The 85122-nt window shown below is 46.9% G+C and carries 73 protein-coding genes; 34 read left to right on the top strand and 39 right to left on the bottom strand.

Features of this window, described 5'->3' with window-relative positions:
• Positions 1-701: 701 nt before the first annotated feature.
• Together NC796_RS15345 and NC796_RS15340 are read right to left on the bottom strand one after the other, a co-directional pair.
• Positions 702-1514 carry a sulfite exporter TauE/SafE family protein gene (locus tag NC796_RS15345; protein ID WP_310685633.1) on the bottom strand — a complete coding sequence of 271 codons (813 nt, stop codon included), beginning with the start codon at positions 1512-1514 and terminating at the stop codon, positions 702-704.
• 257 nt (positions 1515-1771) lie between these two features.
• A complete protein-coding gene (locus NC796_RS15340) occupies positions 1772-2566 on the bottom strand; it encodes a PhzF family phenazine biosynthesis protein (protein ID WP_310685632.1) in 795 nt (264 codons plus the stop codon).
• Between the two features lie 687 nt (positions 2567-3253).
• On the opposite strand from NC796_RS15340, the gene NC796_RS15335 reads away from it, so the two are divergent.
• The gene (locus NC796_RS15335; RefSeq protein WP_310685631.1) at positions 3254-5662 is read left to right on the top strand and encodes an endonuclease MutS2; all 2409 of its coding nucleotides are present in this window, start codon (positions 3254-3256) and stop codon (positions 5660-5662) included.
• Between the two features lie 129 nt (positions 5663-5791).
• On the top strand, positions 5792-6457 hold the full coding sequence (locus tag NC796_RS15330) for a transposase (RefSeq protein WP_310685629.1): 666 nt from the start codon (positions 5792-5794) through the stop codon (positions 6455-6457).
• 6 nt (positions 6458-6463) lie between these two features.
• Here NC796_RS15330 and NC796_RS15325 read toward each other — a convergent pair whose 3' ends face one another.
• From NC796_RS15325 to NC796_RS15315, 3 genes are all read right to left on the bottom strand, one after another.
• The gene (locus NC796_RS15325) at positions 6464-7213 is read right to left on the bottom strand and encodes a uroporphyrinogen-III synthase (RefSeq protein WP_310685627.1); all 750 of its coding nucleotides are present in this window, start codon (positions 7211-7213) and stop codon (positions 6464-6466) included.
• A gap of 89 nt (positions 7214-7302) precedes the next feature.
• Positions 7303-8457, bottom strand: coding sequence for a BamA/TamA family outer membrane protein (locus NC796_RS15320; RefSeq protein ID WP_310685625.1), 1155 nt, complete (start codon positions 8455-8457; stop codon positions 7303-7305).
• Positions 8454-8822: a carboxymuconolactone decarboxylase family protein gene (locus NC796_RS15315; RefSeq protein WP_310685623.1), complete on the bottom strand. Its 369-nt coding sequence runs from the start codon at positions 8820-8822 to the stop codon at positions 8454-8456. Before NC796_RS15315 ends, NC796_RS15320 begins: the two co-directional genes overlap by 4 nt.
• Before the next feature lie 198 nt (positions 8823-9020).
• Between NC796_RS15315 and NC796_RS15310 the strand changes: the two genes are divergently transcribed.
• Entirely contained in the window at positions 9021-10535 is a 1515-nt protein-coding gene (locus tag NC796_RS15310; RefSeq protein WP_310685621.1) for a hypothetical protein, read from the top strand.
• Between the two features lie 246 nt (positions 10536-10781).
• On the opposite strand, the gene NC796_RS15305 is transcribed toward NC796_RS15310, so the two are convergent.
• From NC796_RS15305 to NC796_RS15285, 5 genes are all read right to left on the bottom strand, one after another.
• Positions 10782-13277 (bottom strand): TonB-dependent receptor, encoded by a 2496-nt coding sequence (locus NC796_RS15305; RefSeq protein WP_310685620.1) that lies wholly within the window; start codon positions 13275-13277, stop codon positions 10782-10784.
• On the bottom strand, positions 13274-14683 hold the full coding sequence (locus tag NC796_RS15300) for an HTTM domain-containing protein (protein ID WP_310685619.1): 1410 nt from the start codon (positions 14681-14683) through the stop codon (positions 13274-13276). The genes NC796_RS15305 and NC796_RS15300 overlap by 4 nt, the downstream gene beginning before the upstream one ends.
• Before the next feature lie 12 nt (positions 14684-14695).
• Complete coding sequence (locus NC796_RS15295) at positions 14696-15820, bottom strand: imelysin family protein (protein ID WP_310685618.1); 1125 nt, start codon at positions 15818-15820, stop codon at positions 14696-14698.
• 79 nt (positions 15821-15899) lie between these two features.
• Positions 15900-17027, bottom strand: coding sequence for a DUF4856 domain-containing protein (locus tag NC796_RS15290; RefSeq protein ID WP_310685616.1), 1128 nt, complete (start codon positions 17025-17027; stop codon positions 15900-15902).
• A 172-nt stretch (positions 17028-17199) separates the two neighbouring features.
• On the bottom strand, positions 17200-18264 hold the full coding sequence (locus NC796_RS15285) for an extracellular solute-binding protein (RefSeq protein WP_310685615.1): 1065 nt from the start codon (positions 18262-18264) through the stop codon (positions 17200-17202).
• 114 nt (positions 18265-18378) lie between these two features.
• Between NC796_RS15285 and hemG the strand changes: the two genes are divergently transcribed.
• Positions 18379-19752: a protoporphyrinogen oxidase gene (gene hemG, locus NC796_RS15280; protein WP_310685612.1), complete on the top strand. Its 1374-nt coding sequence runs from the start codon at positions 18379-18381 to the stop codon at positions 19750-19752.
• An 85-nt stretch (positions 19753-19837) separates the two neighbouring features.
• Positions 19838-21469, top strand: a complete 1632-nt coding sequence (pruA, locus tag NC796_RS15275; protein ID WP_310685609.1) for an L-glutamate gamma-semialdehyde dehydrogenase — start codon at positions 19838-19840, stop codon at positions 21467-21469.
• A 78-nt stretch (positions 21470-21547) separates the two neighbouring features.
• Here the strand turns inward: pruA and NC796_RS15270 are convergent, their stop codons facing one another.
• Positions 21548-21982 (bottom strand): hypothetical protein, encoded by a 435-nt coding sequence (locus tag NC796_RS15270; RefSeq protein WP_310685607.1) that lies wholly within the window; start codon positions 21980-21982, stop codon positions 21548-21550.
• 149 nt (positions 21983-22131) lie between these two features.
• Between NC796_RS15270 and NC796_RS15265 the strand changes: the two genes are divergently transcribed.
• The 7 genes from NC796_RS15265 (at position 22132) to NC796_RS15235 (ending at position 27473) form a co-directional block, all read left to right on the top strand.
• Positions 22132-22971: an SDR family oxidoreductase gene (locus NC796_RS15265; protein WP_310685605.1), complete on the top strand. Its 840-nt coding sequence runs from the start codon at positions 22132-22134 to the stop codon at positions 22969-22971.
• Between the two features lie 212 nt (positions 22972-23183).
• Positions 23184-24461, top strand: coding sequence for a BON domain-containing protein (locus tag NC796_RS15260; RefSeq protein WP_310685603.1), 1278 nt, complete (start codon positions 23184-23186; stop codon positions 24459-24461).
• 167 nt (positions 24462-24628) lie between these two features.
• Positions 24629-25303 (top strand): CDGSH iron-sulfur domain-containing protein, encoded by a 675-nt coding sequence (locus NC796_RS15255; protein ID WP_310685601.1) that lies wholly within the window; start codon positions 24629-24631, stop codon positions 25301-25303.
• Between the two features lie 36 nt (positions 25304-25339).
• Positions 25340-25714: a DUF423 domain-containing protein gene (locus NC796_RS15250; RefSeq protein WP_310685599.1), complete on the top strand. Its 375-nt coding sequence runs from the start codon at positions 25340-25342 to the stop codon at positions 25712-25714.
• 19 nt (positions 25715-25733) lie between these two features.
• Entirely contained in the window at positions 25734-26396 is a 663-nt protein-coding gene (locus NC796_RS15245; RefSeq protein ID WP_310685597.1) for a phosphoribosylanthranilate isomerase, read from the top strand.
• A gap of 54 nt (positions 26397-26450) precedes the next feature.
• Positions 26451-26969, top strand: a complete 519-nt coding sequence (locus tag NC796_RS15240) for a hypothetical protein (protein WP_310685595.1) — start codon at positions 26451-26453, stop codon at positions 26967-26969.
• A 132-nt stretch (positions 26970-27101) separates the two neighbouring features.
• Positions 27102-27473, top strand: a complete 372-nt coding sequence (locus tag NC796_RS15235) for an MmcQ/YjbR family DNA-binding protein (RefSeq protein WP_310685592.1) — start codon at positions 27102-27104, stop codon at positions 27471-27473.
• 8 nt (positions 27474-27481) lie between these two features.
• Here the strand turns inward: NC796_RS15235 and NC796_RS15230 are convergent, their stop codons facing one another.
• The 11 genes from NC796_RS15230 to NC796_RS15180 all read right to left on the bottom strand — a co-directional run bounded on the left by NC796_RS15230 (position 27482) and on the right by NC796_RS15180 (position 39941).
• A complete protein-coding gene (locus NC796_RS15230; RefSeq protein WP_310685591.1) occupies positions 27482-27802 on the bottom strand; it encodes a DUF6787 family protein in 321 nt (106 codons plus the stop codon).
• Complete coding sequence (hemL, locus tag NC796_RS15225; protein ID WP_310685589.1) at positions 27799-29103, bottom strand: glutamate-1-semialdehyde 2,1-aminomutase; 1305 nt, start codon at positions 29101-29103, stop codon at positions 27799-27801. The genes NC796_RS15230 and hemL overlap by 4 nt, the downstream gene beginning before the upstream one ends.
• A gap of 56 nt (positions 29104-29159) precedes the next feature.
• On the bottom strand, positions 29160-30155 hold the full coding sequence (hemB, locus tag NC796_RS15220; RefSeq protein ID WP_310685587.1) for a porphobilinogen synthase: 996 nt from the start codon (positions 30153-30155) through the stop codon (positions 29160-29162).
• A gap of 73 nt (positions 30156-30228) precedes the next feature.
• Positions 30229-31599 carry an oxygen-dependent coproporphyrinogen oxidase gene (hemF, locus tag NC796_RS15215; RefSeq protein WP_310685586.1) on the bottom strand — a complete coding sequence of 457 codons (1371 nt, stop codon included), beginning with the start codon at positions 31597-31599 and terminating at the stop codon, positions 30229-30231.
• A gap of 65 nt (positions 31600-31664) precedes the next feature.
• Positions 31665-32714 (bottom strand): uroporphyrinogen decarboxylase, encoded by a 1050-nt coding sequence (hemE, locus tag NC796_RS15210; RefSeq protein WP_310685584.1) that lies wholly within the window; start codon positions 32712-32714, stop codon positions 31665-31667.
• Between the two features lie 203 nt (positions 32715-32917).
• Entirely contained in the window at positions 32918-33649 is a 732-nt protein-coding gene (locus NC796_RS15205; protein WP_310685582.1) for a uroporphyrinogen-III synthase, read from the bottom strand.
• Positions 33650-33850: 201 nt separating this feature from the next.
• On the bottom strand, positions 33851-34774 hold the full coding sequence (gene hemC / locus NC796_RS15200; RefSeq protein WP_310685580.1) for a hydroxymethylbilane synthase: 924 nt from the start codon (positions 34772-34774) through the stop codon (positions 33851-33853).
• Entirely contained in the window at positions 34767-36032 is a 1266-nt protein-coding gene (hemA, locus tag NC796_RS15195) for a glutamyl-tRNA reductase (RefSeq protein WP_310685578.1), read from the bottom strand. The genes hemC and hemA overlap by 8 nt, the downstream gene beginning before the upstream one ends.
• A 2-nt stretch (positions 36033-36034) precedes the next feature.
• Complete coding sequence (hemH, locus tag NC796_RS15190; RefSeq protein WP_310685576.1) at positions 36035-37159, bottom strand: ferrochelatase; 1125 nt, start codon at positions 37157-37159, stop codon at positions 36035-36037.
• A gap of 414 nt (positions 37160-37573) precedes the next feature.
• Complete coding sequence (locus NC796_RS15185; RefSeq protein WP_310685574.1) at positions 37574-38968, bottom strand: HAMP domain-containing sensor histidine kinase; 1395 nt, start codon at positions 38966-38968, stop codon at positions 37574-37576.
• Positions 38969-39239: 271 nt separating this feature from the next.
• Complete coding sequence (locus NC796_RS15180) at positions 39240-39941, bottom strand: response regulator transcription factor (RefSeq protein WP_310685572.1); 702 nt, start codon at positions 39939-39941, stop codon at positions 39240-39242.
• Between the two features lie 164 nt (positions 39942-40105).
• On the opposite strand from NC796_RS15180, the gene NC796_RS15175 reads away from it, so the two are divergent.
• On the top strand, positions 40106-40900 hold the full coding sequence (locus tag NC796_RS15175) for an SDR family oxidoreductase (RefSeq protein ID WP_310685571.1): 795 nt from the start codon (positions 40106-40108) through the stop codon (positions 40898-40900).
• Between the two features lie 76 nt (positions 40901-40976).
• Here NC796_RS15175 and NC796_RS15170 read toward each other — a convergent pair whose 3' ends face one another.
• Both NC796_RS15170 and NC796_RS15165 read right to left on the bottom strand, forming a co-directional pair.
• The gene (locus NC796_RS15170; protein WP_310685569.1) at positions 40977-42128 is read right to left on the bottom strand and encodes a serine hydrolase domain-containing protein; all 1152 of its coding nucleotides are present in this window, start codon (positions 42126-42128) and stop codon (positions 40977-40979) included.
• A 70-nt stretch (positions 42129-42198) separates the two neighbouring features.
• Positions 42199-43119 carry a DUF58 domain-containing protein gene (locus NC796_RS15165; protein WP_310685567.1) on the bottom strand — a complete coding sequence of 307 codons (921 nt, stop codon included), beginning with the start codon at positions 43117-43119 and terminating at the stop codon, positions 42199-42201.
• A 281-nt stretch (positions 43120-43400) separates the two neighbouring features.
• On the opposite strand from NC796_RS15165, the gene NC796_RS15160 reads away from it, so the two are divergent.
• The 4 genes from NC796_RS15160 (at position 43401) to carB (ending at position 49372) form a co-directional block, all read left to right on the top strand.
• A complete protein-coding gene (locus NC796_RS15160; protein ID WP_310685565.1) occupies positions 43401-44294 on the top strand; it encodes an arginine deiminase-related protein in 894 nt (297 codons plus the stop codon).
• A 227-nt stretch (positions 44295-44521) separates the two neighbouring features.
• Positions 44522-44992 carry a hypothetical protein gene (locus NC796_RS15155; RefSeq protein WP_310685563.1) on the top strand — a complete coding sequence of 157 codons (471 nt, stop codon included), beginning with the start codon at positions 44522-44524 and terminating at the stop codon, positions 44990-44992.
• A 331-nt stretch (positions 44993-45323) separates the two neighbouring features.
• Positions 45324-46442 (top strand): glutamine-hydrolyzing carbamoyl-phosphate synthase small subunit, encoded by a 1119-nt coding sequence (gene carA, locus NC796_RS15150; RefSeq protein WP_310685561.1) that lies wholly within the window; start codon positions 45324-45326, stop codon positions 46440-46442.
• Between the two features lie 92 nt (positions 46443-46534).
• Entirely contained in the window at positions 46535-49372 is a 2838-nt protein-coding gene (gene carB / locus NC796_RS15145) for a carbamoyl-phosphate synthase large subunit (protein WP_310685559.1), read from the top strand.
• 432 nt (positions 49373-49804) lie between these two features.
• On the opposite strand, the gene NC796_RS15140 is transcribed toward carB, so the two are convergent.
• The 3 genes from NC796_RS15140 to NC796_RS15130 are packed head-to-tail and all read right to left on the bottom strand — an operon-like array spanning position 49805 to position 52613.
• Positions 49805-51142, bottom strand: coding sequence for a hypothetical protein (locus NC796_RS15140; RefSeq protein ID WP_310685557.1), 1338 nt, complete (start codon positions 51140-51142; stop codon positions 49805-49807).
• Positions 51139-51492 carry a hypothetical protein gene (locus NC796_RS15135; protein ID WP_310685555.1) on the bottom strand — a complete coding sequence of 118 codons (354 nt, stop codon included), beginning with the start codon at positions 51490-51492 and terminating at the stop codon, positions 51139-51141. The genes NC796_RS15140 and NC796_RS15135 overlap by 4 nt, the downstream gene beginning before the upstream one ends.
• Before the next feature lie 2 nt (positions 51493-51494).
• Positions 51495-52613 carry a hypothetical protein gene (locus tag NC796_RS15130; RefSeq protein ID WP_310685554.1) on the bottom strand — a complete coding sequence of 373 codons (1119 nt, stop codon included), beginning with the start codon at positions 52611-52613 and terminating at the stop codon, positions 51495-51497.
• 463 nt (positions 52614-53076) lie between these two features.
• Here NC796_RS15130 and recQ point away from each other — a divergent pair, with 463 nt between their 5' ends.
• On the top strand, positions 53077-55269 hold the full coding sequence (gene recQ, locus NC796_RS15125; RefSeq protein WP_310685553.1) for a DNA helicase RecQ: 2193 nt from the start codon (positions 53077-53079) through the stop codon (positions 55267-55269).
• 24 nt (positions 55270-55293) lie between these two features.
• Here the strand turns inward: recQ and NC796_RS15120 are convergent, their stop codons facing one another.
• Complete coding sequence (locus tag NC796_RS15120; protein WP_310685552.1) at positions 55294-55728, bottom strand: hypothetical protein; 435 nt, start codon at positions 55726-55728, stop codon at positions 55294-55296.
• A gap of 596 nt (positions 55729-56324) precedes the next feature.
• On the opposite strand from NC796_RS15120, the gene NC796_RS15115 reads away from it, so the two are divergent.
• From NC796_RS15115 to mdh, 5 genes are all read left to right on the top strand, one after another.
• Positions 56325-57515 (top strand): D-alanine--D-alanine ligase family protein, encoded by a 1191-nt coding sequence (locus NC796_RS15115; protein WP_310685551.1) that lies wholly within the window; start codon positions 56325-56327, stop codon positions 57513-57515.
• Positions 57516-57581: 66 nt separating this feature from the next.
• On the top strand, positions 57582-59075 hold the full coding sequence (locus tag NC796_RS15110) for an ABC transporter substrate-binding protein (RefSeq protein ID WP_310685549.1): 1494 nt from the start codon (positions 57582-57584) through the stop codon (positions 59073-59075).
• Between the two features lie 20 nt (positions 59076-59095).
• Positions 59096-59968: an NAD(+)/NADH kinase gene (locus NC796_RS15105; RefSeq protein WP_310685548.1), complete on the top strand. Its 873-nt coding sequence runs from the start codon at positions 59096-59098 to the stop codon at positions 59966-59968.
• Entirely contained in the window at positions 59949-60194 is a 246-nt protein-coding gene (locus NC796_RS26830) for a four helix bundle protein (protein WP_409070384.1), read from the top strand. The genes NC796_RS15105 and NC796_RS26830 overlap by 20 nt, the downstream gene beginning before the upstream one ends.
• A 95-nt stretch (positions 60195-60289) precedes the next feature.
• Positions 60290-61246, top strand: coding sequence for a malate dehydrogenase (mdh, locus tag NC796_RS15100; protein WP_310685547.1), 957 nt, complete (start codon positions 60290-60292; stop codon positions 61244-61246).
• 574 nt (positions 61247-61820) lie between these two features.
• Here mdh and NC796_RS15095 read toward each other — a convergent pair.
• The 5 genes from NC796_RS15095 to NC796_RS15075 all read right to left on the bottom strand — a co-directional run bounded on the left by NC796_RS15095 (position 61821) and on the right by NC796_RS15075 (position 66288).
• On the bottom strand, positions 61821-62636 hold the full coding sequence (locus NC796_RS15095; RefSeq protein WP_310685545.1) for an NYN domain-containing protein: 816 nt from the start codon (positions 62634-62636) through the stop codon (positions 61821-61823).
• Between the two features lie 79 nt (positions 62637-62715).
• On the bottom strand, positions 62716-64194 hold the full coding sequence (locus NC796_RS15090; RefSeq protein WP_310685544.1) for a polysaccharide biosynthesis C-terminal domain-containing protein: 1479 nt from the start codon (positions 64192-64194) through the stop codon (positions 62716-62718).
• Between the two features lie 174 nt (positions 64195-64368).
• A complete protein-coding gene (gene aroQ, locus NC796_RS15085) occupies positions 64369-64803 on the bottom strand; it encodes a type II 3-dehydroquinate dehydratase (protein ID WP_310685542.1) in 435 nt (144 codons plus the stop codon).
• On the bottom strand, positions 64800-65198 hold the full coding sequence (locus NC796_RS15080) for an HIT family protein (RefSeq protein ID WP_310685541.1): 399 nt from the start codon (positions 65196-65198) through the stop codon (positions 64800-64802). The genes aroQ and NC796_RS15080 overlap by 4 nt, the downstream gene beginning before the upstream one ends.
• Positions 65199-65331: 133 nt before the next feature.
• A complete protein-coding gene (locus NC796_RS15075; RefSeq protein WP_310685539.1) occupies positions 65332-66288 on the bottom strand; it encodes an MBL fold metallo-hydrolase in 957 nt (318 codons plus the stop codon).
• A 533-nt stretch (positions 66289-66821) separates the two neighbouring features.
• Here NC796_RS15075 and NC796_RS15070 point away from each other — a divergent pair.
• On the top strand, positions 66822-67856 hold the full coding sequence (locus NC796_RS15070) for a class I SAM-dependent methyltransferase (protein WP_310685537.1): 1035 nt from the start codon (positions 66822-66824) through the stop codon (positions 67854-67856).
• A gap of 105 nt (positions 67857-67961) precedes the next feature.
• Here NC796_RS15070 and NC796_RS15065 read toward each other — a convergent pair whose 3' ends face one another.
• On the bottom strand, positions 67962-68252 hold the full coding sequence (locus NC796_RS15065; protein WP_310685536.1) for a hypothetical protein: 291 nt from the start codon (positions 68250-68252) through the stop codon (positions 67962-67964).
• A gap of 101 nt (positions 68253-68353) precedes the next feature.
• On the opposite strand from NC796_RS15065, the gene NC796_RS15060 reads away from it, so the two are divergent.
• Together NC796_RS15060 and NC796_RS15055 are read left to right on the top strand one after the other, a co-directional pair.
• The gene (locus NC796_RS15060; protein WP_310685535.1) at positions 68354-68800 is read left to right on the top strand and encodes an acyl-CoA thioesterase; all 447 of its coding nucleotides are present in this window, start codon (positions 68354-68356) and stop codon (positions 68798-68800) included.
• A gap of 372 nt (positions 68801-69172) precedes the next feature.
• Positions 69173-69703, top strand: coding sequence for a DinB family protein (locus NC796_RS15055; RefSeq protein ID WP_310685534.1), 531 nt, complete (start codon positions 69173-69175; stop codon positions 69701-69703).
• Positions 69704-69999: 296 nt separating this feature from the next.
• On the opposite strand, the gene NC796_RS15050 is transcribed toward NC796_RS15055, so the two are convergent.
• The gene (locus NC796_RS15050; RefSeq protein ID WP_310685532.1) at positions 70000-70368 is read right to left on the bottom strand and encodes a MotA/TolQ/ExbB proton channel family protein; all 369 of its coding nucleotides are present in this window, start codon (positions 70366-70368) and stop codon (positions 70000-70002) included.
• 310 nt (positions 70369-70678) lie between these two features.
• Between NC796_RS15050 and NC796_RS15045 the strand changes: the two genes are divergently transcribed.
• The 8 genes from NC796_RS15045 to NC796_RS15010 all read left to right on the top strand — a co-directional run bounded on the left by NC796_RS15045 (position 70679) and on the right by NC796_RS15010 (position 78860).
• Positions 70679-71701, top strand: coding sequence for a histidine kinase (locus NC796_RS15045; RefSeq protein WP_310685530.1), 1023 nt, complete (start codon positions 70679-70681; stop codon positions 71699-71701).
• Complete coding sequence (locus tag NC796_RS15040) at positions 71673-72371, top strand: LytTR family DNA-binding domain-containing protein (RefSeq protein ID WP_310685529.1); 699 nt, start codon at positions 71673-71675, stop codon at positions 72369-72371. The genes NC796_RS15045 and NC796_RS15040 overlap by 29 nt, the downstream gene beginning before the upstream one ends.
• 975 nt (positions 72372-73346) lie before the next feature.
• Entirely contained in the window at positions 73347-75791 is a 2445-nt protein-coding gene (locus NC796_RS15035; protein ID WP_310685527.1) for an outer membrane beta-barrel family protein, read from the top strand.
• A 240-nt stretch (positions 75792-76031) separates the two neighbouring features.
• Positions 76032-76700, top strand: coding sequence for a DUF1080 domain-containing protein (locus tag NC796_RS15030; RefSeq protein ID WP_409070383.1), 669 nt, complete (start codon positions 76032-76034; stop codon positions 76698-76700).
• A gap of 57 nt (positions 76701-76757) precedes the next feature.
• Positions 76758-77171 (top strand): DoxX family protein, encoded by a 414-nt coding sequence (locus NC796_RS15025; RefSeq protein WP_310685524.1) that lies wholly within the window; start codon positions 76758-76760, stop codon positions 77169-77171.
• A 161-nt stretch (positions 77172-77332) separates the two neighbouring features.
• A complete protein-coding gene (locus NC796_RS15020; RefSeq protein WP_310685523.1) occupies positions 77333-77758 on the top strand; it encodes a Plug domain-containing protein in 426 nt (141 codons plus the stop codon).
• A 173-nt stretch (positions 77759-77931) separates the two neighbouring features.
• Positions 77932-78360 (top strand): TonB-dependent receptor plug domain-containing protein, encoded by a 429-nt coding sequence (locus NC796_RS15015; protein WP_310685522.1) that lies wholly within the window; start codon positions 77932-77934, stop codon positions 78358-78360.
• 74 nt (positions 78361-78434) lie between these two features.
• Complete coding sequence (locus tag NC796_RS15010; protein ID WP_310685520.1) at positions 78435-78860, top strand: TonB-dependent receptor plug domain-containing protein; 426 nt, start codon at positions 78435-78437, stop codon at positions 78858-78860.
• On the opposite strand, the gene NC796_RS15005 is transcribed toward NC796_RS15010, so the two are convergent.
• The 4 genes from NC796_RS15005 to NC796_RS14990 form a co-directional block, all read right to left on the bottom strand.
• On the bottom strand, positions 78861-79352 hold the full coding sequence (locus NC796_RS15005) for a VOC family protein (RefSeq protein ID WP_310685518.1): 492 nt from the start codon (positions 79350-79352) through the stop codon (positions 78861-78863).
• A 646-nt stretch (positions 79353-79998) separates the two neighbouring features.
• Positions 79999-80676, bottom strand: a complete 678-nt coding sequence (locus NC796_RS15000) for a GDSL-type esterase/lipase family protein (protein WP_310685517.1) — start codon at positions 80674-80676, stop codon at positions 79999-80001.
• Positions 80677-80883: 207 nt separating this feature from the next.
• Complete coding sequence (locus tag NC796_RS14995) at positions 80884-83607, bottom strand: DUF6797 domain-containing protein (protein ID WP_310685516.1); 2724 nt, start codon at positions 83605-83607, stop codon at positions 80884-80886.
• A 162-nt stretch (positions 83608-83769) separates the two neighbouring features.
• Positions 83770-84984 (bottom strand): PmoA family protein, encoded by a 1215-nt coding sequence (locus NC796_RS14990; RefSeq protein ID WP_310685515.1) that lies wholly within the window; start codon positions 84982-84984, stop codon positions 83770-83772.
• Positions 84985-85122 lie beyond the last annotated feature (138 nt).

Raw genomic sequence — 85122 nt, 5'->3', positions numbered from 1 at the left:
GCAATGCCGTCGTCTGCAAGTTGCTGTATCGGGTGTTTGCGGTGATCAAACGAGGGACTCCTTACGTGAAAATCTATCAACATCAGATAACCGAATCTTCTTGACTAAGTCTTAGAATACCAAAAAAGTCACCAGAAAATCCCATATTTTGTTCTTTACTGTCTCTTAACAACTAATTGCTTTTCAACTCTGATAGCTTTTTCTCCCTTCTGCTGCAGGGATTTTCTAGGCGTGGAAGGCGTGCTAATTTCTTAAATATGCCGTCCAAAATTTTCCCATGTCCGAAAGATCTGGTTTGTTTATTTTAGGTCCTTGGAATCCAAGAATTCTACATTTATAAATCATAATTCCAACATCCGGCCTATGGATTTATGAGCCGATCCGAGCAAACACAACGGAGGCGTTAAGAAAGAAATCTTGTTCGAAAGGATTTATGTAGCTTTGAGTGATGAAAACCTCACTTCCTTGAAAAGCCAAAAGATGTGAATATCTTGATTTCTTTTAGCCGTAGTGGAGTGCCGCTAGGCGAACAAATCCTCAGGCGGCGATTTTTTTATTCATTTTTTGATCGTTCAAAAAATGAAAATCCCACAATGAAACAATAGGATTCAACTTTTAGAGGAGGCCCTAAATAGTTCCATCCCTTTTCTTGGTTAAAGTACGTCATTTTGATCTACTAATTATTTAAACCATAACCAGCCTTAAAAAACATCGCTCAAAAGCTTTACAACAATAATCAGTGCCAGCAAGGCGAAACCATACTGGAGGTATTGGCGGTCCACTTTCAGGTTGATGAAAGCTCCCGCAAAACCGCCGGTGAGCCCTCCAACGGAAAGAGGGAGTGCTGCCCCGAAGTCGACCACACCCAATGCATAGCCTGACAGTGAAGCCCCGCCGGCCTGGAAACAGAGTTGTATCCAGCCGGATAGCGATATGAACACAATGGCCAATGAGGAAATACTTACCGCCTTTTGGATAGGCAACCGGTAATACAAATTCATAATCGGTACCATGACACTGCCCCCTCCTATGCCGGCCAGCGCAGCTACAAAGCCCCCCGCGCCACCGGTGATGCTTGACTTTTTGACCGTTATTGAACCCGTAGCGTTGGTCACAGTCTCCTCATTATCTCTTCCTCTTTTAATGAACATATAGGCCACGTAGAAAAAGAGGAGACTAAAAAAGATGGCAAATACTTTTTCGGTATAGAATGCCGATGTTGCCACCTGCTTGCCCACCCATACGCCAACAGCGCCCAGCAGACCAATTTGGATGCCCTCTCTCCAATAGAAATTGTTCTGCCGGAATTGGCGTATTGAGCTTCCGGTGGCAGCTATAAAGGTACAAAACAGGGAAGTTCCAATGGTCCATAGCACCGTTTGTGAGAGACCGGCCTCATTAAATAACAGGAATAGAATTGGGGTAAAGAGCACTCCGCCACCGATGCCAAACACGCCGGCAAGAACCCCAGCTATCAAGCCTATAAGTAGTAAGAGCAGAAAAGAGAATTCCATTAAGGGCAGTTATCAGTTATCAGTTATCAGTTATCAGTTATCAGTTATCAGTTATCAGTTATCAGAGGCTGCTTATTTCTTAGGACTGAGTCAAAAATTACTTTTGCGTGATGCGTAACTTTTAATGCTTTCAACAATAATCCTATCCTTACGTATCACGCATTACGGATTACGGATCGTAGGGAGTGCTCCCTCCTAATCCGGCAAACATTCTCAATTGCATATTGCTCACTGTTCCTTGATCACTGACACACTGTTCACTGCTCAGGAAGTTCAATGGTGCCAGTCATAAAAGTTTGGGCGCTACCTCCGAGTTCAACGCGGTCTCCATTCAGCTTACATTTGACTAAGCCGCCGCGTTTGGAGATTTGACGTGCCGCAAGGGTATTTTTGCCCAATCGCTCAGCCCAGTAAGGTGTAAGCATGGTGTGTGCGGAGCCGGTTACGGGGTCTTCATTGATACCTACAGCAGGAGCAAAAAATCGCGAAACAAAATCGATCTCCTCTTCATCGGATGGAGCGGTAGCGATTATTCCCCGGGTATCCAGCTTCTTTAGCTTCAAAAATTCAGGAGAAAGCTGTTTCACTTGCTGTTCATTTTCAAATACAAATAGGTAGTCCATCCCCTGGTAGCATTCGAGTGGTGTGGCTCCCAGCATCTCTTCTATTCCATTAGGAAAAGACGTTTCATCAGCCGGACTTGCGGGAAAGTCCATCACCAGACCATCGTCATCACGTTTGACTGTCAGCTCACCACACTTGGCATCAAAAAAGATAGCATCCTTCTGGTAACCCAACTGGTTAAAAAGTACGTAGGCCGAGGCCAGTGTAGCGTGCCCGCACATATCCACCTCTACTTCCGGTGTAAACCAACGAAGTTCATACCTGTCTCCTTTTCTCACAAAGAAAGCGGTCTCCGACAGGTTATTTTCCATTGCAATCTGCTGCATCAGCTCATCGGGCAACCAACTGTGTAGCGGACAAACAGCGGCGGGATTTCCTTCAAAAATTTTTGATGCAAAAGCATCGACTTGGTAAAGATCTAATTTCATTATGGTGTTTTACTGTTGTTAATGTTCAAGGGTTATGGTTCACTATCTCCGTTCATGTCGATCAATAGATTTAAGCAGTTACGAAGGGCGGTGATTTTCTGGTTCGTTTTTTATCACTAAAAAATGAACCATATCGTCAAATAATTAGTGATCGAGAATACAAGAACCATTATAGTACATAGAACTAACACAAAGTTAACGTGAACTCAAATTTAAGAAGATGCCCAAATCCTCGTTAATCTGTCAATACATACCCTCGCAGATGTTCATTTTTTGACCGACCAAAAAACGAACGCAAAAAAGTCGCCGGCTGATGTAATTTTTGTTACGTTCCCTCCGGCGGTGCTAAAACCGTTTAAACTCGATCCACTGGAGAACGCGGATCTCAAACAAAAATGGTTTCTTTACGCACCTACTACAGTCACTCGGTCAACAAAAATTACGAAGGCCGGGCCAAAAAGAAATAGCCATTCGACTTCTAAATTCTCAAGCAAGCTTGTCCTGAGATCTTACCTCGTAATAAAACAGTGTCATAAATATTTCGTTGAATTCAAATTCAGTGATTCCGTTTAAAGAAGCTTATATTTGGACGAATTAGAAATTGAAAAAGCTATTTATTGGCCTGGAGTGCAACTCCCTGCCAGTTCCCAAGACTCAAAACCCACGATTCACGACTCGTAATACAAGATGCAGTTTTATCCTCCACAGCTTTCAGAAAAGATAGGATTTGAAATGATCCGCCGAGAGGCGATAGATCGCACCCGCTCGGTTATGGGAGAAGAGCACCTGCAGCGGATGGATCCCTCCTCTAGTACCGAACGCGTAGAACGGCAACTGGATGAAACAGGAGAAATGATGGACCTGATCCGGAATGATGCAGCTTTCCCTCTCGACAACCTTCACGATATCCGGGAATCACTGAGCCGTTCCAAACCGGAGGGAGCCCTGCTTTCTGCCGAGTCTTTCCTTGAAATCCTGCAACTGGCGGCCACTGCCCGGCGTGTTAAATCGTTCCTGGAAGATCGCGAGGAGCGATATCCCGTGCTAAATCAATTAGCTGTGGAACTTATTCCCCTAAAAGAATTGGAGAAAGCGATAAACAAAGTGATCTCCGAGCAGGGATCAGTCAAAAACAATGCCAGCCGAGAGCTCCAGTCGATCAGGTCGAGACTGGGGAAACGGCAAAACGATCTTCGCAATACCATCAACAAGGTGATGAGCCGGGCCACCAAACAGGGTATGGCCTCTGACGAGGGGCCTACCATACGTAACGGGCGGATGGTCATCCCGATACAGGCCGAATACAAGCGGAAGATACAGGGCTTTGTGCACGATGTCTCTTCTACCGGGCAAACGGTCTACCTGGAGCCGGTAGAGGCGCTCAATATCAACAACGAAATTCGGCAGCTGGAGTCGGAAGAAAAACGGGAGATAGAACGAATCCTGCGCACGCTGACCAATGATATTCGCAAAAACCGGCAGTACTTGGCTCAGAACACGGAGGTACTCGGCAAATTCGATATGATATACGCTCGGGCGGAGCTCAGCATCGATCTGGACGCCTTTGTGCCGGTACTCTCCGATGGGAAATATATCCGGCTGAAGGAGGCATATAACCCTATCCTGTTGCTCAAAAATCGGTCGAAAAGTGAGGAGGAGCGCGAACCGGTCATACCGCTCAATATGGAGCTCGAAGAAGAGGAGCGCTGCCTGATGATTACGGGTCCCAATGCCGGTGGTAAATCGGTGGCTATCAAAACGGTAGGACTCTGTGCCATGATGATGCAGTCCGGGTTTGCCATCCCGGCCAAAGACACGTCCGAACTCCCTGTTTTCAGCAATATCTTTGTGGATATGGGAGATGACCAGTCCATTGAAAACGACTTGAGTACATTTTCGAGCCGCCTGCAGTGGATGAAGTCGGTGATGGATAATGCCGACGATGGCAGCCTGGTGCTGGTGGATGAGGCCGGGGCTGGCACCGATCCCGATGAGGGAGGCGCACTATACCAGTCACTCATTGAATTCCTGATCCAGCGCGGGGCACTTTCGTTGGTGACCACCCATCACGGGTCACTCAAAGTTTTTGCCCATGAGCACCCCAAAGCGGTCAACGGCTCAATGGAGTTCGACCAGTCCACCCTCTCCCCAACTTACCGGTTCAAAAAAGGGATTCCCGGAAGCAGTTATGCCTTTGAAATTGCCCAGCGCATGGACCTGAGCGCCGACCTGCTGACCAAGGCACGCGAGATCACCGGCAGCAAAAAGCAGGATATGGAATCGCTGATCAATGAATTGGAGGCCAAGGCGCAGGAGGCAGACAACCTGAGAAAAGATTATGATCGCCTGAAAAAAAAGATGGAAAGCGAGCGGCAAAAGTATGAGGATAAATGGCGTTCGCTGGAAAAGGAGAAGGACCAGATTCGTGAAAAAGCCCTGAAGCAGGCGGAAGAGATTATGCAGTCAGCTAACCAGCGTATTGAGCGGGCTGTTGAGCGGATTGTGAAAGAGGGGCAAAAAGATGACCAGGCGATCAAGGAGGCTCGCAAACAGGTAGCAGAGCAGAAAGAAGATATCGAGGAGGAGTTGGAGGAGATAGAGAGCAAACAAAAGCAGGAAAAACGGAAGCAAATTTCGGAGGAGCCACCTGCTGTCGGTGATACAGTTAGACTCATGGATGCCAAGACCAAAGGAGAGCTTGTGGAGATAAACGACAACCAGGCCGTTGTTCAGGCTGGTGGTCTCCGGCTCAAAACAAAGTTCGATAACCTTGTCAAGGTGGATGACGGCGGCAACAAGAAATCTACAAAAAACCGTATAAAGGTAAATATTCCACATGGTGCCCGACCCGGACCTACGAAGCCGTCCATAGAAATACGGGGGATGCGCGGGCACGAAGCGATGAAAGAGGTGGAGCATTACCTGGACAACGCCATTGCAGCCGGGCTGCAAAGTGTTGAGATTATCCACGGAAAGGGCGAAGGGATCCTCAAAAACCTGGTGCATGAGTACCTACAGGAGCGACCGGAGGTGCAGAGCTTTTCGCTGGCTCCCGCTGACCGGGGTGGTGCCGGGGTTACAGTGGTGAAGTTATGAATTGTTGAAAGCTATCCTAGTTAGTTATCATCTAATCATTCTGCCTTGAACCATTGAATGTTCATTTTTCCAATGAAGAAGTACCGCGAGCTTCAGCTCGCGATTGAACAATCATAAAGAGAGAAATATATGGCGTATTATCGGAGACGACTTCCGCATCTACAATTTAATGAGGGCACCTATTTCATCACATTTGGTTTAGCAGGTTCTTTACCGACTCATGCAGTCGACTATCTTCGTCAAGAAAAACAGAGGATTAAAGATTCTCCAAAAGAAGAAATTGATAAATCCCAAAAGCTGTATTTCAAAAAATACGACCACCTGTTAGATAGCGGAAGCAGTCCTTTATGGCTTGGGAAGCATAAAGTTGCAAATATTGTCGTGAATAAAATAAATGAGTTGGATAATGAAAGATACATACTACTATGTTACACCATTATGCCGAATCACGTCCATCTTCTTTTTAAACTGACGGAGTCGCGAGCTAAAGCTCGCGGTACTTTTGATCCCGCATCGAAATATCCTGTTACTCACATTCTTAAACTGCTGAAGGGGGCTACTGCTTTTAAGTGCAACAAATTACTCAATAGATCCGGTAGTTTTTGGCATCATGAAAGCTACGATCGGTTAGTCCGAAATCATCAAGAACGTGATAATATTGTAAGATATATTCTGGAAAATCCTGTTAAAGCAGGATTAGTCTCTAAATACGATGAATGGAATTGGAGCTATTGCCGAAATAAAGCTTTACCGTCACGTTCAATTGTACCCCGAGCTTCAGCTCAAGACCAATAACCAAGACTACATAAACTCCTTTACCTGCTCTAAAATCGACTCCCAGCTTCCCTCAGCCGTTTTATCAACCTCGATATCATGGTCTTCAGCCAATTTATCGGTAACGGCCTGGTCGCCGGCAATAATTTTGGCATTGGTTTCGTGCAGGTTGGGGAAGGCGGCCTGAATTCGATTTACAGAACGGCGTGAATGGTAAACAATCACATCAAAATGGTTCTCTATAACTCGCTTTTGGTATGATTCCAATTCTTCGGTTTTGGGGCCTTCCAGCTCAAACAGCACCTTTTCATTCACTTCAATGTCCATCTCCTTGAGCAGGCCGGGGATCTCTTCTTTTCCATACGTTCCACACGGGAAAAGCACTGTGCCTAAACGGCGAAGACGCATCAAAAACTCCAGCATCTTGATCGGTTCTTCACTCCCCGGGTAAATGGCTGGAACCCCGTGCTCTTCTAAAAAGTCTGCTGTTCGCTGGTCTGCAGCCAAGTTCACACGGTCGGTCACGCTTTCCAGCAGATCAAACTCCTCAACCCTCGAGATAAAGAATTGTGCATTCCGCTTATGTCCGTGAATAATATTTTCTGCCGCATCAATTTGCGCTGCAAGCTCATCCCGGTCGGTTTCGAGAAGCACGTATTTCTCAAGTGGCAGATGAACCACCTGCAACTCATTGACATTTGCATCTTCTAAAAATACCTCGGAATCTTCAATCGCCGAGGTCAGTAGTAAGGTAAAGCCTGTTGTTTCAGATGACATTTGGATTACTGAGAATCACTCCATTTTGATAATTAAAATTATGATGTTAACAACATTTCTACATTTGTAAACTTAACCTATGGCAGGGATTAAAATGTATACCCTATTCCCACGTAAATTCGCATCATATCTTCCGAAAACCCCGCTTCTCCACGCAGGATAAAATCAGGACTAAAAAGCGACATCGCTCCACCAATTCCCACCGTCTGTTTGTAGTCGGAAAAAAGGTCTCCCCAGTCGTCCTGCTCAGTAAACACGCGCCCGACATCGGTAAAAAGATGGCCTCCCAGCTTTATCTGATATTCCGGGAAGATAAACACCCATTTCCTGAACTCGAGGGAATAGGCTATCGAGGAGTTCCCAATAAAGCGGTTGAGCGGGTATCCACGCAGCGTTTCATTATTCCCCAGTGCGGAACGCTCCCAATATGGGATGTCGCCGGTGGCGTGGCGAGCCTGCAGACGATTGGCGACTGTAACCCAGTTGAACAGCCGAAAATACTGTCGAATATCGCTTTCCAATGTGATCAAGCCATAATCACTGAGGAGAAATTCCGGGGCTGCGCGAACTTTCAATTTTGCACGGTTACCAGAGATGGGATCAAACTCACTATTCCGATTCTCCCAGATCAGCCCGGTGCTCACTGCATTTATCCAGCCCCCGGTTATACCTTTGGGTAAATCCTGGCTAAACTTTGAATCTTCCTGCTTCACATAGGGGATCTCATATTTTGTGCCGATGCCAAAAAGCAGATCAAGCCGTGAATTGGCGTCCATAGAAAGAGGTTGCCGCCCCTCGTACGCAAGGGCTATCTTTTTGGACTCAAAAAAGTAAAAGTCATCGTCAAATTGTTGCTCATTAAACGTCGAATTGTTTCCAATCCCAAAGTAGTAGTCATATTTAAAACGATAAGCAAAAAGGGAGAAATTGCTGCGGATATCAGTTCCGAATGTCTGGGTCTGATCGTACTCAAACTCAAAGTTAAACATCCCCTTTGTGGAAATAAGGGCCGTGGATTTAATATAATTATTGAACGGTTTGGCATTGCCGGTGTAGTCGATGCGGCTGAAAAGTCCCCCGCCTACCAAGCCAATGTCGGAGTCATAAGCCAGTGCAGGAAATAAGGATGATTGCACTGAATCTGCTCCAACAGGGCCAACCCCGACCTGGGCGCGTGCTGGAAGGCTCGATAAAGTGAAAAATCCCAAAAGAAAGGCGATTACATATTTCACGGTATAACTCAATCCAGGACTCCTTCGTTTTCAAGTAGCTCAAGCGTTTCAACGGCGTGACGTAAATGAGGAATGACGATACTGCCACCCACGGTCAATGCGATGTTGAGGGCATCAATAATCTCCTCTTTACTGGAACCGGTTTTGGCACACTGCTCGAGGTGATAATCGATGCAGTCGTTGCAACGCAACACGGTAGAAGCCACCAAGCCCAGCAGCTCTTTTGTTTGGACGGGCAGCACCCCGTCGTTGTAGGCGTTGGAGTCCAGGTTAAAAAATCGCTTGATCCCTAGGTGATCAAGATCCATGATTTTATCATTCATCTCAGACCGGTGGGCACGGAATGTATTAAGCCTGTTCTGTTTTTGTTCACTCATGTCGTTTTATTGATACTACAAATCGGAGCATAAAATACCATATATTCTACTGAACTTTTAATGTCTTTTACTTCGATAATCATTTCGCGAAACATATTTTAGGTTCTATTCGTGAGACCACTTTTGATGATATGGCATTAAATCTGTAATGAAAAACTTGTAAATTCGAGAACAGATAAAACCTGATCAGTAGATCCTGTGTTTTCAAAAAAATCACCCGACCATAAACTTGTCGTCATTGGAGACAGCATTAGCCAGGGGTTCAACAACGGTGGCATTTACCGGACGGAACTGAATTTTCCTTCCTTCCTGAATCAATGTTTTGAGCCTACGCCCCGCTTTGATCAGCCGCGTTTCACCGCCCAGGCGGGGATTCCACTAAATTTGGAGGTTCTTGTTCGGGGGCTGGAGGATGAGTACGGTGATACGATAGAGTGGAATGAATATCTTCCGGCCGCAGGACATCTCTACTCTACTCTGCGCCGAATAAAACGATACTGGGAGGGCCACCTGAAGCCACTTGCCAGCGAGCGGGATCTACCCTATCACAACCAATCGGTATGGGGATTTGCCATGAATGACGCATGGATGATGAATGAAGAAATGAGTCGGAAGCATATCGAAATTCACCGGGAAACCTACTCTGTTTTTAATGTACTGCCGGATCATGCGATGTATATCACTGCGTGTATGGTACTGAATCCCTCTTTTGATGAAAAATTTTCCGCATTTACCCAGATTGATAACGCCCAGTACCTGCAAGATCACGGGGGCATTGAAAATCTTATTGTAACGATGGGGCATAACAACATTATCGGTACCATCACCGATTTGCGTTTCGAGTATTCTGAGCCTGAGGACCTTGAAAAACCGCCTTCTGAACGAAATTATACCGTGTACAGGCCTGAGCATTTCGAGATGGAATACCGCAAACTGGCCGAGCGAATTAGTACTATCGGGGCTAAGCGGGTGATTATGCCCACTATTCCCTATGTGACGATTCCTCCCGCAGTACGGGGAATTAACGAGGATCTCTCGCGAGACAGAGGAGGCTACTTCGACTATTACACGCGATTCTGGATCTGGGATTCTGATTTTAACCCTGATATTCATCCCCATTTCACCAGGGATGAGGCGATAAAATTGGATATGATTGTGGATGAATACAATGAAATTATCCGTGATATCGCCGATGAGTACGGATGGATTGTGGTCCCTTTGAATAAATATGTTAGTGCGATCGCCAATAGGCGGCTGGGCGGACAAATTAATGTCCCTTTCCCGGACGATTTCTGCAGGGCGATGAAGAAAAATCCTGCTACGGCCCACCTGGTGGAGGATCCCATGAATCCCAAAATTAGCACGGAATACCTGCGGATCGACCGTGACAGCGGTAAGGTGTACAAGGGCGGAATCTTTAGCCTTGACGGCATCCATCCCACCACAATCGGATATGGCCTGATGGCCCACCTATACTACCAGACGATGAAAGAAAACGGTGTCGAATTCGATAAGCCGCTGAACTGGGATTATATCATCGAAAATGATACACTGGTTACCGATCCCCCATATTTGCTGGTAGAACTACGAAACCTGCTGCGATTTCTTTCGATGGGGCGGCAGGAAAAAATCACGAAGATCGGCAAAAGTGTACTGGGACAACTCATGCAGGCATTCTCGCCAAGAAGACGCTCACCCAAGGAAAGCATCTAACCCGGATTTCTCACAAGTATTTGAGATAAAATCCTGTAGCTTAATGGCAGGAAGCAACTTATATCATATTCAACGGGAAATAATAATAACAGGGTGTAAAACGCAGCTGAGGAATAAATTTCTTGGTGAGAAGTCCAGGTTAGCGTGTTATTTAGTTAGTTAATTGGCAAAGTGGTTATTTATTTGAAAGCAGTATAGTAAATGAACGTTTCCCAATAACAAATAAGCGATAACCAATAACAACCCTTACAAACTGACTCCCAGCGTCAGGTAAAAGCTCCTGCCCTTGGATGGGATAATTCCCGGTCCGGGATATCCCGTAGCGCGACGTGTAAAGTAATAGTGATTGTTCAGGTTATTAACTCCGGCCTCTACACTAAACCATTCATGACTATATTTAGCCGATAGGTCCATAACATGATAAGCCGGGATAATTCCTTCGATGGCGGTGGGTGTTTGGCGCGCATTCGTAGCATCAGAATAGTGCTCACCTACATACGAGAATTGATAGGTTGCCTCAAAATTATCTTTACCAAATGTAACTCCTGTTTTGAAATTAACCTTTGGTACAAGCTCCACTTCATTTCCCTCAATGCCACTGGTCTCAGATTCAGCATACTCCGAGGTGATCAAAGCCAGATTTGAGAACAGTGACAACCGGGTTGAGGTTGACTCTCCTGCCCACAGGCGATAGAGGTTAACCTCAGCAAAGGTTTCAAGACCATAGATTTTGGCATCGGCAACATTGGTTCGGTATCGAAACGTTCGGTCTACCAAGCCATTGAATTTAGGATTTGGTTCAGTTTTGAGTACGGTCCCGATTCGGTCCTCGTATGAAAGATGGAATAAACTCAGATCATAGTTGAAAAACGTATCCTTACTACCCCTTATCCCAAGGTCAACATTAAATCCTCGCTCATCTTTTATATTGGGGTCCACCTCCAGGCTCCCGATATCCACGCGGATATCATTGAAATTCATGGCGCGGTAGTTTTGGGAATAGTTGGTGTATATCTCAAAATTTTTGTTTGACTTGTAACTGGCCCCTATCCCAAAAAAGACAAAAGAACGTTCCCTTTTTCGCTGTTCCAGGATTCGCTCATCCACCAGGATATTGCCCGCCAGGTCTTTGACGAGATTTCGGTAGTACCCGTCGGCCTCGGTACGGATATATTCAAATCGCACGCCGGGCGTAATACTAATATTGGGGGTGATGTTGAAAATATTTTCTACAAACACGGATCGATTCCGGCTGGGGAGATCAAAATCTGAACCATTTAAATTATCAGAATTGAGATAGCTGAAATCGGGATCACTCCCGTCGGTACCCAAGCCTTGCCGGCGATGCGTGAAACCGTTATAAAACCGGGTTCCCACTAGAAAAACAGAGATTTGACCCAAAAGAGAATAGCGGTGAATCAGCCGTGTTTCGTTACCCCAGTTTCGGAAATCGTCTTTCAACAAGTTGCGCGGTCCTCCAAAATCCAGACGGTCGATACGCTCCAGGTTACCGACGGCATCCCGCCCTGCCACCAGCCCAAAAAACCTGGTATTGAGGCGTGTTCGCGAGGAAAAGCGATAATCCGCCTTGATGGCAAACAGGTTCCAATTCACCCGAAACCAGTTCCGCTCCCTGTTTGACTGGGTGGGATCCTCTTCAAACTGTGCATCAGTTAGTCCACCCGGCTGCTGGGCCAGGTAGTACATGCGCGTATACTCAGGATTGATCGTCAGCTTTGGAGCAACTTTGTACTGAACGGAGGCATAACCGGTATGCTGGTCAAGCTCGGAGTTGGGCCGCCACCCGTTGCTCTTTTTGTATTGGAAAAAGCCGTAATAATTTGCCTTCCCCTTCGAACCGCCGATACTGTTGAAGGATGTGAGCAGCCCGTATGAACCGACGGTCTGATTGGAATTGAATTCAAAGAACTCATTTTCTGGTCCATCCTTAAATACAAAGTTGAGAAGTCCGCCAAACTGGGTACCGTATTGCAGTGAGGCGGCGCCCCGAACGATTTCTATACGTTTTAGAGCTCGTACAGGTGGGGTGTAGTAACTTTCGGGATAGCCCAGGGCATCGGCAGCGATATCGTACCCATTTTGCCGAGTATTGAAATTAGAACTTCGATTGGGACTCAAGCCCCGCCCGCCAATACCGAGCTGAACACCGGCCCCGTCACTTTGCCAGATATTCAAACCGGCCACCTTGGCAAATACCTGCCGACTGTTATTCGTGGCAAGATTTGCCGCGATATCATCTACTACGACCACTTCATTTTTCTTGGACTCATTGATCGTGACGCCCTCGACTGAGCGCATGCGAGTAATGCCAAAGGTTTCCTGGCTGACATCTTCTACGGTCACAGCCTCCAGCGCCCCCTCCAGCAAAGCAAGTTCCAAATTCAGTACCAGGTCGGTATCTTTAATAATAACGTCCCTGGAGGTAATTTTTTTGCCGGGATAAAATGCGGTAACGGTATATCTGCCCGGCTCAATTCCATCGATGCGGTAACGGCCTTTGCTACCGGTTTTATCTTTGAATGCCGTAGTCGTGGTAAATAGATTTTGTTTGCTCGCGGAGTCACCCTCTGATGAATCCGCGATAAATACGTACGCCACCGGCAGTGGCTGTCCAATCCCATTTGTCACTTTTCCCGATATCGAATAGGTCTGCCCCATGGCCTTTCCTGTAATGGTAAACAGGCCTGCAATTAGCGTTATAATTGTTGTCAAACGTTTCATCTAGAATTACTTCCCAACCAGCTTTTTTGATTATCAGGATATGGCAATATCCATTCTTTATGTTCAAATCCACGACTTTCCTCGGTTAAGTCCACTTCCGGATCAATCATCAATCTGCTTCGCCGTCCATTGAGCGTAACATATGCTTCGGCTTTGATCTCAACATCCTCGAGTCCCTGTTGTTTATATTTGTCCTCAAGGTGATGTGCAAATTGGAGAATCATATCAGGCTGTGTAGACATCATCTTTTCCTGGTTTGGCGTAAGATGCTCCCAGTTTGAAACTTCCCAGGACTTTCCCGTTTCCGAATTCCGTACATGAAACGTGGCATAGCCGGCTTTCTCCATCAACATCACACGCCATGAAAAGCGGTATCCTTCCTCAGTCCAAAACAGGTTTCCAGGATAGAGGGCGAAGCGAAGGGGTACCAATACCTGCAACAGAAAATGCAGTACCAGCACAACAGTTAATATCGTTGAGGCACTTTTACTGAGCGTCAGAGATCTTTTTTTAGAAGTATGTTGCGATGTGCCAGTTACCTCTGACTTCCAAATCGCTACCTTACTCCATAGTTCACGTAACTTTGCAATGCATTGTTCATGGAACTCTTCCGAGAAATAGATCAAGGTGCAAAGAATCATGATGTAGGGAAACATCCCGATCTGGAAGAGTGCAGATGTCATCAGGTGGAAGGCAATGACCGCGACATAAGCAAATTTGCGCGTGGGTTTGTAGAGCAGAAAAAATACGATGAAAAGGTCATAAAAAGCCCCGGTCCAGCTAAACAGGTAGGCTGTGCTCGTGTATTCGAGAAGTGGACCTATCAGGGGCAGGTGAGCATTGGCCGGCAACCACAGTTTCAACGGCATGGCATTGAACAGCCAGTCCGGATTCAACTTGGCCAATCCGGCATAAAAGTAAACAAGCCCCAGCTGTAGTTTTAATATGTTGATTGTCCATGATGGGACGGTCGAGACCTCCAAATCGGACCTCCTCATCACATCCAGTGAAAAATATCGATGGGCCGGTACAATAATTAGCAGGAAGCTGATAATACTGACAAAGTAGTAGTGGTTGAGGTAGTTGGTCTTGTCGATAAGCTCTACATAGCTGAAAGCGAGGAAGAAAAGAACGGCGGCCACCCGGTAATAATAACCAAGCATAATACCTACTGCCGCCAACCCCATCACCAAAAAGAGCAGGTACATCCCCACTTCTCCCAGTGGCGTTACCCATTCAAAACCGTAGTAAGTAAAGAAGAAATCCGGTTTGACATAGAGTTCATAGATCCATCCGTTCAGGGCAAAACGGATGATGCTGACAACCATGATAAACCCAAACAGCACCCGGAACATGGCCAGGGGAGCTGCAGATTTTTGAGATGTCAGGTACTCTTTCATGCCCATTGTTACCAATTATTAATCGCCATCATTATCCTGGTAGGTGATGGTAACGCCCAGAACCGATGTCATATCCACTTTGAGCAGTCTAACGATGTCCTGCAACTCCTTGAAAGTGTTTAGTACTGGTTCATTATCGGACTCAATTTGCCCTGAAAGAGGGTCGTTGAGCTCCTCTAAAGCGGTGACTGCCTGGTCAATTTCAGTGTTTATTTCTGTTGAAAGCTCCGCCGCATCGAGCGCCTCCAAATTTTCTTCTAGGCCAACGTCCTGCGAACCGTCAATACCGGCCCCCTTGAACAACCGCTGTATCGCCTCCAGGTTTGCCAAGGCCAGCTCAAGGGAGTATCCCCCGAAGTGTGCTTCCGTGGCGACGGGGCGCCGTACGCCTGCACTTCGTACGCCTGCGGGAATACCTATTTTACCATCTCTAAAGAAACGTTCGTAATGCAGGACTGTAGCGTTAATCAGCATTCCAAGCGAACTACCCACGTCTGTACCCGCATTTTCTTCGCTCAGGAAGGTCGCCAGGTAATTCCCCCCATCCGCAGACCATTCTGTGGCGGTGTCATCTACTTTCTGTTTTATAAACGTGATGTTGTCCTGTAAATAAGCCTGAAAACTTGCAGCCAGCTCACCTTCGCTGTAGATCGATACAATTTCCTGATTGCTTTCACCGATACCGTGCAGCAAAAAATCGAGAGCAGGGAATCCAACAGCTGCCCGATTTTCAATTGTACCCAGCGTGTAATCACCAGATTCGATATTTGATTTGATCTGTGATGTGTCAGCCGGGTAGGTATTCAATGAGGCTCGCAATGTCACTGACTCCGCCGGCCCAAACTGGAAGATGTTTGCTTCCTGCCATGCGAGGCGTGCCGCCTTTAGATCACTTTGTAGTATGGATAACGTGCTCTCAGTAGGATCCTCAATAAATGCGTCAGCAGAGGTTTCCAGCGAAACCGTGGCATCCTGCAGATTCAAATAAGCCGGCAGAATAGTATTATTACCATAATTGCTGAGCATTGCTGCACGATCAAAATTATTCTCTCCACCATTGATGCTGTCACTCTTGCAGGAACCCAAGAAAACTAAACTCCCCAGGAGAGCAACTGTTAAAATTGGACGAATATGAGAAATCATAATGTTCCTTCTTTTATACACCAGAAGGCCTTACCGGGCATTTCACCCAGCAAAGCCTTTGGTTAAAAATTAGTGCTTGTTACAACTGATTCTGAACAGGCTCCAGTTCCGGATAGATATTCACCAGTGTAGACTTTGCATTGTTAAGTCCGTCGTTCGTTACATTCCAGAAATTGCCATTTTCACCAAAATCAGTTTCCATAATCTGCTCAAGTTGTTCCAGCGTAATCTTCCTTTGCGGACTGTACTTCAGCGCGTTGGCAAAAGCCCAGGCTTCCGAAAGCGTGTGAAACGCCTCACCCAGATCTCCATTATCGAGATGCGACAATGTAGAATTGATATAATGAACAGTCGTTGCAGCAGCCAGCAGCTCAAAGTTTTCATACAGAATATCAACCTGCTCGCTCAATGCTGACTGATCTTTATTTACAATAGCGGTACGTCCACTGATATACGCATTCATCAGGATATCATTCATCCCAAATTCGTCATCAGCTCCGTTTGAGTAATCAGCCCAAAAGCGTGCTTCAGATTCGCGCTCTTCCGGCCAGTCGGATGAGAAATCAACCGGGGCTCCGAAGTAACCGAACGCCTCATCAAAATGATGTTCCTTGGCTGTGTAGTTGGCACCTTCTTCAAGCTGTTCATTCTCTACGTTGGGACCAATGCGGTCATCGGTGAGATACACATTAAAAATCTGGTTAAAGAAAACCGCGCCCATCAGTCCTTTTTCTACGAGCTGGCCATACTCTCGACCATTTGCACTGACTAAAATAGTGGAACCGCTATTTTCGCGTTCTATCAGTCCGGCAGTCCCGTTGGAAGCTGTAATTCCGTTACTACCATTTTCACTAGCTGTGGCTGCACTGGCAAAAATATCCTGGAAAAGATTGGCATCAAGATCGGGTGCAAATGTCTTGTTCTTCAATTGGCGATCGGATGTGAATGAAAAATTACCTCCGCCATTCCCATCTTTATTCTCGAACATATCCAACAACGCCTGCTCTGAAAGCAGTTCGCCATCGTCTCCTTTACCCATGTAGGCATCAATCTCTTCTAGCATTTTCAAGCGGTCAGTTTGCCCGGGGTAGGCGACACTCGACTCCCCATCCCTGGAAAATTCATAGGTACTGGGAGTATCTATCGTTTCTTCGGTTGAATTGTTGGTATCGCATCCTATGGTGAGCATTACAGCTGCGATTGCCATTAAGAAAAGCTTGGATATTCTTTGCATTAGCATAATGAGGGTCAAATTATTCGTACTAGAGTTCAGATTATTGTGAGCCGGATACTAACATTATTTAGACTAAATTTAAATTAAATTATTAGCCATTTTTACCAAAACTACCTTGAACATCAGCTTTACCCATATTTCATGACTAGATCAGACCCGCTTCCCTGAGAAGGTTCAGCGTTGCCCCAAGGTTCTGGAGATTTTCGTAATCGTAATCCGGGCTTATCTTGAGCGCTTTCTCGCTGTCAAGCATATAATCTGGCAGCGTTACGGTGTTTATGACGGGATATTCATGCACAACATCGGCAGCATAGCTCTGTGCTTCCTGCGAAACCAAGAAGCGGAGAAATTCCAAGGCGACCTCGTCCTGACTGGAGGTTTCCAGGAGGCTGGCCCCGGTTACCAGCGCCAGGTTCCCGATATCGCCTTGTGCAAAGTGATAGGTTTCCACGGGTGCATTTTCATCGACAACGGGTTCGTCAAAATAGACTTCCTCTTCATACTCCCCTTCGGCTCCGCCATACTTGTACTGCAAAATGTAATAGTGATTGGTCAATGCAATATCGATCTCTCCTGCGATCAACGCCTGTATCATCGGGGGGTTGGAACTGTATGAGGCCGGGTTTAGCTGCTGCATGCCCGCCAGCCAGCTCTTTGTGACATCTGCGCCTTCCAGGTCTCGCATAGTGGTAATGAAGTCGTAAAAACTGGAATAGGTGGGAGTCCATCCGACGCGACCTTCAAACTGTGACATCTCGGGCAGGTCCATCACTGACTCGGGCAAATCGGCCGTATCTACACGCTTCGGGTTGTAGGCCAACACACGAAAACGCACAGTTATCGGCATCCATTTTCCTGAAGTCGAAGCATAGGAATCGGGTACATTCAGCAATGTGTCGGGCAGGGTCTTCAGCATATTCGACTTATTGGCGTTGGCCAGTGCACCGGTCGTATTTGCCCAAAAAAGGTCGGCGGGGCTTTGGTCGCCCTCCTCACGCATGACGGCCAACAGCTCAGCATCATTGCCATATCGTACATCGACCCTGTGCCCGGTTTTCTCTTCAAACTTTTTCACCAGATCATCAACCAGAGCTCTGCTGCGCCCGGAATACACAACAACGTTTTCAGATCCGGATTGAGAACAAGACGCAAATAGCAGTGCTATGGATGCGAAAACGAAAACCTGGACAAACCTTTTTTTAATATTCATTTTAATTCCTTTGCTTCATCTTCTGTTAATATTTTGGTGGTAGCATCTACCTGATTCAAACAGCCCCAAATTTAAAAATTTATTTAGATCAAGTCTAAGTTAATTCTAAAATTTATGCCGTTCGATAATCTGCGTCATTCAGTTGCTGTAATCGGAGGGGGAATTTCGGGCCTGACAACCGCTTTTTTACTGAAAGAGAAAGGGGTTGATGTCACTCTTTTGGAAAAAAGAGATTATCCCGGTGGTGTAATAAGAAGTGTGCAAACCGACGGTTGGCTTCTTGAACGGGGACCAAATACGGTGATGGCTAAATCAGAACGACTTTGGAATCTTGTTCAGAAGCTGGATCTGAGTGAAGAGATTATTCAGCCAGGGAGCGAGGCGAGTAAGCGATATATTGTAAAGGAGGGGATCCCCCATGCCCTTCCAACTTCATTATTTGAATTTATTAAAAGTAAACTGTTCTCGACCTCAGCAAAATTTCGCCTGTTCAAAGAACCGTTCATCCCCAAATCGGAAAGTCCGGAAAGCATTGCCAACTTCTTTGAGCGGAGGCTGGGTAAAGAGGTTCTGGACTACGCCGTCAACCCGTTTGTTGCCGGAATTTATGCCGGGGATCCCAAAAAACTTTCCATAGCCCATACGCTCTCCAAAGTTTATGAGCTGGAGCAGGAATTTGGCTCCATCGTAAAAGGTGCCGTCAAATCAAAGGGAGGTTCAAAATCGAATAAAAAACTACCTCGAAAGGGATTGATTTCGTTCAACAAGGGGATCCAGCAGCTACCGGCACGTCTGGGAGAACATCTGGGGTCTTCACTTCATTTAGAAAGTGAAGTGACAGCAATTCAAGGTGATAGTCAAGGATGGAAAGTAGCCATTAAGGGGGAACAACCTCAATCATTTGATGCCATCATGTATACTGTTCCCTTGCATCAACTAAAATCGATCGACATCGACGCGGTACGGCACGATCTTTTAGACCACTTAGCTACACTGCGATATGCCCCGATTGCCACCACTTGCTTTGGCTTCAAACGTGAACATATTCGTCATCCGCTTGATGGTTTTGGAATGCTCGTGCCCGAGGTAGAACCTTTTAACATCCTGGGCTGCCTGTTCTCCTCCTCCCTGTTTAAAGGACGCGCGCGCGGCGAACACGCACTGCTCACCTGCTTCGTTGGAGGCGATCGCAATCCCGAGCATGTGGAACTACCGGATAATGAAATCAGGGCGATGGTGCTCGAGGATTTAGAAGCTCTGCTCGGGTGTTCAGGCGACCCCGTTTTTGAATCAATCCATCGCTGGAAAAAGGCGATTCCGCAGTATGGGCTTGACTATCAAACCTACCTGGATGCCATGGACGATTTTGAGACTCAAAACCCCGGTTTCTTCTTTACAGGTAATTTCAGGAAGGAGGTTTCGGTGCCGGGCTGCATCGAACAGGCCTATGAAACGGCAGACCGAGCTGCTTCGTTTTTGCAGTCTTAATGCAGGTAAAGTTTTATTATTTTAGGACTGAAATTATTGAACCCTCTTTTGATATCATTTTAAAGCGAACAAAACGTAATTATTTATGGCGAACGCATATTTCGAAATCCGGGAGCCCGAGAATGAACCGGTTAACTCCTACGCTCCGGGCACTCCCGAACGATCCGCATTGAAAGATGAATTAGAGCGACTAAAAAACGAGACTGTTGAAATTCCCGCTATCATCGGTGGCGAAGAAGTAAAAACCGGAAACACCGAAGATGTGGTGATGCCCCACAACCACGGACACAAGCTGGGAACAGTACATCTCTGTGGGGAGAAAGAGGTTAAGATGGCGGAAGAAGCAGCTCTCGAAGCTCGAAAAAAATGGGCTGATATGCCGTGGGAGCACCGCGCATCCGTTTTCAAAAAAGCAGCAGATCTGCTTTCAGGTCCTTGGCGATACACGATCAACGCCGCCACGATGCTGGGCCAGTCAAAAACCCCACACCAGTCTGAAATCGATGCCGTGGCTGAACTGGTCGACTTTTTCCGGTACAACTCATACTATCTCACCCAGATCTACCAGGACCAGCCCTACTCACCGGACGGTATGTGGAACCGCTCGGAGTATCGGCCGCTGGAAGGATTTGTGTTTGCAGTGACGCCCTTTAATTTTACTTCCATTGCCGGCAACCTGCCCACCGCACCAGCAATTTGCGGCAATGTGGCACTCTGGAAACCGGCGACTTCATCCGTTTATTCCAGCTACTTTGTAATGAAACTACTGGAAGAGGCGGGACTCCCAAAAGGAGTGGTCAATTTCATTCCGGGATCGGGCGCTGATGTTGGAAATCCCGTCATGAACAGCGAGAACCTATCCGGACTTCACTTTACGGGATCCACTGCTACCTTCCAGCACTTGTGGAAACAGATTGCCAACAATATTGAGAAATACAAGACCTACCCGCGCATTGTGGGAGAAACCGGAGGCAAAGACTTCATTTTTGCCCACAAGAGCTCTGATGTAGATGCCCTGGTTGTGGCAGCTCTCAGGGCAGCATATGAATACCAGGGGCAAAAATGCTCGGCGGCCTCTCGCATCTACATTCCAGAATCGATCTGGAGTGAATTTAGTGAACAATTCCTTGAAGAAGCCCAGAAAATTAAGATGGGCGACGTGGAGGATTTTAGCACCTTCATGGGTGCTGTGATTGATCAGAAAGCTTTCGACAATATTACGTCTTACATCGACTACGCAAAAGAAGCGGACGATGCCGAAATTTTGCTGGGCGGAGAGTATGACGATTCGGAAGGCTATTTTGTGCAGCCTACCCTGGTCCGGGCTCACGATCCGAAATTCAAAACGATGGAAGAGGAGATCTTCGGACCGGTTCTGACGGTTTATGTATACGAAGATGCAAAGTTTGAGGAGACGCTTGAACTTTGCGACACCACCTCTCCTTATGCATTAACGGGCAGTATTTTTGCACAAGATCGGGATGCATTGAAGCATATGTCGGATTACCTCAGACAGGCGGCAGGTAACTTCTACATCAACGACAAACCGACTGCAGCGGTTGTCAATCAACAGCCATTTGGTGGAGCTCGCAAGTCTGGCACCAACGACAAGGCCGGTAGTGCCGCCAACCTAATGCGGTGGCTTTCTGTGCGATCAATCAAGGAGAGCACTGTACCGCCCAAAGATTGGACTTATCCTTATATGGGAGACGAATAATTCTCTAAAAAAGTATGCGACGCACTGGCTAAAGTGCGTCGCATTTATAGGTCGGCTGAATAAGCAAATGGAGTATAACTAGCCACCTATATTTAATTTGTCTTTAAGGCTTTCAAAACTTTCGTTCAGGCTGTCCAGTTGGTCGTCAATATTTTCTTTCAAGTCCTGCCAGTTTTCTTCAGATCGCGCCTTTAGCTCCTCAAGGTCGTCACCCAGTTTTTCTCGCTTATCCTGCAGACTCTCCAGTTGCTTTTGGAGTTCGCTCTTCGTTTCGCCTGAAGTTTCACTGATTTTATTGCGAACCTGTTCCATCTCACTTTCAATGGAATCCAGCTGCTGCTCTACATTGTTAATAAATTCTGTTTTCGTTACTTCCAGATCACGTTGCACTGATTCCACAGCCTCCTGGCTCTCCTCTTTCACCTGGTCAAGCTCGTCTTTCGATTTTTGGCTACAGGCTGAAAACAGTAGTGCTAACGACAATAAAAACAGTAGATAAATGGAATTTTTCATAATAATCTTCCAAATTTTCTGTTCATGGTTATGGAGTATTCGTTAAGCTGGTACTATCAAAACCTGGTTTTGTTCCAATCCAGAATATTTATGATTTCCGATACTCTTTTATGATATTTAAGCCGAAATTTTCAAAAGAATAGTTAGTTATGAACATCAGTATTTTAGGCTGCGGTTGGTTAGGACTGCCATTAGCATCTAAACTGGTCGAAGATGGTCACACCATCAAAGGATCGACAACTTCACAAGAAAAGATTGAGACGCTAAGAAAAAAAGGAATAACGCCCTACCTGATCAACCTTCAACCTGAGCTTGAAGGAGACAGTGAAATTTTCAGCGATTTTTTTGACTCTGACCTGTTATTCTTAAATGTGCCTCCGGGACGCAGACGCAAAAATGTAATTGAATTTCATACCCGGCAGGTCGAATGTATTATCGAGCAACTGCAGGAATCACCTATTACGTCCGTCATCTTCGCCAGCTCAACATCGGTTTATCCCAAAAAAGGCGGGGTCATGGTAGAAAATGACGCCAAAGCCGGGCAGGCTACGAGAGATTCCGGTGAGGCCCTGATCAAGGCAGAACAGATGTTGCAAAATCAGGTTCATTTTGATACCACTATTATTCGATTTGGTGGACTTTACGGCTATGATCGTAATCCAGCCAACTACCTTGCAGGCAAAAAAGATGTTTCCGGTGGAAATGCACCGGTGAACCTGATCCACCAAGACGACTGCATCAATATCCTTTCAGCTATTATCGAAAATGATATTCGAGGCGAAGTTTTTAATGCAGTTTCTGACGGTCACCCTCCCAAGAACCAGTATTACAAAATCATCGCAGAGCAAGCGGGGGTTGAGCCACCATCTTTTCTTCCCGATACTGGCAAAAATTATAAGGTGATATCTAACCGAAAGCTGAAGAAAGCACTGGATTACCAATTTGTATATCCCAATCCACTGGACGTAGTCTCAGCGATATCGGAATAAAATCTTCCGCCCCGTGTTCCTCAATGAACACTAATTCCGGGCAGCTATACAGAAAATTACTGTATCCTGACCATCTCCCTATGCTGATTAGTATAGATATTTTAAAACCTGTTAAGCCTATGGTGTACATGAACTTAAGACCCTTACTACTTGTTATGTGATTGGAATTCAGGAAAGTAATTGAATTCAAATCCAAAGGAGGTCTACGAGTTATGAAATCGCCTGGATTTGCTCAGCGATTTCCACTCTCGAAAATATTTGTAGTACTACTTTCTTTGATATTCGTTGTTTTCATCAGTTCATGTACTCAAAACGAATCAACCGATCAGGTTGCAGAACTTCCTTCTGATCAAGAAGTCACCCAAACGATACGAGCACAACTAGATGCTACTACTCAAATACCTTCAGATAGCATCAGCATAGAGACTCAGGATGGTATTGTAACTCTGAGCGGAGGTATTGATAACCTCTTGGTAAAAAAAGAGGCTAATAAAATTGCTCAATCCACCTATGGTGTGTTGGCAGTCGTTAATCAGCTCAAAATCGAAGCCTCACGCCCTGACGATGCTGTCGACAAGGATGTGGACACTGCCATCTCTACCGATGCTGCCATGGAATCATGGAAAATAACCTCTCAAGTAAACAACGGAATTGTGACTCTGGAAGGAGTCGTTGATACCTGGCAGGAGCGTCAGCTGGTAGCCACTGTCGCCAGCGGAGTAAAGGGAGTCAAAGGCATCAACAATAACCTGGTTGTAAATTATGACCAAAGCCGAACAGATGAAGAGATAAAAGCCGAGGTTGAGCAGCGGCTTAAGATGAATTCACAGGTTAACAGCAATATGATCAAGGTAGATGTCACAGATGGCAATGTAACACTTACCGGGGCGATCGGCAGTGCATATGAAAAATCACTTGCTCAAGATCTTGCCCGCGTTACCGGTGTTAAATCTGTAGCAGCAGATCGGCTTGAAGTCCATCCCGAATATGATAATGCGATGTTTAGTACCGAAAAGATAGAGACCCTTACTGCCGACCAGGTTAGGGAAGCGATAGTTAGCACCTTCCGTTACGATCCGCGTGTCCCCGAAGATAAAGTTTCCGTTCAGATCGAAAATAACACGGCCATATTGGAAGGCAGCGTGGTAAATCTGAACTCAAAACTTGCGGCAGAAAGTGACGCCCGCAATACTGCTGGCGTAAATGAAGTAATAAATAATATTGAGGTTGAACACAAAATTGTGGTTGAGCCCGGGGTACCAACCACAGACGAGGCCATCACACAACGCCTTGCAAATGCTATCGATAGAGACCCCTATGTTGAAAAGACGGCGGTAACCTTGAAGGTAGAGGGCGGTCTCGCCAAAATTGACGGGACTGTAAACTCGCAGTTCGAAAAAGAGCAACTCAATAAAATTGCCAGCAATGTTAAGGGTGTGATTGCTATTAACAACAGCGTAGAAGTTACTGCCGGCGGGCAAGACACCTAACCAATACTATTAATGAGATAAAGCCTGCTCCGAATTTTGGGAGCAGGCTTTTCATTTTTTTAAAAATTGCAACTGTAAGATGAATCACTATACTTGTAAGAGCGGATTTTTTTTGAGAACATTCCATGTTAGAACTCAACAATAATTGAAAGGATTCGTGAATGCCCATGGAAGAAAGAATATTTACTTTTGAGAACGACTCCATAAAAATAACATATGATGCCAAACGGTGTATCCATGCGGCGGAGTGTGTGAAGGGCCTGAAAAAGGTCTTTGACCCCGACAAACGCCCCTGGATCCAACCCGAACATGAGGAGGCAGAAAATATCGCGGAAGTTGTACAGCACTGCCCCACCGGGGCCCTTCACTACGAAGCGAAAGACGAAAACCTGGAGAATGAGCGAACTCCGGCAATGAACACAGTGAGTGTTACTCCGGACGGTCCAATCTATTTTAAAGGAGATATTGAGATACAGGCGCATGACGGAAGCGTAATCAAGCGTGACAGCCGGTTTGCGTTGTGCAGGTGCGGCAAGTCGGGCAATAAACCGGCATGTGACAATTCCCACAAAAATATTCCGTTCAGTGCCCCGGCCCATATTCCCAGAAAAACGTTTGAAGATGAGACTTTCCAAAAAGATGATGGAAAATTGATTCTGAAAGTGTTGAAAGATGGACCCATTCTTGTAGAGGGTAACTATCAAATTTATTCCGAAACCTCACAACCGGTCAAAAGCTCTAAAAACATAGCCCTCTGCAGATGTGGAGGCTCCTCCAACAAACCGTTCTGCGATGGCACCCACAAAAAGATTGGATTTGAGCACGATTCCACACAAAATTAGATCCACAAAAATTCTAATAGATTCTTTTATTTCCTGATGAGTAAACTTTTTCTGTCGATTGGTTCAATCTGTGCGGCACTTGCAGTCATTCTAGGTGCTTTTGGGGCACATGCGCTAAAAAGCAACCTGGCTGCTGACATGCTTGAAATTTTCGAAACAGGTGTCCAATATCACTTCTATCACGCTCTAGGATTACTTGCAGTGGGATTCCTGGCGATACATTATCCTGAGTCTGGCTATCTGAAGTGGTCGGGCTGGCTGATGCTGGCGGGCATCATAATCTTTTCCGGAAGTCTATACATCTTGAGTATCAGTGGTGTGCGGTGGCTGGGAGCCATAACCCCAATTGGTGGGGTCAGCTTTATCGCCGCCTGGCTACTGCTTTCGATTGCGATACTCTCTGCAAACTGATTATAAACAAAAATTGAATATGAGTTTACCTGCTGTCAAAATTTGCTGTATCTCCAGCAAAGAGGAAGCAAAAATTGCAATTGATTATGGAGCATCAGCAATTGGACTTGTCTCCAAAATGCCAAGTGGCCCGGGTGTCATTTCTGAACAATTGATTGCCGATATTGCAGCTACCGTTCCGAAGGGCATAGATACCTTCTTGCTTACCTCACTGCAAAAAGCTAGTAAGATTATTGCACAACACCGGCGGTGCCAAACGTCCGCGATTCAACTTGTAGATAAAGTCGCACCGCAAGAAATAAGGGCTATCAAAAAGAGCTTGCCCCAAATTGACCTCGTGCAGGTCATACACGTAACCGGTGAAAAAGCAGTGCAACAGGCGGTCGAAATTGCTCCATATGTGGATATACTGCTCCTTGATTCTGGCAATCCCGATCTTGAAACCAAAGAACTAGGCGGTACCGGTCGCATCCATAACTGGGATATAAGTCGCGAAATTGTGTTAAATACTGATGTTCCGATCTTCCTCGCTGGTGGATTGAATCCTCAAAACATTTTAAAAGCAATAACAACAGTAAAGCCTTACGGTATTGATATTTGCAGCGGATTGCGGTCCAACGGAGTACTTGATCGCAGCAAAACAGCCAGATTTTTTAAAGAAATGAAAGCTGTTTCTCAATAATTGCTTGTCTGGTCAGTTATAAATAATTACATACTTCATTAAGCTATGCTAAATATGAAATTGCTTAAAAACACCCGGTTTCTGGTGGTCACCCTGTTGGTGCTGGGAATATCTATTCCTGTTTTAGCACAAAATGAAATTGAGCGTGAGCGTAGTTCGCTAAAAGGGATTGCAGAAATGGGATTTACGGTCAACATTGAAGCAAATGTGAGCCTGAACGAGAAGGGAGAACTGGAAATCACATCCATTAAGCAGCAGGCCGTTGATAAGCTCGAAGAAAGTGGTCTCACAATCATACCCGATAGCAGAATCCGCTCATCGGCTGACCTTCCCTATCTGTATATGCACATCAATACCATGGATGCCGGGCAGGGCCTGGTGCCTTTTTCTGTCTCACTCGACTTTTATCAGCCCGCGGAACTTACCCTGAATCGTAATCTACAAACCTCAGTAAGCACATGGCAAACCGGCCTTGTGGGCATTGTATCGTACGATCGAATGAATGTTATAGGTGAATCTGCGGTTAATTTACTGGACGATTTTATCAAAGATTACAACCAAGTAAATTTGTAAAATCAGACAGACACAAATTAAAGTAGAAAGAGGCCAAAGAATTTTTTTTATTTAGCCAACCTTTAGTTTTAAAAAAATTGTATCTCATTAGCAATATCAATTTTTAAAAATTTATCATAAAGTCATTTGCACATGAACATCGAAGATTTTCGAGAATATTGCCTTTCGTTTAACGGGGTAACCGAAGGATATCCCTTTGATGAAGATACCCTGGTTTTTAAGGTCATGGACAAGATGTTTGCCATGGTGGATGTAGAGAGTTTTGAACGTATCAACCTGAAATGTGATCCAGTTAAAGCCGCCATGCTCCGTGATCTTTACCAAGAAGTTACCCCTGGATATCATATGAACAAGCGGCACTGGAATTCAATAAACCCCAAGGGAGACCTGGATGATGTGCTCATTAAGGAGTGGATAGAAGATTCATACAATTTGGTAGTCGAGAATCTCCCCAGGAAGAAACAGAAAAAACTTGAAAAGATGGAGGAAAAGGAAGAAGACTAAAGAAGCGATTAACTGCCCGAACTTCTTTTTAACATGCCGGTTATGCGTTGCAGACTCTTTTTCTCAAATCGCCATACAAATTCAAATTGTCCCAATACAAAACCGTAAAAAAGAAAGAGAACCTGGTAGGCCGGGAAAACGGTCCCGACCCATGCTATGACCTCCACCCACAAAGCGGTATGCTCATCTATCCCCAGCCAACCGAATGCGAATTTACGGACATAAAGTGCTGTCATTCCCGTAATTGAAAATATGAACAGTATAAGTATCAGCTGGCCGATAGTCTCGATCTCCCAGCGTTTTTTTAATTTTTCGATCAGCTGATTCATGCGTCACCCATCTTTTTAAGCACAACATTGATGGCGGAGTCAGTTGCTTCTACTGTTTTGTCGAGCAGATCCTGAGAATGCGTAGTTGCCAGGAACCAACTCTCAAAGGGAGATGGTGGCAGGTAAACACCACGTTCCAGCATCTGGTGGAAAAATATTTTGAAGAACTCTTGGTCAGTAGTATTGGCAGAGTTAAAATCGGTCACTTCATTATCAGTAAAGAACACACTGCCCATTGAACCAACACGATTTATATGGTGAGGCACTTCATATTTGTTCATTACTTCAATAAGGCCAGTCTGCAGGTAAGCTGCTTTCTTTTCAAGATCGTCATAATGCTTGGGATGTTTTTTAAGTTCTGAGAGCAACATATACCCTGCAGCCATCGCCAGTGGATTGCCTGACAAGGTACCTGCCTGATAGACCGGGCCATCTGGTGACACCACTGACATGACCTCCTGCTTGCCCCCGAAGGCACCGACGGGAAGACCGGCACCAATTATCTTGCCATAAGTCACCATATCTGCTGTAACCCCGTACCGCTCCTGGGCCCCACCCTGGGCAACCCGGAAACCGGTCATCACCTCATCAAAAATTAGTACCGTATCATGAGCATCACATAACTCCCGCAAGCCCTGGAGGAATCCTTTCCGTGGTGGAATGCAGCCCATATTGCCGGCCACCGGCTCCAGAATGATTGCGGCCACTTCACCTTCATATTTATTCAGCAACTTTTTAACGCTGTTCAAATCATTAAAATCAGCATTAAGCGTGTCCTCTGCCGTTCCTTTTGTTACACCCGGGCTACTTGGCGAACCTAGTGTCAACGGCCCGCTACCTGCTTTGATCAAAAAAGAGTCACCGTGACCGTGGTAGTTACCTTCAAATTTGATCACTTTATCTCTCCCGGTATATCCACGGGCTACCCGGATTGCACTCATGCACGCTTCCGTACCGGAGTTTACCATGCGAATCTTGTCTACGCTGGGGACCATCTCTTTGACAAGTTCCGCCATTTTTACCTCAATTTCTGTGGGAGCCCCAAAAGAGGTAGATTTAGCGGCCGTTTCCTGCACCGCACTAATGACCGGCTCCCAGGCATGTCCCATGATCATCGGTCCCCAGGATCCCACGTAGTCGATATATTCTTTCCCGTCTACATCTGTCAGGATAGAACCCTTCGCCTTCTCCAGGAAAACGGGTGAGCCTCCAACAGAATTAAATGCCCGGGCGGGGGAATTAACGCCTCCGGGTATAAACTGCTGTGCTCGTTTAAAAAGTTTTTCGCTTGTTTCTAACATGATTTAAAAACTCATTTGTGTACGGGTACGGCGCACCGTGCCCAAAAATTATCGATCTAATTCTTTTCGTTTAATATCTTAGAAGCTGCTTTTGCAAAATACGTTGCGATTAAATCCGCGCCTGCTCGTTTAAAGCCGACCAGGGCTTCCATCATCGCTTCCTCCTCATTCAGCCAACCGTTGGCCGAAGCGGTCTTTAACATAGCGTATTCACCGGAAACATTGTACACTGAAACCGGCACCTGCACAGACTCTTTCACTGCCCTGATCACATCCAGGTACGGCAGGCCTGGCTTGACCATCACAATATCGGCGCCCTCCTGTTCATCCATCTGGGCCTCCTTGATCGCTTCTCGTACATTCGAGGGATCCATCTGGTAGGTCTTCTTGTCGCCAAAACCGGGGGCGGAGTCAAGGGCATCTCGAAATGGACCGTAATAGCTGGAGGCGTATTTAGCGCTGTAGGCCATAATTCCGGTGTGTCTGAAATCAGCCTCGTCAAGCGCATCACGCATCGCTCCAATTCGTCCGTCCATCATATCAGATGGAGCAACATAGTCGGCCCCAGCTTTGGCATGACTTACGGCCATCTCTGCCAACACCTCCACCGACTCATCGTTCAGAATCTCCCCGTCTTCCACAATGCCGTCGTGACCGTAACTGCTGTAGGGATCGAGAGCGATATCGGTCATTACCAGTATGTCGGGGAACTCTTTTTTGATCGCTCTTACCGCCTGCTGCATCAGCCCCTGGTCATTCAGGGCTTCGGTTCCCTCGTTGTCCTTTTTGCTGTCGGGTACTTTCACAAACACCAGTACTGAACGAATGCCGACATCCTTGAGCTCCTGGATTTCATCTATCAATAGATCCAAGGTATACCGGTAATAATCGGGCATGGAGGGGATCTCTTCCTTTTTGTTCTCACCCTCCATCACAAATACCGGGGCGATGAAATCGGCCGGCTTTAGGTGATTTTCAGCCACCATATCCCGGATGGCACTGCTCGATCGTAGTCTTCTCGGTCGTTTGTAAGGAAATTGTCCGTATGGCATAGTAATCTTCTTTGTACATTAGAACGCAGATAAGACGGATATGACAGATGGTCACAGATTAATTTTATCACTGTTAATCTGTTATACCTGCATTATCCGCGTTCTCAAATTCCTGTTTTTTGCTGTATTCAATCCAGTCAATTGGATTTTCCAGGCGGTTCAATAAATACGCTTCTCTGCTGTTTTCCTCAACTTTAAAATCGTAGTCCCAGCGCACACGGGGAGGCAAACTCATCAAGATTGATTCGGTGCGCCCATTGGTTTTGAGCCCAAATAACGTGCCGCGATCGTGAATAAGATTAAACTCTACATACCTTCCGCGCCGTATTTCCTGGAAATAGCGTTGCTTTTCATTAAACGGTTCATCCATTCGCCGCTTAACAATTGGGACGTAAGAGTCCAGAAAAACCTTTCCAACCTCGGTGGTAAATGCATACCAATCCTCAGCATCGCGCTGTTCCGTAGGACGCAGATAATCAAAAAACAACCCACCAACACCGCGTGCTTCCTGCCGGTGATCGTTATAAAAATACTCGTCGCACTCTTTTTTGAACTTGGGATAAAGCTTATCGCCGTGTTTGTCGCACGCCTTCTTGAATGCGCGGTGAAAATGAACAGCATCTTCATCCCACAAATAATAGGGTGTCAGATCTGCACCGCCGCCAAACCACTGATCCCGGATCTCGTTCATTTCGGAATCGTCGTATAGCTCAAAATAACGGAAATTGGCATGTACCGTGGGTACCATCGGGCTCTGGGGGTGAATTACGAGTGATATCCCCCCGGCCCAAAACCACCCCTGCTCCACTTCAAAGCGCTGGCGAATGAGCTCGGGCAACTCTCCGTGTACCGTCGAAACGTTCACGCCACCCTTTTCAAAAACGTCGCCCTTTTCAATGACGCGGGTATGTCCCCCGCCACCACCCTCGCGGTCCCAGTCGTCATGGCGGAACCGGGCTTTGCCATCCAGCTCCTCCAAGGTATCACAGATCTGATCCTGGAGATCGTAGATAAATTCGGTAAAACGTTTTTTAAGAGGCTTGTTTGAGTCCCCCTTCGAAGGGGGTGCAGGGGGATGACGTTCAATCCAATCTTCTAGGCTACGAGAGACATTCATGATATCATTCATTATTTCTTCATCGGAAAAACGAAGAATAGTGAAACCATATTCCTCAAGTTCTTTTTGACGCTCTTCATCTTTCCACCACCGCTCTTTGTTATGTGTGTAGCCATCAACTTCAATGATGAGCTTTAGTTCTTTGCACATAAAATCTGCGATATAATTCAATACCGGACGCTGACGAAGGAAAGTGTAACCTTTCATTTTACCGCCTCTTAACAGTTCAGTCCAGAGGCGAATCTCGGCTTGGGTGGAGTCTTTTCTAAGTTTTTTGGCAAGTTCTTTAAGAGCTTTATTATAGTCCAGATTTTCGAATTTACTCATGCTCTGCTTCCTGTTTTGTCATCCCCCTTAGTCCCCCTTCAAAGGGGGACTCTTTTGCTTCTGTGCTAATCAGTGGTTCCATATTCCTTAACGGTATCAATAAAAGCGCGGGCGTGATCCACAGGCACGTTGGGTAGAATGCCGTGACCCAGATTGGCGATATACTTGTCCTTACCAAACCGGTCAATCATTCGCTTGGTTTGCCGCTGAATTTCGTCAGTAGGTCCCAATAATTTTGTGGGATCCAGGTTGCCCTGCAGCGTAAGTCGGTTTCGAGTGGCTTCCCGGGCATATTCCGGGGTGATTGTCCAATCGATTCCCAGGGCCGCGGCATTGCTTCTGAAGCTCAGCCTCTCCAGCGCATACCAGCTGCCCTTGGCAAACAGAATGACCGGCACTTCCTCGATTTCATCTGCTATTTCCATCAGCCAGGGCATGGCCCACTCATTGAAATCTTCCGGCCCCAGTAGCCCCGCCCAGGAATCGAATATCTGCACGGCCTGGGCGCCCGCCTCAATCTGAGCTTTCAGGTAGTCAATGGTAGCCCGGGTTAGCTCTTTGAGTACGTGCCGGGCAGCGTTCGGATGCTGGTACAAAAATGCTTTCGCCTTATCGAAATTCTTGGAGCCCTCCCCCTGCACCATATAACAGAAGAGAGTCCACGGCGCCCCGGCAAAACCGATCAGCGGAACACGCCCGTTAAGCTCATTCCTGGTAAGGGTGATCGCCTCCATGACATGGTTCAGCTTTTCCGGCACATCCTCTGAGATGATAGAAAAGGCATCATCAACCGATGCAATCGGATTGTGCAACACCGGGCCCTTGCCCGACACCAACTCAACATCAATGCCCAGTGCCTGGGGAACGGTAAGAATATCAGAGAAAATGATCGCAGCATCGGGCTCTAACTCATCTATCGGTTGTATGGTAATCTCGCAGGCCAGCTCGGGCGTTTCCACGCGTTCAAAAAAGCTATATTTCTCGCGAATTTTCATGTACTGCGGCAGATAACGACCAGCCTGGCGCATCATCCAAACGGGTGGGCGTTCTACTTCTTCTCCGCGCAGAGCACGCAACAGGAGATCATTCTTTAGTGCCGGAAAATTTTTACTCATATTTTTTTCAGTTAACAGAGTGTCAGTTATCAGAAAATTATTCTCGTTCTGTAGTGCCACTCCTTTGCTAGTACAAGATGTAAGGTTAATGCGTAATGCATGATGCGTAACTGGGTTAACAGACCATGCAGTAACGCATCACGGGTTACGCATTACGGATCAAACTCCGGTCGGGAGTACAACTCCTCCCAACCTCTTTTAGACTAAACTTTTTCCTTGCTAAAAAGATAATGTGATACATTTCTCAAAAGCGTTTCCGTAGAGGGTTGATCAGCAATTTCCACTGCTTGCCCGGAGGCTTGCTCCAGGGCTTCACCGGTCGTTGGACCGATGGCAAACAGCACCGGCAACCTCTCAGAATCTTCAAACCCGGCTCCCTTCTTAAATCCTTCTACGGCACTGGGACTGTAAAAGAGAATGGCAGAAATCGGTTCTTCCGGCAGGTATACTTCATTAATTATGGTTTTGTACACCTCAATTTCTGTGACTGCTATCCCTTCCTTTTCCAGGCCATTGGACAATTCATCACGACTCAGATTCCCGTGAAAATAAATAACCGATTCCACTTTCCCCTCATCGGCTATCAGTTCTGCGAGATGCAGTGCATCTTGAATGACGGGAACTTTTGATTCCAACCCCAGCTCCTGCAGCGCCTCCCGTGTTTTGGAGCCCACCGCAAAAAGCTGTGTCTCAGGGCGTACCTGCAGGCCAGATTCCATCAATTGTTCAAGCGCTTTTACACCATTTGCACTTGTAAAAACCCATTCCGCTTTGGGATGCTCATTTATAACCCTCAGCACATCATCCCAGTACTGTGGAAATTCAAACTCCAATGCCGGCTCGATAATTGGATTCAAACCCATCACACGAGCGTATTCAATCTGCTGCCCGGAGAGAGGCCGCGTTACCAGTATGTTGTGCTTATCATGTCGCATAAATTGATAACTGTGTCAAATAACAATTGAACATATTACAATTCGCAATAAGCCAAATTCAGAAATTCATTTATAAGCCCTTAATGGTCGGGAGTACAACTCCCTCTCAACTTATAACTCCCTTCCCAACGCGCTACTTCTTCTGATCGTAACTCGAAGCGCTGCTTCGAGCTACAAAAACTCACAAAATAGCCGATAACACTAGTCTTCACTCATCTCATCGATCACTTTTGACGCTCCCTGCTTCAGCAACTCTTCTGCCGCACGGTGGCCGAGTTCACCAGCCTCCTCAGCCGGTTCACTTACTTCGAAATCGAAGCGTTCGCTGCCGTCCAGCATCAGGGCTACCGCTTTGAAATGCAGGGTGCCATCTTCAATCGTGGCGTATCCTCCGACAGGAGCGCTGCACCCGGCCTCCATGTCGTGCAAAAAATCGCGTTCAATGCGGGTACAAAGCTCAGTTTCCTGGTGATTTAGATCGTTGAGCAGTCGTTGCAAGACCAAGTCCTCCTCGCGTATCATAATCGCCATAGCCCCCTGGGCGGCAGCAGGTACCATCCAATCGAGGTACTGGCTAATATGGTCGCCCAGCCCGATGCGGGTCAAACCGGCCGCAGCAAAGATTGCACCGTCCCACTCATTTTCTTCCACCTTTCGGAGGCGTGTATTCACATTGCCCCGAATGTTGGTGATGGTGTGATTGGAATAGCGATTCAACCACTGCGCGCGCCTGCGATTGCTGCTGGTGGCAATAACCGCCTCGTAATCTTCATCTTCCAAAAAATCGGTTCCGCCAGGAGCCACAAGCGTATCACGGGCATCTGCTCGCTTAAGTACCGCTGCAACTTTTAAAGGAAGCGGATTTTCGGTGGGAAGGTCTTTGTAGGAGTGCACCGCCAGGTCGATCTCATCATTCAGCAAGGCATCATCCAGTGCTTTTGTGAATACTCCTTTCCCACCCATCTCGGTAAGCGGGGTGCTGAGATCGATATCTCCCTCCGACTTAACGAAAACAAGCTCGGTTTCTTGGCCGAGCTTGGAAAGTTGTTGGGCGACTTTTTTTGCTTGCCATGTTGCCAGCTCACTGTCGCGCGTTCCGATGCGAAGCGTCTTGCGTTTAATCATGATTTCGATCGGTTTCTAGCTTAAACATATCATTTACCACTTTGGTCACCTGCTCAGATTCGTGATGATCGCGCAGGTGTTCAATAGAATAAGCAGCAATCTTGTTGACAATGCGACGGGTCAGATTTTCAACTTTATCCCGGTCGCTGTCTTTGATCTTATTTTTGAAAAAGTCGAACTCATCTTCCCTGATCGACTCAAACTTACTGGTCAGTGCCTTAATCGTAGGCACTACCTTTTGCTGACTTAACCAGTTTTGGTAGTCCGTAATTTCATCATCTATAATTTTCTTGACCAACGGGATATTTTCTTCCCGTTTTTGATAGGCTTCATCCGTCACATCGGCCAAGAAATCCATGTTAGCCAGGTCCACGAAGTCTAACGAGCCCACTTCGGGATCAATATTGCGCGGTACGGAAAGATCAAGCATCACCTTAAAACGGCCATCTTGCCGGGACAGCTCCATATCTTCCAGTGTAATCACCGGTTCAGAAGCGCCCGTGGCCACAATAATTAAATCCGACTCATCAATTTGCGAGGGCAGATCATCATAATCAGCAACCTCCAAGTCATACTTGTCGGCCACGAATTCGGCACGATCGCGGGTTCGGTTGACCAGCGTCACCTTCTTTGCACCTAGGCTCACAAGGTTTTTGCAGGTAACCTTGCCGATCTTACCAGTTCCAACCAAGAGAATATTTTTATCGGTAAGGCTGTCGAACGTCTTCATCGCAAACTGAACGGCAGCATAGGCCGTAGTTGCGGCTCCCTCACCGAGTGAGGTCTCATTCCGCGAACGCTTGTGTGCCCGGAACACATGCTGCATCAACCGGTGCAGTTCGCCGGATACCGCGTCTTTCCCGGCGGCAAACTCATACCCTTCCTTCACCTGGTTTACGATCTGGAGATCACCCAGGATCTGGGAATCGAGTCCTACCGTTACCTGGAACAGGTGATCCACGGCCGCGCGTCCCACCTTCTCAAAACCGTAACGATGAAACTCATCCAGTGAAGCATCCGAGTAGGTGATAAGCAATCGAATCAGTTCTTCAGGAGCGGTGTCTTTGGCAAAAATTTCGGTACGATTGCAGGTAGATACCACAAACAGGCTTTCGATCCCCTCGCGGAGTGCACCGTCGATGAGATTCTCTTTCTGCTGATCACTGAGACTGAATTTCTCACGTACTTCAATCGCAGCCTCCCAGTGATTGACACCGATCACACTAAAATCAGCAAGTTCTTGCTCAACGTGTTGCATATCTATGCAGTAACCTTGTCTTTAAAATCAGTTTTTGATTGTTGTTCAGGAAGCAGATGATCAATTTTGTTAATCACTTCATCCGAAAGGGCCTTTATATAGGAAGGATGATCATTCAATCCTTTCATGACGGCCAGGTTCTCGAACTCATATCCTTCCTCTTCCAGGTCCTCTTTCAATTCGATTCCGAGTTCATATAGCGTTTCGATATGGTCGGTCACAAACGCAATCGGAACCATTAAAAAGTTCTTTATACCGTATTCAAGGTGGCGCTCCACCAGCTCTGCTGTATTGGGCTGTGTCCATTTCTGGGGCCCCACTTTCGACTGGTAGCCCAGCCAGTACGGCTCCTTGTAGTTGCGCATCTCCATGATCGCCTCCATCGTTTCCTTGATTTCGGCAGTATAGGGGTCGCCACTTTTTACCTCCAGCAGAGGCGTACCGTGTGCGCTGAAAATGAGATGCGTCTTGTTCCGGGTCTCCTCATCCATTGCATCCAGTTCCTCATCAATGCGGGCGTTCATCGCCTCCAGGTAATCAGGATTGAGATAGTAATTCTTGACATGAAATTCTTTCCAGGGAGTATCATCACCGAACTTCTTTTTCCGCTTTGTCTCCCAGTCCCGGAAACTGCTGCCGGTCGTGGTCCAGGAAAACTGGGGATACAAGGGCACCATAACGGCATGCGTGATACCATCGTCCACCATATCCTGCATCGTCGTTTCAGCAAACGGCACAAAATAGCGCATGCAGGTGTAGACATTGGCTTCAACATTGCCCGGCAGAACTTTCTTCAAATGCTTCTCAAGGCTCCGGCGCTGCTGCTCGGTCAACCCGTTGATGGGGGAACAGCATGTGGATACCACGCTGTTTTTTCGGTTCGGGCAGTGCTTGTTCCCTGTGCACCCTTTTGGGCAGCCATTGATCTCTTCATAATCTTCTGCCACGCTGGGAGCACGGAACTTAGCGATTACATTTGCAAAAACATCCTGCAGCTTACCACCGCCCATTTTAATGATATCCTCATCGCGAAACAGGTTGTACAGGAATGGGCGCACATAATCCTCCCCGGTGGGACCACCGAGATTCATAAGGACGACACCCAATTTTATTTTTTGATCTGGCATAAACTGTAAATCTATCAATATCCTTCTGGATCCAACAGAGATCAGGCCCAAAAGGCCTTGCATGCTAATTTCAAGCTTCTAAATAAATAAAACTTTTGTGAAGGGAATTTGAAGAGGACGTTACCAACTTTATTTAGAATGGATCTAGCCCAGATTTTTCCGGTTCGCCCGGTGAGCTTCCACGGCACAACCGATTAACTTGTATGTAAAGGCATTCTATTTCACATTTCATCACTTGGAATCAGGATGGGCAGGATTAAAGGATCTACAGGATTACTTCTTAATACAAATATTACATCCTGTGCATCCTCTAATCCTGTAAATCTCGGTTCCAATTTTTATTCATTCTATACACCTCCGCTCCGAAGTATCTCCCTTAGAGTGGTTATTCTCAGTTCCTAATTTTTAGTAACCTCATTTAGCAGGCAAGGTAAACCAGAACGTTGATCCTTTCTCCACCGTACTGTCCACATGGATCTCACGGCCGTGGGCGCTCAGGATGCTTTTGACCACGGCAAGTCCAAGTCCCGTACCCCCTTTGTCGCGCGAGCGGGCTTTATCGGTGCGGTAAAAGCGATCAAACAGGCGATCCAGATGTTCCTGGGAGATGCCGATGCCGGTGTCCTGCACCTGTACTTTTACTTCTCCATTTTTTGCATCATAATGCAGAGTAACTGATCCTTCGTTGGTATACTTAATGGCGTTGGAGACAAGATTGTCCACCACCTGCTCTATCTTACCGGGATCGCCGAGTACTTTGCAGGAGTGGGTATCGACCTGCAGGTCCACCGACTTTTCTTCCGCCTTGTCATCATACAGCTCATGGATATGCTGACCGATTTCTGCCAGGTCGAATGTCTTCTCCTCAATAAAGTATTCGTCTGAATCATAGCGCTGCAGCGTCACCAGGTCTTTGAACAGGCGACCGATACGCTCCGTCTGCTTTTGTGCATTCTTCAGGTATTTTTTGCGCTGATCCTCCGGCAAGGTATCCATCTCCAACAGCTCCAGCGCACCCGATATCGTATGCAGTGGATTGCGAATTTCATGGGTAATATCAGCAAAAAACTGCTGCTGCTTGATAGCCGACTTCCTGATCTTCTTGGTATCCTCCCGCAGTTTCGAGGCCATCTGGTTGAGCGATTCAGCCATATCGCCAAATTCATCCTTCCTGTTCAGGTTAATCTGGCGATCCACATCACCGCCGGCAATTTCATGGGCCACGTTTTTGATCTGTGTGATCGGTTTTGTCAGGTAGCGGGATATCCAGATGCTGACGATAATGACGAGCGCAATCGATATGAACATCCCGTAATAAATAATCCAGCGAATGGTCTTGATCGGGGCATAGATCTGGTCCTTGAACTGGCTGACCCGAATGTACTGCGCCGCGTTATTGCTCTCGGGGAGATAGGCGTAGCTGATCAGCTTGGGATTTTCAGACTCATTTTGCACCAATGGGATCTTGTTGCGGGCCTCAAGCGTCTTCTGGAGATCATGTCGCAGGTATTGGGAAAGATCGGTAAGCCCAGTATCCGGATAAGAGGCGAACAGTACCCCATCGCGATCGTAAAGTGCCAACTGGTAGCCCGAAGTCTCTGCTGCTTCACGGAAGGCCTGCTCGAATCCTGAGCCCGCCGAAAGGTTTTCGATAGTCACCACCAGCCACTGGGTATCCTTGTTGATCTGATCCACTCCTTCTTCCAGCATATAATTCCTGATAAAAAGAATGGAATAACTGCTGATGGCCGTTATGCCGAATATCAGTAGCAGAATAAAAGTCCAGGCCAGTTTGGAGCGTATACTCATCTGTTAAATCTCAAATGACAGTTATCAAATCACAATGATACATATTACTGTAATATTACACTATTCCTTGATTATTTGTATAACCCGTTGAGGGTTAAGAAATGTCTCTCAGTCATCCTGCACCCCGATGCAGGATCTCGCGGGGAATCGTAGCGTTGATACGATTGAGGGTTAATGATCAATACCCAAACCTTACCAGATCCTGAAACAAGTTCAGGATGACATAGAAGTTGTTACCCCCTAAAGGCGTAATTTGTTTATAATCGATTATCTACACACCCACAAGGTCCCGATTCAGGCCGTAGCCAATGCCCCGATAGGTTTTTACAATCTGCCCGGCATCCCCCATCTTGAGGCGCAGGTTTTTCACATGCACATCCACGGTGCGGTCGAAGACAAAATGATCATCTTCCGTAATATGCTCCAGAATCTCCTGTCGGCTGTACACCCGCTTGGGATTCTGGTAAAACAGCTGAATCAGGGTGTATTCGGTTGAGGTTAGCTCCACCTTTTCATCATCTACATACAACTCCTTGGCATCTACGTCAAGATAGGTATTGCCGTACTGCAGCCAGTTGGCTTTTTGCGGATTCTGCCGCCTCAGAAGCGTTTCAACATGGGTTTTCACGAGATCCAGGCTGGCCGGCTTGGAGATGTAATCATCGGCCCCGAGCTCTAGACCTTCAATCTCATCCTTTTCCTTGTCTTTGGCAGTCAAAAAGATGACGGGAATATCGTTCAAGACCGGGTGCTTTCTGATACGTCGGCAGATCTCCTTTCCGTTCACATTGGGAACCATAATATCGAGTACAGCAATATGGATTTCACTGGCCCGCTGGTCAATAAGCTCGAGGGCTTCGTTTCCTTCATGTGCGACCAATACTTCATAATCGTTCATCTCCAGGAAATTAGCTAACATTTCGGCCGGTTCTTTTTCATCCTCAACTAGTAATATGGTGTGCTTGTGTGCCACTGTACCACTGTTCGTTAACATTCAGGCAAAAAATACAAAAAACTACTTAGAAAACAGGGCTTTGACACAGGAAAAATACCGATTCACTTGTCGAGATTAACCGCTGTTTGTCTTATCATCAAGCCATTGAAAGCCGCCATCATCACCTAAACCCGTCAAGTATTATGTCTTTTAAAGATAAAGTTGTCTGGATCACCGGTGCTTCATCCGGCATTGGAGAAGCGTTGACCTACGCTCTGAGCAAACGAGGGGCCAAGCTGATTATCTCATCGCGGCGCCGGGAAGCCCTGGAAGAGGTAAAAGAGCAGTGTGAGGGTAACCGCTCGGATATTCAGATTATCTCGCTCGACCTGGCTGAGTCGGAATCACTGCCCGGTAAAACGGAAGAGGCCCTGGCTGCGTTTGGACATATCGACTACCTCTTTAACAATGGCGGGATCAGCCAGCGCTCTTTGGTTATGGATACCAGTATGGATGTAGTTCGCAAGGTGATGGAGGTCAACTTCTTCGGAACAGTGGCACTTACCAAGGCGATACTTCCATCGATGATTGACCGCAACTCAGGACATATCATCGTTACCAGCAGTGTCATGGGGAAGTTTGGTACGCGACTCCGCTCCTCGTATGCAGCTTCAAAACACGCATTGCACGGCTGGTTCGACTGCCTGCGGCAAGAGGTTTACGAACACAATATTGATGTCTCACTGGTGTGCCCGGGATACATAAAAACTGATGTTACGCTAAACGCCCTGGAAGGCGACGGGTCGCGCCACGGCAAGATGGGAAAGGGACAGGAAAAGGGAATGGAGCCAGACACATTTACCCAAAAACTTCTTCCAAAAGTCCTGAAGGGAAAAGAGGAGATTTATATCGGTGGATTTGAGCTGATGGGGATCTATTTGAAACGATTTTTCCCTTCGTTGCTTAATAAGGTGTTGAAGAATTCCGAAGTTACATAATAATCCGTGATGAGTGATGCGTAATACGTAAAATTTCTACTCACGGATGACGCATTACGCATCATGTATTACACTTCTAGCTTGCACTCTGTCGCGCAAGTAGCTCAAAGATCTCACCGGCGATATCATAAATTTTTGTGCCTTCGGGATCCCCCATCAGGTGTTGGTTTTCCAGGATGATGATCGTCCACTGTGGCCCGGGCACCCGGACAAGTAGTGAGTTAAACCCGGGATTGGATCCCCAGTGCCATACAAGCCGGTAGGATTGCTCATTGGGTTGGGGATTACTGCTAAAAGTGAAGGGTGCCTTAAAAAAATCTGTCACTTCATCCGGGTATGCACCACCGACGACCCATCCGTACCCGTAATTCCCGTCTCCTGGGGTCATCATCTCATTCCGAATATCTTCTGGTAGCAGCTTGTCAGCATACAGCAACTGCACCCACCGATAAAGATCATTTACCACAGAATAAATACCACCTGCAGCGTAGGCGGTAGAGGGGCTTTGAAACGGTGCTTTCTCATAAAACCCGTTGGAAAGTCGCTCATATCCTTCGGCCATTCGCTCAACCACCATCCGGTTGAACTGGTAGCCGGTATTTTCCATCTGTGCCGGTTCTAATATGCGATCCTGCAATACACGGCCGTATGACATACCGGTTATCTTTTCAATAATTATGCCCAGTAAAAAATAGTTGGAATTACTATAACTGAAGTCGGTGCCGGGTGGAAACAGGAGCTCCCGCTGTGCAATAACATTTACAAAATTGGCGGGTCGTACGTCGACCCTGCTGGTGGTATCCGGCCAGCTTTCGAAGTTGGTATAACTGGGAATACCGGAGGTATGGCTCAACAAGTGACGGACCGTTACGTCGGCAGCATATTGCGCAGGATAGTCGGGCAAATACATTGACAAGGGATCATTCAACGAAATACTACCCTGATCAACAAGCTGCAGAACCAGGATAGCGGTGAACGATTTTGTCAGTGAGGCAACCTGGAAGCGAGTGTCGGCAGAGTTGGAAATACTCCACGACCGATTTGCCATACCGTAGCCGTTGCTATAAACCTCTCCGTCACGGGCTACCAAAACGGCGCCGCTGAACAGTTCCTGATCTGCATATGAGCCTACTAAACTGTCTACCTTCCCAAAGTCCGTGGGTTGTGCAGGTAATTGCAGGCATACAAAAAGCGTCAAAACAATAAGCAAAACCAATGTCCTTCTCATACTGCCCGTAGTTATTCTTAGATCGCCAGGTTTACCAATTATCCGTTCTCTCTCTTTATTTATTACTCATTTAACCTAGATTTTTTCTTTTATTCAGATATGCCAGCAAGGCAAGGTCGAACGAGCTTTGGGTATCAACCTCCTCAAAATCAATTTGGAATTCGCTGCATGCCATTTTAAAGCGATGGGTATACTCGGCCACCTTCTTTTTATAATCTTCTCTGACCTGCGCCGGCAACACCTCCATCTCGGTTCCCGTTTCCATATCCTCAAGGCGGTATCGGCGATCCGGAAAATCCAGTTCGCGTTCGCTTTTTTGCTCCATCACATTAAAAAGGAGCACCTCGTGTTTTCGATGCCTCAAGTGCTTCAGTGCTGAAATCAACTGCTCGTGCTTATCCACATTTTCAAAAAGATCAGTAACTATGACCACCAGACTGCGATGATTCAGGCGCTCAGCCACTTCATGGATCACTTGCGCCGAGCCTGTTTTCTTTCGGTCACCGGGCCCCTGTTCTTCCTCCTTCAGCCGCTTTTCCAACTCTTGGAATATCAGGCGGAGATGAGAATAAGATGACTTCGCAGGGATAAAGCTCTCAATTTTATCGCTGAATGGGATGAGTCCCGTGGCATCACGCTGACGGTGCATCAGGTAAAGCAGTGCCGCTCCAAAATTGATGCCATAGCGTAACTTTGTCCACTCTGCAAAGTGCTTAAAATACATGGAACTGCTGGTATCAAGCAGCAGGTAGGCGCGCAAATTGGTTTCCTCCTCATACCGCTTTACGTAGAAGCGCTCTGTCTTGGCGTACACTTTCCAGTCTACATGCTTCAGATCATCACCAAAATTGTAGGGCCGGTGCTCTGCAAATTCTACACTAAACCCGTAATAGGGACTTTTGTGGAGGCCGGAAATAAATCCCTCAACAATTTTTCGTGCCCGCAACTCCAGGGGAGCCAACTGGGAAAGCAGTTCAGGATTAAGCAGCATACATTCAGTAAATGAATTTTTGATTCATTCAAACTATATCAACGCCTTCAGTTTTTTAAGTATGCCTTTTAAAAAGGGAAATGAAAAATATTTTTTGTAAAAGAATCGGGCACGCCCTATTTGATTTATTCTACCCTTCAATTTGTTATCTTTTTAGAAAGGTGTTAAAGGTTACAAGTTAAATGGACAGATCCCGTTTTGGATGCTGGCGGCCACAACCTTCAACCGTTAACTTTCAACACATAACGACTGGAAACCCGCATTTCAGACTCACACATTCCATGGCACAAATCATAGAATCAGCCGAACAACTGGATTTTTCTATTTATGATCTCCCGACAATGCCACAACCAAAACAGGTGTTAATGGTAGAGCCAACCTACTTTTCGGTGGATTACGTGATTAACCCACATATGGCTGACAATGTGGGAAAAGTGGATAAATTAAAAGCGCAAAGTCAGTGGGATAAAATCTATTTCACCTTTGAGCAGATCGGTCTAACTGTCCACCAGCTGGAGGGACAGGAGGGACTGCCCGATATGGTGTTTTGCGCAAATCAAAGCTTGCCGGCTTTTGACGGTGTTAAGAAGCATGTAATTATGAGTATCATGCATGCGGATGAGCGTAAAAAGGAGGTCCCCTATATAGAGCAATGGTACAGGCAGCACGGTTACGTTGTTCATTTCCTGGACGAGGAGCATATCCAGGATTTTGAAGGTTGTGGTGATGCTATCTGGCATACCGATCGCCGCTTGCTTTGGGGTGGATATGGCTATCGTTCATCGCTGGATGCCTACCGGGCGGTAGCAGACAAACTGGATTTGCCGATTGTTACCCTGGAATTGGTGGATGAATCATTTTACCACTTGGATACCTGTTTCTGTGTGCTCAATGAAACCACAGTATTAATTTACCCCGATGCCTTTACCAAACAGGGACTCGAACTCATAAACGCTGTTTTTGGGCGGGTTGTCAAGGCTGGCGAATATGAGGCGAAAGCGCTGTTCGCCTGCAATGCCACCTGTCCCGATGGCAAGAATGTAATCATTCAACAGGGCTGCTCCGACGTAAATAAAAAATTGCACGACGCTGGGTTCTCCGTTCATGAAGTGGACACCTCAGAATTCCTGAAAAGCGGCGGCAGCGTATTCTGTATGAAGCAACTGTTGTGGTAATTAGTAATGCGAAATTCTTGATGCGTAATTTTTCGTAAGTACGTGGTGTTTAACCAGCATGTGCCTGCTCTTGTTTGTGACTCTAACTATAGTAAAAAAATATTTTCCAAGGTTATTGACTTGTGTCGTAAAAACTACATAATATTATCACTCATCTACTATTGGCAATAACACCATTTGCACGTCTATTAACATTTATCAATTAATTCTCTGAAAGAGAGAAAACCATGCATTTCTCATTTTCCACTAAACTTTTTGTGGGATTGCTATGCGTATTAACTTTGGTATCCTGCAAAGACAATTCGACTGACTCAGAGTTGTCCACCGCTGTTGGACTCTGGAAACTCAATTCAACAGAGAATGATATCAGCTATATCAATGTCACGGAAACTTCCGTTACCACGTATGACTATATGGGTGATGAGTATGACCAGGGCGAAGATTGCTACCTTATCGAAGTTGAAGATATCCTTGAAATCAACGGTAACATATATACCTTTACCGACCCGTTTGATGACAGCAAAACAATTGATGTAGAAGTAACGGTCAACGGTAATACGTTAACCGTTAAACAACCTGTAGCCAGCGGCACGGTGACCTTTGAGTATACCAAACACAATGGCAACACCAGTTCCTTTACCCCTGAATGCACAGATGAGGAACAATTAGCCAAAACCGGCTTTACTACTTTCGAATAAGTAAAAAACGGTGTTCTATTAAAAGGGCAACACCCCTAAAAGTATTGCCCTTTTTAAATTTTACATAATAGCGTTGAATATCGAATTCGCAGTTCATATATTTGACCAGTTTTGGACGCGAAAATCACTCACTAAAAAACGATCAGCGTTTGTTTTATAAAATGAAGCCGGATGCAGTACCAAGGTTATGCTTGATGAAGCATTGGGCTTCCATTTTTAAAAAATTTTTTGATCAATACACCTCACCCCTTTTTTCAATCCGACACAGGTTCTGTTGTCGGATTTTTTTAGATAATAACCGCAACCCGATAACAACACTTCACAAATAATAATGTCACTTTACCCTCGCGATAAAGCCATCATAGCACTTTCCGACGGTACCGTAGAACATGGTTACGCCATCGGCAAGAAAGGTACCACTGGTGGAGAACTTTGCTTCAATACCAGTATGACCGGTTATCAAGAAATTTTTACCGATCCCAGCTACTATGGTCAGCTCATGATGATGACCTACCCCCACATCGGCAACTACGGCACCATGAGCCGTGACGATGAAGCGCGTCAAGTAATGATATCCGGGCTTATCGTTCGTTCATTTTCATGGGAGTTTAGCAATCCCATGGCCGACGGCAGCCTGCAGGAATACCTGGAACGCAATGAAGTCATCGGAATCAGTGGCGTCGACACCCGACGGCTGGTGCGACACATTCGAACGAAAGGCGTAATGAACGCTGTAATCTCCTCGGAAGAACTTGATGAAGAAAAGCTAGTACAGAAAGCAAAAAACTGGCCGCAGATGAAAGGGCTGGAACTTGCCAGCGAAGTAACCCGGCAGGAACCGCAAACTGTTCACAGTGAAGGGCCGTATAAAGTGGCCGCTTTTGACTATGGTATTAAACAAAATATCATCAATAATCTCGTAAACCGCGGCTGCACGCTCAGAATTTTCCCAGCAAAAGGAGATTTCCTTGAAGAGATTAAGACCTGGGAACCGGATGGATTCTTCTTCAGCAATGGTCCAGGCGATCCCAATGCAACCAGCCAGTACGCACTCGATGTTGTTCGGTATGCCAAAGAATCGCAGAAACCGTGCTTTGGTATCTGCCTGGGGCATCAACTAATGGCGCTCGAAGAAGGAATCCCTGTCAAAAAAATGTACGTCGGGCACCGGGGAGCCAACCAGCCGGTACTTAACAAGGAGACCGGGAATGTCGAAATTACTACCCAAAATCACGGGTTCGCAGTAGATGAAGAGGCACTGGACGAATCCAAGGTCGAGGTTACACATGTAAACCTCAATGACGATAGTATCGAAGGCCTCCGTTTCAAAAGCTACCCTGGATTTTCCGTACAATATCACCCGGAAGCTTCCCCTGGCCCACACGATTCCTCCTATCTTTTCGATCACTTTCTGGATCTTATCAAGGAAGGAAAAGAGGAACTGGTTTAGCATCGCAAGTGTAGGGGGGCTCCATGCCCTTACCCGATCTAAGCCTCTAAACCAACTTATAATCTCAAAATCTTCAGAAGCTACAAACAGAAATGCCACGACGCGACGATATCCACAAAATTCTTATCATTGGCTCAGGACCTATTGTAATTGGCCAGGCTGCCGAGTTTGACTACTCCGGATCACAGGCCTGCCGCTCACTGATGGACGATGGCTACGAAGTTATACTCATCAACTCGAACCCGGCCACCATTATGACCGATCCGCTGATGGCCGATGAGGTCTACCTGAAGCCGTTAACTACCGAATCCATTAAAGAAATTGTAGAAAAGGAAAAGCCCGATGCGGTGCTCCCGACCATGGGTGGACAAACCGGCCTGAACCTGACCCGGGACCTGCAGCAGGAAAATTTTTGGGAAGAAAACGGCATCGAGATTATCGGGGTAAATATTGATGCCGTGGAGATCACCGAAGATCGGCAGGCGTTTCGCGACCTGATGGACGAGATCGACATCCCGCAATGCCGCAGCCGCATAGCAGACTCCCTGCTGGAGGCGAAAGAGATTACCGAAGAGCTCGGTGGCCTCCCAATTGTCATACGCCCCTCCTTTACCATGGGCGGCGACGGTGGCGGAATCGTCTGGAATGAAGATGAATTTGAACGTAAAGTACTGCGCGGACTCGAGCTCAGTCCGGTACACCAGGTGCTGATTGAAGAGAGCATCTTTGGGTGGAAAGAGTATGAGCTGGAACTCCTGCGCGACCCCAACGATACAGTCGTCATTGTCTGTACTGTTGAAAACATCGACCCGATGGGTGTGCACACCGGCGACTCTGTTACCGTGGCCCCCTCGCAGACACTGACCGACAAGCAGTTCCAGATGCTGCGCGATGCTGCCATAAAGATGATGAACTCAATTGGCGAATTTGCCGGCGGATGTAACGTACAGTTTGCCGTGGAGCCGGGCTCCGATCGTTTCGTGGCAATCGAGATTAATCCACGGGTAAGTCGTTCTTCGGCCCTGGCGTCAAAAGCCACCGGCTACCCGATTGCCAAAATTGCCACCAAGCTGGCGGTTGGTTATGACCTTCATGAGCTTCCCAACCCGATTACTGGCGTTTCTTCCGCCTGCTTCGAACCCTCCATCGACTACGTGGTGGTGAAAGCGCCGCGGTTCAACTTCGAGAAGTTCCCCGGCGTGGACGAAGAACTGACCACCCAGATGAAAGCGGTGGGCGAAGTGATGTCGATCGGTCGCAACTTCCCGGAAGCGCTCAACAAGGCGTGGCAGTCACTCGAAATCGGTCGCGCCGGACTTGGTGCCGACGGTTATGAAGAGATCGAGCGCAACAGCGTTCGTGAGCGACTCCTGAAACCGTATTGGGATCGCCTGCTGAATGTACGGCATGCCTTCAAACTGGGGGCCTCCGTTGAAGAGATAGCGGATATCACCCAGGTAGACCCCTGGTTCCTGCAACAGATCCGTTACATGGTCTCGCTCGAAAACCGAACGGAAGGGCAATCGCTGGAGGATATCTCCAAAGATGATCTCTACGAATTAAAGCAGGCTGGCTTCAGCGATACCCAGATCGCCTGGATGCTGAGCCAGAGCGATGGCCCGGTAAGCGAGTACGAAGTACGTGAAAAGAGGAAAGAGCTCGAACTCAAGCCGGCCTTCAAGGTTGTGGATACCTGCGCGGCCGAGTTTCCTGCTGAAACGCCCTACTACTACTCCTCATATGAAGGAGAAAATGAAAGCGACGTTTCTGATAACAAAAAAGTCGTTATCCTGGGCAGTGGTCCCAACCGCATCGGGCAGGGTATTGAGTTTGACTACACCTGTGTCCACGCCGTTGGAGCGGCCAAAGAGATGGGCTACGAGGCGATCATGATCAACTGTAACCCGGAGACCGTCTCAACCGACTTTGACATCGCCGACAAGCTCTATTTTGAGCCGGTCTACTGGGAGCGCGTGCTCGACATCATTGAGCATGAGGATCCCGAAGGCGTGATCCTGCAGGTTGGTGGACAGACGGCCCTGAAGCTAGGCAAGCGTTTTGTGGAAGAAGGCATCAAAATCTTTGGTACGCCATTTGAAAAGATCAATTTTGCCGAAGATCGCGGCTCCTTCTCCAACTTCCTCAAGGAGCTGGATATCCCCTTTCCTGAATATGGCACCGCCCGAACCGTGGAGGGCTCGCTGGAAGTGGCGGACCGCATCGGTTACCCGGTACTGATCCGTCCAAGTTACGTTCTTGGCGGGCAGGGCATGCGGATCGCCATCAAAGAGGAGGAACTGAAAAAGTATACCGAGAAAATTCTCCAAACCCATCCCGAAAACGATTTCCTGATCGACCGTTTCCTTGAGGATGCGGTTGAGGTGGATGTGGATGCCGTGTATGACGGCGAGCAGCTACACATCGCCGGCATCATGCAGCATATTGAGCCTGCGGGTGTTCACTCGGGCGACTCCACGGCCGTCATTCCGACCTACTCCCTCAGCGACGTGGCGATTAACAAGATCAAGGATTACCATCAGAAGATCGCCAGCAAGATGGGCATCATCGGATTCCTGAATGTGCAGTATGCCGTGAAGGGTGACGATGTGTATGTGCTGGAGGCTAACCCGCGATCAACGCGAACGATCCCGTTCCTGGCCAAAGCCACCGAGCGGCCGGAAGCGCGCATTGCAGTGAAGGTAATGCTGGGTGCCAAGCTCAAGGACTTCCCGGAAGAGGATCTCAAATCCAAGTTGACCAAGTGGGCGATCAAGGAGCCGGTCTTCCCGTTTGGCAAGTTCCCGGAAGTCAAGAAGGAGCTCGGACCCGAGATGAAGTCAACAGGCGAAACGATCTATTTCGCGGAAGACTTCAACGACGAGCACTTCAAAAAGCCGTATGAGTTCAAAAACTTGTACTTAAGCAAGTAGGCTTTTAATTACTTAGAATTCGAAAGGTCCATCCTGATAACTTCGGGATGGACTTTTTCTTGTTTGGTATTCATCTCAGCCCTGTCAGGTTTCCGAAACCTGGCAGGCTTTTTATAATAGAAATCAACCTCTCCGTTGCCAAAAACGTGCTCTCTATCGTCGCTTGTCCTCTGTAACCTGACTCCCAAAATTGCTCGATAAAGTGTACGGGCACGGTGCACCGTGCCACAACGAAATGAGGGCAACGAGGTGATCCGGTTTCATGCCTATCTATAGCGCGGGAATTAATTCCCGCGCAAATGAAAGAGCATGGACCACAATCATCGCTGTATGACCGGCAGTAGGTGAGGGAAGCAACTTATTTGATCCCTAATACCGTAAATCCAACGGCCCAGCTTGATCTTTATATCGAGCTAACGACAATCAACTGCCCTACTCACTTAAATCCTGCCGCGTTGGGCCTCCAAACCCGAAATTGAGCGAGACCAGGGAGACCAAGGTATTCTCAGCATTAAAGATCGGCTCGAAGCTGTCGCCAAGGCTGTAGGTTAGGGCCAGCCGGTCGTTCAGTCGATACACGAAGGTCCCGATCGCCTGGAAGTCGGAGCGGCTGTCTTTGCGAAACAGCTGGTTGCCGGTGTTATCAGTGCCCGCGGGGACAAGCGAATTGCTGCTGCGGCCCACGGCCTCCAGCTGGAGTGAAAAGCGATCGAACTCTCCCGAGACGGCGATCCCATAGTCAATATTATGTTCGAAAACCTGGGAGCTGGGAAAATACTCTTTATAATAACCGGTGTTGTAGGTCTCAAAACGAAAAACGCCCATCACTTTCAATCTGCTCAGCTCATCCTTGAACCGGTAAGACGGGGTAACCCAGAACGAGTGGCGGGGAGCAACAGCCGATTTAAAATTGCTGGCGGGGAAGTTAAGGAAAACGCCGTAGGCCACATCCACAGAGAATCCCTGCCGGTTTTTGATATAGCCCTTAAAATTATCGAAAACTGCCTGGGCATTCAGCTTCCTGTCTGCATCAACCAAATTCTGGTCCACCATATTCATAAACGCATCCAAGAACGCATCCAGGTTGTCGCTATCATACGTGGGAAGGCTGCTACTGTCTGCCAAGATGGTATTAACCTGTTCTTCAACCAACTGCGTGGAATCCTCCTCGTAAACATCCTGAAGTGCCTTTGCTATCACAGGGCGGATGGCATTGAGAAAATCAGTCCTGCCCTGGATCTCCGGCTGAAAAACCAGCTGGTTCGCCTCCGCCCCGATCCTGGCCTGCACTTTCTGGTTTTTTGCAATCTGCTGTCGGAATTGGGTTACTACTTCGCGATCTTTTTTATTCCCAAAATAAAGAGTAGTACGATACCCAAAGCCCAGTCCGCTGGTGGCGGTGCTGTCGCCAAGACGAAAATTTTGAGTAGACGCCATCGAAAAAGATGAATTGCGGACAATCTGGCCCTTCCACACATCCTGTGGGTAGAGATACTCCTCAATAGTAAGACTGTGATCACTGGCCCAATACGGGGTGAACTCGAGACCAAAATCGTTGGGCAGGACTGTTTCTCCTGCGCTATTAATAAAATTGGAGTACAGTGCCGTCTCCAACGCCCCGTAAGATTTGGGCGATAACACCGATTGAGGCTGCACGCCGAGAAGTGCTGAAGCGGGAGAAGTGGGGGCGCTAATGTCCGTAAGTCGTTCCTGTGCATACGAAGCCGTTGCCAGAAAGCTGATGCAAAGTCCTAGTACCAAGCGTCTCATACGGTGGGAAATTTAATTGCCAATACAATGTAGGGGCGCTCCTCTTCCGATTTTTCGTTTGAATGCTCAACGAGCAGCTTGTCATTTATCTTAAAGTTGATTCGAATGTGATCCTCGTTGGGCACAGGATTTGCCGCGTCAGAGAAACAGATCGTCTGGGTACCTCGCAGGTCCGCCCCTTTGCCAAGGAGTTTTGTACCTTCTCCATCAATTTCGGGATCATTGTCGCCGGGTGTATTTACCACGGTTTGCACCATATTTCCATCCGAAACGAACTCCACAGTGAACTGTACATCCTCATCATCCGCAACCGGAAATTCCAGGTCTTTATAGCGATAGGTTTTACGCATACTTATTCTGTCTTGGTTTTAGTTGTTGTACCTTTCTCTTTTGTGATTTCATTCTTGAGGTTGATAACTCTCTTGAGCAAGTCGAACCAGAACGGGGCCCCCAGGCTGATAGCTATTGCCGTAACCAGCCATCCCAGCACCCTCACAATCCAGTCGAGCCATCCGGTAGCACCATTCCAACTGCCCCAGCCGATGCCCAGCACCGTAGAGAGCTGTTCAATATCTTCATGAACAAGCCGGTTCACTTCCATGTAGGTGCTGTCAATCCTTGCCAGCGTGGGATAGTCTTCATTAACTGATTTCCTGCATTGCTCTGATCCCCCGCATGCCTCGTACCTGGATTCCAAAAAATCACGAATGGCATAGTTGCTGTACAGGGTATCAGACGAGGCGGCTGAATCCCCAACAGTCACCGGCACCACTATTCCATCCTCAAGGTTGTGGGAGTCAATGAATCCCTCTGCCTGTTGAACTACCTGACCCCGCGTTTCCGGATTGTTGGCCAATGTTTTAAAGATCGAAACTGAATCAACATTAAAGGCCGCAGCCGTCAGGAACCCCAGCACCAGTAGTATGTACCGGAGCTTTTGCTTGTACCATTCGCTGGTATACACCATAATCTCATCGAACCAATTTTCTATGGCTTCTCGCAGTGCTTCAACATCGCCCTCCGCCTTTTGGTATATTTTTTCCAGGAATGGGGCCTGCTTAAACAGCTCCTTCCTGGCCGCCTCATCCTGGATGAGATCGATCAGCGTGTCGGCAAATGTCCCTGTTGAGATATTCGAGGGAGAGGCTTTATTGGTTATCTTCTTGTCGATGTCCTTGGAACCAAAATCGATATTGCTGGATATCTTTTCCCGGATCCAGGCATATAGCTTCCATAATGGCGTTCCGTAAAAAATGCTGGAGCGGTATTGCGTCCTGTTAATTTTGGGATGCTGGTAAAACTGTTTTCGGAGTGCATACCCGATCATCCGCTCAATTGAGAAACGTAGTTCCTTGCCCCTCACCTGGAAAAACTGGCTTAAAATCTCATTTACCACGCTCACAAACAGGCTGAAGAGCAGGTAGATGAAGATAAGACTGATAACGACATCCAGAGCTTGTATCCCAAACATAACGAACGAAATTAATTTCAAGATGAATCAACTAATAACCACACGGCCCGACGTTTTTCTCTCAAGGTAAATTAGGATCTCTCCCTAGAACAATGTAACAGGATAGTTATCACATGCTTAAATAACAACTCCAGCGTGTTTAAACTTCGTTGAATCGTTGAAAAGTTTAGATGTTTAACCGTTGGAAGTATGGATGTCGAGGTGTTAAGCTCGAACTTGGTTATAACTTTTGAACACATACACTTCAACATCAACTACGATGAAGAGAATTTAAATCATACCCTTTGACCTTCAACTTTGGACTTTTCGACCTTGGATCTTTTGACTTTTGACTAAACTGTCAACAGCTCAACGGTTCAACGAAACTTTTTACGCAGATAAAAGTATTTCCAAAGTTGAGATAAAAATTGACTTATTATATCCTTACTTTTCGTTTCGCAAAATTTAACGCAAAACCCAATTGATGATGCAACAAGCCCGAGAGGCGCTCACGAACGTTTTCGGCTTCAAAGAATTTCGACCCCTCCAGGAAGAAGTAATTGATCATGTGCTGCAAAAAAATGATGCCCTGGTCGTCATGCCCACCGGCGGTGGAAAATCGCTGTGTTACCAGATACCGGCCCTTATCTTTGACGGGCTGACGATCGTTGTTTCTCCGCTCATCTCGCTGATGAAAGACCAAGTGGAGCAGTTGCGGGAGTATAACATCTCGGCAGTGCAGCTGAACAGCACGCTCTCACAACAGGAATACCAGCACAATGTGGACCTGCTAAAACGAGGCGAAGTTTCCCTGCTCTATCTTGCACCGGAAACACTGCTGATGTCGCGAACAAAGAAGCTTCTTAAATCACTCGACGTTGATTCTTTTACGATTGATGAGGCACACTGTATTTCCGAATGGGGCCATGATTTCCGCCCAGAATACCGAAAGCTGGCCATGGTGCGCAAAAATTTCCCGGATGCAGTCACGATCGCCCTTACGGCAACAGCCACTCCCCGTGTCCAGGATGATATCAAAAGGACCCTGGAGCTAAAGGAAACAGAAGCGTTTATCGCCAGTTTTAACAGAACGAACCTGTTCCTCGAAATCCGGGATAAACACCGTCCGCTGGACCAGGTACTGACGTTCCTGGACCGCCATGAAAATCAATCGGGCATCATCTACTGCTTTTCGCGCAAGCAGGTGGATGAGCTGGCAGAAGAGCTGGAGTACGAAGGGTTCTCGGTGCGCCCCTACCATGCGGGACTTTCAGAGGGAAGGCGCAACAATAACCAAGAGGCCTTTATCAAGGACGATGTGGATATCATAGTGGCAACCATCGCCTTTGGGATGGGCATCAACAAGCCGGATGTGCGGTTTGTAGTGCATTACGACATGCCACAGAATATTGAAGCGTACTACCAGCAGATCGGCCGCGCCGGCCGAGACGGGCTGCAGGCCGACTGCCTGATGCTGTTCAGTTATTCCGACATCAACAAGATCAAGTACTTTATCAACAAGAAGCAGGGGCAAGAGAAAAAGGTGGCGGAGCGGCACCTGAATGCCCTGCTACAGTTTATTGAAAACAACAAGTGCCGTCGCATTCCCCTGATGGATTACTTTGGAGAGACCTATCCCTCCGACACTTGTGATATGTGCGATAACTGTGTCGGCAGTCCCCAGGAAGTAGAGGATCTGACCGAGCCCGCCCAGAAGTTTCTCTCATGCATCGTTCGCACAGATCAACATTTTGGAGCTACCCACATCACTAAAATTCTGCGCGGCTCCGAGGCAAAAAAAGTTAAGGAACACGGGCATACTGAACTTTCGACCCATGGAATAGGGCGCGAGTTGTCTAAAAAGCAGTGGAAGAAGCTATCCGAGCAACTGCTTATCCATGGCTTCCTGGAGCGTGATCCGGAATACGGCAGCCTGAAGCTCAAACAATCGGGAATAGACCTGCTGAAAGGTAGAAAAGCGCTGTATGGCCGGATCAATACCAACAACAAAAGTGCCGACAGAGACTCCGCACGCACTGCCGCTTCAGCGGAAAAGCTCGATTACGATGAAACATTCTTCAAACAGCTGCGGCAAAAACGGAAAGAGCTGGCCGATAAAGCCGATGTTCCGCCCTATGTTATTTTCCCGGATACCACGCTCATTGAAATGGCTTATTATTTCCCACAGAACGAAGAGAGTATGCGTGCTATTCATGGTATAGGCTCGGCGAAACTCAACAAGTATGGCGATGAATTTGGACGGCTGATCAAGCAGTACTGCGAAGAACACGGAATTGAAGAGAAGAAAAAGCGAGCGACAAAAACCCGCAGATCATCCCGCCCCCGGGCCGGAAAGTTTAGTAAAAAGCGACATCACGAGGTTGGGCCGGCCTACAACAACGGGCAGTCTATCAATGAGTTGATGGATGAATATGATGTAAAAATGTCCACTATTCTCAAACATCTTCGCAAATATTACAAGGAGGACAACCCTCTCCGCCCTGAAGGCTTTTTAGAAGTCTCTGGACTTGATGAGCAGGCACAGGATTCCGTTCTGCAGGCCTACGAAAAGCATGGCCCCGACCTGTTGCGCCCGGTCCATGAAGAGCTTGACGGGGAAATAAGTTATAAAGAGTTGAAGATTATGCGGCTCTATTACCTGGCTCAAATGGGGTAGGCTGATGCCAAAATACGTTGAACGCTAATTTTTTATCCTTCTTTCATATATAGGACTGTCATCAATGCACTCAACCAATTTCGAGGGTTTCGTGGCAGGGATATCAAATTTCCTGAAGGCTTCCAGGATATATCGATCGAATAGTAATCGCTCAAATATACGTTGACGCCGTATATTCTCAGCATATTTTAAGGCCGCTTCGTTTGTAGCTTTTCGTTTCGCAGTCTTTACTTTAGCACAAAATTTGTTGAGCATTTCCGGATCAGACGGAGCCACTGGTTGCTCGGTTGTAAAGTCCACATCAGAACTCCTGATATATCTCTTGGAGTCAGAAAACATCATGATTTGAACCCACTCTTTTTTACCCTCTTCCACTTTGAAGATATCACCTTTCCGGGCATCAAAAGTTAGTTCAGAATCGGGGATTGGCTCCCCGTATATAGTTGCGCGCTCCGACACTACCCGCACATTTATTTGACATTCCCCGGGCTTTGCACAAATGCAGATTAATAAACAGAGCAGAAATAATCTCTTTCGCGAAAACATATTAAAAATAGTCAGTTTCGTCTGGCTCCCTCCAAATAAATTTAGAATCTATACCTCTCAATCCTAAATTGCCAATTCTCAATTTTTAAGCACTGTTGTCCGGTAAAAAACTATTTAAAATTGCCTTACTTCTTGTTCAGGCTGTTCATTTTTTCAGTGAAGAAAAAACGAACCAAAAAATTCACCGACTCAGGTAAACTTGACCTGAAGGGCCCCTCGTTACGCTAAAAAAATCACAGATTTTTTCTTTACGCTCCTCTCAAACCCCTTCCGGGCGGTCAACTTTACTAAGGCCGGATGTGGGAGTCTGATTTTATTGTAAAGAGGTTCATATCGAATTCCTTTTAAAAAAAATCTAGTGAACTTAAACGCCATTTTTTGCCTAGAAGATAAATTTCCCCGAACACTAATGGTTTTTGAGTCAGAATCCCATTTCCTAATTCATCATTGCGTTTACTTTTGTTATCATTAAACCGGAAATTAAATGATCTCGAACGGAGATAGAACGTATGAATAAAAACATCCTTGTGGCTTTTGGCGGCGTTTCCCCGGAACACGAAGTATCAGTGTTGAGCGCTATGCAGGCGATATCGGCATTGGAAGAGACAAACTATTCACTTATTCCACTTTATATCACCAAATCGGGACGCTGGCTAACGGGCGAATACTTGCTGGACCTTGAGCACTACCAGGATCTCGATGAGCTTGTGCAGCAGGCCGTGCCGTGTACCTTTTCACATAACGAAATGGGCAAACCGGTACTGCTGGAAACAGAGAAACAAGGCCTCTTCTCATCCCGCCAAACACATTCCATTTACGCCGTTCTTCCGGCATTTCACGGTTCGGAAGGTGAAAACGGGGCATTCCAGGGGACCTGTGATATGTATAACCTGCCGTTTGCGGGCAGCGGAATTTTTGCCTCCAGCCTGGGCATGGATAAAGTAAAAGCCAAGGAAATGTGCCGAGCCCACGACATTCCCGTCGTAGACAGCGTCGACTTCTACGAATCGCAATGGGAGAAGGCGCAGGATGAAATTCTCGATGAAATTGATGAGCTCGGCTTTCCGGTAATTGTAAAGCCCGTAAACCTGGGCAGCAGTATTGGCGTGGAAAGAGCTGATGACCGAGAATCACTTATTGAAGCGGTTGAGACGGCCTTCCGCTATGACGCCAACCTGCTGGTTGAAAAAGCTGTTTCGCCCCTGATGGAGATCAACTGTTCGGTGCTCGGTGATCCCGAAGAGGCACAACCCAGTGTATGTGAACGTCCTCTTGGCAAAGAGGAGACGCTCTCTTTTGAGGATAAGTACCAGAGTGACGACGGTGGTAACAAAGGGATGGCATCAGCCGATCGCGTCATCCCGGCCGATATACCTGATGAATTGACCAATAAAATTCAGGATATGGCGCTCACTATCTTTAAAACATTCCGTGCTGCTGGTGTAGCACGACTCGATTTCCTGGTAAATGCAGAAACAAATGAACTTTATTTTAATGAAATTAATACCATTCCGGGCTCATTCTCTTTTTATCTTTGGAAAGAGTCAAGCATCTCTATTGAAGAACTGATGGTGGAACTGATTGAGATAGCACGGACCCAACATCAACGAAAAATCGGCCGAGTGCGCAGTTATGAAACGAACTTGTTAAGCCAAAAGGCCGTTCAAGGCATTAAGGGATTAAAAAACAAAGAATCCTGAGAAACGTTTAATTCTATACTTCACATCCATCATGTTCGCGAATCTTTTAATTAAATAAGGTTGCTGATGAAATTAATTGTTGAAAAACTACTTGGCGCTGCGTTTTTGCTGTTACTTATCTTCAGCTGTGCAAAACAGCCGGAAACTATTGTTATTGATGACGCCCCAGAATCTCCCCAGAATCTTCCCGAACAAGATAGCCTCACTACGGAAGCAACTGAATCTGCTGATTTCAAGCAACTCATTATCGGCGAGCTTCACCCTATTTCTACGCTCGACCCCCTGTTTGCTGATAACAATAGTGCCAAACGAACGATCCAGATTTTGTATGAGGGATTGGTTGATTTCAATGAACAGGGCGACGTTATACCTGCTTTGGCCAAGCGTTGGCGTGTAACAGGAGACTCCCTGGCATATGTCTTTACCCTCCGCAACGATCGTTTTTTCCATGACAGTGATGTATTCAGCAATGGCCTGGGGCGCAAGGTGATGGCCAGTGATGTAAAATTTGCTTTCGAGCGGATGGCCCGAAATACCGTCCCTGATGCCGCCGCCCGGCTTTTCATGGCGATCGATGGATTTGAGCCCTATTTCCAGGAGCAGCACAATGTCCTGAATCCGGCGTACCGTGAGATTGAGGGCGTAAGCGGTATCCAGGCCTCAAATGACACAACCGTGGTTTTCCAACTGGCTGAGAAGGATCCCCACTTCCTGCAAAAAATGGCATCCCCTTATGCCTCAGTTTATCCGCGTGAGGCGATAAAGGATACTCCACAAAACTTTGACCCCGTAGGTACCGGGCCATTTCAGCTTTCCCAGCAAATTGGGGACTCAGTATATGTCTTTTCCGAGAACCAGGATTACAATACGCAGAGCAAGAATATCCCTTTGCTCGACCGCGTAGATGTCATAGTTGAAGGCAATGAATCCAATATGCTTCAAGCCCTGGCAGCCGGCACCATCCATGTTATCCCGGAGGTAGGGCCGCAAACACTCAGCAATATTTTGAATACAAATGGCAATTTGTCGCCGGCCTATGCTACCGACTACAACTTTAGTACTCCAGGGGGAACCACTACGTACAGCCTCCGATATAATCCCAATGCAGTCGATTCCAATGATGGAGTTCGTTCAATTTTTGCTGGAATAGATTACTCACAAATCAGCCGCCAAATTCCAAATAATATCCTCCAGGTGATGGCATCGCCCGATTCCGTTCCCGCCGGGGCAACGTACCAGGCATCGACCATTTTCAGTACGTATTCCGAAGATCCTTACCAACGCTGGTTCCTGCAGAAACTGGCGAACCTCTGGCAGGGAGAACCCAAATTGCAAATCATTCGGATTCGTACCCCGAGTCGACACACCGCATTATACACCACTTCTTCCGTCCCCTTTTATCCCGGGCAAGTCCTGCATTCAAGTACCAATCTGTTGACGACATATACGGTTAAGCAATCCACATTGACCATTAAAAATATTCAGAATTTACAGTTCAACCAGTATCCCTGGTGGATAAACCTCAACACTGCGGATATGCCCGGAATAGACCAACTCTAAAAAGGATCAACTACACTGTAATGAAACTTTCGATTGTTGCAAATCCACAAAAATACTCAGTAAAAGATCCGTTTTTAGCTGCACTGGACTGGGCGGATGAGCAGGGCGTAAAGATCTACTTCAACAGTGACCTGAATTCACTGTATGATGCCTCTGTGCATGAGTCAGCCGTGGTGGTAGATTCTGAGGAGGAGGCGATCAACCAAGCCGATATTGTCATTGCCATGGGAGGCGACGGCACTATGCTTTATACGACCCGGCTGATGAAGAATATCCATAAACCCATTTTGGGCGTCAACAGCGGCCGGCTTGGCTTTATGGCCAACACCCAGAAAGAAAACCTGGCAACGGCACTGGAGTGTATCCAGGAGAGCAACTATCGCATCGACAAGCGCCACCTGCTGCAGGCTGAAGATGATAACGGCAATATTTATCACGCACTGAATGAGTTCCTGTTTTCCAAGCGCGACTCCACCTCCATGATCACCGTGGATGCTGAATATGACGACATGTTTATCAATACCTACTGGGCGGATGGACTGATCGTAGCATCTCCAACCGGATCTACGGCTTATAACCTATCTTCCGGCGGCCCGATTGTGATGCCGAATACCGACGTGATGGTGCTGACGCCGATCAACCCGCACACCCTGACGACACGCCCGCTGGTGCTGCCGTCCGATAAATCACTTAAAATTACGGTCGAGGAACAGCAGCATGAGGTCCTTTTCTCTTATGACGGTGAGATCTATGAAATCGAGGATTATCCTTTCCAGGTAGAGATCAAACGTTCCAATTTTACTATTGACCTGATCGAACTCCCCAACCAAAGCTATTTTGAGACGCTCCGCAATAAGCTGATGTGGGGCATGGATTCGAGGAAACGGTATTAGAAGTTGGAGGCTGGAACGGGAGAAATATTCTCTAACTTCTCAACTTGTTCGTTCTTCCAGATCAATTAGTGCAAATATAACAGAGGGCTGGGCTAAAATAGAATATGCAAATCTCTTTAGACAGCATTTGATTCATGCCTTGGGTTCTAATGCGGACCGGGCTATTTATTTCACCGGTTTCCAACATCTATCTTCTATCTTCCAACATCCAGCCTTTCACTTCTAACTTCCAGCCTCCATATCAAAAAAGAGTTAAAAAAGTGATAACGATTCGATATCTTTTCATGAAATTTAAATCCAATTAAAAAATTGTACTAAATCATGAAAGTAACTGTAGTAGGAGCTGGAGGAAATGTTGGATCAACCGTTTCTATGGCAATAGCCCAACGCGACTTTGCCAAAGAGGTTGTAATGGTTGACATAGTTCAGGAGAAGAATGGCGATAAGATTTATCCTTCAAAGGGACGGGCACTTGATCAATGGGAATCATCCCCGATCCACCAATTTGATACCCACCTGACAGGAACAGTCGAATACGAGGCAACCAAAGATTCTGATGTTTGTGTGATCACCGCCGGGGTTCCGCGCCGACCGGGCATGAGTCGTGATGACCTGCTGGAAACCAACGCCAATATTGTACGCACCGTCACTGAAAACCTTATTGAGCACTCTCCGAATACCATCCTGATCATCGTATCCAACCCACTTGATGTGATGGCACAGGTGGCCTATGAAACAAGTGGACTCGACTCCAACCGTGTCATGGGTATGGCAGGAATTCTGGATACGGCCCGCTACCGTTCTTTCCTTGCTGAAGAGCTTGACGTATCTCCCAAGGATATCCAGGCGCTGCTGCTGGGTGGTCACGGCGACACCATGGTACCGCTGCCCCGCTTTACTACTATCGCCGGTATGCCGGTTACCCAGTTCATTGACGATGACAAGCTGGAAGAAATTGTTGAGCGAACCAAAGGTGGAGGCGGAGAACTCGTCAACCTTATGGGAACCTCTGCATGGTACGCTCCCGGCGCCGCTGCCGCACAAATGGTGGAGGCTATTATGCTGGATCAAAACCGTATCTTCCCATGCGCTGCCTACCTGACAGGCGAATATGGACAGAAAGACCTGTTTTTAGGCGTTCCGGTTAAGCTTGGCAACGGTGGAATCAAGGAAATAATTGAGGTTGACTTAAACGAAGAAGAACAACAACTTTTAGACACATCAGCTGATCACGTGCACTCAGTGCTCAGTGATTTCCGAAAGCTGATGTCTAGTTAATCAATCGCAATAAAAATGAAGAACTAGGCTTCTTCACTACTTGCATTTGCAGAAAGGCTCTGTCGACCATAGCAGAGCCTTTTTGCTTTTTATGGGACAGATAGCTTCTTCAAATTCATCCCCATTCTTTGATACCATTTTAGAGGAAACGTAGGCAAATCTTATTAACCCTCGAAAGTATAGCCATTATCCCGGAATTAGGGCCTCAGATGCTGTTTAAATTGGGCTTGTTCAAAAAGTTACAGTAGTCTTTTCTCGTAGCGGTAGTGTTTAGGTATGTTCATTTTTTCCGTGAAGAAAAAACGAACCAAAAAATTCACCATAAAATCCCAGATATTCCCTCCTGCTGCCACCAAACAGAGTATGCTTTTCCTCTTTAGTCGACTTTTACAAGGTTGAGTGCAGGGATTTTCTGGACTTGGAAGGCCGAGCTAATCCTTAAACCTGCCTTTTCATAAAGGTTTTTGAGGATACCCTAATTCAATAATATCTACGCTAACAATTTTGCTATTGAGAATCGCTCATTTTTCTGCAGAAAAAAACAAATAACCACTATACCAATCAACTAATAACACTATGGAGCCGAAACCAGGATCACATTTTCGGCGACTAGCCCCTTGTCACTTTCAGCCAGGTCAAACTCAAAGATCAGGTCACGGCTGGGCAGATAACTGGTATCAAAATTGTCTTCAAACTGAGACACATGTGCAAACACAGTTTTAAAAGGAGAACCCTCAAACCGTGAATCGGTGATCCAGAGCTGCTCATTGAAGTTGGTCAGGTAACGCATAAAACCATACCCGTCGTTGTGAGAGAAGTCGTAACAGAGGCCACGCACCCGGGAACCGACGCGTCCCCATTCATAAGGCGATTCGATCGGCAGCAGGCCGGGGATCAGATAACCGGAAAAGTACATATCTGCTTCCCTCTTTAGGTCGCCCGCAATAGAATCAAAACCTATGACTTCCACACGGCAACCCCTTTGCTGGACAGCCTGAACCAAACGGGTAAAACTGGACTTGTTGGTCAACAGCACAATTTTGTCTAGCTCATCAGCCTGTTCGAGGATATCAACTGTCATATCGACATCAACAGCGGTATTGATCGTGTTGTCGCCTTCAGAGTATGAATCTTTTCGGGTTAGTGGTTTTTCTATTACTTTGTATTCATAATCGCGCAAAACCTCGGCAAAACGTGTTGCCTTCTCGCGGTACGAACGATCGTTTTCAGCCCGTTTTGCGTCATAAATCTGGTACACATTGAGGCGAGCAGGGTACTCTCCACCCCGTGTAGCAAATTTTCTGAGTATTTCATACCGAAGACCAAATCCACCACTTTGCGAAACATTTGCAGCATCCACATAAACGCCAACCTTTTCTGTTTGTCCCATAATACTTTTGAATTTGATGCACGTTTAGAAATAATTTTGGACAGGCTTTCCCAATGCTAAATCCTGTCAATGATAGAAATCACTCGCTAATAGTTGTCGCACCTCTCCTGTACCCGAGTAGCAGGAACAGAATAGTGCCTATTAACAACAACAGGAGGTTGGCTGTCCATTCCGATCCAATCCAATTGATAACATGGGACTGCATAACAAGGCAGAGTGCTGCAATAACAATCATCCCGATTCCTCTGCCCAACTCATATGAAACAGGATACATTCTGACGCTACGGAAATACAGGAGGAAGGCCATCGTAGCGTAGCTGATAAGGGTGGCTGTTGCCGAGCCGATCATACCGTATTGTGGAATCAAAACCAGATTGGCAACTACCGTAACGGCAGCCCCGATCAGGGTGATCTGGGGCAATACTTTTGTCTCTTCTTTAATGAAGATACCGGCCGAAAAATTCATATACCATCCCTGGAACCAGTAGGCGCCCAACAGTATCGGTACAATTTGCAGGCCGGACCAAAATTCCTGGCCAATGAGATAGAAGTCCAGGCCGGGAATTTTAATCTGCACAATTTTCTGGGCAAAAAGTGCTACGGAGAGGAACGCAAAACTGGCAATAACATTAAAATAGCGAAACACATCGCGGAATAGCTCAGGGGCCTTTTCATCATCGGAATGGCGAAGGAAGAAAGGCTGCCACGCCATCCGGAACATCTGCACCAGCAGGAGCATAAACACAGAAAGTTTATAACATGCACCATATATGCCGACAATGTCATCCGGCGTATTTTGAGGGCCATATAGCTCCGTGACAGTTGCCTGAGACATATAATTGCCCAGGAAAAAACGGTCGAGCGTCTCATTGATAGCGTGCCCCAATCCCGCCGGAATAAACGGGAGTCCAAATTTAAGAGCCTTCTTGAAAAGCGGGGTATGCCAGGAACCCGCAAACATGTCTGCCGTTACCAACAAAATAACGATCGTCGTAAGGCCGGAGGCGATCAGACTGGCAGAAAATATGGCCTCAATGCCCCAGCCAAGCTCCAAAATAAGGTAAAATTGCAGTCCTACATTTACGATAATATTGCCCGTTTTGAGGGCCGCAAAAAGCCATGGACGACGCACCAAACGGAGTTCGGCAAACGGAACCAATACCATCGCATCAAACCACAAGATGCCCAGCATCATCCAGTACAAGTTCTGATTCCCCGTGGCTCCCAGGTTCATTGTCGGCATGAGTACCGGGGCCAGTAATATCAAAACGAATACCAGAATAGTGCAGATTCCCCCCAGTCCCAGCTGGAGAGTCTTAAAAAAGTCTTTGGCATCTTCCCGATTCTTGGCATACCGCAGGTAAGCCGACTCCATCCCCATGCTAAAAACCACATTCAAAAAAGCCAGGGCAGCATATACCAGACTCACAATGCCGTACTCCGATGTCAAAAATACATCGGTGTGAAGGGGAACCAACAGGTAACCGATAAACCGGGCCAACACACTACTGATGCCGTAGATTAACGTATCGGAAAGGAGTTCTTTAAGCTTCTTCAAAGAGATTGGTTATTAGAAATCAGTTATTTGTTATTTGAAGCTTCAAAATTCCACGACTCTGCCCCGGAAACCCCTGTAATTGCGTAATTCGTATTGCGTATTGGTCTGGTGTTTTTATTACTCTATACACCTTAGACCTGATCACTGACACACTGTTCACTGCATTACTGATAATCACGCATTCCGAATCAACCCTTCCACTGCGCGGATACCCAGCACATAGCTTTCCTTCCCAAAACCGGCAATGATACCATTGGATACGGCGCCGGTTAGCGTTTGGTGACGAAATTCCTCGCGGGCATGGATATTGGAAAGATGGACCTCCACGGTGGGAATGGCGAGCATTTCCAGTGCATCCCGGATGGCCACCGAGGTATGGGTATATGCCCCAAAATTGGCGATGAGTCCGTCGTACTCGCTATTCACCAAATCGTGGATAGCACTGACGATTGCCCCCTCCCCGTTACTCTGAAAAAAAGTGAGTTCGTGATCGGGGAATTGCTCCTCCAGCATCGACTGGATATCGGCCAGCGTATCTGTGCCGTACTGCTCGGGATCACGCTTGCCAAGCATATTTAAATTTGGACCGTTGATCAGGAACAGCTTCATGCACTCACCTCGTCGCTTATTTTTTGTGCCAGTTCTTTCATCTCTTCTTCGGTAACGTCAACATTATGGCCCAGCGCCATCACCTGGTGTGTTTTGTATAATGGTATGAGATGAAGATGGGCGTGTGGCACCTCTAGTCCCTGCACAATAATTCCGGTGCGCAAAGGGGCAAGAGCACGGTCAATAGCTCCGGAAACCGTTCGTGCAAAATCCATTGTACTGTGGTAGAGCTCATCGGGCAGGTCAAAGAAGTAGTCGATCTCCTGCTTGGACACAATCAATGTGTGTCCCCTGGCAATGGGATTGATATCCAGGAAGGCGATATGCTGCTCGGTTTCAGCAACTTTGTGGCAGGAGATTTCACCCTCAATAATCTTGGTGAAGATAGTAGCCATATTGCTCCTCTATTTCTGTTTTTGGATTTGTTCTATTATATCGTTTTAAACCAATACTTTCAGTTATTTTTGAACAGGTTGGTGTAGTGCAATCTGCCGGGCGGTACATCTTCAATAACTAATTCAACCGATGTTATAAAGCATACCTTATACTGCCTTTTTGAATTTCATAAATCTCACCCTTCTCCATTCCCCAATCCAGGTACCCCATTACTTCTGAAAACACCAGGAAGGTATCGCCCTGTTTCATCGCTTTTGGAAAAAGCCGGAGGGAGAGATCCAGCAGAGAAAGCGGGCCCTGGTTCAACAACTGCACCACCTGACTGTAACGAATGCTGTGCTCGGCAAGATGATGCTCGGCAACTCTGGAGATCTCTTTGATAAATACGCCATGTCCCGGTAATACCTGTCCCGACTGCCCTGCCAGCCACTGCAGAGAATCTCGATATTGCAACAAGCTCCTGTTTCGCTGGCCGGTATCGGGATCAAAATTGATCAGCGCGTTCGTTGTAATATGCTTTAACAGCAGATCACCACCTATTATCATCCCATCCCGCTCCGCAAATACAAGATGCCCGGCGGCATGTCCCGGCGTATGCTGTACCTTGAACTGTAACTTACCACTGCTTAACTGCTCCCCGTCTTCAATCCATTTCGGGCTGACCGCCTGCTGGTACTGCTCCAGCCAGTCGAGCTGTTCAATCATCTTTCGCTTTACTTGTTGCGGAATACCGTGAGAATTAAAGAATTCAACAAATAGATCCCGGTTGTTATAGCCGGAAAAACTGGCCTCCTCCTTGCGATGCCCCAGGATGACAGCACCGGCCTTATCAGCCAAACGAGCAGCCTGGCCAAAATGATCCGGGTGGGCGTGCGTAAGCCATATTTCGTCAATATCTTTCACCGTCAACCCCTGCTCCCTGAGTGCCAGCTCCACTTTTGTGAAAGCCCGTTCCTCATATTGCCCACAGTCGATCAGCACCACCTTTTCGTCCTTGATCAAATAGCTGAACACCGGGCCTACCGCAAAGGGCGTGGGTATTTTGATGCGGAAAATATGTTCACCGAACTGCTTGCTTTGATTCTGCAAATGGCTATTAGCTGATTCTCATTTAAACCTTTTGCTTAAAAGTAGTAAATCAGCAGTATCATATCTTGGCCGTCTTAAATAAATGTGGAACGGTCTCTTAAAATCGTGAGTGGGACGCTTTCCAACAATTCGCAATCCACATATCGCGAATTGCATAATGGGAACTCCATATTCAATACCGGCCTTTACGGGGTCAAAGTGTTGAAAAAGCCATCCAAAACAGCAAAGAAGGGCTTCTGCGGAGTAGGCATGCATAGTCTAAAACAATTATTAAGTCTGATCCTACCATCGGATACGTGGCATCCTACTGTGGGATACAACGTATCCTGCACTGGGATCCCCTTGATCCCACAACAGGATGCGTGCTGTCCTGCTAAGATTTTAACTGTTAGGATGAGTCCGGGACACCCGATTGATGAAAATATTCCTGTTTGCTTTCTGACTTCATCTCATTTCTGCCCGGCCTGATCATACTAATGATATTCAGGGAAACGTTGGTTATAATGGAGCAATGGCAACAAAGAGGAGTTATAATGGGATCAAGAGCCGGGATAGAAAGGGAAACCAAAAGAGAACATTCAATCGGATATTTTGAACGTCTGCCTACCCATGTTCGTGATCTTCGCAATACGCCGCCCGACGTTTTCGAGGATGTCAGCTTTACCGACTGGTCGAGCCTCTCCTGGGACCGGGTGAACCGCCCTTACAAAGTGGACCGCTGGGCCGAGGGCAAAAAGCTTTGGGAGGAGGAGCACGGCGAACGGATGCCGGTCAAAGAGGGATGGGAGCACTTCAACCGCTCGTTTCACCAGTTATTTATAAAGGATGTGCCAGAGGAGAAAAGGGCCGTCCGGTCAGAGATCTGGAATTCATTGCTAAAACTCGATGTTCACGGCGCGGGGGAAGCCCTGGAGGAGCTGGTTCAGTTGCTGGTGTGGAATAAAGTTCATCGCGTGGAGGACGCCATCTGGGATCCCCGAGGCAAACGCGCCCTTTTTGGAGATCTAAATGTTAAAAAGCCTGAAGTCCTCTTCCTTGGAGCTGCCGATGGCTACGAAGCGATGCAACTTTTGGCGCAATATCCCGGTGGGCACGCTGTATTGGTGGATTACGATGAATTTTGCAAAACGGACCGGTTCGGTAAATTTCCCAATCAGTATCCCTTCCTGGGGCAAAATCCCGCAACGGGTGGCCCAAAAGTCTGGTACAGGGAAGATATGAATATCGATTTTGTGGTGGATGATATCCGCAATCTGAAATATGGCAAGGAATTCGACATTGTGGTCAGCATCGGCCTTATTGAGCACTTCCCCGACGAATACAAGCATGAGGCTTTTGAGATGCACCGCCGATTCCTCAAACCCGGGGGTTACGCCATCCTGACAACACCCCGTAACCAGCTGCGCAGCAAAGCGTTTTATACCATAATGAGTGATTATATGAACTACGGCTATCGCGAGCTGATGGATATTTATCAAATGGGACTTTATGCCTGGGAGAATGGCTTTAATACTTTACGGGCCGGGTATATCAAGGCGCATAACGGGCTAATCTGTAAAGTGAGATAACTAGAGACGGGAGACGGGATATATTTTCTAATTCAAGTTTTCAAAAACTTGTTAATCCAACTATAGATCGTTTAAAAAGGAACAGCCTAAAGACTACCAAAACTTTCACAGGTCAATCTCCTTTTGTAAGGATGCAACAAATCGCCCACCTTTTATCCAACCCAATAGTGCACAACCCAGTACAAATGCTATAAAAAGTGGATGGTCATAATATTGAATAACCAAAATTCCAATAAGCCCAAACCCCTTCGTCATGAAAGGATTTATATAAATTAATTCAACCAGAAGAATACCCAGCACTACTGACAAGGCAGCATGCTTTGATCTTTGAGCTATCGTGGGCATGGACTGTATTTCATCAACCCCAACTTTACTGGCAGAGCGTCTCTTTCTCATATAGTTGATTTGCAAATGTCTTTTAGCCTTGACTTATTTCAAAGAATAATGTTCTAAATAACTAACAAAAGCAATTAAAACAGTATTATTCACTGTAAAAAATGGATGACTACAGCAAAAGCTACGAGGTGATATGGGCCGATATGGACCCGAATCGCCACTTGCGCCACTCTGCCTATAATGACTACGCCGCCCAAACACGGGTTTCCCTGTTTGCCGACTATGGTATGTCGATCGAACAAATTGCCCAAGAGGAAAAGTTGGGACCAATCCTGTTCAGGGAGGAGACCAAATTCCTGAAAGAGGTGCCGCTCTCCGAAAGCATAATTGTGCATTGCGCCATAATGGCGATGCGTAAAGACGGTTCCCGTTGGTCATTTCGTCACGAGGTATATCGAGGGGACGTGGCAAAAGCAGCGGTCATTGTTGTCGATGGGGCCTGGCTCAATCTTGATACCCGCAAGCTTGGGACTCCCACTCAAAAACTGTTAGAAATTATAGAGGCCCTACCCCGCACCGATAATTTCCGTTGGCTACCAGACCAATAATAATCTGTAGCCAAATCACCGGGTTTTTCTGAAGCTACTGTTTATCATATTTTAATGGCAGTTTGATGTAAAAACCGTCATTGGGAGGAGTTCAGCCGATCCTTCGGGAGGGGGTTAGAACCGGGATTTCCAGGATTAAGGGATCTGCAGGATGGTAATGTTTACCTGATAAGTAATCCCGAAAATCCTTAAATCCTGTCTATCCGGGTTCCAAGCATGAAATGTGAAATTCGCTGATTTTACATACAAATAATCTGTCATCGCCAAGGCCTCCTAGCGATGACAGGTATTATTTTGAGTAGTTTTTACGCCGAACTCAGGTTATTTTAAAACTCAACACTCTACTTCAACCATTTAATCTGGAATTACAATATGCGATCTAAAACGACCCTCATAATAGCAATTGCTGTTTTTCTTCTGATAGGGAATTCTATTGCCCAGGAGACATCGAACAACTTCAAAGAGCAGTTCCTGGGACAATTTAATTACGCCTCTCGCGTGCTTGAGCTTGCAAAGGCGATGCCTGCCGAAAGCTATGACTGGCGACCCATGGATGGAGTCAGTTCTGTACAGGAAGTGTATACTCACATTGCGCGATATAATTTCTATTATCCCCAAAATTCGTTGGGCATCCCCGCGCCGGATGATCTGAACCTGGACGCCATTGAGTCGATCACGGGCAAAGAGGAGGTCGTGGCCATACTTGAACGATCTATAAATCATCTGAAGGAGGCTGTAAATCAGATGCCAGTTTCTAAACTCAGTGAACAGACTGAACTCTATGGTCGTACAGTTGACGGCCAGGCGGTATTGATGCAACTTATTACTCATATGAGTGAACATGTGGGACAATCAATTGCCTATGCCCGGATGAATGAAGTGGTACCGCCCTGGAACCGGTAATAGAAATATTCTCTTGATGGGAGGCTTTGCAACACCCTATGTCATTGCGAACTGTGTCCGACTACTGGCGTGATGGAGCGGATGAAATGATCCCGATAGTGGTCGGGAGACAATCTCCATCTGTGTGGGGATCGCCACGCCCCGAAATCCGCCAGCTGGCGGACGCGATAACAATTTCAAATGGTGTAGTTTTGCAAAGGCCTCTATATAGATAGTGGAGGCAACAGTTGAGAGGGGAGGCCCAGGGAAGCTGCCTCCACATCGAAGGTAAATCCAGCTCTGGTTCGTTTGCTCCGCTATCCATCTCCAGGAGAATAGGCGAGGCTTATCACCAGGTAGAAAATCAGTGTAAAAGCAAAAATTACGAGTCCATAAAGCGGGGCTATCATGGAGACTTGGAAACCACCTGCTACCAATGCCGGGGACACATCACCCGCCGCTTGTATTGCTCCCATGGCGTCGTATAAGCCGATTGCCTGTCCTAAAATGCCTATGACGAAGGCCAAGCTTCCGGCTATAGGAATTTTTTTAAATGTTGATTTCGAAACCGTTTTCCCTTTTACCACGTTTATTAACACGTATACAATAAGACCAAAAGCCAATAAGCCTGCCAGCGAAACAAGGCTCATAAAAAGAGGCCCACCTCTATAAAATAAATCGATCATATCATCATAATTTAGTTTGAGTTCAACTCAAATCTAATTGAATCAATTCTGCCAAAACAGCAGTTATCGATAAACTGCAACTTTGGGGGGATACTCGACATTTTTGCCCCATGCCGCCAGGAAGCAGATCCGCTGGTCGACAAAAAACCGGCATTCGTCTATCGGAGATAGCAACTTAGCTCGATAATATGGATTATGTAGTATCGCGTTATAATAACTGCGATCCCGTGTTCAAATAAGCACTGGCAAAGGAGATATTATTAAAACCAAACTAGCACATACCGGTTTTTGGATTGCAGTCGGCCTGTTGATGGTCTGGGTGTATGGGAATCCCGATGAGGAGTATGGATACCGCCAGAGCCTTATTTTTGTACTGCTACTCCTGCCTGTGCTGGCGGGCACGACCTACCTGCTGCTTAATTTCCTGGTACCGCGCTACCTGCTGAAACGCCGTTTTTTTCTATTCGGACTTTATTCTTGTTACGCCGTCATCCTTGCCGCATGGCTGGAGCTAATGATTGCCATGGGCTTATTTGTGCTGGTTTATGAATTCCAGATAGAACTTTTGAATCCGAAGATTACAGATCTCGGGTATCTTACAGGTTCTATGTTCCTCGTCATTCTTCCCGCTGTGGCCATCCAGATTACCCGGCAATGGTACCGGGAAAGAGAACTCAACAATCGGCTGAAACAGGAGAAACTTGAGCTTGAGCTTTATGCCCGCGAAAAAGAGCTGGCTTATCTGAAAGAGCAGATCCGGCCACACTTCCTTTTCAATGTGCTTAACAACCTTTATGGCCTGACGCTGGAAAAGTCGGACGAGGCCCCTGAACTTGTGCTCAAAGTTTCTGACATGCTGGAATATATGCTGTATCACAGTTCAGGCGACCGCGTTCCGCTGCGGGAGGAGATCGAGCATATCAGTAATTATATCGAGATTCAAAAAATTCGTTGTGGCGACCGCCTGGACCTGCAGATGGAATTGGACCCGAGTCATAAGTTTTACCGCGTGCCCCCGATGATCCTGTTGCCGCTGGTGGAAAACAGTTTCAAACACGGTGTTTCAAAGGCATCTTCAAAAAGTTATATCCATATCTCGATCGCCACGCGCAGTGAAATGCTGGATTTTACCATAACAAACTCGCTTGGTCCGGCAAACCAAACCAAAGAAAGCCCGGGGGTAGGTTTACAAAATATAGAAAAGAGACTCGATATCCTTTTTGGAGACAGATACCTGTTTAAACGGGAAAAAACGGAACATGAATTCCGGGTGGAGCTGTCCATCCCGATAACCCAAATTCCCCATGAAGAAATGGAAATGTATGATAGTTGATGATGAACCGGTTGCTATCCGGGTTCTCAGGCAACATCTTGCAAAGATCAACAATTATGAAGTCGTCCATACCAGCACCGATTCCATGCAGGCTTTTGAATGCCTGTCGCATTCGCCGGTAGATCTGTTGCTGCTGGATATTGAGATGCCCGAGCTCAACGGCATTCAGCTGTTTAAAACGCTTGACGATCCCCCGGCCCTGATCCTGGTGACAGCACACCGCGATTATGCCGTGGAGGGATTTGAACTTAATGCCATCGATTACCTAATGAAGCCGGTCTCTTTTCCCCGTTTTATCAAGGCGCTTGATCGTTTTGAAAAACACCAGGCAAGTTCAAATAGTACCGAAGATTCAACGAAAGACTATCTCTTTGTGACTGTTGACCGTAAAAAAAAGAAAATCAATCTTGAGGAAATCGTATTTATAGAAAGCTTGAAAGATTATATCCGCATTTATACTACCAGCGAACGAATTATCACTAAAGAAACTACGAGCGATTTTGAGGAACGCCTTCCTTCCGATTCCTTTCTCCGCACTCATCGTTCGTTCATTATTAATATCAATCGGATAGATATAGTAAGCCACGACGAAATCTCGCTCGGAAAGCATGATGTCCCGGTTGGAAGATCGTATAAAACAGAAGTCCGTCAAAAGCTGGGGCTTGAGTAGGAACTTACTAAAGAAAAATATCTTGGATCACCCTTCCGGCCTTGGATTGTATGAACCTCCGGGCAACAAACACATTAGACGGCAAGGTTTATGATTAACGGAATATTCAGTTTCTACACATAACTCGATCATCCAATAAGGATAGGTTACAAAACCTATGCCTACAGAAATATTTTTTATAAGCATAGGATTTTTTTCTATGCGCATAAGTTGATCAAGCAATACGCATTGGTTTGGCAACGGATGCTTATAAGGTGCTACAACTAAGCGTATATTTTCATCAGAAAAAAAGCATGATTGGAACTAATAACACGCATGACTTCAGCAATTAAGGAGAGAGTAAGTATCCTCTTATAAATGATTCAAATAAATCAGTTAAAGCCCTCGTGAGGATGCCCTGACCAAGTCCTAGATTAATGGGAAATATTCTTTTTTCCACTGTTGTCCGGTAATGAACTTTTAACGTTGTCTTGCTGCTCATTCCTGCTGTCCATTTTTTCAGCGATGAAAAAATGAACGAAAAAAATCGCCGGCGAAGGTAAACTTGACCTGAAGGGCTCCTCGTTCCACTAAAAAAATCACAGATTTTTTCTTTACGCTCCCTTCCGGGCGGTCAACTTTACAAAGGCCGGACTCCAGAGGCTGGCCTATTGTATGAAGCCTTTTTATATAGAGGTTCATTTTGAATTCCCTTTCAAAAACACCATGTAGTCAACTTAAACACCATCTTTTGCCTAAAGATTAATTTCCCCGGACACTAATGATTCTTTTTTAAGACCTCATCTACATGCCAAAAAGCCCGGGAATGCCAGCCTATTAACTCGTTTTAAGTTCATGAATGGGCCTTGGTCTGGAAAAGTTTGAACGGGTTTTCAAATCTTCAAATTGTCATCAAATTTCATTCAGTATTGGGTCAGCTTCGGCTATTATGTTTAGAATGAACTAAGAACGGCAACGCACACAAAAGCCCAAATTATGAAGCGCATCATCCTAGGCTTTCTCTTGGTATTTACAGCACATTCTGCAATAGCTCAAACCTCTGGATCAGGCGAAAAAGCGCTTGTTGAAGGTACTGTATATAATGAAGATGGAGAAAGCGTGTTGAACGCATCGGTAGCCATTTACGACTCCACACAGTCGAACCTGGTTACGGGAGCCTCCAGCGACACAACCGGAGCGTTTTCTGTGGATGTCAAACCGGGTAATTATGTAGTGCGTATCTCCTATGTCTCATACAATACCTACACTGAAAGCGTTGACCTGGCTGCCGGGGAAACCTACAATGTTGGAGAGGTAACGCTGTCTCCACGCTCTGAGGAGATGGGGGAAGTGATGGTGCGGGCCGAACAGTCCTCAATGCAGATGAATTTTGACAGCCGCACGTTCGATGTTGGCCAAGATCTGACGAGTATGGGAGGCTCTGCCCTCAATGTGCTCGATAATGTGCCCTCTATTGCCACCGATATTGACGGGAACATCAGCCTGCGGGGCAACCAGTCGGTTCGTATCTTGATCAATGGCCGCCCTTCCAACCTTGTTAATGACGGCGCTGATGGTCTGAGGAGCATCCCCTCCTATCTTATCAAAGAAGTTGAAATTATTACCAATCCATCGGCCAAATACTCAGCCGAAGGGTCGGCCGGGATTATCAACATTATCATGAAAAAAGACCAGCGAGAGGGTTTCAACGGTAGCGTCGGCGTTGGATCAGGGCTTCCCCAAGATCATGAGATGTCTACCAATCTCAATTACCGGACAGAAAATGTAAACTGGTTTATGGGCGGTGGAGTCGACTATCGCAGCGATCCTGAGGAAGGGTATTCTTACCAAGAGTTTAATATCGGGCAAACATCCGATGCTGATACTTCCTATGCCTATCGTGAAAACACGGATGCCGATGAAAGTGAAGTGGATGGAGATCTGCGGTTGGGAGCCGACTTTTTCCTGACTGACCGGCAGACACTGACCCTGGACGCGAATGGTGAGATAGAGGACGGCTGGTCTAACGAGCAGGTAAATTACATAGATTACCAAATAAACAGCAATGGCAACGTTGGCGATCTGATGCGTGAGATACGACGCATTGACGACCAGGATGAGATGGGAAAAGAGTTTGAAGTGAACCTGGAATATGAAAACAGGATTGAAGGCCAGAGCCACCGGTTGACCGCCGAAGCCAGCTTTGACATGGGCAACGAATCCGAACGCTCTAACTTTTCAGAACGCGTATTAGAGGGAACCTACGATCCCCAGCGTGAACGTACTATCAGCGAAGAATCATCACAGGATTTCAGGTTTGAAGCCGACTACGTTCGCCCTCTTGGCGAAGGCGGCGAGCTGGAAGCGGGAGCGCGCTCTACCTTTGATCGGATGGACAACAGCTACCGCGCAGAAGTCTTTGAAAATAATAGCTGGCAGCCGCTGCAGGCCGCCGAATTCAATGACAATTTCCGCTATCTTGAAAACATCAATGCAGTCTATGCCACACTGAGCAAGCAGTTCGGCGCCTTCTCTACCTCTTTTGGGTTACGGGCTGAACACACAGTTATTGAAACCGAGCTCAAGACCACCGGGCAAAAGACCAACCAGAATTATATCGGCCTGTTTCCAAGCGTTTTCCTGAACTACTCATTCAATGACAGACAATCGGTGCAGGTGAGCTACAGCCGCCGCCTCGATAGGCCATGGTCTCGCATGCTGCTGCCGTTCTCCGATTACTCCGACTCCCGCAGCAGATTTTCCGGGAATCCCGAGCTTGAACCTGAGTATGGCAACTCATTTGAAACGGGTTACCTGCAGTACTGGAACACCGGGTCCCTGCTTACCAGTGTCTACTACCGCTATCGCACCGGGGTTCATGAACGCGTAACCACGCTCGACGATCAGGGGATCAGGCGTACACAGCCGATCAACCTGGCAACCGAAGAGGCGTGGGGCATCGAATTTTCCGCTGACCAGGATATTGCGCAATCACTGAGTCTTACGGCCAATGCCAATTTCTACCAATCCGACTCCCGGGGAACCTACCAGGGAACCGAATTGACAAGCCATGCCGAAACAGCACAAGGTCGGCTTACCCTGCGCTGGAGACCCACATCTCAATGGAACTTCCAGTTTTCAGGCCGATATCGTGGGCCTCGAAATACGACCCAGGGCCACCGGGATGGCATGACTATGATGGACACAGGTATCTCCAGGAACTTTGAACTCTGGAATGGACAGGCCACGGTATCCCTCAGTGTAGACGACATACTAAACTCACGGAATTTCCAGAATACAATAAACAATCAAAACTTTTACTCGGAACGCGAATTTAGCTGGTCCAGTCGCAGCTTCATGGTCAATTTCCAATACCAGTTTAACCAATATGGTAATAATCGCGGAGACAGACGTAGAGGAGGCCGTGGTGACTGGGACTAAAAATACTCATGATATTTATCCTCACACAACAGTGCACTTGGTACTGGAAGTGTGATTTCCCTGAATTGCAGGCCCGTGATTGGGTCTGCAATTTATTATTAGTCGCCGGGATGAACTTGCAGTTCCGGATCATCCTGTTAACTTGTTTTTTTCATCATGGCTTTCGAGCCGGCTAACAATTTAAATGGGATGGGGAACATGGACTCAAAAATACTTACGGGATATCTATTAACGGGTGTGATGATTTTTTGCTCTTCGTGGCAGGTTGCCGCACAATCAACATCACTTTTTAACGGGAAAGATCTGAGCGGTTGGCATATCGATGTGCCCGCAATGGATGAAGATTCTACGATTCGAAACCCTTTTGTGGTGCGTAATGGTTACTTGGTTAGTTTGGGTGAACCGCGCGGCCATTTGATAACTGACGAGGAATACAGTAACTATCGATTGGAAGTGGAGTACCGGTTCCCTGGAGAACCCGGTAATTGCGGCGTGTTGGTTCATGCCTCTACCCCGCGGGCCCTCTATGAAATGTTTCCAAAATCCATTGAAGTTCAGATGATGCATGAAAATGCCGGGGACTTCTGGTGTATCGTAGAAGATATCACGGTCCCCAATATGGTAGAACGGCGTGGGCCCAAAGAAAAATGGGGGATCACTGAAGGAGCAAACCGAAGAATTGTTAACCTCACAGACAACTCTGAACAACCACTTGGCAAATGGAATACCATGAGGATTGAAGCGGTTGGCGATTCCATAAAAGTGTGGGTGAATGATGATCTCGTAAACTTCGGGTATGACGCTACTGCCCGGGAGGGTCACATTGCGCTACAGGCCGAGGGAGCAGAAGTCGAATTCAGAAAGGTACACCTTACACCGATCACTGAGATAACAGGTGAAATAAAGTAACCGGTATATCACACTATAGTAAATCAATAATTTTATTTAACTTATAATTTATATACCATGAGAAAATACTTGTCTGGGAAGCTGGATGCATTAGTAAGTGAGCATAGTGCAATCTTGTTTATACGGGTAGCAGCAGGTGCTTTAATACTCACCCATGGAATACCCAAATTGACAAATGTGCTTTCGGGGCAGTTTCAATTCGGTGATCCGCTTGGATTGGGTCCTGCGCTCTCCCTGATACTAGTTGCGTTTGCAGAAGGTATTTGTGGTTTTTTAGTTCTGATTGGATTGGGAACGCGGCTGGCATCTATTATATTGGTTATTAACATGGCTGTAGCAGGTTTCATTGCCCATGCCGGTGATCCATTTGGCACGAAAGAAAAAGCATTACTTTTTCTTATTTTCTTTATTTCTACTTCCTTGCTTGGAGGAGGCAAGTATTCATTAGATAACAAATTCTTTGGCAAATAAACCATTGTACAGTAAGTGAAAAATCGGGAATAATTCACTTCTAGCATGTGCAATAACAAAGAGTTTATTCGTTAAACAAAGAAGGGTTAAAGTTACTGTCGGAAACGAGGTAATCAAGTCAAGAGAGCACTAAACAATATTCACTCTAAAGGAGTAATATTATGACATGCAAAGAAGCATACCGGTATTTCCTGAGCATTGCGTGTACATTGCTGATTTTAGGTTGCGGAACCAGCGGCAATGGAGTCAGCAGCAGCTCAGCCGGATCAACGGGAACAAGTAATAAAATAATTGTTGATAATCCGACACTCGATCTGACCGACTACCTGAGGCGGGTTCCGGGAGTAAGTGTAGCGGGGAGTGGTCCGAATGCTTTTATCACAATAAGGGGAATAAACACGCTGTTGGGCAATCCTAGCCCCCTCTTTGTGGTGAACGGTGTTCGAGTTGGCAGAAATTTCAGCAATGTTTATAACCTGGTCAACCTGCACGACGTCAGCAATATAGAAGTTTTAAAAGGAGCTGATGCCGCATTTTATGGAGTTGAAGGAGGCGGTGGAATAATCGTCATAAACTCAAAAATGTAGGCAACTGGTTTATCGTTGAATGGGATATTTTTTTATCAGGCTTAACTGTAGGTAGAGAGGTGCGTAATTACGAGATTGTCAATAAGACAGAGAGATATTTAAAAAAATAATACATTCCAGTTTTGAAAAGTCATGTAATCTTTTCACGATAACCTAAATCCACAAACAGTAGAATGAAACGGTTACACTTACTTTTATTGGTATCAGTAACAATTTTTGCTACTATTTTTTCCGGATGTGCCAGCAGTGGCCAAGGCGTAAAATCTGACAATAGTACGGATCGGGCGAATAGTGTCAAAGTAACCAACGGAAATATTTCTTTAGACGACTATTTGCGTCGGGTACCGGGAGTGCAGGTCCAGGGATCCGGCAGTAATGTTAAAATCGTAATACAGGGGGTAAACACCTTTCTTGGCAGCTCTGACCCACTGTTTTATATCGACAATACTCGGGTTGGTCGAGACTACAGCCAGGTTCAAAGTATTATTAATATGCATGATGTGGAAAGTATAAAGGTTGTTAAAGGTGTTGAAGCCTCGGCCTACGGTGTAGAAGGAGCTAATGGTGTAATCATTATTAATACAAAAGGAAGTAGTGGATAACTATTCGTTTCACCAACATTGCCTGGTATGGAGTGTTACAGTAAATAGGCAATTCTAATTCAAATCCAAGTATCATGGAATACCTAATCTCATATACGAAGGTAGCTATATTCACACTTCTGTTGGGCTTGGCGGGTTGTGCGACCACTGGACAGGGTGGAGTTAGTTCGGAGAGGAGTAATGACGAGAACTCAGTAAAAATAGACCAACATTCCTCCGATTCCCTGACCGACTACCTGCGACGTATCGTGGGTGTAAAGGTGGTGGGCGAAGGACCAAGTGCCCGGATTACCATTCGGGAGAAGAGTTCCTTTACCGGTGATACCTCCCCGCTGTTTGTCATAAACGGAATACGTGCCGGAAAAGACTTTTCAAGCATCTATAATCTCATAAACCCTTCAGATATTGTTGAAATTGAGGTACTCAAAGGCACTGATACCTCTTTATATGGAATGGACGGTGCCAATGGGGTCATTCTTATCAATACCAGGGGTAGCTAGTCACCCTGCTTCACGCAGCAGATCATTCAGATCCAGACCCTTTGTGAACATATTCACAGAACCGTCCTCACTGCGGGGCCAGCGTTCCCGGGGACGATCCCAGTACAGCTCCACACCATTCTCATCGGGATCATCCAGATATATCGCCTCCGATACGCCATGGTCGGATGCCCCGGTTAGCGGATAGTCATGCTCCAATAGCCGTTTAACCGCCAGTGCCAAATCTTTGCGTTGAGGGTACAGGATGGCGGTATGAAACAGGCCGGCACTGCCTTTGGGAGCGGGCGGCCCATCCTTGCTATGCCAGGTATTCAATCCAATATGGTGATGGTAGCCCCCGGCCGAGATAAACGCCGCTTGGTCTCCGTAGGTAGTCATAAGTTCAAATCCAAGGAGACCACAATAAAAATCCAGCGCTCGATCCAGGTCAGCCACCTTCAGATGCACATGACCTATGCGTGTTTGAGAGGGAATTTTGTATTCAGAACTCATTCCTTACTCCTTATAGTGTTTTTCAAGGAAAAGTAGGTCCGACAAAAATCGGAGCTTCACACAGTAATTAACCAGATTTCCTTTACTAATTAGTAATACACTACACCAATATACTATTTGATTCAACTCAATTAGTAATTTACTAAACAACGCCTGCTGGCAGCATTCTAAGGTAGTATTCCACCAATTGCTCGCTACCGTCCGCGCTGCGGCGGAAGCCCCTCTAACGCTCCGCGTCTCTATTACAGCATAGGTTTACTGGACGCAGAGCGTCCCAACAGGTCCCAACGTAGAGCATTGGGACCAAGCGTTGAGGTTATTAATAAGAAATCTTATATCGAACTGACGTAAAATAAAATTAGCGAGGAAGCCGAGCCCTCAACTGCATTTCTTCCAGCTTTTCCGGGGATCGGGCAAGCGGCAGGCTCCCGTCCAGCAGATCATCGATATAACGTGCAAACAGTAAGTGGAACGAAGGTAAGGGCTCTCTCGGAAGCGGGTAAATGAGCGACCATACATTGGCAAAATGACGAACTTTGGATGAATGCCTCTACCTTGCGAAGGGGATATGAAATAATTCAGCAATACTGATTCCGGCTTTACTTATTGAGACATATCCTTTCAAGTCTAGGAAATCCCTGTTTTATCAATACAACTCCTTCAGCTTCGGCCCGATAATCCGGTTCCAAACAGCATATCCTTTTTCATTGAGGTGAAGCAGGTCTTCGATAAAGAGGCTATCATTGGGTTTGCCGTTTTCAAGCAGCGGCGTTGCCAAATCCACATAATAAAGCTGATCGTGCTGCTTGTTGTATTCCCTGATTTCACGATTGGCCTCCCCCATCGTCTTCCAATACCCCCACCGACTAGAGCTTGGCTTTATCGGGACATAAACAAACTTGGCTCCCGGGAAATCCTGCATGATACGATCGGTAAGCTGTCGGTAATCCTCCACTACTTGCTGCACCGGCTTATCTGCGGCCACATCATTATCCCCAGCGTAAAAGACTATGACGGCAGGGTCATACTTTTGGATCACTTTCTCGTAATAATGCTGCACGTCAGAGATGTGGGAACCGCCAAATCCCCGATTAATGACCGGAAGCTCCGGAAACGCCTGATGGGTCTTCCAAAACCGGATGCTGGAACTGCCCACAAACAAAATTCCATCTTCTGGAAAACTATTTTTCGCATCCCACTGCATAAATACTTCGATCTGCTCTTGGAAGCGCCCGGGATCTGGATCTTCAACTGTCTGAGCGTTCAGCAGATTACATGTTAGTAGCAGAACGAGCGATAACAGGAAAACTTTGCTTAGTCTCATGAAGGAGAATTTGTGTTACATATTTTTCTGCTTCCAATCTATAACAAAAAGTTTCGGGATAAAAGGTCTTAATAGTGAGATTGCCTTATCGTTTTATCACACAGAGTTACACAAAAAAACCACAAAGCGGCACAAAGAGCCTTTAAGATCCTCTGTGCCTGCGCTGTGGTTCTCTGGGATATACTCTTTATGTGACCCAAATTCAGATCATTCGGAAACGGTCTTGATATACTCAACAATAGAATTGATTTCACTATCTGACAGTATACCAAGGAATGAAGGCATCTCTCCCTCGTATCCTTCAACCACCTGCTCTCCTGGTTCCAGTATTGATTGCCGCAGGTACTCCTCATCAGCAGTAGTGCTTGAACCATCCTGCAGAGTTCGGGTTGAACCAAAGAGTCCCTCCATAGTAGGCCCAACCTTGCCTTCGGTTGTTCCATCTGTGGAGTGGCAGGCGAAGCAACCCGTACGCTGGAACAGCGTTTTACCGCGCTCAGCAGAAACCGGCTCCTCAACATTCTGTGCTACTGTTTGTGCGCTGGCACCCTCCAGCAGCTGATCCACATCCAGGTTACCAAAACTATCGGCCAAAAACTCAGGTTCTTCTACATCGTTGACCGTAAACCAGAAATCGTTACTTAATGCCCGCCCATCGCTGGTTTGCAGGTCGTAGGAGACCTCCATCTGCATGACTTCCCTGATATCAGGGATGGCTATAAAAACACCGCGCTTGTCATCCGAAAGATGAGCTGAAAACACAGGCATGATCTCTTCCCCGGGTGAGCCATCCAGCTTGTAGTGCCCGGATCCATACTCTTCAGAGCGCTGGTAATTCCAGCGTTTTACGCGATAATTGGCAATATTTTTAGCTGCTTCCTCATCCAGCTCTGTGCCAAACCGGAGCATCACCCCGCCATCACGGACACTAAAATCCTGTGGCAGCAGGCTTTCCTGACCGGTGTATCGCAGCCGTACGAAGGAACTGATCACATCAGAGTTTGATCCCCAAAGTGAGAACCCTGCAACATACAACTGCCCGTCGGCAGGACTGATATCCCCTTTCATCGTCGGGGCCGGGTAGTTACCCTTAATAAAGGATACGCCTCCCTGGACGGCATCGCTGGTACTGTCGATCATAACTTTGAACATGCCTGGGCGACCGTATGAGAGGTGAACCATCTGACCACTCAGCGGTCCCATCTTGTCACTGTTAACCCAAACCTGGCCCGTACCAGAACGATCTACACTGTGTGGTATCCAGGTAAGTGGCGGGGTAATCTCGGGCAACGGATCGCGGTGTGCTGTGGCGGGCACGCCGTAGTAATCGCCTTTATCAACCATGTAGATAGGAGTCGAAGGCATGTAGTGGCCCTGCTGGTCGGACGCAGTTACAACGCCGGTTTCAGGATTGATTCCCAGATAGGGACCACGGAAGCCAGTAGCATAGTGGTCTACCTGGCGGCCATCAGGAGATATCTCTACAATAGAGCCCCCGTAATGAGAGCCCGCCCGGAATCCCATAATGCTTTTGGGTGAAGAGGTTTCTGGTCCCATATCAAGGGCACCGAATTTTGAGACATAAAATGTTCCGTCCGGGGCTACCACCATGCCGCTGGCCCATTCGCGGGTCTCAATCGACTGCTCCATCAGGCTTGAGAAGTTCCGGTAATAATCGGCAGAACCATCATCATTCAGGTCCTGGAGATGCGTTATGCCCTCTTTGCCAAAAACATAGATTTCGTTATCTACCACTTCAATACTCTGTGGCTCATAAAGTCCGGAGGCGTACCGTTTCCACTCAAGGCTTTCCAACTCGTCATCAATGCCATCTACCAACCAGAGGTCGCCCTCAAAAGTAACCAACGCTGCACTGTTGTCATCAAAAAAAGAAGCGTCAACCACGCGAACATTTCGTTTCCACGGGTTGGGAATCGGCAGCGTCAGGCGGTCGATGACATAAGCTGCAGTATCCGGTGCAAGCTGTCCCCGGGTATGGACGGTTTCAGACCAGCGCGCCGGGCCACCATTCTTGAATTCCGCCAGGTCAATATTGGTGTCAGCTTGAGCAAGCAGCTGATCAAACTGTTCAACCTCTCCGGCAGGACCTTTCCAAAGTACAACAGTAAAATTGACGTTGCTATCAGCTGCAGACAAGTTGGCCGTAGCATACCGGTTACCTGTAACCTCCAACTCAACTCCCGGTGTATCGCCCGCCAGGCCGATGACTGTGACAGTATCCTGTTCTTCACCTTGGTAAATTAATGCTGTATTCCCGCTCACTTCACTGTTCGTACCGTTTGCAACTTCAGCAGCAGCGAGAGAGAGCGCTTGCCCCGGGCTGTCGACTTGAAATGTTCTTGTAAAAGCTTTTACTCCATTTGTACTCACCACACCGGGCTTCTCATAAATATCAGTGTTTTGGGCCGTGTATGAGAGGAGGACTTCCTGACCATCCATATATAACCCGTTATAGCGGCCGAGTTCCAGGGGTAGCGGTCCCCAGGAAGGTCCATCCGGGTTGGGCGCCGGGGGACGTGGATCCGTAAACTCGGGTTCAGCTCCCATCCATCCGGGATAGAGCCCGGTTGCTATCTGTGGATCTCCTGCAATCAGTGGGATCTCATTATCCTTGTTGTGGAAGTCGCGATAGGATATCTGGCCCATCGTAACCATCGGGAGGAAGTCACCAGTCCAGGCCACCGACCAGCGCAGCATATCTGTATCGAAACAGGCATAAGCTTCAGAACCCAGGCGAAGAGCAAGACATCGAGGAGTGATGTTATCATTCGGAAAGCTTTCTCCCAGCTCGCGTGCATCCACCGATGTGGTTATAAAAGGGAAATCAGGCTCAACAAAAGGGGCAATTTCCTCGGGATTAAAATTCTGCTCTGTGATGATATCCTCATCACTGGAACTACAACTGACCATTAAAACGAGACAACCCGCTAAACACAGATGCCATACCCAGCCAGACTTATTGAAATTACCGGTAAACAAAAAATTCGATTCTGAATTACTATTAAACATTTTTTTAAAACAAAAATTATCTGATTTTCTTTATTACTTAACTCTTCACCGTATAATTACGTTCTACCTTCTCACGCTTACGCCCGGCGGATAGGCGTAATCCCTCCAGAGGCGTTCTAATTTTTCTGGATCTGGCTTTCCGTCATGTGTAATAAACCGGTAACGCATAACGTATGGCGATCCCGGTTCTATTTTCATCTCACCGAGCTGCATCGGGGCCCAGACAAAGTACGGTGTCTCGGGATGGACTCGAATAGGCTGTGGCGCCCGAAAGTTATCAGGGTGTCCCAACACGGCGATCCCTGCCCGCTGTCCTTTCACAAGGCCTCCCATATGGGCCCATCTCGCCCGGGTCTCGTTCCCGTTGCTCCGGTCATTCCCCTCGGATGTCAGGAACGTTACGTTTTCGGGATTATCCCACTCAGCGTGCCCGCGGAATGCGAGCCCCCCGTACCGGTACTCCGGCAATACAAGAGGCTGGGCCGTATTTGTGGTGTGCGTCAATACCAGGTCGAACACATGGTAATTGCTGCTCTCCGGCGTATCGTAGATTACGAGTTTCCACTTTTCGTTGAGTGCGATTACCGGGGCAGAACTCGAGATGTCAACATAGTAGTTCATCGCCGTTAAGCCGGCATGCACGGGCCCTTCCCATGCTGTCTCAACCGAATCGGCATGATCAATGCGACCGGTAAATCGATCCGGATTCCAAAAATCAGGCGTACGTCCCTGGAACTCCGTGTTGGTCCACGCTGCCCAGATTCCATAGTGGTGCGTATGCACTTTGGGGTCCAGGTGGTTAGTCAACGGCACCCCGTCTGGTGAAAAAACAGGATGAATGTAGCCAGCCTGATGATACATCTCGTGCATACCTTCCGGCAGCTCGTTCTGCCGATAGTAATAGGAAAGCACCTCACTCTGACCGTCACTAAAGGTAATTGTGTTATGATCATAAGAAGAGTGCACTGTATTATCTCCCGCAGTTGCGGCATCAAGATCGAGCGTATACGTTCTGCTCGATCCTGCAGAAAGTTCATCCAGGATAAATGAACCCCTGTTTTGCTCGTCTACCTGCAATACAGCTGACTCTCCAGATTCACTCTGCAGCGTGTAGGTTCCGGCTTCCACGTCATCCGGTAGAGTAAAAGAGACAACGCTACCCATCCTGTCATAGGCGCCGGCCGTTACCGTAATCTCATATTGGGCACAGGCATTCTGTGAACCAAGCCCCAACAAAATTACTGCCAACAGGATGGAAGAGAATGTCATTCTATTCATAAAACACCTATCTAGTACTTAGATTCATAAATCAGCGTAATTATCCGACAGCTTTCCCGGTTTGACGAACTTCTTTTTCCATTCAAAGGGAGCGGCCTGTTTATTGTGCGCTTTGGTGAACGCATCGATCGTCCGGCG

The sequence above is a fragment of the Aliifodinibius sp. S!AR15-10 genome, from assembly GCF_031569985.1.
Classification (GTDB): Bacteria; Bacteroidota; Rhodothermia; order Balneolales; family Balneolaceae; genus JAMQKA01.
This window is presented reverse-complemented; position numbering and strand designations above follow the sequence as displayed.

What these genes read in the sequence shown, in the direction of transcription:
- NC796_RS15345 (WP_310685633.1), bottom strand. Translation starts at nt 1,514, where the DNA reads ATGGAATTCTCTTTTCTGCTCTTACTACTTATAGGCTTGATAGCTGGG.
- NC796_RS15340 (WP_310685632.1), bottom strand. Translation starts at nt 2,566, where the DNA reads ATGAAATTAGATCTTTACCAAGTCGATGCTTTTGCATCAAAAATTTTT.
- NC796_RS15335 (WP_310685631.1), top strand. Translation starts at nt 3,254, where the DNA reads ATGCAGTTTTATCCTCCACAGCTTTCAGAAAAGATAGGATTTGAAATG.
- NC796_RS15330 (WP_310685629.1), top strand. Translation starts at nt 5,792, where the DNA reads ATGGCGTATTATCGGAGACGACTTCCGCATCTACAATTTAATGAGGGC.
- NC796_RS15325 (WP_310685627.1), bottom strand. Translation starts at nt 7,213, where the DNA reads ATGTCATCTGAAACAACAGGCTTTACCTTACTACTGACCTCGGCGATT.
- NC796_RS15315 (WP_310685623.1), bottom strand. Translation starts at nt 8,822, where the DNA reads ATGAGTGAACAAAAACAGAACAGGCTTAATACATTCCGTGCCCACCGG.
- NC796_RS15305 (WP_310685620.1), bottom strand. Translation starts at nt 13,277, where the DNA reads ATGAAACGTTTGACAACAATTATAACGCTAATTGCAGGCCTGTTTACC.
- NC796_RS15300 (WP_310685619.1), bottom strand. Translation starts at nt 14,683, where the DNA reads ATGGGCATGAAAGAGTACCTGACATCTCAAAAATCTGCAGCTCCCCTG.
- NC796_RS15295 (WP_310685618.1), bottom strand. Translation starts at nt 15,820, where the DNA reads ATGATTTCTCATATTCGTCCAATTTTAACAGTTGCTCTCCTGGGGAGT.
- NC796_RS15290 (WP_310685616.1), bottom strand. Translation starts at nt 17,027, where the DNA reads ATGGCAATCGCAGCTGTAATGCTCACCATAGGATGCGATACCAACAAT.
- NC796_RS15285 (WP_310685615.1), bottom strand. Translation starts at nt 18,264, where the DNA reads ATGAATATTAAAAAAAGGTTTGTCCAGGTTTTCGTTTTCGCATCCATA.
- hemG (WP_310685612.1), top strand. Translation starts at nt 18,379, where the DNA reads ATGCCGTTCGATAATCTGCGTCATTCAGTTGCTGTAATCGGAGGGGGA.
- pruA (WP_310685609.1), top strand. Translation starts at nt 19,838, where the DNA reads ATGGCGAACGCATATTTCGAAATCCGGGAGCCCGAGAATGAACCGGTT.
- NC796_RS15270 (WP_310685607.1), bottom strand. Translation starts at nt 21,982, where the DNA reads ATGAAAAATTCCATTTATCTACTGTTTTTATTGTCGTTAGCACTACTG.
- NC796_RS15265 (WP_310685605.1), top strand. Translation starts at nt 22,132, where the DNA reads ATGAACATCAGTATTTTAGGCTGCGGTTGGTTAGGACTGCCATTAGCA.
- NC796_RS15260 (WP_310685603.1), top strand. Translation starts at nt 23,184, where the DNA reads ATGAAATCGCCTGGATTTGCTCAGCGATTTCCACTCTCGAAAATATTT.
- NC796_RS15255 (WP_310685601.1), top strand. Translation starts at nt 24,629, where the DNA reads ATGGAAGAAAGAATATTTACTTTTGAGAACGACTCCATAAAAATAACA.
- NC796_RS15250 (WP_310685599.1), top strand. Translation starts at nt 25,340, where the DNA reads ATGAGTAAACTTTTTCTGTCGATTGGTTCAATCTGTGCGGCACTTGCA.
- NC796_RS15245 (WP_310685597.1), top strand. Translation starts at nt 25,734, where the DNA reads ATGAGTTTACCTGCTGTCAAAATTTGCTGTATCTCCAGCAAAGAGGAA.
- NC796_RS15240 (WP_310685595.1), top strand. Translation starts at nt 26,451, where the DNA reads ATGAAATTGCTTAAAAACACCCGGTTTCTGGTGGTCACCCTGTTGGTG.
- NC796_RS15235 (WP_310685592.1), top strand. Translation starts at nt 27,102, where the DNA reads ATGAACATCGAAGATTTTCGAGAATATTGCCTTTCGTTTAACGGGGTA.
- NC796_RS15230 (WP_310685591.1), bottom strand. Translation starts at nt 27,802, where the DNA reads ATGAATCAGCTGATCGAAAAATTAAAAAAACGCTGGGAGATCGAGACT.
- hemL (WP_310685589.1), bottom strand. Translation starts at nt 29,103, where the DNA reads ATGTTAGAAACAAGCGAAAAACTTTTTAAACGAGCACAGCAGTTTATA.
- hemB (WP_310685587.1), bottom strand. Translation starts at nt 30,155, where the DNA reads ATGCCATACGGACAATTTCCTTACAAACGACCGAGAAGACTACGATCG.
- hemF (WP_310685586.1), bottom strand. Translation starts at nt 31,599, where the DNA reads ATGAGTAAATTCGAAAATCTGGACTATAATAAAGCTCTTAAAGAACTT.
- hemE (WP_310685584.1), bottom strand. Translation starts at nt 32,714, where the DNA reads ATGAGTAAAAATTTTCCGGCACTAAAGAATGATCTCCTGTTGCGTGCT.
- NC796_RS15205 (WP_310685582.1), bottom strand. Translation starts at nt 33,649, where the DNA reads ATGCGACATGATAAGCACAACATACTGGTAACGCGGCCTCTCTCCGGG.
- hemC (WP_310685580.1), bottom strand. Translation starts at nt 34,774, where the DNA reads ATGATTAAACGCAAGACGCTTCGCATCGGAACGCGCGACAGTGAGCTG.
- hemA (WP_310685578.1), bottom strand. Translation starts at nt 36,032, where the DNA reads ATGCAACACGTTGAGCAAGAACTTGCTGATTTTAGTGTGATCGGTGTC.
- hemH (WP_310685576.1), bottom strand. Translation starts at nt 37,159, where the DNA reads ATGCCAGATCAAAAAATAAAATTGGGTGTCGTCCTTATGAATCTCGGT.
- NC796_RS15185 (WP_310685574.1), bottom strand. Translation starts at nt 38,968, where the DNA reads ATGAGTATACGCTCCAAACTGGCCTGGACTTTTATTCTGCTACTGATA.
- NC796_RS15175 (WP_310685571.1), top strand. Translation starts at nt 40,106, where the DNA reads ATGTCTTTTAAAGATAAAGTTGTCTGGATCACCGGTGCTTCATCCGGC.
- NC796_RS15170 (WP_310685569.1), bottom strand. Translation starts at nt 42,128, where the DNA reads ATGAGAAGGACATTGGTTTTGCTTATTGTTTTGACGCTTTTTGTATGC.
- NC796_RS15165 (WP_310685567.1), bottom strand. Translation starts at nt 43,119, where the DNA reads ATGCTGCTTAATCCTGAACTGCTTTCCCAGTTGGCTCCCCTGGAGTTG.
- NC796_RS15160 (WP_310685565.1), top strand. Translation starts at nt 43,401, where the DNA reads ATGGCACAAATCATAGAATCAGCCGAACAACTGGATTTTTCTATTTAT.
- NC796_RS15155 (WP_310685563.1), top strand. Translation starts at nt 44,522, where the DNA reads ATGCATTTCTCATTTTCCACTAAACTTTTTGTGGGATTGCTATGCGTA.
- carA (WP_310685561.1), top strand. Translation starts at nt 45,324, where the DNA reads ATGTCACTTTACCCTCGCGATAAAGCCATCATAGCACTTTCCGACGGT.
- carB (WP_310685559.1), top strand. Translation starts at nt 46,535, where the DNA reads ATGCCACGACGCGACGATATCCACAAAATTCTTATCATTGGCTCAGGA.
- NC796_RS15140 (WP_310685557.1), bottom strand. Translation starts at nt 51,142, where the DNA reads ATGAGACGCTTGGTACTAGGACTTTGCATCAGCTTTCTGGCAACGGCT.
- NC796_RS15135 (WP_310685555.1), bottom strand. Translation starts at nt 51,492, where the DNA reads ATGCGTAAAACCTATCGCTATAAAGACCTGGAATTTCCGGTTGCGGAT.
- NC796_RS15130 (WP_310685554.1), bottom strand. Translation starts at nt 52,613, where the DNA reads ATGTTTGGGATACAAGCTCTGGATGTCGTTATCAGTCTTATCTTCATC.
- recQ (WP_310685553.1), top strand. Translation starts at nt 53,077, where the DNA reads ATGATGCAACAAGCCCGAGAGGCGCTCACGAACGTTTTCGGCTTCAAA.
- NC796_RS15115 (WP_310685551.1), top strand. Translation starts at nt 56,325, where the DNA reads ATGAATAAAAACATCCTTGTGGCTTTTGGCGGCGTTTCCCCGGAACAC.
- NC796_RS15110 (WP_310685549.1), top strand. Translation starts at nt 57,582, where the DNA reads ATGAAATTAATTGTTGAAAAACTACTTGGCGCTGCGTTTTTGCTGTTA.
- NC796_RS15105 (WP_310685548.1), top strand. Translation starts at nt 59,096, where the DNA reads ATGAAACTTTCGATTGTTGCAAATCCACAAAAATACTCAGTAAAAGAT.
- mdh (WP_310685547.1), top strand. Translation starts at nt 60,290, where the DNA reads ATGAAAGTAACTGTAGTAGGAGCTGGAGGAAATGTTGGATCAACCGTT.
- NC796_RS15095 (WP_310685545.1), bottom strand. Translation starts at nt 62,636, where the DNA reads ATGGGACAAACAGAAAAGGTTGGCGTTTATGTGGATGCTGCAAATGTT.
- aroQ (WP_310685542.1), bottom strand. Translation starts at nt 64,803, where the DNA reads ATGAAGCTGTTCCTGATCAACGGTCCAAATTTAAATATGCTTGGCAAG.
- NC796_RS15080 (WP_310685541.1), bottom strand. Translation starts at nt 65,198, where the DNA reads ATGGCTACTATCTTCACCAAGATTATTGAGGGTGAAATCTCCTGCCAC.
- NC796_RS15070 (WP_310685537.1), top strand. Translation starts at nt 66,822, where the DNA reads ATGGGATCAAGAGCCGGGATAGAAAGGGAAACCAAAAGAGAACATTCA.
- NC796_RS15065 (WP_310685536.1), bottom strand. Translation starts at nt 68,252, where the DNA reads ATGAGAAAGAGACGCTCTGCCAGTAAAGTTGGGGTTGATGAAATACAG.
- NC796_RS15060 (WP_310685535.1), top strand. Translation starts at nt 68,354, where the DNA reads ATGGATGACTACAGCAAAAGCTACGAGGTGATATGGGCCGATATGGAC.
- NC796_RS15055 (WP_310685534.1), top strand. Translation starts at nt 69,173, where the DNA reads ATGCGATCTAAAACGACCCTCATAATAGCAATTGCTGTTTTTCTTCTG.
- NC796_RS15050 (WP_310685532.1), bottom strand. Translation starts at nt 70,368, where the DNA reads ATGATCGATTTATTTTATAGAGGTGGGCCTCTTTTTATGAGCCTTGTT.
- NC796_RS15045 (WP_310685530.1), top strand. Translation starts at nt 70,679, where the DNA reads ATGGTCTGGGTGTATGGGAATCCCGATGAGGAGTATGGATACCGCCAG.
- NC796_RS15040 (WP_310685529.1), top strand. Translation starts at nt 71,673, where the DNA reads ATGAAGAAATGGAAATGTATGATAGTTGATGATGAACCGGTTGCTATC.
- NC796_RS15035 (WP_310685527.1), top strand. Translation starts at nt 73,347, where the DNA reads ATGAAGCGCATCATCCTAGGCTTTCTCTTGGTATTTACAGCACATTCT.
- NC796_RS15030 (WP_409070383.1), top strand. Translation starts at nt 76,032, where the DNA reads ATGATTTTTTGCTCTTCGTGGCAGGTTGCCGCACAATCAACATCACTT.
- NC796_RS15025 (WP_310685524.1), top strand. Translation starts at nt 76,758, where the DNA reads ATGAGAAAATACTTGTCTGGGAAGCTGGATGCATTAGTAAGTGAGCAT.
- NC796_RS15020 (WP_310685523.1), top strand. Translation starts at nt 77,333, where the DNA reads ATGACATGCAAAGAAGCATACCGGTATTTCCTGAGCATTGCGTGTACA.
- NC796_RS15015 (WP_310685522.1), top strand. Translation starts at nt 77,932, where the DNA reads ATGAAACGGTTACACTTACTTTTATTGGTATCAGTAACAATTTTTGCT.
- NC796_RS15010 (WP_310685520.1), top strand. Translation starts at nt 78,435, where the DNA reads ATGGAATACCTAATCTCATATACGAAGGTAGCTATATTCACACTTCTG.
- NC796_RS15005 (WP_310685518.1), bottom strand. Translation starts at nt 79,352, where the DNA reads ATGAGTTCTGAATACAAAATTCCCTCTCAAACACGCATAGGTCATGTG.
- NC796_RS15000 (WP_310685517.1), bottom strand. Translation starts at nt 80,676, where the DNA reads ATGAGACTAAGCAAAGTTTTCCTGTTATCGCTCGTTCTGCTACTAACA.
- NC796_RS14995 (WP_310685516.1), bottom strand. Translation starts at nt 83,607, where the DNA reads ATGGTCAGTTGTAGTTCCAGTGATGAGGATATCATCACAGAGCAGAAT.
- NC796_RS14990 (WP_310685515.1), bottom strand. Translation starts at nt 84,984, where the DNA reads ATGAATAGAATGACATTCTCTTCCATCCTGTTGGCAGTAATTTTGTTG.